This is a genomic window from Ruegeria sp. YTSC325 (assembly GCF_059609525.1).
Genome location: NZ_JBXWLY010000001.1, coordinates 333375 through 445474 on the forward strand (window position 1 = coordinate 333375; position 112100 = coordinate 445474).

Consider the following 112100-nt stretch of genomic DNA (forward strand, 5'->3'; position numbering starts at 1 on the left):
TGCGCGAACAGGGCGTGCAGCCGATGGCTCTGCTGAGCTTGATGGCGCGTCTAGGGTCCTCTGATCCGGTCGAATTGCGTTCGGACATGGCCGAGCTGATTGACGGGTTTGACATTGGCCGTTTTGGCGCGGCGCCGACCAAATTCGACGTGCAGGACCTGTTTCCGCTGACCGCAAAACACCTGCAATCGTTGCCACTGGCCGATGTGGCCGATGCGGTCGCCGATGCGGGTGTCCCGGCTGAGCTGGCCGAGTCGTTCTGGGCCATGGCGCGCGAGAACATCACGACTCTGGCTGATCTGAAGGGCTGGTGGGATCTGTGCCGCGACGGGGCCGAACCTTTGGTCGCTGACGAGGATCGTGCATTCATCGCCGAAGCTGTTGCGCTGCTGCCAGAAGGCCCGTTTGACGGTGAAACCTGGGGTGCCTGGACCAAGGCCGTCAAAGAGGCCACGGGCCGCAAAGGTAAGGGGCTTTTCATGCCGTTGCGCAAAGCGCTGACAGGGATGGAGCGCGGACCGGAAATGGCGACTTTGCTGCCCTTGCTGCAAGTGATCCGCGCGCGCGGGTGATAAACGCGCTCTGCGGCGCACGTATTTTCTACCAAAGAATGGCCGGGCAAGCGTCCCCGGCCTTTTTTACAAAGAGTGGACCAGTTTTGCAGAAAGATGCTGCAGGCGGGTATTCACAAATTCGGTCTCGTTCGGTTTCAACTGCTGGTGGCGCGGATAGCGAGGTTCGGCGCGGTCGTTTAGGATCGGAGCATCCCATCCATCAGTGGTGGCAAAAAAGCGGTCCGCCCCGGCTTCGCCAAAGGCCCGCAGATAGCCTTGTACAACCACGTCGATATAGCTGAGCAGCAAGGGATGGCGATTGGTCGGTTTGGCGTGACGGCCATGAGGCACTGCATAGACAGCGATTTCCACATCATGAGTCAAGGGATGTGTCACGGCTTGGGTTGCGGGTACTCGGTCATAGGCCCATTCTCGTTCATCCAGAGCGGCCCAATCGTTTCGAGGCACATGTGCGATCATGCCTTCGATTTCGCTATTCGGATCAGGGATGGCCGTTAGAAATGCCACCGGGCGAAGGTCCGTATGCCTCCAAGCGCGGCGCCAGCCCTTCAGGCGGGCAGGGCGGGCATCCGGAAAATCGTGGGTCGCAAGGTTGACCAGGCTTCCGTAGCCAAAGAAGTAAGGGTCTGCCATGTGCCGCTGTGTCCTTTGCGCCGATTGATGTATGTCAAACCGCTTTTTTGCCGGACATGCAATAAGGTCGCATCTTGAAATTTGGGAGGCGACCATGCGCATTACCAAACGGACGAATATTGCGGTGCGCCTGCTGATGTATTGTGCCGCGCATCAGGACAGGCTTGTAACCAAATCCGAGATTGCCGAAGTGTGCAACATCTCGGAAAACCATTTGGCGCAGGTGATTAATCAACTGAGCCAGCTTGACTATCTCAGCACGCAAAGGGGTCGAAACGGGGGCATGACGCTTGCCAGACCCGCTGACCAGATTCGTATCGGGTCGGTCTTTCGCCATGTCGAAGGGAACCTGCCGCTGGCCGAGTGTTTTGCCGATGCAGACAACACGTGCCCATTGACCGATGCGTGCCGTTTGCGGTTGGCGCTGCAAGATGCTGCCGAAGTGTTTTATGCGTCGTTAGATGACATCACGCTGGACGCGCTGGTATGCGACAACGACCAACTGTTGCAGATACTGCAACCCGTGGCCTGCGTGCGATAGGATCAGTCACTGGCGCGCAGAATGCGGGCCGGTCTCACTGCGAGAGGGCGCAAAGCGAAGATCAGACCTGCGCCCAGCGTGACCAGAACCCCGGCCAGAACAATGCCAATGGCCGAGGGCCAGATGACCGCAAAACGAGTGTCAAAAATATAGGTGGCGACGGCCCATCCGCCCAGAATACCCGTCAACAGTGCCACGCTTCCGGCAGCTGCCCCCAAGAGAGCTGCGCGCATGGTGAAGCTGAGCAGGATGCGACGCCGGTCAGCGCCCAGCGTTTTCAGGATCGCGGCTTCATATCGTCGGGCCGGTTCGCCCGCTGCAGCGGCGCCGATCAAAACCAGAAACCCGGTCAACAGCGATACGCCTGCACCGTAAGACGTCGCAGCGGCCAGACCGGCCAGTAGGTCTGACACCCGGTCAATTGCGTCGCGCACCCGAATGGCAGTGATATTGGGAAACTGCCCGGCAAGGTCACGCAGTATCGGACCTTCGGCCTGTTCTTCGGCGTAGACTGTCGCGATGAAACTGTGCGGTGCTCCGGCCAAGGCGGACGGGTTTATCGACATGATGAATCCCATGCCAGCATTGGAAAAGTCGACTTCGCGCAGGGATGTCAGCTCTGCCGTGATGTCGCGCCCGAGGATGTTGACTGTCAGCATGTCGCCAAGGTTAAGCCCCATCTCTTCGGCTTCTTCTGCGGCGAAACTGACCTGAGGGGGGCCTGCATAGTCCTCGTCCCACCAGTCCCCTTTGGTGACACGCGCGTTGCTTGGTGGCGTTGCTGAATACGTAACGCCTCGGTCGCCGTCCAGAACCCAGTGATCACCCGCCACATCACGCGCAGGGCTGCCGTTGATCTGAGTGATGATGCCGCGCAGCATCGGAGCACTCTCGATGCGGTTGACAGCCGGGTCGGTTTCCAGACGTTCGAGAAAGCCGGGCATTTGGTCTTTTTGGATGTCTACGAAAAAATACGACGGTGCCACATCCGGCAGATTTCCCGAGATCGCATTGCGAAGTGTGCCGTCGATCTGGCCAACTGCCGCCAAAACAGACAACCCCAAACCAAGCGAAAGAACAACCGACGCTGCCCCTTCCCTTGGATCGGAAATGGCAGACAGCGCCCATCGCATTGCGGGTTTACCGCGTGCCCAGGGGGCGCTGACACGAGCCAGCTTGCGGATGGCAAATGCCGATAGGGCCAACAGCGCCAGCGCGCCGACCAACCCTCCGGCAGTCCAGAGCGTCAGGCGGGTCGATCCGCTGAACCAAGCTGCAGAGGCAACAAGCAATCCCAGCCCGATGACCGTCGCCATGAGGAATACAGGGCGCGGAAAAACGTGTGCCGATGAAAGGGCATCGCGGAAGAGTGTTGCCGCGCGGACCTGTTCAGTGCGGGCCAATGGCCAAAGGGTAAACAAAAACGCAGTTAGCACTCCATAAAGTGCCGCCTCGGCCAGCGGTTTGGGGTAGAAAGAAAACACTGCGGGTACGGGCAGGCGCGCCTCGATCAATGGGGCAAGAAGCACGGGTGTCAGACCACCCAGCACAAGGCCCAGCAGGATCCCGATACCAGACAGGATCCCGATCTGGATCATATAGGTTTGGAAAATTGTTGCTCGATCCGCACCCAGTGTGCGCAGCGTCGCAATCGTTTCCGTTTTTTGTGACAAATAGGCCCGTACGGCGGCTGATACGCCGATGCCTCCGACCGCCAGTCCGGACAGGCCAACCAGCACCAGAAACGCGCTGAGCCGATCTACGAACTCGGCGATGCCGGGTGCCCCGTTTCGGGCGTCGGTCCATCGCATTCCGGTGCCGTCGAACGTCTTTTCTGCGGTCGTGGCCAGCTGGGCAAGGTCAGTGTCGCGTGGCAAGTCCAACCGGTACTTGGTTGAAAACAGTGTTCCGGGTGCCAACAACCCCGAACTGCCCAAATCCTCGGTGCGAACCAGTGTGCGTGGGCCCAGCCCGAACCCGTCTGCCGCTCCGTCGGGTTCGTGGATAAGCGCAGCTGTCAGCACAAAGTCTTGCGAGCCAAGAGCAAAAGTTTGGCCCACCGACAGGTTCAATCGGTCCATTAAAGACGGGTCCATGACCGCACCGGGCAAACCCTGATCGCCCTCAAGAGCTTGGGACAGAGTCATGGTGGGCTCTAATACGGTTTCGCCCACCAAAGGATAGGCATCGTCCACGGATTTTACTTGCGTCAGCGCGCGCTGCGCGGTCTCTGCCTGCCCGGTTACGGCCATCGACCGGAAATCGACGACTTCGGAGGTTGCCTCGGCCGCCTGTGCCATCCAAGCACGCTCATCGTCGGACGCGAAGCGATAGGTGAACTCTAACTGTGCGTCTCCGCCCAACAACGCGGCCCCTTCCTGTGACAGGCCGTTCTGAATTGCGTATCTGACCGAGCCAACAGCTGCGATGGCAGCCACCCCAAGCGCCAGACAGGCAAGGAAAACGCGGAAACCACGCAAGCCGCCGCGCAACTCGCGCCGCGCTAGCCGCCCCGCAAGGCGCAGGCTCATTCGGCGGCCTCTTGCCGTGTGTCTTCGGTAATCCTGCCATCACGCAAGCGGATCACACGGTCGCACCTACGGGCCAGGCTATGGCTGTGGGTTACAAGGACCAATGTCGCGCCGTGGCGGTCCCTCAGGTCAAACAGAAGATCGACGATTGCCGCGCCGTTGGTTTCATCAAGGTTTCCAGTTGGCTCATCCGCCAGCAATATTTTCGGTCGAGGAGCAGCCGCGCGCGCAAGTGCGACGCGCTGTTGTTCGCCACCCGACAGCTGTGCAGGGTAATGTTCGTGCCGGTGGGAAAGGCCGACCGCATCCAATTCCGCTTGCGCACGGGAGAATGCATCTTTCTGGCCGGCAAGCTCCAGCGGCGTTGCTACATTTTCCAATGCTGTCATAGTTGGGATCAGGTGAAAGTTCTGGAACACCACGCCCATCGTGTTACGACGGAACCGAGCCAGAGCATCTTCGTCCATACGACCCAAATCCTGGCCGAGTGCGTTGATCTTGCCGCTGGTTGCCCGTTCCAACCCACCCATCAGCATCAGCAGCGAAGACTTGCCAGACCCGGACGGCCCAACCAGCCCCAGAGTTTCATTCTGAGCAACCGAAAGAGTGATGTCATGCAGGATATCCACCCGACCGGCATTGCCATCCAGCGATAAAGCGGCATGTTCAAGGGACAGAACTGGTAGAGTCATAGGGCGATCCAAAGCGGGGGCGTTGATGATTGATATGGAGCGGTTATGATGTTGCGCAAGGCTTTGATCACGATGCTTTTTGCCTGCTGGGGCGTCATGGCAACAGCGGAAACCGTCGTGATTGCGGCATTAGGAGATTCCCTGACGCAAGGATACGGCCTGCCAGAACGTGATGGGTTTGTACCACAACTTGGCCGTTGGCTTGATGGTCAGAATGCTAACATCCGCTTGATCAACGCCGGTGTTTCAGGCGACACAACCGCTGGCGGTGCTGCAAGGGTGGGTTGGACCCTGACCCCCGAAGTTGACGGGTTGATCGTCGCACTCGGTGGAAATGACCTATTGAGGGGAATCGATCCGGCCGTTTCGCGTGCCAATCTTACAGCCATCCTGAAAACCGCGCAGGAGGCGGGTGTTGAGGTCTTGCTGGTCGGCATGCAGGCCCCGGGCAACTACGGGGCTGAATACAAGGCGGCCTTCGATCAGATGTACCCTGATCTTGCGCAGCAATTTGACACCGCCTATGCCCCTAGCTTCTTCACGGGTCTCACATCTGACGCAGACCCGAATGCAGCGCGCCGATTAATGCAACCTGACGGCATCCACCCCAATGCCGAAGGCGTTGCGTTAATCGTTCAGGACCTTGGGCCCTACGTTCTGGATCTTGCCGAGTAAGCCATAGAATGGATCAAATGACTGTAACCACGGTTCCGATCGGCACACGTTCGTAAAGATCGACAACATGAGAATTCAGCATCCGGATGCATCCGTTTGATGCGGCGGTGCCAATCGTCTGTGGCTGCGTGGTGCCGTGAATGCGAAAATACGTGTCGACCCCGTTCTGAAACAGGTACAACGCCCGCGCGCCAAGCGGGTTGTCCCCTCCGCCGGGTTGGACGTAGTCGTTATCCTTGAAACGGGCATAGGTTACCGGCTCGCGCTCGATCATCTCGTTGGTGGGGCGCCATGTGGGCCACTCTTTCTTGACGTCGATGGTCGCTGTTCCCGTAAACTCGAGCCCTGCTTTGCCGACTCCGCAGCCATAGCGAATCGCCTTGCGCGGTTCGGTCACGAAATACAGGTAGAAAGACCTCGGTACGACCAGAAGCTGGCCGGGCAGGAATTCTTTCTTGATCCGAACGTACTGGGGCGTCGGGTCGTATTCAGCAGTCTTCGTTTTTGCTGATGCAACGCCCGGAACAAGGCTTAGGGCGGTGGCGCTTGTCATGAAGCTTCGGCGTGTGAACATATCGTATCTCTTCACTCGAAAAACAAAATCTTGAACAGAGTGTCGGAATGATATCCGATCCGGTCAATCTGCGGTGAAGAGTAACTGAAATGTGATGTCGTCAACGGGCCACACTATTCGGGCCCGTTGAGAAAAAGGGCAGAGGAAAGCCGCTGCCCTTTCAATGGCTTATGCCAGTTGAATGTCGTCGGCGCTTTCGCGGCCGTCACGACCCGAGCGCAGCTCGTACGTGACTTTCTGGTTGTCGGCCAGACCGGTCAGGCCCGAACGCTCGACAGCCGAGATGTGAACGAAGATGTCTTTGCCGCCATCTTCGGGTGCGATAAAGCCGTAGCCTTTGGTGGTGTTGAACCATTTAACGGTGCCTGCGGGCATATCCGTATTCTCCTGTTTGGTGCTGCCCACGGGGATGCGGCAGCCTGGCGTCGTAGTCTGGATCGAATGACTGAGCGCCGGAAAAGGAGACAGTAGGTCGAAATAGAAAAACGTTAGCCCTTTGGATATGGCATTGGTGTAGGGATGTGGCAAGGGTGATCGTCTTTGTGTACCGTAATCGGTTCATAAGGCGTCATCGATCGCCCGAGTTAGCGGGTTTGCGCTGGCCTTCCGCTTTGCACCTAAACCGGAAGCTTGGCGACAATATCAGCGTATTTGGGTGATGCTATGAAACACCTTGGCAGTTCTTCGACAATTTCATCAATCGAATCGTAGACTTGGCTTGCCGCCGACCTGAGTTCAGTCGGAATCTCTTTGGGCGCGCGCTGTTCACGTTTCGGGAGCTTCATTTTCAGGCCGGTAAATTCCGATATGTCGTTTTGATGATCCCATATCGCATCATAGTGAACGCATAAAACGGGGACGCCCTCAAATACGGCCCATTCTTTTATCTGCTTGGCTTGTTGCAGAATATCCCGCTGAAACAGATCGCAATATTCGCCAGTCGCATGAAGGTGATAAAAATGCTGTCGGATCCAATCTTCACCATACCGCTCTTTTGCCGAATAGACGGAAAAGGCCGAATCTTTGGTGGAACCGAAGCAAAAGACTACTCTGGTATTGGCCGGCCACTCTAACAACGCCTGCGGAAAATCATGGGTCTTGTAGATGAACGGCGCTTTGAATTCGGCGTCCTTGAGACGAGCAACGAAGGCCGAGCGTTCTACAGCTGAAGGGTTTCTTTTTCTAAGTGCCTTGCTAAGGGCAAGATAAGTCACGGTACTTCCGGATCGACCGTTGCTTGCGACTATGACGCAATGGTCACGGTCCGATGTCTTTCCAAACCTTGCAATGCGTCCAATCGCCAAGAACAGCGATTGGAACATACGTTTGGAAATTCGGGTTCTCACCGGGCAAACTTCTTATGCTTCAACCGCTTGGGCTCTAGCGCGTCCGGTCCCAGACGGCGCTTTTTATCCTCTTCGTAGTCCTCGAAGTTGCCCTCGAACCACTCCACATGGGCATCACCCTCAAACGCCAGAATATGCGTGCAGATACGGTCGAGGAAAAAGCGGTCGTGCGAAATCACAACGGCGCAGCCGGCGAAATCGACCAGCGCGTCTTCTAGCGCGCGAAGGGTTTCGACGTCAAGGTCGTTGGTTGGTTCGTCGAGCAGCAAGACGTTGCCGCCCTCTTTCAGCAGGCGGGCCATGTGGACGCGGTTGCGCTCACCACCTGACAGCAATGAGACCTTCTTCTGCTGGTCACCGCCCTTGAAGTTAAACGACGAGCAATAGGCGCGGGAATTGACCTGCGCGTCGCCCAACTGGATGATCTCGGCACCGCCGGTGATCGCCTCCCACACGGTGTCGTTGTCGGCAAGGTCGTCGCGGGACTGGTCGACATAAGACAGCTCGACCGTGTCACCCAGCGTGATGGTGCCGCTGTCGGGCTGCTCCTGACCGGTGAGCATTTTGAATAGGGTCGATTTACCCGCGCCGTTGGGACCGATGACGCCGACGATGCCGCCGGGAGGCAGGGCAAAGTCCAGCCCTTCGATCAGTTGCTTGTCGCCCATGTGTTTCGATAGACCCTCAACCTCGATCACCTTGCCGCCAAGGCGCTGGCCATTGGGGATGACGATCTGGGCACGGGTCAGCTTTTCGCGTTCGGACTGCTCGGCCAGCTCGTTATAGGCGTTGATCCGGGCTTTGGACTTGGCCTGACGGGCCTTTTGACCCTGACGCATCCATTCCAATTCGCGCTGCAGGGTCTTCTGTTTGGACTTGTCCTCGCGGGCTTCCTGCTCCAGCCGTTTGGCTTTTTGTTCCAGCCATGCAGAATAGTTGCCCTCGTAAGGAATGCCGCGGCCACGGTCGAGTTCCAGAATCCAGCCGGTGATGTCATCCAGGAAATACCGGTCGTGCGTGACGATCAGGATGGTGCCCTTGTAGTCGATCAGGTGCTGTTGCAGCCAGGCGATGGTCTCGGCGTCCAGGTGGTTGGTCGGCTCATCAAGCAGCAACATGTCGGGCGCTTCCAGCAGAAGTTTGCAGAGCGCCACGCGGCGTTTCTCACCGCCCGAGAGGTTGGCGATGTTGGCATCGTCCGGCGGGCAGCGCAGCGCCTCCATCGAGACGTCGATCTGGCTGTCGAGATCCCAGAGGTTCTGGCTGTCGATCTCGTCCTGCAGCTTGGCCATCTCATCGGCTGTTTCGTCCGAGTAGTTCATGGCGAGATCGTTGTAACGGTCGAGGATCGCTTTCTTCTCGGCCACGCCCAGCATAACGTTTTCGCGGACGGTCAGCGATTCATCCAGCTGCGGTTCCTGAGGCAGGTAGCCGACCTTGGCACCTTCGGCGGCCCATGCCTCGCCGGTGAAATCCTTGTCGAGACCGGCCATGATCTTCATCAGGGTCGATTTACCCGCGCCGTTGACGCCGACAACACCGATTTTCACGCCGGGCAGAAAGCTGAGGTGGATGTTTTCAAAGCACTTCTTGCCACCGGGATAGGTCTTTGAGACACCCTGCATGTGGTAGACATATTGATAGGCGGCCATGTCGCGTCCTCTGGGTCGGGGAAATTGGGTTGATCCGCTTGATATCCAAGCGGGGCGGGCGGGGCAAGCTGGTGGTTTTGTGAATTTTGCATTCGGATGTGCGGCGGTAGTTGTCCGATTGTAGCAAAGGGGGAAGCATGGCGGATTTGGCGGCACTGATTGCAGGATGGGCCAAGCCGGGTCGGCTGGAATGGATTGTTCTGCGACCTGATCGCAGGGCCGAGGTTCAACCGGTCGATACTGTTTTGATCTCCGCCGATGGTTTTGAAGGCGACCGCGCTCGTGCGGGCAAGCGTGCCGTGACCCTGATCCAGCAGGAGCATCTGGTCGCGATTGGATCGTATCTGGGTCGGGGGGCCGGTTGCGCCTGAAATCTTGCGGCGCAATCTGGTTGTCTCAGGGATCAATCTGGCCGCTCTCAAGGGGCGTGAGGTGCAAGTCGGTGAAGCGATTTTGCGCTTTACCGTGATCTGCGCGCCCTGCAGCCGGATGGAGGAGGCTTTCGGTAAAGGCGGCTATTCTGCCGTGCGCGGCCATGGGGGCTGGTGTGCTGAAGTCGTCAAACCCGGCCGGGTCAAGCTGGGCGATGTCGTGCAGCCCGTTGATTGACAAGCCGTCCCAGTTCTGAACAACAGCAAAGGATGGAACGTTTTGCCATACCATACGCGAGGCCCGGTCAGGTAATCGGTCTGTTCGGGGGGTCTTTTGATCCACCGCATCAGGGACATGTTCATGTCACGCGAGAGGCTATGAAGGCATTTGGGTTGGATCGGGTATGGTGGCTGGTATCCCCAGGAAATCCCCTGAAAGCACGCGGGCCAGGGCCATTGGCGGAGCGTGTCCGGGCCGCGCAGAACGTGATGCAACATCCGCGTGTCGAGGTCACGGATATCGAAGCGGTGACGGGGACCCGGGCGACCGCAGATACTTTGGCGGCATTGCAGCGATTTTATCCGCAGGTACGGTTCGTATGGATCATGGGGGCTGACAATCTTGCCCAGTTCCACCTCTGGAAAGATTGGCGAACCATCATGGATAACGTGCCTGTCGGTGTTGTCGCCCGCCCAGGTGATCGTATTTCAGCGCGAATGTCTCCGGCGGCCAAGGTCTATGCGACGTATCGCATAGACGGGCAGGCGCGGCATCTTCTGGGGCGGGCGCAGGCCCCGGCGTGGTGTTTTGTCAATGTCCCAATGCTTGATGTGAGTTCAACTGAACTTCGCAATCGCGGCATCACGGCGAATGGGGTGTTGCCGGAATAGCCCCCACCGGAGCATAATCCTTTTGACCGGTTGTTCGCCCGCGATCTGTAGGATTTTAATTGGCTATGGCTGATCGTTTCACACGTCGTTTTGTTTTGGCTGGCCTTGGGGCAGCGATGGCTCCGGGTGTTGCCCTGGCGAATGCACCGCTGGTTTCCCTTAGGCCGCAACTCCGGGGCGCGCAACCGCTAGGGGCGGAACGTCTGATACAAGCTGCGGGTTTGCGCGGTGAGGTTGCTTTTGCCGTTGCCGATGCGCAGACCGGGGTCGAGTTGGAAGCGGTCGGAGGAGATCTCGGCTTGCCGCCAGCGAGCGTGGCAAAAGCACTGACCGCGCTTTACGCGTTGGATGTTCTGGGCCCGGAATTCCGCTTTGAGACAAAGCTGGTTGCGGATGGCACCATTGAAAATGGCGTTTTGAATGGCGACCTGATCCTTGTGGGTGGCGGCGACCCATTGTTGGATACAGATGCGTTGGCAACTATGGCAGCCAATCTGCGCGAGGTTGGGATCACCGAAGTTCGGGGTGCATTCAAAGTGTATGATGGGGCGTTGCCTTACGTGTTCAGCATTGATCCGGGGCAACCTGACCATTTGGGTTACAGCCCTGCCATCAGCGGGATATCTCTAAACTTCAACCGTGTTCATTTTGAATGGAAACGGGCCGGAACCAACTACGATGTGACCATGGATGCCCGCAGCGCGCGGTATAAGCCCGCGGTGGACATGGCGACGATGTGGGTCGAAGCCCGCAAGGCCCCGATCTACACCTATGAAGCCAGTGCCCGGCAGGATCGCTGGACTGTTGCGCGCGCTGCCCTTGGCAACGGCGGAGCGCGATGGCTACCGGTGCGCAAACCCGCCCTTTATGCGGGAGATGTGTTTCGGACGCTTGCCCGGTCCAACGGGATTGTCTTGGATCGGGTGCAAGTGACGCGCCAAGCGCCAGTCGGTCTTGCTTTGGTTGTGCATAACAGCGATCAGCTGGACAGCATTTTGCGCGGAATGCTCAAATACTCGACCAATATCACTGCCGAAATGGTGGGTATGACGGCATCAAGAGCGCGTGGCGCGGAATTGCAGAGTCTGACGGATTCGGCGGATGAGATGAACCTTTGGGCCGCCGAGACTTATGGGGTTGATGGCGTCGCAATGGTGGATCACTCGGGATTGGGGGATGCGTCGCGCATTGCCCCGAGCGCTCTGGTCAAGATGCTGGTCGCGGCGCAAAAATCTGGCGCGCTGCGTCCATTGCTGAAACGGTTTAATCTAACTGACAGTCAGGGCCGGCCAGTCAAGAACCACCCAATCAAGGTGGACGCCAAAACCGGGACGTTGAATTTCGTGTCCGGCCTGGGTGGATTTATTACGACGCCCGACGGGTCTGAGCTGGCTTTCGCCATCTTTACCGCCGATGTTGATCATCGCGCAAAAATACCACGCTCTCAACGCGAACGCCCGTCAGGCGCACGAAGTTGGAATAGCCGGTCGCGCAGATTGCAGCGCGCCCTCATTGCAAGATGGGGAACCCTAAGCGGCAGTTAAGTCGTGTGGCGCGCACGCGCGCCACGCTCTATCGCTGCAGCATGCAAGCGGTCGATATTCAACTCGTACCGGATTTCTTCCAACAAACGCAGCTCGGTTTCCGCAAGCGACCCATCAGCGGCTGCCACGTCGCAGGCCAGTGCATAGGCTGTTTCGTTCAACCGCGCGGGCAGGTTTTCGCGGATCAGGCCGAACAATGCGTCTAACCCGTCCTCTTGCTCGAACAGGTCGAACACGATTTGCGATACACGACGGGTGCGGTCGGCATCGTATTCTGCAAAAACCGGCAACATGTTCACCGCGCCTTCGATTTTGACCAGTTCAGCCGTGCGAATGGTTTCGTCCGACGCTGAAATCGCCACCATGATCGCAACAAGGCAATCCTGCGGTGACATCGGGTGAGGCACTTGATCGGTCATGGCGGGGTCCTGATAGAGCTGTTCTGAGGGCGCACGATAGGAGGGACCGGGATCGGGTTCAACGCATTTCGGCGGCCAAAGCGTCACAGGATGGGCAGAGGTCCGCGCGTTTTCGTCTGACGTAACACGAAATTGCTGCGGGTATCTCGGACGAGACCGGACTTCAGTAAGCGCTGCATAATGAAGTGTTCAAGGTCTTCGGGAGTACGCGCATAGACTTTCAGGATGAAGTCGTGATCTCCGGTAATCGATGCGCATTCGACGATCTGGGCTTCTGTCTCGACTAGGCGCAGGAAGGACGCGATGCTGTCTTCTTGGTGGTCTTTCAGGGCGATGTGAACGTAAGCGATCGCATTCAGCCCCACCGATTTTGCGGGCACGCGCGCGGCATATCCTGCGAGGACGCCTGTGGCCTCAAGGTCCCTCACGCGCCGCCAACATTGCGAGGCCGACAGCCCAGTCCGGTCGGCGAGATCCTGCATGGACAGACGTCCGTCTGACTGAAGCTCTTGTAGAATGGCGATGTCGGCAGGCTGAAGGATTTGAGTCATAATTTAAGAATTATCGAAATGTTTCGGTCAAAAATCTAGCAATTACTCACGCCATGAGGTCAATTTTACCACGAGTATGGGCTAAAATTCTATCAAGGAGGACGTTCCATGCCCAAATCCACCAAATACGTGGCCAAACAGGCCAACGCGCGCGGCCATATTGCTTATACCACCGAAGAGGATGCGGTTTGGGCGGACCTTTATGCAGCGCAGCAGGAAAACGTGCAGCGCTACATGGCGCGTGAATATCTGGACGGGTTGAAGCGGTTGGAGATGCCCAAGACCCGCGTTCCGTCCTGTGCGGATATATCCGAGCGCCTTCTGGACCTGACCCGGTGGCGGGTGCAGCCGGTACCTGCGCTGATCGGTTTCAAGACCTTCTTTGGTATGCTGGCGGATCGAGTTTTTCCTGCAGCCTCGTTCATCCGGTCGCGCGAGGATTTTGACTATATTGAAGAACCCGACATCTTTCACGAAATCTTCGGCCACACGCCCCTACTGAGCGACCCGCGTTTTGCGGCTTTCAGCCATGCGATCGGCAAGGCCGGGGTGCAGGCGGGGGACAAGGACTATGCGTGGCTGATACGCCTCTATTGGTTTTCGATTGAATTCGGATTGCGCCGACAGGACGGGCAGATCAAGGCGCTGGGCTCGGGGTTGGCGTCCTCGCCCACGGAACTGGTCTATGCTGTGGAAAGCGACATTCCTGACCGGGACCCGTTCGATATCCTGACAATCTTGCGCACGCCTTATCGGATCGACATGCACCAGATGGGGTATTTTGTACTGGGCCACCCCGAAGAGCTGTTTGCCGCCGCTGATCGGGATCTACTGGCTGATGTGCATAAGGCACAGCGTTTGGGTCTGTTGCCCAATAAGTTTCCACCGAAAGTAACGGCAGCCGAGTAAGCCGCAGTCAGGGTTTCCGTTCAGAAAAACAGCGCGCTTTATTGACTCATGCTGCACCGGCACAATAGGAGGGGCCGGTCGGGTTGCATGGGGCGTCCGGCGCTGTATTTCCCGATGGAGCACCTAAAAAATGTCTGAACTGCGTGAAACCGCGATGTCGTCCAAGGCTTGGCCTTTCGAAGAGGCGCGCCGGGTCCTCAAACGCTATCAGAAGGGTGCGCCTGAAAAGGGGTATGTGCTGTTCCAGACCGGCTATGGCCCGTCGGGCCTGCCGCATATCGGTACCTTTGGCGAGGTCGCGCGGACCTCGATGGTTCGGCATTCGTTTGAACAGATCAGCGATATCCCGACCAAGCTGATCTGTTTCTCAGATGATATGGACGGCTTTCGCAAGGTTCCGACCAATGTGCCGATGCAGGACGAACTGAAAGAAGACCTGCATCTGCCGCTCACCAAAGTGCGCGACCCGTTTGGCACGCATGAAGGGTTCGCGCAGCACAACAACGCGATGCTGTGCGATTTTCTGGATAGTTTTGGGTTCGAGTATGAATTTGCCTCGGCCGCTGATTATTACACCAGCGGCAAGTTTGATGAGGCTCTGCTGACCGCTTTGGAGCGGTTCGACAAGATACAAGAAATCATGCTTCCGACCCTCGGGCCCGAGCGGCGCGAGACCTATTCATGTTTCTTACCGATCAGCCCAAAAACCGGCCACGTGCTGCAAGTGCCGACGCTGGAGCGTAACGTGGCCAAGGGCACGATTGTTTATCAGGAGCCCGATGGCGAAAAGGTCGAAATCCCGGTCACGGGCGGCAACGTCAAGATGCAGTGGAAGCCCGACTGGGCCATGCGTTGGGCCGCGCTGGGCGTTGACTATGAGATGTCCGGCAAAGACCTTATCGACTCGGTCACGCAGTCGTCGAAAATCTGCCGGGCGCTGGGCAAACAGCCGCCTGAGTCGCTCAGCTATGAGCTGTTCAATGATGAGCAGGGGCAGAAGATCTCGAAATCCAAGGGCAACGGCTTGTCGATGGAAGAGTGGCTGACCTATGCTGCACCCGAAAGCCTGTCGTATTTCATGTACCAAAAGCCCAAGACGGCCAAGCGTCTGTATTTCGACGTCATTCCCAAGGCGGTGGATGAGTATCACCAGCAATTGCGTGCCTATCCGGGGCAAGAATTGAAGGCGCAGCTGAACAACCCGGTCTGGCATATCCATGGCGGTGACGTGCCTGAGTCGACGCTTATGGTGCCGTTTGCGATGTTGCTGAACCTAGCCTCGGTATCTGGTGCCGAGGACAAAGAAGCACTGTGGGGCTTTATCCGCCGCTACGCGCCCGAGGCGACCGCAGAAACGCATCCCGATCTGGATCAGGCGGCGGGTTTTGCGGTGCGCTACTTCAACGATTTTGTCAAACCCACCAGACAGCATCGCGCGCCGACGGATCAGGAACGCGAGGCGCTGGAGGCGTTGAAAGCTGCGCTTGAGGCTTATGACGGCCCGATTGAGGATGAGGCGCTGCAATCGGTGGTCTATTCCATCGGGCGCGAGCGGTTTGACCCGATGCGCGGCTGGTTCACGGCGCTCTACGAAGTGCTGCTGGGTGCGTCGCAAGGCCCGCGCTTTGGCGGGTTCATCGCGCTTTATGGTGTGCCTGAAACCATCGCTCTGATCGACAAGGCTCTGGCCGGAGAACTGGTCTGATTTGACCTGATGCCGTGTGGGGCTACCCTTGGTTTAGGAGGTAGCCCCATGCGTCGACTATTGCTTGCTTTGTCCCTGAGTGCCGGTCTGGCTACGGGTGCGTTTGCCCAGAATGCCGAGATCGAGGCCAATATCGCCGCCCAGATACAGGCGTTTCAGGCGGATGATTTCGCTACCGCTTTCACCTTTGCCAGCCCCAACATCCAACGTCTGTTTCAAACACCCGAGAATTTCGGCGTGATGGTCAAGCGCGGCTATCCGATGGTTTGGCGTCCGTCGGATGTGCGGTTCCTGGAACTGCGCGAAATCTCAGGGCTGCTGTGGCAGAAGGTGATGATCACCGACGTCGACGGCCGGGTGCATATTCTGGACTATCAGATGGTGCAGCGTGAAAACGGCTGGAAGATCAATGGCGTGCAGCTTCTGGGTAACGGCGATCCGTCGGCCTGATGCAACACCAACGTGCGCTGGCATGAGCGTCGGTTAATTCCTTTTCCTTACTCAGACTTATGCGTTCGGGGCATTCCCCGGGTCACTGGGTTAATGCGCGTAGCTTTTGGCTGTGGCGCGATTGGGAAAGGGATTTCTATGAACAAGGCAATCACCGACGGCATCGTGTTCATGCCGCCTGCTTTCGCAAACGGTTTGAACGTCTGGTCCAGCGGAGACGGCACACCGGGGTCGCCCACTTATGACGGATCGGGCACTGGCGCGTTCGTTCCTGCGGATGCGGATTTTGGCGGCTGTCTCGAAATCCTGAAGGTCAGCGCCACGCAAAAGCTGCGGTACATGGGTCAGACACCTTTGCAGCCGGGGTGTTATCTTCAGATCAAAGTGAGGGTGAAAGCGATCAGCGGTCCCTTGCCCGAAGTTCGGATCGCCGCATGGGCAGGGGGTGCAGGTGACTCGCATGTGACAGGAGTGATCGAACAAGGCCCCGCAACCCAGCTTTCGGGATATGGCAGGGTTCAGGAAATCACCGCGATTGTTGGCACGGGTCAGCGCAACGGTGTTGATATGCCGTGGGGCGTCGCAGCGCTGTACGGCCACTTCGGATTGGACTTGGTCGGGTCAAACGGTGCCGTTGTTCGCGTTGATGATATCGAGATCACCGATGTCACAAGTGTTTTCCTACGCGATATGATCAGCCTTGTGGATGTGCGTGACTTCGGTGCGATTGGTGATGGCGTCGCAGATGATACGGCTGCATTTGTGGCTGCTGATCAGGCGGCGGCCGGGCGTCGTGTTTTCGTGTCAGAAGGGACATATGCGCTGACGCAAAACACGACCATCGCTTCTGAAATCGAGTTTGAAGGCACTGTCACAATGCCTGACGACAAGATGTTGCTACTGACGAAAAACTTTGATCTGCCCGCCTACATCACGGCTTTTGGGGACGAAGAGCTGGCCTTTAAAAAAGCGTTTCAGGCGTTGCTGAACAATTCGGATCATGAATCGCTAGACATGGGTGGGCGCAAAATTTCGGTCAACGGTCCGATAGATATGGCTGCGGCGGTTCCAAACCGACAGAGTGGTTTTTCCACGCGCCGCGTCATCCGAAACGGCCAGTTTGATGTGAAAAGCAATTCGGCTTGGGATACCGAAACTTTCACTTCGGTCGCCACCTATAACCCTTCGGACCCGACTCGCCTGACCAATGTCGCCAATGTGGCCAATATACCAGTTGGTGCGTTGGTTCAGGGAAACGGCGTTGGTCGCGAAATATATGTCCGGTCCAAAAACGTGGGCGCGGGTGAAATTAGGTTGAACGCCCCCATTTTTTGACGCCGCTGGCACCCAAAATTTCACGTTTTATTCGTTCAAGTATCTTTTGGATTTCATCGGCTTTGGCACTCTGCGCAAGTTCGGCATGGAGGAGATTGAGTTTCAGTGCAACGGTCGCTGTAGCGCGATCCGGCTTGCTCCGTCCGGGAGTACCTTTGCGGTGGCCAACTGTTTCATAAGCCGTCCGAAGGACCGGGGCATCACCTCGATTGGAACGGGATGTCAGGGAATGCTGATTGATAATTGTCAGTTCCTGTCGAGCGAGGAGTCGTTCAATGTGCCGGACCGCAGGTCCATTGCCTTGAATGCGACGGCCAATGACGTCAAATTGCGGCACAACCGAGCTGTCAGGTTCCAAAGTTTCGCTGTTCTGGCGGGGACGAACAACCTGGTGCTTGGTAACCATTTCTTCCAAGGGGACAGTATTGCCCAAGGCGTGCGCAGCGCAGGGCTTGTCATGATTGGCACATATAACAGCTCGACCATTTCCGAGAACTACGTCGACAACTGTTTTGTGCAATGGACGAACGAGAGGGATGCGAACCCGACTTACACGGCCGGGTTTTCGTTCAGTGCCATGACCATCACTGACAATATCTTTTACTGCAACGAGGTTGCGCCGTGGTTCAGCAATATCGTGATCCGCCCGCATGGTCCTGGCCACTTTCTGAATGGGGTTGTCATTGCTGGGAACAAATTCCGGTCGGTCAACGGGACTATTGATCGTGCTGAACGCGTGGACACGACTTTTGCGGGACTGAACCACTTTAGGCATCTGAACGTAAGTGTCAGGGACAACACGTTTCACGGTGTTACGGCCAAGGTCGAAAATCCTTTGCGTTTGCGGTTTTCGCAGAACTCAAACTCGCAAGTGTGGGGAGTTTGGGCTCAAGGGCGTTTACCATTTGGGGGAAAAGCACGTGGGTGTGATGCGGTCACAGTCCTGGGGCCGCTGAGGAATAGTTTTGGGCAAATCGTGCATGACACGCCTTATGTCCAACTTGAGCAAGGTGCAGGCAATGACGTGATCAACCTTCGCTGGTCGCAGTCACTTCGCGGAACGGTGTCTACCATGATCCGAATGGAGGTCTGATCTGCGGGTTTCAGAAATCCGCCCATATTGCGACCTTGATGCCCGTATCATTGCGGGCATCTTTTCGTTCCAACCCCAGAACCCATGTTGTCGGTCTGTCCTGCTTGCGGATCATGACTGAAGGGCGCACACGCCAATACAACGGGTCCCCGGAGCGATAGGATGTTTCTATCTGCAACAGCGGGTTGAGCAATCTGGGTGCGGACAGACCGGTCGTAATATCCAGCTTTCTGAAAAGCGCATCGTGAGTTCGGTATTCCAGCGTTGTGTCAATTGCGACCCACCCGCTGCCCCAGCCGGTCTGGAAACCTTTGCCATAGGACAGTGTCGCCTTGTAAAGGGCCCATGCGTCACGGTGTCGATGATGCACTCCGACGCCGAGCTCTGCTGCGAAGCGCCCTATATTGTTCAGATCGGCAACCGGAACGCGGGCGAAAACGTTGGCGTGCCCATAAATGTCACGGTTTTCTTCAAAGTCGAAACCCAGTGTCAGGTTCTCGCGGTACCCCCATTCCGCATACAGAGCTGACTTATAGTCGTACCCGTAGTCATCTGTGAAAACTGTGACCGACGCGGCAGTAAATGCCGAGTCCTTGGCGCGCAGCCAGGCGCCTGGCCACGCGGGGGACGCCATAAACAACAGAGCAAAAAGACAGCCAAGCCGGAACATGCGCAAAGCATCGGGCAGCATAGTTAACGGAACGTTAGTTATTCTTACTTTTTCGCAAATACCGGTTTGTGGCGCACCGTTCAGGAAACCCCGGGACCTTTTTAGAACTTGTGTTAGGCTCGACCAGAACAAGGGAGATTCCAGATGCCGCACATCGCGAAAAATGCCAGCGTCCAGACCGTAATCACCACATTCGAGATGACGCCGGGCACATGTCATGACCTGCTTGAAGCGCTGACCGATGCCTATGCCGAGTTCATTTCTAAGCAGCCGGGGTTCATCGCCGCAGGTTTACATGTCAATGATGCACAAACTCGGATTGCCAACTATTCGCAATGGGAACGGCGCGAGGATTTCCTGGCCATGCTACGCACGCCGGAAATGCGCGACCGCAATCGTAGAATAAACGAAATGTGCAAAAGCTTCGAGCCGGTGATGTATGACGTTGCCGAAACATTTGGTACTTAGTGACCTAAATCAAAGCCGACCCCTTGGTATTGGTGCAAATTTCCGATGAATGAAACGGAGGTACGCGTCATGTATCACAATATTTTGGTCCCGATTTCCTTTGATGCAGAACGGGATATTTCCGGCCCTTTGAAACTGGCAGAGGTTTTGGCAACGCCAGATGCTCAGGTCACTCTACTTCACGTGGTTGAACATATCCCCAACTATGCCATCTCGTACATGCCACCCGAGTATCTGACCGAGGCGCGTAAAGCGCTTCAGGCCGAGTTGGACAGCCTTGCCGCCAAATTGCCCAATGCAAAGGGTATCGTGATCGAGGGGCATTCAGGCCGTACTATCCTGGATTGGGCCAGTGAGCATAAACCTGACTTGATCATTATGGCATCGCACCGCCCAGGTATGCAGGACTTGCTGTTGGGCTCTACGGCGAACCACGTTGTGCGGCACGCGGCGTGTGCGGTTCATGTTGTGCGTTGATCGGCTCGAATATCTTCAGGGGCAAGGCGCCATGCCTTGCCAAAACCGCCATTCAACAGCGCGTCAGTGACTGCAAAGCGGACAAATCTGAAATCCGAAAAATCGACATACAGCTTGGCTTTTGGGCGTTGGCTTAGGTAGCTGTTACGTAGGTCAAAGTGTTCAGGTGTACCGGGCACGACAAATCCGGCTTGAGCATGCAGGGTCAGCCGCGGATGGGTCAGCGGATCGCCGGTGTCGCCGGGTTCACCAACTAAAATGGCGCAGTTTGGATATGCGGTCAGGGCGCGCGTATGATCGGCTAACGCAGAGATCAGCGTCATGGGCAATCCATCTGGTGCCATGGCCAGCGCGATCCGAGAGACAGATGGCAACCCTGTATCCGGGCGGTTTACCGCCAACGCCCCGAAGGTCGCCGACGCAATAAGGTCGTAGGCCAGTTTTCGGGCGTGATCATCTACAGCTCGAAAAGGGTTCGTTTCTGTCATTCTGTGCCCCGCCTGCTCTGGTCCAAATTACTTTAACCTTTGATGTCTCGGTTCGCGACAGTTCCGATCACCAAAACTTAATCACTCGTGTTCGGACTCAGGGGGCTCGGAATTGCCACAAACCGTGTATACTCAGGCCGTATGACGACCCGAGAATCCTCCCTGCGTCCGGTCTTCACCGATCCGACCTGCCCAGAACGACAGCGGCGTGCGGAAGTGACCCGTAAAAGGGCGCTGTCGCCGGTTCGGATTATGTTGATGATTCTGATGCTTCCGGTCACAACTGCGGCGATTGCGCTGAGCGTGTTCATACGCACATCGGATTTTGAGCGGGAAGAGGCCGTGTTTCACCTTGCGGCGCTTGTTGGAGGGTGCCACGCGGCGCAAAAAATCCTGCCCGGTCCGTATTACGAAGGGCAGCCTGGTTATCATTTGCGCAATGACCCGGATGCAGATGGAATCGCATGCGACTCTGGCCGACAAAGCGCGGTAGAGACGCCTTTGCAAGCGGAGAAACAGGTCGGTAACGCCAAATTCCTGCGCCCCTGATCCCTGCATGACCCGCGACGAGTTCAACAGTTTCTGCGACACTCTCAAAGCGACCACCCATGTGGTGCAATGGGGTGATGCGGATGTTTGGAAAGTGGGCGGCAAGGTGTTTGCGATCTGCGGCTGGAACAATGGCCAGGATGCTTTCACCTTCAAAGCCACCGATCTCGCCTTTGAGGTTCTAAGCGACGAGCCCGGTATCCGCCCAGCGCCCTATCTGGCTTCGCGCGGGATGAAATGGCTGCAGGTACACGAGGAACGCGGGATGAGTGACGCGTCGCTGCGCGAACATATCGTGACCTCTTATGATCTGGTCGTTGCGAAGCTGACCAAAAAGTTGCGGGCAGAGCTGGGGGTTTAACCCTTCATCGCCTGCAGCAATTCCAGCAACTGTTTGCGGTCATCATCATCGGCATAGTTACCGGTAGCCAGACGCTCGGCAATGCGCAGGCGCAGGCGTTCCTGTTGGGTGCGGACCTCTTCACCTGCGGTCTCAGCCAGGGTTTTCATGATCGCCGCCACGGCCTGCTGGCGCTTGGTGGTTGGGTTGGCGATGTAATCCACAAGGCTCTGCTGCCCGGAATCGAGGATGTTTTCGGCCAGATCGCGCAACTGCTCACCATTGGGCAGCAGCGGGGCGGGTGCATCCTCGGGCGGCAGGATTTCCGGCGCGCTGCGCGGGGTTTCGGCCAAAGCATTCGCTCCGTCGACAAAGGCCTCGGTAATCATCCGCGTGATCCTGATCGCACGCGGGTCCTTGAACAGGGCCGAGGCGATGGCCACGCCGTAGTCGGTATAGACCCAAGGATTGACCCGCCGCCCGCCGCGGCCCTTGGGTTTTGAGATCACATTTTGTGATTGCAAATCGGCGACTTCGGCATCGGTCAGTTGAAAGCGGTAGCCCTCGAACAGGTCCTTGTTGCGCGACACGGCCTGATTGAAGGCGCTGACGGATTTTCCATAGAACTGTGCCAGATCCTCGGCCAGCACCACGCGGGTGCCACGCACGCGGTGAATGGCGCTTTGGACCTCATGCGTGCTGGGCAAGGTGTTCGTCATGGCAACCTTTTGGAATCACAATTTGTGATTTCAAACGTGAAGCAGAGAGCGCTGGGCTGCAACTGTGAAGTGTCAGCCGTCGCAAACTGCTGAGGCTTAAAGTTGAAATTACCTCGAAAAACAAACTCTCAATATGAGATTATTTGGCGGCGTGTTAATATGTTCTTGGCGAGGTTGCATAAACCCAGCACAGCGCAATCTCGTCCCATGAGGGAGGAAAATGATGTTTGCGCGAATTACTCAATTTAAAATGAAGCCCGGCACCCGTGACGCCGCAACTGAGAAGATGAATGCACTGAAATCCGAAATTATGGGCATGCCCGGCATGCACAGCTTTACCAATGTCATGAATGAAGACGGTTCAGGCTATGTGATCTCGGTGGTCGAGAGTGAGGAAACATCGAACGCGAACGCCTCGAAAGTGGCCGAGCTCTGGGGGCATTTTGCTGAATTTATGGAAGGCCCTCCCTCACCAGTTGGGTATGATGTGATTGCCCATTGGGATAAGGGGTGAGCACGGGCCCGCGCGAGAAGCACTCGCGCGGGGTATAGGCGTTCGAGACTTATGCAATCAAACTAAATACCGTGGAAACGCGCTGAGGCAAAAATCAGGAATGGTCATATTCCGGATGGGTTAGGACAGTTGAGCCCCAGCACATTCGCGGAAAATCCGCACCGGGTCAGCAGCGCCGTCCAGCGAGAATGTGGCCACGTGATCCTGTGTGAATGCGTATGCTATTTGGTTGTACTCCAACCCATCAAGCACGTTTCCGAAACCCGTATTTGTAACCGTCAATGACTTTGCGTCGTCGGAAAGAACATGGCGGGATGTGGCAATTTCGATCGGGGACGATCCTTCGAAGCGCATTGCGAACCACGGAGTCTGTGTCCAATCAGAATTCGCTTGGGTCACGGTGATTGTATAAAGCGGCTTGGACGGCTCGTAAGTAAGGAATATTTTCGCCGCGTCGGTCTCGTGCGACAGGGTGCAAATTTCATCAACGGTTACATCCCACGCGTAGGCAGGGGTGCTGAGGATCATTAATAACAAAACGGCTCGCATAACCTGAACCTAGCTACAGAACGCAGCTGGGCAAGGTGGCAGAATCAAATTTCGCCATGCGCGGCATCTTTGAATTACGTCTTTAACGGTCTACCGTTTCCTCCGCTTCACATTCCCACCCCGCTGACCCGGCCTGCCAGCCGTTGACCGTCCGCGCGCTTTCACTGCGTCTTCCGAGGCCTTCTCGACCGCCCATTGCCGCGCCATGGGGTCGTCGGCGACGGCCAGATCGACCGCTTCCAGACGTTTGATCTCATCCCGGATGTTGGCGGCCTCTTCAAATTCCAGATTCTCGGCAGCTTTGCGCATTTGTTCGCGCAGGCCGTCCAGATGCGCCTCAAGGTTCGCGCCGTGCATCGGTTTGTCGATGGTGGCGGTGACGCGGTTCATGTCGACGTCGCCCTCATAAAGCCCGGCCAGAACGTCCTCGACATTCTTCTTCACCGTCTCGGGCGTGATGCCGTGTTCCTCGTTATAGGCGATCTGTTTGGCGCGGCGGCGGTTGGTCTCATTCAGCGCGCGTTCCATAGAACCGGTGATCTTGTCGGCATACATGATCACCCGGCCATCGGCGTTCCGCGCGGCGCGGCCGATGGTCTGTACCAGAGAGGTCTCGGACCGCAGGAAGCCTTCTTTGTCGGCGTCCAGAATGGCGACCAGTCCGCATTCGGGGATGTCCAAACCTTCGCGCAGCAGGTTGATGCCGATCAGGACGTCGAAGGCCCCTAAGCGCAGGTCGCGCAGGATTTCGATCCGCTCGATCGTGTCGATATCCGAGTGCATGTAGCGCACCTTGATGCCCTGTTCGTGCATGTATTCGGTCAGGTCCTCGGCCATGCGTTTGGTCAGCGTCGTGACCAGCGTACGGAACCCGTTGGCGGTGACTTTGCGTACCTCGTCCAGCAAATCATCGACCTGCATGCTGACGGGGCGGATTTCGACCTCGGGGTCCAGCAGGCCGGTGGGGCGGATCACCTGTTCGGTGAAGACACCGCCGGTCTGTTCGATCTCCCACTTGGCAGGGGTGGCCGAGACGAAGACGGATTGCGGGCGCATGGCGTCCCATTCCTCGAACTTCAGCGGGCGGTTGTCCATGCAGGACGGGAGGCGGAACCCATGTTCGGCCAGCGTGAATTTGCGCCGATAGTCGCCCCGGTACATGCCGCCGATCTGCGGGACGCTGACGTGGGATTCGTCCGCGAAGACAATGGCGTTGTCCGGGATGAACTCGAACAGGGTCGGGGGCGGCTCGCCCGGCGCGCGGCCCGTCAGATAGCGCGAGTAGTTCTCGATCCCGTTGCAGACGCCAGTGGCCTCGAGCATTTCCAGATCGAAATTGGTGCGCTGTTCCAGACGTTGCGCTTCCAGCAATTTGCCTTCGCCAACAAGTTGATCCAGCCGAATGCGCAGTTCCTTTTTGATCCCGATGATTGCCTGCTGCATCGTCGGTTTCGGTGTCACGTAGTGGGAGTTCGCATAGACTCGCACCTGCTCCATCGTCGCGGTGCGCTCGCCGGTCAGCGGGTCGAATTCGGTGATCTGTTCCAGTTCTTCGCCGAAGAAGGACAGCTTCCATGCACGGTCCTCAAGGTGGGCGGGCCAGATTTCGAGGCTGTCACCCCGCACACGGAACGACCCGCGCTGAAACGCCTGATCGTTGCGGCGGTATTGCTGGGCGACCAGATCAGCCATCACCTGCCGCTGATCATATTCGCTGCCCACCTTCAGATCCTGCGTCATCGCCCCGTAGGTCTCGACCGAGCCAATACCGTAGATGCACGACACCGAGGCCACGATGATCACGTCATCGCGTTCCAGCAGAGCCCGCGTGGCCGAGTGGCGCATCCGGTCGATCTGTTCGTTGATCTGAGATTCTTTTTCTATGTAGGTGTCGCTGCGCGGCACATAGGCCTCGGGCTGGTAATAGTCGTAGTAGGACACGAAATACTCGACCGAGTTTTCGGGGAAGAAGCCTTTGAACTCGCCATATAGCTGCGCGGCCAACGTCTTGTTGGGCGCAAGGATGATGGCGGGGCGCTGGGTTTCCTCGATTACCTTGGCCATAGTGAAGGTCTTGCCCGTGCCGGTCGCGCCCAGCAAAACCTGATCACGTTCACCGTCCTGAACGCCGCCCGCCAGTTCCTTGATGGCCGTTGGCTGATCCCCTGCGGGCGCAAAATCAGTGTGCATGACAAATGCCTTGCCGCCTTCCAGCTTCAGGCGGGCGCGGACATCTTCAGAGATCAGTTGCGTCTTGTCGGAATGTGCATAGGCCATAAGGGGGGATTCCTTTCGGGCCTGATTTTGGTCTGTTTTTGTTCTTGTTCAAGGGGGCATTTCCAATCGCTTCAATTGCGACAATTGCGGGCTTGTCCGGGCGGCGCGTCTGACGCATAAACACCCCTAGCCAAGCGAGTACGGAGAGGCGACATGCGCGCACGGATTTACCAACCTGCAAGGAATGCCATGACTTCGGGAATGGCCAAGACCCGCAAGTGGGTTCTGGAATATGCCCCTGCGTCTTCGCGCGAGGTTGATCCGCTCATGGGTTGGACGTCGTCGTCCGATACTCAGACACAGGTGCGCCTGAAATTCGATACCAAGGAAGAGGCGCTGGACTACGCCAAAGACAACGGTATCGAAGCCATTGTCAGCGAGCCGCATAAGCGCAAACCAAATCTGCGTGCACGTGGGTATGGCGAGAACTTCGCTACCGACCGGCGCGCGCCCTGGACGCACTGAATGGTCCACATTCGCCTGGCTGATCCCACCTCGGATGGTGTGCGGCAACTGGTGCAGGCTCACTTTGCACATAGTGAAACGGCAGGACCAGCTGAAAGCAATCATACTATGGATGCGCAGGGACTGGCCGGGCCGGACATGCGGTTTTGGGCTGTGTACAACGAAAGCAGGCCTGTCGGTTGTGGCGCGCTGAAAACATTGCCGGACGGCACCGCCGAGGTGAAGTCCGTACATGTTCTTTCATCTGAACGGGGGAAAGGACTGGCGCGCGAGATAATGAACCACCTGGCAAATTTGGCGCGGGCCGAGGGCGTTTCGGCATTGGTTCTTGAAACCGGAGCGGCGCATCTTGGGGAATATGACGCCGCGCGTAAGCTCTATGAAGCTCTGGGCTACGCATATTGCGGACCGATTTACGGATATGAGGCAGACCCAAATAGCGCGTTCATGCGATTGGACCTTAACCCAAAGGCTTGAAACTCGGCCGCGCGTCAGGGTCGCAATTACCGCGTTGACTTATGGGTTGGCGTTGTCCAATAAAAGCGAACTTGCGCCCACGTAATTCAACTGGATAGAATATCCGACTTCTAATCGGGCTGTTGGGGGTTCGAGTCCTCCCGTGGGCGCCATTTTATCTGACGGCTGAGTTTTGATTAAAAAAAGACCGAACCCTTGGGACTAGCCAAGGGGAGTTAGCAACATTGTCGCTATGGTTTTGCCTATTTGGCGAAAACCAGCCGAGCCAGAAAATACAATCCAACCACTGTGATGATCAGGAAAACCGGGTTCCCGACGATTTGACCGATCCAGGTTGATACGCCGAATTCTCCGAAATTGAACCCGCCCAAACTGAATTTCGATGTAATTCCATAATCAAACATTTTGACAGCACCCCACAAAACAATGGGTCATTATGACATAAATTTTGCAAAAATTCTTCGTCTCAGGTGAGTGACACGTAAGTATCTGAAAATTACGGACTTACACCGCCCATGTTTTTTGGGAGCGTGAAGGCGCGCCACCAGAATCACCCAGGTTTCAGAAAGGTTTCTGACTTCGAAACGTTTGAAATCGTGAAGGTATCATTCGATCTTCGATCTGCAATCGAGTCTGAGTAGCGCTTGTGACTTGCAATACGGATGCCTCGACCGCGAGAAAAAGCATTGCAACCGGTTGCAAAAATGAACATTGTTGCGCTGAGAAGAGGATTCGGGAGGCCCCCATGCTAAAGATTGGATTACTGGGAGCAGGACGTATCGGACGCGTGCATGCAGATGCAATCGCCGGGCATCCCCAGTCCGAGTTGGTGGCAATTTCTGACGCAGTGACCGAGGCGGCGGATACACTGGCGGCCCAATACGGCGCCAAGGCGGCCAGTTCTGAAGAAATTATCGCTGATTCTTCGATAGATGCGGTCCTCATTGCTACGCCAACCGACACGCATTCCGATTTGATCCAAGCCGCAACCAGCGCGGGAAAGGCTGTTCTGTGCGAAAAGCCAGTGGATTTGGATCTGGAGCGTGCTCAAGCCTGTCAAATGGCGGTTGCTGAGACAGCTCAACCTGTGATGATCGGGTTTAATCGTCGGTTCGATCCTAGCTTTTCGGCCCTTAAAGCTGCGGCTGATCAGGGGGAGATCGGAAAGCCCGAGATGCTATCTATCACTAGCTTCGATCCGGCGCCTCCTCCGATCAGCTATGTCAAAGTGTCTGGCGGCCTGTTCCGCGACATGATGATACACGATTTTGATATGGCGAACTATTTGATGGGTCAGTTGCCGGAACAGATTTCTGCCATTGGCAGCGCGATCGTCGATCCCGAAATCGGACAAGCAGGTGACGTGGATACGGCTGTTGTAACAATGACTTACAGCAGCGGTCAGATCGCCGTCATCAAGAATTCACGGCGTGCGGTCTACGGTTATGATCAGCGGATCGAGTTGTTGGGGTCCGGCGGATTGCTGCAAGCCAACAACATATTGGAAAACGCTGTGGTGAAATCCACGGCTCAAGGCGTCACAGGTGCCAAGCCAACGTATTTTTTCCTTGAGCGTTATATGCCAGCGTACCGCGCCGAATGGGATGCGTTTGTGAGGGCAGCGCAACACTCATCACCTATACCGGTCACTCTTGCAGACGGAGTGGCCGCCCTAGCCATGGCCGAGGCCGCGACCCTTTCGCTGCGATCTGGCCGGGCAGTTAACCTATCTGATGTTTTGAAACCGGTTGCAAAATGAGTCGATATACGGAAACTGGGAACAGCTCCGTCAGCTTCCGGAGTGGAGGAGATTCGGTCCGTCCGAATGATTGGGGCTGAGACCCCGGCAAAAAAGACAAACTGTTCTTATGGGAGGAAACCAAATGAATAAGTTCGTAAAAAGCGCTCTGGCGGCCAGTGCGATGGCGCTGGCGACCGTGACCGGCGCGGCTGCGGAGGGCGAGAAGTACATTCTGGTCAGCCACGCCCCTGACAGCGACAGCTGGTGGAATACGATCAAAAACGGCATCGCCTTGGCGGGCGAGCAGATGGGGGTCGAGGTGGAATACCGTAACCCTCCGACCGGCGATCTGGCGGACATGGCGCGGATCATTGATCAGGCGGCTGCCTCTGGCCCGAACGGGATCATCACCACGCTGGCCGATCCAGACATCCTGGAAGGTCCAATCCGAGCTGCGGTGGATTCCGGTATCGACGTTATCATCATGAACACCGGCACGCCTGAGAAAGCGCGCGAAGTGGGCGCTCTGATGTATGTTGGCCAGCCAGAATATGACGCGGGCCTCGCTGCCGGTCAGCGCGCCAAGGCTGACGGCATCGGGTCGTTCCTCTGCGTGAACCACTACATCGTACAGCCATCCAGCCAGGAGCGTTGTCAGGGCTTCGCCGATGGTCTGGGCGTCGAACTGGGCGAGCAGATGATCGACGCGGGGCAGGACCCAGCCGAAATCAAGAACCGGGTGCTGGCCTATCTGTCGGCTAACCCGGACACCGACGCTGTTCTGACACTTGGCCCGACCTCGGCTGATCCGACCATTCTGGCGCTACAGGAAAACGGCATGGCCGGTGACATCTACTTCGGCACATTCGATCTGGGCGGTGAAATCGTCAAAGGTATCAAGGACGGCACCATCCAGTGGGGCATCGACCAACAGCCCTTCCTGCAAGCCTATCTGCCGGTTGTAGTTATGACCAACTACCACCGTTATGGCGTTCTGCCGGGCAACAACATCAACTCGGGCCCCGGTTTCGTAACCGCAGACGGTCTGACCAAGATCGAAGAGTTCGCGGGCGAATACCGCTGATCTTCTCAATCACAGCGGGCACCAATTGGGCGTGCCCGCTGTACCCCCAAAACTCAGAACCCCGCGCGAGGGAGGACCACGATGTCTGAGTCAGTTCAATCCACGGCAGGCGGCGACGAACGGATCAAAGAGATCTCACCACTGCGCCGCGCTCTGATCCGCCCCGAATTGGGTGGGATGGTCGGCACTGTCGCCGTATTCACCTTTTTCCTGCTGTTCGCCTTTGACAGCGGCATGTTCACCGCTCAGGGGGTCATGAACTGGTCGGTCGTTTCGGCTCAGTTCATGATCATCGCTGTTGGGGCCTGCCTGCTGATGATCGCCGGTGAATTTGACCTGTCCGTTGGGTCGATGATCGGGTTTGCGGGCATGATGATTGCTATTTTCTCGGTCACGATGAGCTGGCCGGTCTGGATGGCTATCATAATCACGTTTGTCCTATGCGTCGCCATCGGAGCGCTAAACGGCTACATCGTTGTCCGAACAGGCCTGCCCAGTTTTATTGTTACGCTGGCGTTTTTGTTCATTCTGCGCGGATTCACGATTTACCTGCCACAGACGATTGAACGTAAAACCATCATCGGCGGGATCAAGGACGCAGCCGAAGGCGATTGGCTGGCATCTATCTTTGGCGGTAAGGTCGGGCAGGGCCTGTTCGTTTGGCTGGGTGACAACGGTATTATCGAGGTTTTCGAACGGGGTACGCGTCAGGGTCAGCCGGTGGTGGACGGCATTCCAATGCTGATCATCTGGGCTATCGTAATCATCATCTTTGGCCATGTGCTTTTGACCAAGACAAAATTCGGCAACTGGATTTTCGCAGCTGGTGGCGATGCCGAGGCAGCCCGGAACTCGGGTGTTCCAGTCAACAAAGTCAAAATCCTGATGTTTATGTTCACGGCCTTCTGCGCCACGGTTTTCGCCACCTGTCAGGTGATGGAGTTCGGATCAGCCGGTGCGGATCGTGGTCTGCTGAAGGAGTTCGAAGCGATCATTGCTGTGGTTATCGGTGGCGCATTGCTGACCGGCGGCTATGGCTCGGTCCTTGGCGCGGCGCTCGGCGCGCTGATCTTTGGTGTGGTTCAACAGGGACTGTTCTTTGCCGGCGTGGAAAGCTCTCTGTTCCGGGTGTTCCTGGGCGTGATCCTGCTGGGTGCGGTGATCCTGAACACCTATATCCGTCGCATCATCACAGGAGAACGCTGAGATGACCGAAGATACCAAGTTCCATCATGGCGACGCGCAGGATCAAAAGCCGATCATTCGGATGGTCGACATCCAGAAACACTTCGGCTCGGTCATTGCGCTGGCTGGAGTCAGCTTTGACCTAAAACCAGGGGAGTGTCACTGCCTTCTGGGCGACAACGGTGCGGGCAAGTCGACCTTCATCAAGACCATGTCCGGTGTGCACAAGCCAACCGCAGGCGAGATATTCTTCGAAGACAAGCCTATGCACTTCGAAGACCCGCGCGATGCGATCTCCGCTGGGATCGCAACGGTGCACCAGCATCTGGCCATGATTCCGCTGATGAGCGTCAGCCGCAATTTCTTCATGGGCAACGAGCCGACGCGCAAAGTGGCCGGGATCAACTTCTTCGATAAGAAGCTGGCCGATGAGATCACCATGGAAGAGATGCGCAAAATGGGCATCAACCTGCGTGGTCCGGATCAGGCCGTTGGCACATTGTCTGGGGGTGAGCGTCAGACGGTGGCAATTGCGCGGGCTGTGCATTTCGGCGCGAAGATTCTGATCCTGGACGAACCGACCTCGGCCCTTGGCGTGCGTCAGACCTCGAATGTTCTGGCGACCATCGACAAGGTGCGCAGTCAAGGTGTGGGCGTTGTCTTCATCAGCCACAACGTGCGTCATGCTCTGGCCGTGGGGGACCGCTTTACCGTTCTCAATCGGGGTCAGACTCTGGGCACTGCAAAACGTGGTGAGATCACGCCAGAAGAATTACAGGACCTGATGGCAGGTGGTCAGGAACTGGCTCAGCTGGAAGGCTCACTTGGCGGAACGGTTTAACGCCGTTCCCCCAACCCTGGGCTCAAGCGTCCAACATTTAACGAAAATTCTGGAATGGCCAAATTGGCCTTGTGTTGAAAGGGATCACAATGGGCAAAACAGTCCGACTGACCACAGCGCAAGCTTTGGTGCGCTATCTGGGCGCGCAATTGAACGAGGCTGGAGAGCCGTTTATCGCTGGCGTCTGGGCCATCTTTGGCCATGGGAATGTGGCTGGGCTGGGCGAGGCGCTGCATGCAGTGAAGGACAGCTTGCCCACCTATCGCGGCCATAACGAGCAGACCATGGCCCATTGCGCGATTGCCTATGCCAAGCAAAAGCGGCGGACGCAGACGATGGCGGTGACGTCCTCGATTGGGCCGGGAGCCACAAATATGGTGACGGCGGCCGCGCTGGCCTATGTGAACCGCCTACCGGTCTTGCTGTTGCCCGGCGACGTGTTTGCGACACGCGGGCCTGATCCGGTTCTGCAACAGCCCGAGAATTTCAGCGACGGTACGGTCAGCGCCAATGACTGCTTCCGCCCGGTCAGCCGTTATTTCGACCGGATCACTCGGCCTGAACACCTGCTGACCGCTCTGCCGCGGGCGTTCCGCACCATGACGGACCCCGCCGATTGCGGGCCGGTCACGTTGTCCTTCTGTCAGGACGTGCAGGCCGAAGCTTATGACTATCCCGAAAGCTTCTTTGAGCCCCGCGTCTGGTATCAGCGCCGCATCCGCCCGGATGAAGGTGAGCTGGCCCGCGCAGTGGCAGCGCTCAAGGCGGCCAAACGTCCGGTGATCATCGCGGGGGGCGGCGTGCACTATTCGGATGCGACGGAAGCGTTGCAAAGCTTTGCTGAAATGCACAACATTCCCGTCACCGAAACGCAGGCGGGCAAGTCCGCGTTGGCCTGGGACCATCCGTTGAACCTGGGCCCCGTTGGCGTGACCGGGGGTGAACCGGCCAATGATGTCTGCGCCGAAGCTGATCTGGTTTTGTCAGTAGGGACGCGGTTGCAGGATTTCACAACTGGGTCATGGGGCCTGTTCTCGAACCCGGATCGCGAGATGGTGTGCCTGAACACCAACGCTTATGACGCTGAAAAACACGGCGCGATGCCGCTGCAATCGGACGCGCGCGTGGGTTTGGAGGAGTTGGGCGCGGCTCTGCAAGGCTATCGCGCCGATCCGGTCTCGGACACGCTCAAGGCGGATTGGTATGGAAAGGTCGATAAGCTGACGGATGCGCCCGGCGACGGAAACGCGCTGCCGACGGATATGCAGGTGGTGGGCGCAGTCCAGCGCGCTTCGCATAACGATACGGTGGTGATGTGTGCGGCTGGGACCATGCCGGGTGAACTGCACAAACTGTGGAAAGCCCCGCGCCCTGGTGCATATCACATGGAATACGGCTTCAGCTGCATGGGGTACGAGATCGCGGGCGCCATGGGCATCAAGATGGCCGAGCCCGAGCGCGACGTGATCTGCTTTACCGGCGACGGCACCTATATGATGGCCAATTCCGAGATGGCCTCGGCCGCGATGATGGGCGTCTCGTTCACCGTGGTGATCACCGACAACCGGGGCTTTGGTTGCATCAACCGCCTGCAGATGGGCACCGGCGGGGCCGAGTTTAACAACCTGTTGGACCATGCGGTGCATGAAAACCCGTCCAATATCGACTTTGCCGCTCATGCGGCGGCGATGGGGGCGACCTCGGTCAAGGTCGGCTCGATTGCCGAGCTCGAGGACGCGCTTGCCAAGCGCGCCGATATCAAAGGGCCGTATGTGGTTGTCATCGACACCGATCCCTACCCCTCGACCGAATATGGTGGCACGTGGTGGGAAGTCGCCGTGCCCGAGGTCAGCATCCGCCCCGAGGTGAACGAAAAACGCGCGGCTTACGAGCTGGCGATCAAGGAAAGAAATACCAAATGAGCGTGAAAATCGGAATCTCTCCGATCGCGTGGCAGAATGATGATCTGCCGGATCTGACCGCTGTCTACACCATGGAGCAGGCGCTGAAGGAGTCGCGTGAGATCGGCTATACAGGCGTTGAGCGCGGCCAGCGGATGCCCGGCGATACTGAAGGTTTGCGCGCCTATCTTGAGGCGAATGACATTGCGCTTTGCGGTGGTTGGTGTTCGGGCGCGTCGCTGGTGAATGATTTTGCCACCGAGCGCGAGGCTGTGCGCGAACAGGTCGAACAATTCGTGGCGCTGAACAGTCCCTGTATCGTCTACGCCGAATGCTCGAACACCGTTCAGGGCCAGATCGGAACGCCGGTGAACGGCCGCCCGAAACTGTCGAAGGATGAAGTTCTGGCCTACGCCGCCAAGATCACCGAATTGGCCAAGTGGATGGCCGATCAGGGCATGCCCATGGCCTACCATCATCACATGGGCACGATCATCGAAAGCGAAGACGACGTGAACTGGCTAATGGAGGGGTCGGGCCCCGAGGTTAAGCTGTGCTTTGACACGGGCCACCTGTTGTTTGGGGGCGGCGATGTGATGGCCACTCTGAACCGCTGGGGTGACCGGGTGCATCACGTGCATTTCAAGGATGTCCGCCCGCAGGTCGTTCAGGATACGCGCGAGAACAATCGCAGCTTTCTGGATGCCGTCATTGCTGGCGCCTTCACCGTGCCGGGAGATGGCTGCATCGACTTCCAAGCCGTCGCAAACGCGCTGAAGACGATGGATTACAGCGGCTGGATCGTGGTTGAGGCCGAACAGGATCCAGCCAAAGCGCCACCTTACGAATATTCGAAGAAGGGTTACGAGCACATTGTCGAAGTCTGTGGGGAGGCTGGGCTGACGATCACTGCATAACTCACCGCCCGATGGGCAACACCGAAGCCATGAGAAAGGAGAAAATCATGGTAAGCCAAGAACTTGGATATGTCGGATATTTTGACCGGGAATCCTGTGATCTGGATGAATTCAAGGTGTTGACCTCTCAGGCCCTACAGGCGTCAGCGGTGCCCCATGCGGCGGACATTGAAAAGAACGTACCCGTTTATGACATGAATGCCCTGCGGCCTGCGCTAGAGGAAGGCGCACAGCGTCAAGCTCTGCTTGCGGAATGGGGGCAGGTGTTGAACAGCTCGGCCGGAGTGATCGCGCTGAAAGGCGCTTATGCGGATACCACCGTGATCGACCGGGCGACGGAGGTGTTTCAACAGATCATCGACGAAGAGCGCGAAGATGGGGCAGGCGAAGGCGATCACTTTGCGGCCTCGGGTGCCAATGACCGGGTGTGGAATGCGCTGCAAAAGCAATGCATGAAGGATCCCGAAGGTTTTGCGCTTTACTTCGGCAACACCTCGATTGCGGCCGCGTGTGAGGCCTGGCTGGGTCCGAACTATCAGATGACTGCACAGGTCAATCAGGTCCGCCCCGGCGGCAAGGCACAGCAAGCGCATCGGGACTATCATCTGGGGTTTCAAAGCGCCGAAAGCGCCGCGCGGTATCCGGCCCATGCGCATTTGGTGACGGCGACTCTGACCTTGCAGGGCGCGGTCGCTCATTGCGATATGCCGGTCGAAAGCGGACCGACCAAGCTGTCGCCGTTTTCGCAGCTCTATGCGCCGGGCTATCTGGCGTTTCACGACACGGCCCACCGCGACCATTTCGAAGCAAACTACATCCAGCTGTCGCTGGACAAGGGCGATGCCGTTTTCTTCAACCCGGCGCTGTTTCATGCGGCGGGCGAGAACCGCAGCGCGGATATCAACAGGATGGCAAACCTGCTTCAGGTCTCATCAGCCTTCGGGCGCGCGATGGAGGCCATCGACCGGCGCGCCATGTCGCTGAGGGCGTTCCCGGCGCTGGTGGCGCTGAAGCAGCGTGGCGATCTGTCGGGGCCAGAGCTGGACGCGGCCATCGCGGCCACTGCCGAGGGGTATCCGTTTCCAACCAATCTGGATACAGACCCACCGGTTGGCGGGAACGCCCCCGCCAGTCAAGCCGATATCCTGCGCAGCGCGGTATCCGAAGGGTGGACAGAAGAACAGCTGGCACAGACGCTTGCAGCGCTGGAAACCCGACAGGCAGCATAAGGCAATATCGGGCGGGCGAACATGCCCGCCCAACACGGAGAACACGAGATGGCAGACCTTCTGAAAAAACCCTTCGGTACGCGTGGCAAGGTGCACGATATCACCCCGGCCGATGCCAGTTGGCGCTATGTCGGGTTTGGCCTGTACCATCTGCGCGCGGGCGACACAGCTGCCGAGGTGACTGGCGACCGCGAGGTTATTTTGGTCATGGTAGAAGGCAAGGCGCAGATCACCGGAGCCGGACAGGACTGGGGCGTGCTGGGCGACCGGATGGATGTGTTTGAAAAGACCGCTCCGCATTGCCTCTATTTGCCCAACGGGACCGACTGGCAGGCGGTTGCGGAAACTGACTGCATCATCGCGGTATGCACGGCCCCTGGCAAAGGCGGACATCAAGCGCGTCGTATCGGGCCGGACGGCATTACTTTGACCGAACGGGGCAAGGGGACCAACACACGCTACATCAACAACATCGCGATGGAGGGCGAAGACTACGCCGACAGCCTTCTGGTGACCGAGGTCTTTACGCCCGACGGCAACTGGTCATCCTATCCAAGCCATCGCCATGACGAGGATGATTATCCCCGGATCACCTATTTGGAAGAGACCTATTATCACCGCCTGAACCCCGCCAACGGGTTTGGCATTCAGCGCGTCTATACCGATGACGGTCAGTTGGACGAGACGATGGCCGTATCCGATGGCGATGTTGTGACCGTGCCGCGGGGCCATCACCCTTGCGGCGCGCCCTATGGGTTTGAGATGTACTATCTGAACGTCATGGCAGGCCCCTTGCGCAAATGGCGGTTTGTCCCGGCCCCCGAGGTCGAATGGATCATGGAGCGAGATAGTTGACCCAAGATTTTGCGAATTACCCCAGTTTGAAAGGCAAAACCGCCGTAATTACCGGCGGCGCCGGTGGTATCGGAGCGCGGACCGTCCGAGCGTTTGCCCAGCAAGGCGCGAAAGTCGGGTTTCTGGATATCAACGCTGATGCCGGGCACGCACTGCTGGCCGAGCTGGAAGGCGAGCACGCATTCGCGCAGTGCGATCTGCGCGACATCGACGCGCTGCGCGACGCACTGGAGCAACTGTCCGAGGAACTGGGCCCGGCGCATGTTCTGGTCAACAATGCGGCCCATGATGATCGCCACGACTGGCGCGAAGTCACACCGGACTATTGGGATGAACGTATGGCGACGAATATCCGCCACATGTTCTTTGCCATTCAGGCTGTTGCGCCCGGTATGATTGCGGCGGGCGGCGGCTCGATCATCAATCTGGGTTCGAATTCCTGGTGGGAATGTGGCGCAGGGTTCCCGGCCTATGCCACGGCGAAATCCGCCGTGCATGGCCTGACCCGCACAATGGCGCGCGAATTGGGCGATCACCGCATACGCGTCAATACCGTCGTTCCCGGCTGGATCATGACCGAGCGCCAAAAGGACCTGTGGGTCACGCCCGAGGCGCTGGCCAAACAGGTCGACCGCCAGTGTTTGCCGGACCCGATTGACCCGGTCTATGTGGCGCGGATGGCGGTTTTTCTGGCCTCAGACGACGCCGCCATGTGCAGCGCGGGGAATTTCATGGTCGAGGGTGGCTCGATCTGACCCTGCTCTTTCGCGGCATCAGGCTTGTCGGGGCCGCGACCGGTTGACCGAGTGTGTCTTACTTCTGCGGTGGTGCCCCAAAAGCGCGGATCACGGCGCGGGCGGCGGCCTCGACCGGGTCTTGCGTTTCTTTCAGGATAGTCACGCGATCAAATCGGTTTGGGTCGCTGTTGACTGCTGCGCGTAGGGCATTCCCAAAGGCCATCCGCAGTTCGGTGCCGATGTTGAACTTGCAGATCGACGTGTCGCGCGACAGCCGCGCGCGCTGTTCCACCGGCACGCCCGAGCCGCCATGGATCACCAAGGGGACCTCGGTCAATGCGTCGATCTCGGCAATGCGGGCCTCGTCCAATCCGCCTTCTTTGTCTTGTTGCAAATGTACATTGCCGACCGAGATCGCCATCGCATCGACACCGCTTTGCCGGGCGAATTGCGCCGCCTCGGCGGGTTCTGTGCCGTTCGATCCTTCCCCGCCGGAATAGCCGACAAACCCGATCTCACCCTCGCAGGAAATTCCTGCCTTATGGGCCATTTCGGCGATGGCGGCGGTCTCGTCAATATTCTGCTGCAGAGGCTTGCGCGACCCGTCGAACATCAACGAGGTAAAGCCGCTGTCCAGCGCGATCTTGCACTCCTCATACGTATAGCCGTGATCCAGATGCGCCACGACAGGGACCGAGGCGTTTTCAGCCAGGTGCCGGAACATTTTTCCCAGAATGGGTAAGGGCGTATGCTCGCGACAGCTTGGTCCGGCTTGCAGGATGACGGGCGCATTTTCGGCTTCGGCTGCGGCCACATAGGCGCGCATGTCCTCCCAGCCCAGCGCTACCAGCCCGCCAACAGCATAGCCCTGCGCGTAGGCTGGTTGCAGCACATCTTTCAGCGTAACAAGGGTCATTTGAACTTGGCGATCATGTCTTTGATGCCCGGAATCGTTTCGATCTGATAGGCATGGGTGGGTTGGAAGTACTGCACCAGAGACCGTTGGGTCAGGCCACCGAGGATGGTGAAGTAATACATCTCGTACCCTGGCAAGACGCAGCAGGGGTGATACCCGGTGTCTATACAAACAGTCGAGCCATCGACGATGTGATAAGCATCGCCAGGGGCGTTATCTTCGCGCTGTAACATCTGCAGACCCGAGCCCCAGTTGGGTTTGAAGCGGAAATTATAGGTCTCATCATGCCGCGTCTCATCGGGTAGGCGGTTGGTGTCGTGCTTGTGGCTGGGGAACCCTGACCAGCCACCTTGACCAACGGTGAACAACTCACTCACCAGCAGCCGGCCCACTTTGTCGTGCTGCTTTTGACCTAGAATATGTTTGATCTTGCGATGGGTCTTGGTGTCATCGCTGCCATATTGCACAAGGTCATGTTCACGCACGTCGAATGGATCCAGCACCTTGTCGTATTTCGCACCAGCTACAAAGACCTCGGCGGATTCAGATACGCAGACCATTTGCGCTTTGGCACCCACGGGAACATAGGCCCCTTCGGGTTCGCCATCCCAGACGTCTTCGCCCCGGTTTCCCAAAGCGGGGAAGGGGACGCCTTCCACGTCGACATCGACGCTGCCGGTTGCCGGAACAATGCAGGTTTCATATCCGGGTACCTGATATTCGAACGCCTCGCCCTTTTTCAATTTGACGATGTTGAAATAGTTCAACGGCACTGTCGGGTCACCAGTATCCACAATGGGTTTGTTCTGGTTGTCGAATGGGGCAATATGCATGAGACCTCCTAGGTCGTTGGACCGGGATGGGACGCCAAAAACGCATCCAGCTCAGACGTCGTTGGCATGGCTGGAGAGCATCCGGGTTTAGACACGACAATGGACGCACAGGCCGACCCGCGCATCACCGCGTCTTTCAGCGGATACCCTGCCGCGATCGAGGCCAGCAGACCTGCCATAAAGCTGTCGCCAGCGCCCACAGGCTTGATCGCGTCGACAGGGTAGATGCCGGTTTCGATTTCTTGTCCGTTGGCCAGTGTTACTGCGCCTTTTTCACCCATTTTATAGATTACGACGCGCCCCGGTTTCCCAGCCAGTTCTTGCGCTTTGGCAAAGCCCTTTTCTATACCGCCAGCCATGAAGCCGAATTCTTCATCGTTTCCGACAATCAGATCGCTGGCCGCGCCCGCGCGCGACAAAACATCTGCCGCCACTTCCGCAGACGGCCAGCTGTAAGGACGGTAGTCGATGTCGAAAATCACCGGCAATCCGGCCGAGCGGGCGTTTTGAAGGGCGCGGAATGTGGCGCTGCGCGAGGGTTCAGCCGCAAAGACAGTTCCGGCGGACAGTACGGCTGTGAATGAAGTGTAGTCTACTCGGTCGACGTCTTCTTCGGTGACCTGAAAGTCGACCGCTCCGTTCCGGTAAATGACGTTCTGGAAATCCTCGGTCCGGCTTTCATACAGCGCCAGAGAGGTGCGATATTCACCCCCCAGAACGCGGACGTAAGATGTGTCCACTCCGTAATGGGCCAGCCTGTTCATGCAGAACCGCCCTACCGCGTCATCCGAAATCGACGTGACCAAAGATGCCTGACTGCCAAGTTTTACCAGCCCGGCGCAGATATTGGCTGAAGATCCCCCCAAGTCGGCTCCAAAGGCGCCGGCATCTTCGCTTTTGACACCGACAGGATCTGCAAACAGGTCAATGCCCGCGCGCCCGAAAACAGCAAATCGGTTTCCTTTGATCCCATCCATCAGGGTGCTCACGTCGTGTCCTCCGGCGAAATAGGGCGGGCAGGGATGGTTGGTCCTTGCGTTGAATCGATTCACACGATACTCATTTTGCAACCGGTTGCAAATACAATGTTCGGAGCGGTTGCAAGTGCCAGAAATCGGAATTGGAATCGTCGGCGGCGGCTATATGGGCAAGGCTCATTCGGTTGCAATGGCCGCGGTGGGGGCGGTGTTCAACACAGCATTGCGACCCCGACTTGAGGTGATCTGCGCGTCGACGTCGCAGAGCGCAGAGCGGTATCGCGCAGCGTATGGGTTCGCGCGGGCGACCAGCGACTGGCGCGCCTTGGTCGCCGACCCAAAGGTCGAGGCAATCGTGATCGCCTCTCCGCAGTCTACGCATCGCCAAATAGCCGAGGCTGCCATTGCGCTGGGCAAGCCGGTGTTATGCGAAAAGCCTCTGGGCGCTTCACTGGAGGACAGCCGCGCCATGGTGGCAGCCGCTGAAGCGGCCGGCGCAATTAATATGGTTGGGTTCAACTATATTCGAACCCCCGCCAGTCAATACGCACGACAGTTGATTGCCAGCGGCGAGATTGGCGACGTCACCTGGTTTCGAGGGGAACATACCGAGGATTTCTATGCCGACCCTCAGGCCCCAGCGACCTGGCGCACGACGGGCATGGCAAACGGCACTATCGGTGATCTGGCCCCACACATGGTCAATGGTGCGATGGCACTGATCGGGCCTATCACCCAGGTGATGGCAGATGTGGAGACCGTCCACCGCCATCGACCGGGCGGAGAGGTCACGAATGACGACCACGCCCAGATGATGTGCCGGTTCGAAAATGGCGTCATGGGGAACCTCTATTTCAGCCGCGTCGCGACGGGACGGAAGATGGGGTACGCCTATGAGATCTCTGGCACCAAAGGCGCGATCCGCTTTGATCAGGAGGATCAGAATGCCCTGTGGCTGTACCGCCGAGAAGGGCCTGAGGCGTCGCGGGGCTTCACCAAGATCCTGACCGGTCCGGCGCACCCGGACTATGAGCCCTTCTGTCAGGGACCGGGCCATGGCACCGGGTATCAGGACCAAATCATCATCGAAGTGAAGGATTTCCTGCAGGCCATCCATACAGGCCAAAACATCTGGCCGACCTTCCGCGACGGGCATGAGGTGAACCGCGTTCTGGCGGCGGTGCTTGCGTCCTCGGACCAGCGGCAATGGCAGGACGTCAGTGATTTCTGATCGAACAAACGACAAGACAACAGAGAGACTAAGATCATGGCAAAGCTGAAATGGGGCATGATTGGTGGGGGTGAGGGCAGTCAGATCGGGCCCGCGCACCGGTTGGGCGCGCTGGCCGATGGGATGTTTGAATTCACCGCGGGCGCGTTGGACCATCGCCCAGAAGTCGGGCGAGAATATGCGCAGCGTCTGGGCGTGGCGCATGACCGTGCCTATGGCGACTGGCAAGAAATGTTGGCTGGTGAAAAAGACCGCCCCGACCGCATTGATCTAGTGACGATTGCCACCCCGAACGCGACCCATTTCGAGATCGCCAAAGCCTTTCTCGAGGCCGGTTTCCACGTGCTATGCGAGAAGCCGATGACCATGACCGTGGAAGAGGGCGAAGAGATCGTGCGTGTGGCCGAAGCATCGGGCAAGATCTGCGCGGTGAACTATTGCTATTCCGCCTATCCGATGGTGCGGCAGGCCCGTGCGATGGTGCGGGCGGGCGATATCGGCAAGGTGCGTCTGGTGGTGACGAATTTCAGCCACGGCCACCACGGCGATGCAACTGACGCCGACAATCCCCGCGTGCGTTGGCGCTATGACCCAGCAATGGCGGGCATCTCTGGTCAATTCGCCGATTGCGGTATCCATGCGCTGCATATGGCGAGCTTCATCAGCGATGACGAGGTCAAGACCCTGTCGGCGGATATGGCCTCGACCATCCCCAGTCGCGAGCTTGAGGATGACGCCATGATCAACTTCCGTACCGAAGGTGGCGCAGTGGGGCGGTTATGGACATCCTCGGTGGCGATTGGTCGGCAGCACGGATTCGACATTCAGGTCTTTGGCGAAACCGGTGGTTTGCGCTGGGCATCCGAGCAGCCCAACCAGCTTGTCTATACCCCGGTGGGAGGGCGCACTCAGATCATCGAAAAAGGGGAAGGGGGTTTGCACGACGACGCGCAGCGCCTGTCACGCGTGGCGATTGCCCACCCCGAAGGCTTCCCTCTGGCCGTGGCGAATATCTATTGCGATCTGGCCGATGCCATTCAGGGAGAGGTTCGAGATGGTCTGCCGACCCCTGCCGACGGCGTCCGATCCATCGCAGCCGTTCACGCAGCGGTGGCGTCATCCAAAAAAGATGGTGCCTGGACCGACGCGCGCCCACCGATGTTTCGCTGATTAGGGGTAGGGGCGCAATGTGCCCCGCTCAATCACCCGACAGGGAAAGATGCGGGCCTCGGGGTAGCGGTCGGGGTCTTTCAACATCTCTTCCACAAGATCGACCGACGCCGTGATGATCTGCTTGATCGGCTGGTGAATTGTCGTGAGGTCAACGCTTTCCCAACGCGACATCTCCATGTCGTTCAGGCCGATGATTCCGATATCATGACCCGGCTTTATCCCGTGATCGCTCAAGGCTGACAATGCGCCGATTGACAAAATATCGTCGCCACAAAAATACCCTTCGGCAGGGGTATCCGCCAACAGACGCAGCATTTCGGCGCGACCTGCCTCGAACGAATAGGCCCCCGCGAAGGAATGCGAAACGTTCAGGCCGGGGTGTTTTTCGACCTCTTCCATGAAGCCGCGATAGCGGTCCATGGCAGAGGTCGCATCTTTGGGACCGCCCAGATAACCGATGCGTCTGTACCCTCTTGCAAGCAACTCTCGTGCAGCCATGCGCCCGCATTCCACGTTGTCGATCCCCACCACGTGAACCTCGGGCGACGTGGCAGAACGCCCGAATGTATGCACCACGGGAACGCCTGCATCGTGGAACGCCTTGGCAAAACTTGGCGGCAACGTCGAAGAAGCCACGATGGCCGCATCGACCGAGTATTGCCGCAACATCCTGACAGAGTTTGCGGGCTGAACTTCGTCCGTCAGGTTGACGATCAGGGGCCGCAGGCCGCGTTCCTGAAGGGTGCGGGTGAACAGATCAAACACCTCAAGGAATATGGGGTTGTGAAAGTTGTTCGAGATCAGGCCGATCAGTTTGGTTCGCCCCGTTGTCAGTGACGACGCCAAAGCATTTGGGCTGTAGCCTAGTTCGGCAGCGGCCTTTTCGACTTTGCTGCGGGTTTTGGCTGAAACCGAGGCGCCTTCGGTAAAGGTGCGCGACACAGCAGACCGCGAAACTCCGGCCAGCGCCGCGACATCTTTCAGTGTGACACTCATGATGTGGGCCTAATCGGTTTTAGGGAAGAAATTGGTGCGGTCATAAGGAAATACTACGCAAAATTGCACCGTGGTTGCAATCGGTTGCAACGGCATCGTTGCGGCAAGAGCAAAGAAAACTGGGTCTGTATGCGAAAACTTGGTCGACCCCAAGGTTAGCAGAAACAGGTATCATCGACACAAAAGGCACTTTCGGCTGCATCAGACAGAAAAGTTGCGGCCTGATCTTTCCTGACGCATCAGGCAAAACAACGGGCAGCTGCTCACGCTAGTCAATGTCCTCAAAGCTTGATTACAGCCATCTTGTCCTGAGTCATGTCATGCATCGTATAGCCGATGCCGCCTGTGTTGTATCCCGATTGCCTCCGTCCCGCGAAGGGCATCCAATCGACCCGGAATGCCGAGTGATCGTTCACCATAACGGCGGTTGCATCCAGATGTCTGATGGCTTGCATGGCCGAGTCCAGAGCTTTGGTGAAGACAGCCGCCTGAAACGCGAAAGGCAGGCTGTTGGCGGCGGAGAACGCATCCTCGACCCTGTCGTAGCTATAGACGCAGACCACGGGTCCAAAGACTTCGGATGTTGAAACCCGAGCGTCGGCGGGTGGGTTCAGCAGGACGGTGGGCGCATATGTAGTCGGGCCCAGCTTTCGTCCGCCAGTCAGCAAGGTTGCGCCACCCTCAACGGCCTCGTCCACCCATTCGGCAACGCGATCAACTTCACCTGGGCGGATCAGGGGACCGCATTCGGTATCTTCCTGACGCGCATCGCCAACCTTAAGTGCGGACGCCGCCTTGGCCAGCTTTTGTGCAATGTCCTTTGCGATGCCCGTGGGCGCGAAAACGCGCTGGACCGAGACGCAGACCTGCCCGGAATGATAGAACCCGCCTTTGGTCACGAGTGGGATCATTCCCTCAATATCGGCGCTTTCATCCACGATCACGGGTGCGGCCCCGCCATGTTCCAGCGCACATCGCACTCCGGGGGCCAGCTTGGACCTCAGCATCCAACCCACCTTGGCCGAGCCGATGAAAGAAAAGAACCCAACGCGCGTATCGGTGATCATCTGCTCGGCCACGTCGTTGTGGCAAATCGCGAGGTGGCACCAATTCTCAGGTAAACCGGCCTCATGCAGAATTTCGACAAATGCCTTGCAGGACAGTGGCGTATCCAAAGCGGGTTTGACGATCACCGGGCAACCTGTAGCCACTGCGGGGGCGACTTGGTGAACGATCAGGTTGAGCGGATGGTTGAACGCGCTGGCCGCGACAACCACGCCTGTCGGTTCGCGCTGTGTAAAGGCGACCCGACCCGAGCCCGCCGCTGTCAGGTCCATCGGGATTTCTTTGCCAGCCATATGGCCAATCTCGTGGACGCACAGCTCGACCCCGTCGATTGCGCGGGTCACTTCAATGCGCGCGTCGACCAAAGGCTTGCCACCTTCACTGGCGATCAGCATCGCCAGTTCGTCGGCCCTTTCGGACATGATACGGGCTGTGTTTTTCAGGATCTCGATCCGCTGAAAGGCTGGCAACCACGCGTCGCGCGACCGGTGCAAACCATGGGCCACGTCCAACATGGAATCCACATCATCCCACGTGTTAATCGCAACACTACCGATCTTCTCAAGATCAAAAGGGTTGAGAACGTCCAGAGTGTCGCTCATATCAGGCACACCTTTGCAGCCAGTTCATCAATCAGCACACGCTGGTTTTCGCTGTAGTCCACCGGCAGGTCAATCAGGTGAACGCCGCCCGCCTGGAACGCCTTTTCGAAGGTTGGGACCAGATCCTCGGTACGTGCGACTCGATGGCCGGTCGCGCCGTAACTGTTCGCGTATTGCACGAAATCGGGGTTGTTGAATTCCAGCCCCCAGTCGTCGAACCCCGCATGTGACTGCTTCCACCGGATCATCCCGTATGAGCTGTCATTTAAAACGGTCACAACCAGATTGAGGCCAAGTCGAACCGCGGTCTCAATTTCTTGACTGTTCATCATGAACCCGCCATCGCCACAGATCGCCATGACCCTGCGGTCGGGGTGAAGCTTGGCCGCCATCATGGCCGAAGGCAACCCGGCCCCCATGGTGGCCAGAGCATTATCCAGCAGGACGGTATTGGGCTGATAGGCAAGATAGTTTCGCGCGTACCAGATTTTATAGATGCCGTTGTCCAGCGCAATGATATCGCAATCGTCCATCACTTTGCGGGTATCGGCTACAAAACGCTGTGGGATTACGGGGAAACGTGGGTCATCGGCACCTTCAGATGTATGCTGGTCGGTCTCTTGCTTGACGCGCTGGAAATAGCTTCGGTCGAAATCTAGCGGGCCGCCCAGTTTATCACCCAGCCGTGCGATGGATTGTGCCAAATCACCGACGACTTCGACCTGCGGGAAATAGACCTGATCGACCTGCGCGGCCTTGTAATTCACATGGATCACCTTGGTGCCGCCTTCCTCCATGAAGAAGGGCGGTTTTTCGACCACGTCATGGCCTACATTGATGATTAGATCGGCCCGTTCGATGGCGCAATGCAGGTAATCGCCATCTGACAGCGCAGCCGTCCCAAGAAACAGGTCGGATCGTTCATCCACCACGCCCTTGCCCATCTGCGTGTTGAAGAAGGGGATCTGCGTGTCTTCGACAAATTTGCTTAGCGCGCTGCGAGCGTGCTTGCGGTTGGCTCCGGCGCCCAGCAACAACAGAGGCATTTTCGCCGACCGGATCATTTCAGCGGCTTCGTTCAGGACCGTGTCGCCCGCGACAGCGTAGTGGCGCGGATGCGGCTCGAGCACATGTTCCGTTGTGTCTTCAGCAGCGATATCTTCCGGCAATTCAAGCAGGACCGCGCCAGGGCGTTCCTCTTGTGCGACGCGGAACGCCTCGCGGATCAGGGACGGGATGGTGTTGCCGTGAACGATCTGCTTGGACATCTTGCAGATCGGGTCGAACAGACCGACCACATCAATGATCTGAAATTGGCCCTGTTTCGACTTCTTGATGGGCTTTTGGCCTGTGATCATGATCAGAGGCATGCCGCCCAGATGCGCATAAGCGGCAGGAGTCGCAAAGTTGGTGGCCCCTGGCCCCAGTGTTGCCATGCAAACTCCCGCCTTGCCGGTCAAGCGCCCGTAGGTCGCCGCCATAAATGCCGCGCCCTGTTCATGGCGGGTCAGGACCAGCTCGATCCTTGAGGTCCGCAAGGATTCCAGCACATCCAGGTTTTCCTCACCCGGTACGGCAAAGATATACTCGACCCCTTCGGCCTCAAGCGCTGCGACGAGCAGATCAGAGGCTTTTGTGACAGACGGTGCGTTTTGCGAATGATCGGACATGATGTCTCCTGATAGCGCACCGGATCCGCGCACGAATCCGGCGGTGGCAAAGGTCACAATTGAACTGAGATGAATGGTGCGATGTTATTCCGCTGCTTGCAATTGCGCAGGTTCGGGATACAGCTCGTGCATCGAAACGGATCGGCCATTGTCCAACACGATACGCGCGTGGTGACGCTTCAGCTGGCGCGGTTCGGCCACACCGCAGCTGTGGGCGATTATGCCAACCTCTTTCTTCATGTTCCGGGCATAGCTTGCCACACGTTCCGATTTACTGATTGGATCAAGGCCGAACTGCAGCTTGGTATTATGCGTGGTGATTCCGGTCGGGCAGGTATTCTTGTTGCACTGCAACGCTTGAATGCAGCCCAGTGCAAACATGAACCCACGCGCTGAATTCACAAAATCCGCACCCGCGCAAAAGGCCCACGCCACCTCGGACGGGTTGATCATCTTGCCGCTTGCGCAAACCTTGACCCTGTCGCGAAGCCCGTATTTCTTTAGCATATCTACAGTCAGAGGCAGGCTTTCGCGCAGTGGCATCCCCATGTTGTCAATCAGGCTCATCGGGGCCGCACCGGTACCGCCATCCGAGCTGTCGATGGTCACAAAATCCGGCGCGCTTTCTGGCCCACGTTTCAAAATCTCTGCGCACAGATCGTCAAAGAACCCATATGAACCGATCACCGCTTTGAAGCCGACCGGCTTGCCGGTGATATCACGCACATAGGCGATCATATCGAGCAAATCGCCGACGCTGTCGATCTCGGGGTGACGGTTGGGGCTGATGGCGTCTTCACCAACTTTCAGTCCTCGGATTTCGGCGATGTCCTCGGTCACTTTGGCGCCGGGAAGGATGCCACCTTTGCCGGGTTTGGCGCCTTGGCTCAGCTTGATTTCAAACATCTTCACCGCATCATGGGCCGCGACAGTGCGCAACTTGTCCTCGTCAAACCCGCCTTCGGGTTTGCGCACCCCGAACTTGCCCGTGCCGATCTGGAACACGACATCCGCACCGCTTTCCAGATGATAAGGCGATAGACCGCCCTCGCCGGTATTGATCCACATGCCCGCTTTCTTCGCCCCTTGGGACAGCGCCCGCACGGCTGGGATCGAGATCGCGCCATAGCTCATGCCGGAAATGTTGAACATTGAATCCGTCGTATAGGGGTGGCGTGCAAAGGGGCCAACTGTAACATCCGATGGTCCTTGCGCATCCTGTTCCAGTGTCGGGAAGGGGCAGTTGGCGAAATATACGGTACCCGTGGGGCGTAGATCCCGTGTCGAGCCAAATGCGACGGTAGAATCCACGTTCTTCGCAGCCCGGTAAACCCAGGATCGTTCCGCCCGGTTGAATGGCATTTCCTCGCGGTCCTGGGCAAAGAAATACTGACGGAAGAATTCCCCCATATGTTCAAAGAAATACCTGAACCGGGCCACAACCGGATAGTTCCTTCGCAGTGTACTTTCCGTTTGTGTCTTGTCCCGAAAGTAGGCGACGACAACCCATAAAATCGCAAGTCCGACAGCAAAGACAAAAACCAAGGACAGGATTTCCAAAACGCTGAAGAGGGACGTTGATAATTGCGACATGGCTTGGCTCGTCTGTTGTGATCGACCAAAATTCGCAAGGATCAAGCGGACTTCTAAGTCGAAGAATAATGATGCAACCTAGATTGGGAGTTCCGAGTCTTTGTTCCAGCAGCAATCACGATTTTGCTAATAAGCGTCAACAAAGCCGTGATGGCGAAAGCCTGTTCACTTTTATATTGGCCTCTGTTTCCCAGAACACTTTTGTTTTTTCTTAGCTGATGAGCCGTGCACACACATCTTTGGGGATTAGTACTCAAAGCTTAAGCTCCGCAGGCTCTGCCGGATCGTGTGTGCTCACAGAGCGGTCACACAGGTTTGACCCGCTGTCGTACCGCGCTGTGTTAGGCAAAAGCACTCACACTTTTTATGTCCACGTCCTCAACGCAAAGGCCACCAAAATGATCCGAGCCGTCCTCATCACTGCCAGCATACTCTTTGTGGCCGCCTGCGAAGGTCCAAGCGGCGGCAGCGCAGAAAATCAAACGCAAGAGTTCGAAGAGAGCTTTCGCAATCAGGGCAGCTGATGCTCCAACGTCGGGCTGAATTCGTTTCGGCCCGACGTTTTTGGGGCAGACGCCGCAAGACTGGTAGAACAATAGGTTCTGAAACCGCGCACCTGTCGTGCGTTTTGCAGTATCAGAGGTTACGCATTCTGAACCACGGGTTGTTGGGCATCTGAGCTTGATGACAGGTTCAATCCACCTATCTGCGCCAGCAGGTCCACAATCCTGTCGACGCTCTGTCTATGTTTCAGAGATGCAAAGACAAACGGCCGCCCGTTGCGCATCCTCGTCGCGTCGCGGTCCATGACGTCCAGCGATGCACCGACATGGGGCGCAAGGTCGGTTTTGTTGATGATCAGGATGTCGGATTTGGTGATCGCGGGGCCACCCTTTCTGGGGATTTCTTCGCCAGCAGCCACGTCAATCACATAGAGCGTCACATCCGCCAATTCCGGACTGAAGGTGGCAGATAGGTTGTCGCCGCCGCTTTCGATCAGAACAACGTCGACATCGGGGTGCCGGGCCTGCATTTCAGCCACGGCCGCAAGGTTGATCGAGGCGTCCTCGCGGATCGCCGTATGCGGGCAGCCACCGGTTTCGACACCGATGATCCTGTCTTGGGGCAGAATCTGCATCCGCATCAGGGCCTCGGCGTCTTCACGGGTGTAGATATCGTTGGTAATTACACCGATCGAAAGACGGTCGCGCAGTGCCTCAGACAGTGCTGCGGTCAGCGTGGATTTGCCAGCGCCGACAGGGCCGCCAATGCCCACGCGCAGAGGGCCGTTCATGTTGGTCATGTTCGGAACATCCTTGAATATTGGGTTTCATGTTTCATCGACGCAATGTCCGACAGGAAAGCTGTGGACGTCAGATCGTCCAGTGTCGCATCCAGAGCGTCCGTTGCCACGTGCTGACATAACGGGGTCAGATCTCGGATCAGGCGTTGGCCTTCGGTTTGGCCCAAGGGCACCAGACGCATTGCGCATGCGACCAGATTGGACATGAAGGCTTGCAGATACATCTGTGCCGTCAGCGGCAGAGGCAGGCCGTTCAGTTTTGCGGCATAGCCCAGAGCCACGGGATAGGTCAGGGATCGCAGGTCAACTGACCATACTTCTGCCGTGACAGTGCTGAACGCTTCCCCCAAAAGGCGCGTTTCCATCAAACGCTCGGACGAGGGGCAAAAAGCGCGCGCCATCCTGTTGATTTCAGCAGTCGCATCCGCCGACCCAGCGTGGGCAGCGGCCAGAAAGATGCAATCGGCGCGCCCTGAGCCGTGCTGGATCACATCGGCTATCCACTCCCCTGTTTCGGCGGCCGAGGAAACGCTGCCACTTTCAATGGCCCATTCCAGACCGTGGGAATAGGCGAAGCCGCCCACAGGGTATGCGGGCGACAGCCATTGCGTCAGCGTCAGGATATCGGCGTCAGTGGGCGTGGCCATGGGTCCTGCCGTGGCCATAGGCGCCACCTTCGGGGGTGAAAGGCTCGCGGATTTCGCGCACAGTTGCCCCCAGTTTCAACAGCATGTCGCGGATGACGTGATCGACCTGTATCAGAAGGCGATCCGGCTCGACCTGACACGGTGTGTGGCGGTTGCCGATATGCCACGCGATGCGGGTGAGATCGTCGGATGTGACCTCAAGCAGCGCTTCAGGCGCTGCCTGAATGAGAACCTCGCGCCCGTCTTCCAGAACCAATGCGCCGCCATGGTCCAGTGATGTGGTCTGGGACAAATCAATAAGGATTTGTTCGCCGCTGTCGCAGGTCAGAACTTTACGACGCAGAAAACGGTCCTCGTAGGTAAGCGACAGGTGATCCGCGGGATCACCGTGCGTATGGTCACTGTATCGACGAGCAGTGCAGAGCAGGGCGGTCATAGTTTGGCCCCCTCTGCAGCGCGTGCGGTCAGAGCCAGATCGAGTCCGCAAACACCCTGTGAACGATCCGGTCGCGGGTCAGGCCGCGTTTGTGCAGTTCCTCGTCGCTGAGCGATTGTAGGAACTCGACTTGCCGAACCCGTGTCTGAGCTTCGGCCATGCGGAACAGCATGGAATTGACGCGTGTTGCGAAGTTTGCGATCAGCCCGAATAGCGAGAACCGCGTCGGGGTATGAGTTGCTGAATGTGCCATTTGGACCCTCGTTTCCGTTGGTCCTCCCATGAGCTTGAAAATGTGTCATGTCAGCCTCATTGAGTAGTGGGTTTTTGGTCATGGCCGCGTTGCAAATGCAGCAACGCAGCACAATTTTTGGTCAAAACATAAAGTAACGCTGGGCCATCGGCAGAACTTCGGCCGGTTGGCAGGTCAGCAATTCGCCATCGGCGCGGACCTCATAGGTTTCGGGGTTAACCTCCACCTGCGGCGTTGCGTTGTTCAGCAGTAGGTCGCGCTTGCCGATGTTGCGGGTGTTTTCGACGGCAACGGTTTGCTTGGCCAGTCCCAGTGTATCACCAATCCCCGCAGCCTGCGCCGCGCCCGAGACGAATGTGATCGCCGAATGCTCGACCGAGCGCCCATAGGCCCCGAACATAGGCCGACTATAGACCGGCTGCGGTGTCGGGATCGAGGCATTCGGGTCACCCATCTGCGCGCAGGCAATGGTGCCGCCCAGCAGAACCATCTCGGGTTTGACCCCAAAAAAGGCGGGGTTCCACAGCACCAGATCGGCGCGTTTGCCTTCTTCGATACTGCCAATTTGATGGCTCAGCCCGTGGGCAATTGCCGGGTTGATCGTGTATTTGGCGATATAGCGGCGCACGCGCATATTGTCGTTCTCGCCGTTCTCCTCGGGCAGGCGACCGCGCTGTTTCTTCATCTTATCGGCGGTTTGCCATGTGCGGATCAGAACCTCTCCGACCCGACCCATGGCCTGACTGTCGGACGCGATGATGCTGAAGGCACCCATATCGTGCAGGATATCCTCGGCGGCAATCGTCTCACGCCGGATGCGGCTTTCGGCAAAGGCCACGTCCTCAGGGATGGATTTGTCGAGGTGGTGGCACACCATCAGCATATCCAGATGCTCCTCAACCGTGTTCACGGTGAAGGGGCGCGTCGGGTTGGTCGAGGACGGCAGAACGTGGTTCTCGCCACAGATCTTGATGATGTCCGGGGCATGGCCGCCGCCTGCGCCCTCGGTGTGGAAGGCATGGATCGTACGGCCCTTCATGGCGCCCACGGTGTTCTCGACAAAGCCGGATTCGTTCAGCGTGTCAGTGTGGATCATCACCTGCACGTCCATCGCATCGGCCAGCGTCAGGCAGCAGTCGATGGCGGCAGGGGTTGTGCCCCAATCCTCGTGCAGTTTCAGAGCACAGGCCCCCGCGTTGACTTGTTCTTCCAGCGCGGCGGGCAGCGAGGCGTTGCCCTTACCCGCAAAAGCCAGATTCATCGGAAACGCGTCGGCGGCCTGCAGCATCCGCCCGATATGCCAGGGGCCAGGTGTGCAGGTGGTGGCCAACGTCCCATGGGCCGGGCCAGTGCCGCCGCCCAGCATGGTGGTCAGGCCGGAATGCAGCGCATCTTCGATCTGTTGCGGGCATATGAAATGGATATGGCTGTCGAACCCGCCGGCGGTCAGGATACGCCCTTCTCCCGCGATGGCCTCGGTGCCGGGACCGATGATGATGTCAACACCGGGCTGCGTGTCGGGATTGCCGGCCTTGCCGATCTTGGCGATGCGTCCGTCTTTCAGACCCACATCCGCCTTGTAGATGCCCGAGTGATCCACGATCAGCGCGTTGGTGATGACCGTGTCCACGGCCCCCTCGGCCCGCGTGGCCTGAGACTGCCCCATCCCGTCGCGGATCACCTTGCCGCCGCCGAATTTGACCTCTTCGCCGTAAAGCAACGCGTTGTCTCCGGTCCCCCCGGTTGCAGCCGCGCCCGCACGTTCTGCGGTCAGGTCGCGTTCCACCTCGATCACCAGATCGGTATCGGCCAGCCGCAGCTTGTCGCCGGTGGTCGGGCCGAACATTGCGGCGTAGTCAGAGCGTTTGATTGTTGCTGGCATCAGAGTGACCCCATGACCTTCTGGTTGAACCCGTAAACCTTGCGTGCCCCTCCGATGGGGATCAGCGAGACCTCGCGCGCCTGACCGGGTTCGAACCGAACGGCGGTGCCCGGCGCGATGTCCAGACGCAGGCCATGTGCGGCGGCGCGGTCGAAATCCAGTGACGGGTTGGTTTCGGCGAAATGATAGTGCGAGCCGACCTGAACCGGGCGGTCGCCGGTATTGGCGACCATGAGGGTGATCGCCTCGGCATTCGCGTTCAGGGTGATCTCACCCTCGGCTGGGAACAGCTCTCCGGGGATCATTTGTTTAGCTTTACCATCAATGCGACGGCGGCCAGCGCGACAACCGCCAGACCGACGCCCAAAGTGGCATAGTCTGTTCCATGCGCGTGGACATGTGTGCCGTTGTGGGCCGCAGCGGGGCCAGCAAGGATCAGGGCGGGGAAGAGCATACGGGTCATATCAGTTTTCCTTTGTTAGCGAATAGGGTTGTGGACGGTCACCAGTTTGGTGCCATCAGGGAAGGTGGCTTCGACCTGAACTTCGTGGATCATCTCGGGTACGCCTTCCATGCATTGCGCGCGGGTGATCACTTCGGCCCCGGCTTGCATCATGTCAGCCACCGATCGGCCGTCACGCGCACCTTCGACCACCGCGTCGGTGATCAGGGCGATCGCCTCGGGGTGGTTCAGCTTGACGCCGCGGGCCAGCCGTTTGCGGGCGACCTCGGCGGCCATGGCGACCAGCAGTTTGTCTTTTTCTCGGGGGGTCAGGTTCATGTCAGATCATCCAGCATCGGGGAAGCGTGTCATTGTTCAGCCGCCGTAGCATCGGCATCAGCGTGCGGCGGAGGGCAAAGCTGTTCTCGGCCAGCACCCGGATCACCAGCAGATCGTCCTGGATCAGCGAGGCTCCGGCGGTGTCGGGCAGCATGTCGCGGATGGGGCCCAGCTGGCCCTCGGCGGTGCGTGATACAAAAGCGACCAGTGCCATCGCACCGGCACCGCCTGCGATATGCGGTTTGGCGAGATGGGCGTGCAGATCACCTGTGAATTGCATCGCGTCGAGAAACAGGGGGGTGCCATCGCGCAGGATCTCGATCCGGTCGCGCAGGCGGATATCAGTCAGGGTCTCACCCATGGCCACGCGGCCAAAGACCAGCGGTTCTACCATCAGTGCAGTGGCATCCGGGGCGAGGTCTATCTGCAGCCGACGATCCAGCGCGCTGCCGTCGAACAGGATGGTTTCCTGAGGCAGCCAATTCAGCCGCGCGCCCGAAGCGACGTTCAGGTGGTTCACGATCTGACCCGAGGGGCCGGGTTTGGCTTTGTACGCGCGTTCGCAGGCTTGAGTGGTTAGCGTCAGGGTCGTGTCTTTGCCCGCGTGGCCGGTAAAGCGGAACGTGTCGCCTCCGGTGATCCCGCCAGCGGTGTTCAGCAGCACCGCGTCCAGCGCGTCACCATCGGTGCGCGGGAACAGGCATTTGAAAGAGCCTGACTGCCGGAACCCATCCAGAACCGAGGTTTTGCCCAATCGTTTGGCACTCAGCCGAATCGCACCCTGTGCGCGCGGCGGTTGCGCGGCCTGCGTGGGCAATATCGAGGCATGATGTGTAATGGGGCACCTGCGGATCACGTTGTTCTGCCGCCTGTTTCACCGTTTGGGCGTCGGAACTCTATTCTTCCGTGTCGGATTTGGGTGGTGTTTCGGTGTGGCGGATTAATTTTTAGGCGATCACGTTAACGACTGCCTTAAAATTAAACAAACACGACGGATCGAGGGAAATGATCTGTCAACCATTTGCTAAATTCTCTGCGATGCAGAAACCGTATGGGTGCCCGCCACGGGGACGATCCCTGGGGGTGTGTGACGGCTGCGCGAATTGGACCTCGGACACAACCGCCACACGGAACGCAACAACAGTTGCGGGGATCAGGTAGAAGAAAGGCGCGCTGCTGCGCAAGTCCTCACCTGCGCCCTGCCAGGAGGATCTTTATGACATCTCTCAAATCCACACTTGCCGGTTCGCTTGTCTTTGCTGCCATGGCAACCGCCGCGCTGGCCGAAGAAGACACCATCAAGGTGGGCGTGCTGCACTCGCTGTCGGGCACAATGGCGATCTCGGAAACCACGCTGAAAGACACTATGCTGATGCTGATCGACCAGCAAAACGCCAAGGGTGGCCTGCTGGGCAAACAGCTTGAGGCGGTTGTCGTCGACCCCGCATCGGACTGGCCGCTGTTCGCTGAAAAAGCACGCGAGCTGCTGACTGTGCATGAGGTGGATGTGATCTTTGGCAACTGGACTTCGGTCAGCCGGAAATCGGTTCTGCCCGTGATCGAAGAGCTGAACGGCCTGCTGTTCTATCCGGTTCAGTACGAGGGCGAAGAATCGTCGAAAAACGTCTTCTACACCGGCGCCGCGCCGAACCAGCAGGCGATCCCTGCGACTGACTACTTCCTGGACGAGCTGGGTGTCGAGAAATTCGCGCTGCTGGGCACTGACTATGTGTACCCGCGGACCACGAACAACATTCTGGAAAGCTACCTGAAGGGTAAAGGCATCGCGGACGAGGATATCTTCGTCAACTACACACCGTTCGGTCACTCCGACTGGTCCAAGATCGTGGCGGACGTTGTCGCGCTGGGCGCGGATGGCAAAAAAGTTGGAGTGATCTCGACCATCAACGGTGACGCAAACATCGGCTTCTATAAAGAACTGGCCGCTGCAGGCGTCTCAGCCGATGACATTCCGGTCGTGGCCTTCTCGGTCGGTGAGGAAGAACTGTCCGGCCTGGACACCACCAACCTTGTGGGCCATCTGGCCGCGTGGAACTATTTCCAGTCGGCGGACACCGACGCGAACGCCGAATTTGTCGAAACATGGAAAGCCACCATGGGCGACGAGCGCGTGACCAATGACCCGATGGAAGCACACTATATCGGCTTCAACATGTGGGTGAACGCCGCGACTGAAGCCGGCTCGACCGAAGTCGACGATGTACGCGCTGCGATGTATGGCCAGGAATTCCCGAACCTGACCGGCGGTACGGCGGTCATGCTGCCGAACCACCACCTGGCAAAACCGGTTCTGATCGGTGAGATTCAGGAAGACGGTCAGTTCGACATCATCAGCGAGACCGATGTTGTGCCCGGCGATGCCTGGACCGACTTCCTGCCGGAATCGGCGGTTCTGATCTCGGATTGGAAAGAGCTGGGCTGCGGTATGTACAACACCGAGACCAAGACCTGCGTTCAGACGCTGTCGAACTACTAAACGACACGCAAGGCGGGTGTGATCGCCCGCCTTGCCCCTAAGACACCTCGGGTTTCACCACATGTTACGACTATTCCTTGCGGGCCTCGCAATCCTGTGCGCCTGCCTGACTGCCAACGCGCAAGAGGGCGGTTTGCAACCGATCCTGCAAGAGCATCAGGAGATCATCGCCAAAAGCTCGCGCAAAACGATCGGACCGGCGATTGAAGCGATTGCCAGCAGCGGGTTGCCGCAAGCGCAGGTCATGCTTGAGACGTGGGCCGCCAAAAACGTGTGGATGCGCAAGTCCGATGGCCTGTTCTTTGCCGGCAAAAAGGGTGAGGGGCGGTCGTATGAGCTGACCGATTTCGACACTGGCGAGGTCGTCGGGACGTTTGAGAAATCCGACCTGAAACAGTTGAAACCCAATAGTGGCATCCGCGCGATGATCGGCACGGCGCTGGTGCAATTCCAGCTGACCGACCCGGATCGTGCAAAACGACTGGCCGCTTTGACGTCTATCCAACGCGATCCCGAGGGCGCTCTGCTTGAGCCGCTGCGCGCGTCGATTGATGAAGAACCCGACGCCGATCTGAAAGCGCAGAAGCAACGCCTCGAGCGGTTGCTGACCATCGGCTACGACGAAGATACTGCAGCCCGTGTGGCCGCGATCGAGGAGATGTCCGACGATCTGGGTGTGGACGTGCGCGCGGCTTTGAACCCTCTGGTCGTGACCAAGCTGCAGACGGCGACAGATTTACCTTCTGATGTGAATATCGCTGGTGTTCTGCAACCCGGCTCGGATGACCTGTCGCGTGATGCGGCCTATGACCTGTTGGTTGCCAGCGATTTGGCTGCGCCGCGTGTTTCGGCGGATGACATCCGTGCGGCGTTGGCTGCCAATATCGACGGAGGCCGCGTGGGCGGTGTTCCGGCCGCGCAACTGAGTTCCGACGCCGCCCGCGCGCAGGCTTATGCGGCGCTGGCCGAAGCCGGAACTGTTCCCGCGTTGATAACGCAGACTGACATCGATGCAGCGCTGGGCGCGCATGTGTTCTTTGAAACCTATGCAGAGCCGTCGGGCGAAGTCACAGCCGCCGCCGAAAAGGCGCTGGACCAAATCGAACTGAAGGTCGGCCTGAACCAGACCCTCGACCTGACGCTGGACGCGATTTCTCTGGCCTCGATCTATTTCCTTGCGGCCATCGGTTTGGCCATCACCTTTGGTGTGATGGGCGTCATCAACATGGCCCATGGCGAGTTCATCATGATGGGCGCTTACACCGGATACGTGGTGCAGCAGTTCATCCCCGATCATACGCTGTCGATCATTGTCGCAATCCCGATGGCCTTTGCCGTTACCTTCGCCATGGGCGTCGCGATGGAGCGGCTGGTTATCCGTTGGCTGTATTCGCGTCCGCTGGAAACGCTGCTGGCGACCTTTGGTATCTCTATTGCGCTGCAACAGCTGGCCAAGAACATCTTTGGCACGCAGGCCCGGCCGCTGACTGCGCCCGGCTGGCTGGACGGGGCCTGGGTGCTGAACGATGTTGTCTCGATCAGCTATATCCGCATTGCGATCTTCGTGCTGGCAATGATCTTTCTGGGGCTGTTCCTCTACATTATGAAGCGTACCCGACTGGGGCTAGAGATGCGCGCCGTGACGCAAAACCCGCGCATGGCCGGGTCGATGGGTATCAATCCGGGGCGGGTGAACATGCTGACCTTCGGGCTGGGCTCGGGCATCGCCGGGATCGCGGGCGTCGCGATTGGGTTGTTCGCTAAGGTGACTTCTGATCTGGGCAGCGACTATATCGTACAAAGCTTCATGACCGTGGTTGTCGGCGGTGTCGGCAACATCTGGGGCGCGCTGGCAGGCGCGGGCATGATCGGCTTCCTCCAAAAGGGGATCGAGTGGATGAACCCCTCGAACACCCTCGCGGCGCAGACCTACATGATCATCTTCATCATCATCTTCATTCAGTTCCGGCCAAGGGGCATCATCGCTCTCAAAGGCCGCGCGGCGGGGGATTGAGCCATGGAACGCAGCTTTGTCGCCAAAAACCCATCGGTGCTGGTCTTTCTGGCCATCCTGTCCTTGTTCACCTTGGGCGTCACCGTCCTGTCCGAAGGGTTCGGGATCGGCGTGATCTCGACCAGTTTCGTCAAAACGCTGGGCAAAACCCTGTGCCTGTGCCTGATTGCCGTGGCGATGGATCTGGTCTGGGGTTTCACCGGCATCCTGTCCCTTGGCCATTTCGCCTTTTTCGGGCTGGGCGGTTACATGATCGGCATGTGGCTGATGTATGAACGCACGCGGCTGATCGTGGTAGAGTCGCTGTCGCAAGCCGAAATCCCTCCGACGTCATCCGAGGTCGTGGACGCCATTGGTACGCAAATCTTCGGCGTGGTTGGTTCGTCGGAATTCCCGTTGATCTGGGCCTTTTCGGACAGCCTGTTCCTGCAACTGGCGCTGGTGGTGCTGGTGCCGGGCCTTCTGGCGCTGATCTTCGGTTGGCTCGCTTTCCGCAGCCGTGTCACGGGTGTCTACCTGTCGATCCTGACCCAAGCCATGACCTTGGCTTTGGCGCTGTATCTGTTCCAGAACGACAGCGGCTTGCGCGGCAACAATGGCCTGTCGGGCTTGCAAAACCTGCCGGGTGTCACAGCCTCGCAGGACGTAGTGTCGATCTGGTTCCTCTGGGCCTCGGCGCTGGCCCTTGGGCTGGGATACATGCTGGCGGCATGGGTGGTGTCGGGCAAGTTCGGCTCGGTCATTCGCGGCATCCGCGATAACGAGGCGCGGGTGCGGTTCCTTGGCTATTCAGTCGAGGTCTACAAGCTGGCCGTCTTCACTCTGACCGCCTGCATCGCGGCCATCGCGGGCGCGCTTTATTACCCGCAGGCGGGCATCATCAACCCCGAAGAGATGGCCCCCATCGCTTCGATCTATCTGGCTGTCTGGGTCGCCATCGGCGGGCGCGGTCGCCTGTACGGTGCCGTCATTGGTGCGGCGTTCGTCAGCCTACTCAGCACGTGGTTTACGGGCGGGCAGGCCCCGGACATTCCGCTGGGGTTCTACACGATCAAATGGGTTGACTGGTGGCAGGTGCTGCTGGGCGTATCCTTCGTGTTGGTCACACTGTTCGCCCCGCAGGGGATCGGGGGGCTGTTCGACCTCTGGACCAACCGCCGCACGCCGCAGCGCCACGGCGCGGCCCTCGGGCCTGATGAAAGCGCACTGCGTGAGAAGGAGGCCACGGAATGAGTACTCTGCTAGAAGTCAGCGGCGTTTCGGTCACCTTCGATGGGTTCCGAGCCATCAACAACCTGTCGTTTCAGATCGGCAACGCGGAACTGCGCGCAGTGATCGGGCCGAACGGCGCGGGCAAGACCACTTTCATGGATATTGTCACCGGCAAAACCCGACCCGACGAAGGCCGCGTTATATGGGGCGAGAAATCCGTATCCCTGCTGCGCATGAGTGAGGCCAAGATCGCGCAGGCCGGGATCGGGCGGAAGTTCCAGAAACCTACCGTGTTCGAAGACCAGAGCGTGCAGGAGAACCTGCTGATGGCGCTGAAGAACAAACGCGGATGGCTGGGCGTGCTGTTCTATCGCCCTTCAAAGGGTGATCTGGAGAAAGTCGAGGAACTGGCCGCCGAGATCGGCTTGAAGGACGAGTTGACCCGCAAATCGGGCGAACTCAGCCACGGGCAGAAGCAATGGCTTGAGATTGGGATGCTTCTGGCACAGGAGCCGCGCTTGCTTTTGGTAGACGAACCCGCTGCCGGGATGACCCCGCAGGAACGCGAACACACCACCGACCTGCTGGTGCAGGCCGCCAAGACCCGCGCCGTGGTAGTCGTGGAACACGATATGGAATTCGTCCGCCGCCTGAACTGCAAGGTTACGGTGTTGCACGAGGGCTCGGTTCTGGCCGAGGGGTCTCTGGACCATGTGACTTCAAATCAGGACGTCATTGACGTCTATCTGGGGCGTTAGACGATGCTGACACTGACTGACTTGACTCTGCACTACGGGCATTCGCAAATCCTGAACGGCATCTCTATGCAGGCCGCGCTGGGCGAGGTGACCTGCGTAATGGGCACCAATGGTGTCGGCAAGACCAGCCTGATCAAGGCGATTTCCGGCACCCACCCGCGTTCGGGCGGTGGGTTGGAGCTGAATGGCGAAGTGTTGCCGCCCTTGCCCGCACATAAGATGGCATGGAAAGGAGTGGCGTATGTTCCGCAGGGTCGCGAAATCTTCCCATTGATGACTGTTCGCGAAAACCTTGAATCCGGGTTTGCGTGCTTGCCGAAGGACGAGCATTTCGTCCCGGACGAGATTTTCGATCTGTTTCCCGTCCTGAAGCAAATGCAAAATCGCCGGGGAGGCGACCTGTCAGGCGGCCAACAGCAACAACTGGCAATTGCGCGTGCCTTGATCACCAAACCCAAACTGCTTTTGCTGGACGAGCCGACCGAGGGTATCCAGCCCAATATCATCCAACAGATTGGCGATGTCATTCGGCATCTCAGAAGCAAGGGTGAGATGGCCATCGTTCTTGTCGAACAGTATTTCGACTTTGCCTACGATCTTGCCGACCGTTTTGTCGTGCTCAGACGTGGTTCCATCCTGATGGAAGGGGCAAGGCAGGACTTGTCGCGAGAGCAGGTTTTACAGGGCGTGACGGTCTAACATCTAGTAACTTAAGACGAAATACGCTGTACGACCCCCGAGCGAGCGAGGGGTCGTTTTGCATTTTGTGGCTTAGGTTTTCCGGTCAACTTCGGAAAAGTGCACTAGTTTTCGGTGTTTTGTCGGGCTTTTGGGCTTACGCGAGCTGTCAAAGCACGATTCGTGTGGGTGGCGAATCTGTGAATTTTTGTGTTTGGCGGTCATGTTCAGTCTAACTCTGGCCACAAATCCGCCCAAGTTGAAAAAAAATTCCCGTTATGCGGGAAAACCTTTTCGTTTGGGGGGAGGTTCCATCGCGACTCGCTTGGTATCAATTTTGTTAACGGGGGTGTGAACCTCGTGTGTGTGCGGTCATTTCGCACTTGGTAAAACAGTCTGGAGTACAAATTATGAAGAATTCAATTCGCAAGATTTTCCTGAAACTGCGTGAAGACGAGCGCGGCGCGACCCTGGTTGAATATGGTATTGCCCTGTTTGTTGCGATCGTTGTTGGCGGTACAGTGCTCACTCAGCTGTCCAACGCCACCAGCTCGAACTTCTCGGACGCGGTTGGTGCGGCGACCCGCTAACCAATCCTGTGCTACGACACGAGATTGAACAGTTGATACCTCATACGTTGGTGAAGAAAAACCTCATTGAGGTATCAGTTTAAGTAGAAGCACCTACCACGGGTTTGCGCTTAAATCTCGTACTCGGTTAAACACTATGGAGTATGACCTTATGAAAAATTCTATCCGCAAGGTATTCTTGAGACTGCGTGAAGATGAGCGCGGAGCAACATTGGTTGAATATGGCATTGCCCTGTTTGTTGCGATTGTTGTTGGCGGCGTGGTTCTGACCGGTTTGGCTAACGCGACTAGCTCGAACTTCTCAGACGCGGTTGGTGCGGCGACCCGCTAATCAATCTTCGATGATAGGTTAAAACGTTGATTCCCCGGCTAAAAGTCGGGGTGTCACATCAGAATTCAACGGTTTTTCGTCAGTTCATCAGTCGGCTTGTAAACGAAGACAGCAAATCGCCCCAATCTGACGGCCTGAACCGACTTCGGAAATTGGAGGGCACTATGCGCGTTAAGTCTTTTTTGATGACATTCTTGGGTGTCGGTTTGGCAGGCGGTGCCGTTCTTATTGCCCAGGACCAAATTCAACGAAATCAGGAAGCCGCTGCAGACGCATCGATCGTCCGCGTTGTTGCAGTTGCTGAAGACATTCCATTTGGAACGCCCATCGAAAGGTACAAGTTGACCACGATCGAATGGCCGGCAGAGTCGGTCCCGGCTGGCGTGTTTACCAACTTTGATGATGTTCTACCTGAACCCGGAGCAGACCCGCGCCGCGCAAAGCGCGCATTGGCACAGGGTGAGATTTTGTTGGCCTCAAAGGTCTCGGACTTTGGTGAGAAAGTCACGATTGTACAGACGATCGGGGAAAACAACCGTGCGGTTGCCATCAGTGTTGATGCGCAAACCGGCGTTGGCGGTTTCGTAACACCTGGCGATTTTGTAGATATCGTGTTGACCCGCGGGTCCAACGATGAGCTGCGCGCCATTACCATTCTTCAAAACATTCGCATTATCGGCGTCGACCAAACTGCGGACGAGGAACTGGATCAACCCGGTATCGCACGGACCGTGACGGTTGAAGTCACCCCGCAGCAAGGTCAGCGTTTGGCCTTGGCGCAAAAGGCAGGCCAGTTGAGCCTCTCACTGCGTTCGCTGAACACAGAAGACGATGAGCCGCTCGAAGCAGTGCGCCTGAGCGATATTCTTCTGGAAAAGTCACCAGCAGAAGATGGTGAGCCGCAGCCGATTGTCAAAGTACGTCGCGGTATCTCCGAGGTCGAGGAGTTCAGGGTGGAAAATCCCACTGCGGCCTCTGCCGAACAGGACGTCCCCGTCACGGACACGTCCGGGACAGTGAACTAAATCACGGAGTGTTTGGGAGGGTTTGACAATGTTTTCGGTTAAAGAGTTAAAAAAAGAAGAAGACGGCGCAATTCTGGTATTTGTTGGAATGAGCCTGGTTTTCATCTTCGGCTTTGTCGCGCTGACTTTTGACCTTGGCCGTGTCGTTTCCACCCAAACCGACCTCCAATCCTACGCTGATCACGTTGCGCTGGCTGCCGCCGGTGAACTGGACGGCTCCGGAGATGCGATTGACCGGGCTGAGGCCGCTGCCGCTGCGATGATTGCGGACGAACAGTTTTTTGCCGAAGGCGATCGTGCATTGGCCTCGGCCGCAGACTTCGATATTCGGTTTTTGACCGGTTTGCCAAATGACGCGCGCGACGAAGCCTCTGTCGCCAGTTTTGTGACAACCGACCCGACTTTGGCCGTCATGGCTGAGGTTACTGCAACGCCTCGGACAGTTTTCCTTCCATTCTCGCGCGCTTTGGCAACTTTGCTTGGTGCGACCCCGCAAGATGCCGAGGTCAGCGCACAGGCGATTGCAGGTTTCACAGCCTACGCGTGTGACGTGACTCCGCTTATGTTCTGCATCCCTCCGGGTTGGACTGCGAACGCGAATATCGGATCCACGATCAAACTGCGTACTGGTCAGGCCAATGCTGAATGGGGTCCGGGTAACTTTGGGTTTCTTGATCCGATTGATTTTGGCATCAATCCGGAGGGGCCATGTGCGGGGCTGAACGGCTCGAACCTATACATTTGCCTGATCGCTGCCCAAGGTAACAAAGGCCGTTGCGTCGTGCAGCGGGGTGTTGATACCGAACCCGGTCAGCGCCAGGGCATCGGCGGAGCAATCTATAACTCGCGCTTTGACTATTTTACGTCGACCTTGACCAACGAAAGAAATGATCCCGATTACGCGCCGGGGCCGCAGGTTATTTCAGGATGGGTTCAACCCACTAGCAATGGAAATGGCAATGGAAATGGCAACAGCTGCATCAGCGGTCAGCCCACGCTGTCCACAGATACCATGCCTTTCCCGCCGGATGACTGTTTTGCAACTGATACTTGCGGTTCGCTAGTCCCCAACAGCGGTGGTCGGTTTGGAAATGGCGATTGGTCCAATGGTCGTCAGGATTATCTTGATGTGAACTATGGCGCGGGCCTTGATCCTTTGAACAATCCGCTGCCGGTAAACAATTCCGACGGAGCCAATGTGATCCGCAACATGCCGACTGGACTGCCATCTGCAGGCGGAACAACGCGCTACCAAATGTATCTTGAAGAGATCAATCAATTCTCAGGCGGTCCGATCCTGTCTAATCGCTCGGAAACTGGGCGCGCGCAGTGCTCCACGCCTGCGTCAACTGATCCCGACCGCCGCACCTTTATTCTGGCTGCGATCGACTGCGCCGCGAACAACGTTCAAGGCCGTGCCGTGGATGTCCCGGTTGAGGAATATGTCAAAGGCTTCATGATCCAGCCTCTGGCGAATTCGTCGGGTACCGATTTCGACATTTACCTTGAAGTGGTTGAGCAAGTCGGTGGCGCCGGTCTGGGCGGCAGTGAAGATGACGGTATTTTCCGCGATGTCGTGAGGTTGTACCGGTGAAACGTTTGATCTCGCATATCCAACGCCTCAAGCGCTGTGAATCTGGCGCACCGATGGTCGAATTCGCGATGGTTCTTCCGCTGCTGCTGCTGTTCATTGCAGTGATTATCGAAGGTAGCCGGATCACCTGGGCGCATCAGGCGGCTGCTGCCGGTGTCCGCGACGCCTCCCGGATGATCGCAAGGACGGCTCCGATTGACTTGTGCGCGACGGCCACGGGGCCGGTCACATTGGGCGGTGACTACGAAACGACAGCGACGACAATCGTCACAAACCAGCTTGGCGGCACATCGATCATGCCGATTGGCACATCCGTCGTGGACGTGATCCCCACCTGCCTGCGTCGCGATGGCGCCTATAGGGTCAACCCGGCCTCGGTGGTGGAAGTGACCGCTCAGGTTCGCGTCGAGTTCTTGTTTGGCAACGTTTTCAGCTTGTTCGGTGGCGCTCTGGGCCCGTTGAACATGGAAATCTCGGATCAAAGCAGGGTGTTTGGCATATGACACGTCTGGTTAACATCTTTCGCAATTTCCGTACGCAAGAACGCGGTGCAGCCCTTGTTGAAATGGCGCTGGTCGTTCCGCTTTTCCTTCTACTGATGTTTGGCATCGTGGATTATGGTCGCCTGTACTGGTCGACAACAACGGCTCAGAAGGCGATGCAAAAAGCAGCACGGCTGGCAACTGTCGGTCCTGCGCAGTGCGGAGCGTTGCCTGCGTCACATGAGTTGGTAAACAATCCAACAGGCACTCCTCGGTTCGGAACCTTGTGCCGCGTAGGTGGCATCTGTGAAGTGCCGAACTTGCCTGCCCCGTGCCGCCTGGACACAAGCACTGCCTACGGTGAGCGTATCTGGGATGAAATCCAGCCGCTTCTGCCACCGGGTACAACCCCGACGAATGTGCAGTTCGCCTATACTCACGATCCACGCTTGGGTTTTCTGGGTGGCCCTTATACGCCAGTTGTTACGGCCGAATTGATTGATGTGGACTTCGATTTCGTAATGCCGCTGGCCGGACTGGCAGCGCTGGCTTCCAATAGCCCGGCGGTAACTTCAAACACCCCAAATAGTATTTCCCTTCCCGCGATGAGCACTTCGGTTCCTGCCGAAGACTTGGGCATCGGGGCAGCAGAGTAAGGAGAAAGATAATGAGTGGAAAACAGATTTCAGTATTGTTGATTTCGCCCGACGAAGAGATCTACTCGGCGATTGAAGGGTCTCTTGCTGAACAGGAGAACTGTCAGTTCACTGGCCGAAAAGACACGGTCTCGGGTGTGAACGGTTCGGCCATCTCGCTTACGGCGCTGAATGATGTGGTTCTGTTCGACGTCGAGGAAGACAGTGACAAAATGCTGGAAACAGCACAGAGCATCTGCGATGCGCGGATGCCCAACGCAATTATCATTGCGCTGGCCCCGGAAGATCTGCCGCTTGAAAAAGCTCGACAGCTTAAGAAATTGGGCGTCGATGACGTTTTACCCCGGACCGCGATCAACGAGGAGATCGTGCCGCAGGTTGATGCGATCCGGACTCGCCGCCAAGCTCAGTTGCCTGCGGTTTGGGGCGGTCATGCAACGCTGGGCAAAGTGATTGCCGTGGCAAAATCTCGTGGTGGTGTAGGTTCTTCACTTGTGGCCGCAAATATGGCCAACGAGTTGCAGCAGAAAGAAGGTTTCTTCAAGAAGAAAGCGGCCAACGAGGTTGCAGTGGTTGATCTGGACTTCCAGTTTGGTTCCATCGCGGCCCTGATGGACGTGGAAGAAAGCGATGCCATGTGGCGCATGGCAATGGAAGAAAGCATTCCTGACACTGCGTTTCTGGATCAGGCGATGACCAAAGCACCATGCGGTGTAGATGTTCTGGCAGCTCCATCACGTTATGGCCCGCTATCTGCCATCAAAGACGAACAGATTGACGCTATTCTGGACAGTTTGCGCCGGTCTCACGACTACGTCGTGGTTGATCTGCCGCGTGCTTTGGTCGAGTGGATCACTCCGGTTCTCGCCCAGGCGGACAGGCTGTATCTGGTTACGGATGTGGCCGTGCCGTCGGTGCGCTCTGCCCGCAAGCTGATTGATTTTTATCACAGCGAAAACCCAGCTTTGGACATTCAACTGATTGCAAGTCTTGAGAAAAAGCCCTTGTTCCCCGCGGCCCATCACCGCGCGGCGACCAAGCTACTTGAAAAAGACTTCTCGTATTGGGTGCCAAAGGACGAGCGTACAGTGCGCGAGTCCGTTGATCGAGGCGTTCCCTTGCAGGACGTGTCCAACCGGGCACCAGCGACACGGGCGATCAAGAAGCTGGCGGATGACACGCGGGCTTCTCTGCCGCCGCGCGTGAACAGCTGACGCCCGTTCCCCAAGCCGTGATGTAAGATAAAGTAAAAGGTTGAAAGAATGTTTCGTGAATTTGACAGAACGAGCCGTACAGCACCCAGCGCACCCAAGGTCGTTCCCTTGGATACCAAGAAGCTGGACTCTAACGTATCAGACATCGCAGCCTTTGAAGCCGAGAAAAAGGTCGTTGATCGCGAAAGGCAGCAGGATCGTATTGACCTGAAGGCGCGGATGCACAACTCGCTGCTGGACAAGCTGAACCTCGCTGTCATCGACAAGGTTGAAGAGGACACTCTGCGGGGCGAGATTGGCAAGCACGCTACGGATCTGTTGCGCCATGAAGGCCGTGCGATGCGCAGCGAAGAGATCAAAGACCTTGTCGAAGAGCTGATGCATGAAGTCCTGGGCCTTGGCCCGCTCGAGCCGTTGCTGGCCGACCCGACGATCAACGATATCCTGGTCAACGGACATGAGCAGATCTTTGTCGAACGCGCTGGTATCCTTGAAAAAACTGAAGCCCGGTTCCGTGATGAACGCCACCTGCTGCGTATCATCGACAAAATCGTTAGCCGGGTTGGTCGCCGTATTGATGAACGTCAGCCTTGGGTGGACGCGCGTCTAGAGGATGGTAGCCGTGTGAACGCTATTATTCGGCCTTGCGCTTTGGATGGTCCTGCCCTGTCGATCCGTAAATTTGCACGCGTTCCTTTGACGATGCAGCGTTTGGTGAACAACGGCGCCCTGAACGACAGTGCCGCAAACCTGCTGAGAGGGCTGGTTGACGCCAAGATGAATGTTCTGATCTCGGGCGGTACAGGCTCTGGTAAGACAACGATGCTGAACGCGCTTTCTTCTTACATTGGCGAGAACGAACGGATCGTGACCATCGAAGATGCCGCGGAACTCCAGCTGCAGCAGGAACATGTGCTGCGCATGGAGACGCGTCCGGCTGGTCTAGACGGAACAGGAGCTGTGGCGCAGCGTGACCTTGTTCGAAACGCGCTGCGGATGCGCCCGGACCGTATCGTCGTAGGCGAGGTACGCGGCTCGGAAGCCTTTGACATGTTGCAGGCCATGAACACAGGCCATGACGGATCGATGACTACGGTCCACGCGAACAGCCCAAGAGATGCCCTGTCGCGTGTCGAACAGATGGTCCAGATGGGTGGAATGGAACTGCCGCATTCGGCCATTCGCGCCACCATTGCCTCGGCAGTGCACTTTGTTCTGCAGTTGAACCGTATGTCAGACGGTACCCGCCGCGTGACTTCCATCGCTGAAGTGACCGGCATGGAAGGGGACATTGTGACCATGCAAGACATCTTTGTCTTCAAGCGCGAAGGTAAAGATGAGAACGGCAAAGTTTTGGGACGGTTCAAGGCAACCGGTATCCGGCCGAAGTCGAGCGAGGCATTGGCTGCTGCTGGGGTAGACCTGTCCACCGTCCAGTTCACCTAAGGAGGCGGGTCATGTTCGAGCAAATTCGATCATTCTTTTCCAATCTCGATATCAACGGCATTGTTGGGCCCGAGATGGAAATCTTCGGTTTTGATGCGCGCTTTGTTCTCGCGTTGGCTGTTTTCCTGGGGGCTCTGATCGCATGGGAAGGGCTGCGGCAATTCCTGAAGCGGGGTGAAAACCGCGAAGAAGCGATCAATCGTCGCGTTCAGTTGCTAAACGAAGGTAAGAGCGGCGAAGATGTTCTGAACCTGCTTAAACCGCAGGAAGCCAAACCGCTGATCCGGAATTTCCCGTTCGTGGGGGATCTTCCGGCAGCGTTGAAAGCGTCCGGGTTGAACATGGCCCCCGAGGTGTTCCTGATAGCTTGTGCTGCGGCTTTTCTTGTCTGCGCAATTGGCGGTTCGCTCGTGTCCAACCCGGTGCAGGTTGTGCCAATCTCGGCCGTGGTTTTCTTGTTTGGCCCGCTTGTTGTCCTCGGAAGCACGTTGAGAAAGCGTAAGGCCATGCTGATCAAGCAACTGCCTGATGCGCTGGACCTTATGGCCCGGGGATTGAAAGTTGGGCATCCGCTGAACACGACGTTGCAGAGCGTTGCCGAAGAGATGCCTGATCCTATCGGCACCGAGTTCGGGCTGATTGTCGACCAGGTTGCCTACGGCGAAGAACTGCCGGATGCCTTGAAGACCCTTGCTGAGCGTATTGACGAAGAAGACATTCAGTACCTGGCTGTTGCGTTGATGATGCAGCATGGTACGGGGGGTGATCTTGCCGGAATCCTCAGAACCCTCGCGCGGGTTATTCGCGCGCGAATGTCGCTGCGCCGTAAAGTCAAGGCGATCTCGGCTGAAGGTCGAATGACCGCATTTATCCTATCCAGTATTCCCGTCCTAATTGCTGTCTTTATGACGATCATGACACCGACCTATTACGGCGATGTTGCGGATGCTCCGTCGTTCTGGCCGGTAATGGGGGTGATCGCAGTAGCGGTGGTTTTGAATGCCATCATATTGTTCAAGCTGGTGAATTTCCGGATATAAGGAGTTTCTCCGATGGAATATATCAATTCTATTCTTGCTGACGAAATTGGGTCACAAATCCTTTTACTTGCAATTGTGATCCTTGGCGCAGTGCTCGCCTTTTTCGGAATTTCGTCCACTTTCAAAGAACGCTCAACCGCTGCTGATCGCATGGCGCCAAGTCGGCCGCGCCAAAATCTGGCTCGGGGAACGCCGGATAAACTGGAAGGCGAAACGCCGACTGGCCTGAGCGCAGCGCTTATCCCTGCCGATGCAAGCGAGCGTCTCGAAGTCGGGCAGGTGCTGGCCAAGTCTGGCTTTCGCGGGAAGAACGCGATTGCGGGTTACTACTTTATCCGGTTGGGCCTGGCGACCTTTTTGCCGATGACCTTTATCTTTTTGCTCAACTGGCAGCCGCCGAACAACTTTGGCGCGCGGATTGCAGAATATATGGGCGGCCTGGACTTGCTGGCGACCCTAAGAAACGTGGTCATTTTGGGTGCGATCGGGTTCTACGTTCCTCATCTGTGGATGAAAGCCCGCATCAAAGAGCGCAAATGGCAGATGGAGAGCGCCTTCCCGAACATGCTGGATCTTCTGCAGATTGGGATCGAAGCTGGTATGGGATTCGATCAGGCTCTGCTGAAAGTGGCCGTCGAAATGCAATTGGTTGCTCCAGAACTGTCCGAAGAAATACTGATCGCGCTAAGCGAGATTCAGGCAGGCCGGGATCGTGACACGGCTCTTATGCGTATGGCGCGTCGAACCGGGATCGAGGAAATGAGTGCTTTTGTAAGTGTTGTTCTTCAGTCGACCCGGTTTGGTGTTCCACTTGCTTCTGCCTTGAACACTTATGCGGAAGAGATGCGGGAACTGCGTGAAGTACGCGCTCAGGAAAAGGCCAACAAACTGCCCGTCCAAATGTCGGCAGTCATGGCCAGCCTGATGTTGCCAGCTATTGCTGGTTTGATCCTGGCTCCTATCGTGATTCGGTACATGGAGACCTTTGGAAGCTAAGGCTGACTACGCATACTGAAAGACAGAATGCAGGGTCAAAACCAGTCCCGAAGACCCGATCGCGATCCCCATTGGAAACTCTCGCGATTGGGCAGTTGATTTGAAGCGCGGAGACAGGGTTTTGGCATAACGTCGTACCAAGGCCATCCCAACAAGCCCTAGACCCATACCTGCGGCCAAGAGCAGTAAATAGTCGGGAACTGCTGGGCTTGGAACAATGAGAAACACGACAGGAAGCATCTTGGCGTCCCCGCCGCCCAGCCATCTGACTGCGAACAGGCCAAAGCAGAGCAGAAAGCACGCTCCGCCAATCATGAGGCGCATGAACAACTCGTGCCATTCCAGAAACGGGGCGGTGGCCACGAAAATGACCAGGCCGATGATGCAATAGGTGTTAGGAATTCGCAACTGAGTGAAATCAGTCCACGCTGTAGCCGCAAACAGCGGCGCGAACAGCCATAGGGCAATCCAATTTTGCCAGTCTAATTCAGGCATTAAGCCCTTGCTTGATGCAGTTTCCCGTACAGCGCCTCGCGCTCTTCGACCGACACTAGTCTGCGTGCCAGCATATGGAAATTATCCAGACCGGTTTTCGAATAGATATGTTTGAGGTGTGTCCTGACAGTTGCAGGTCCAATTCCCAACTCAGCGCCGATACCTTGGGATGATATGCCACGAGACACCAATACGCACACACGCCATTCGGCACGGGTAAGCCCCGCAGGGTTTTCGGTGCTCAGGATAGGCACTTCAATACTTGTCTTGCGGATGGTTGCGACGGTCTGCCGGGACAATGCCTCGGTCACAAGGCCAGCGCGCCGGCTCTGAAACGTCTCGGATAACTGTGGAGCAATCTGTTCGATTGCCTCCTTATAGCCGGGTTCGGGATTTTGACCAAAGTGCAGCTCAAGAAAGTCTATTTCGCCAGCCTGATGGTCCAGACACAGGAACAGGATGTCCGAGATTTTGCGATGCGCAATCCAATCCGTCAGGACCGGTGACAGTTTCGCAGGGTCCTCGCCATCTTCACGCAAACTGAAAACAGATGCCCTTTTCGGCACGTTGCGAAAAGGTCCAAGCGCGTCATTGGCATAGGACAAGAACAGAGGGCGGCTGATTGATGGATCGCGCGTGTCCGAACGCGCGGCCACCCTGTGGGCACCTTTGTTCAGCCACAAACGGCTTATGACGGCGCAGTCTGCGCCGAAGGCTTCCACGATACCATTGAGAGCTGCGTCCAGAACAAGGCCGCCCTGACTCCAATGAATGAAATTTATGATTGCTCGTGCATGAAGCGCATTTGGCAGCCACGCTCCAGTTTGAGCCTTCCCCCCATTCATACGTCACCATTCCATACTAATTACAACAAAAATGCGGCTTACGCCAAAAGCGGACAAATGCCCACTCGATTCTTTAACGATTCTTTTGAAAGTCTAACGTACCACCTAAAAAATTAACTGAAAATTAATGGAACATAAATTTAGAGCAACGAACGAAAGTTGTGACTTTATGGCCTCCTTTCTGGGGACAAACGAGCGAGCTCCATTAGACTGTTTCTTTCATGGCGTGTTAAGCGCTCTGGCTTGGGTCATTATGAGTGTTCATAATGTGATTTATGACGATAAAAAAGTTCATCAAAGATCAGCAAGTTTAAGCTCTTCAGAATGTGCTCTCAGGTGTTTGAATGCGGCGCGGATAAGTGTCATTGTGAGAACTCTTCGCATTTGGCCCTAAGGGTGCATCTTGAATCAGCGAGCTTGGCGACGGTTTTAGGTTTTTGACAAGAATAATGGATTCACAATTAAACATCTGTAATTAAAAAGTAAAAAATTCCAAAATGACTAAACATTAACTGATTTTCTCATCTCTTGTGTATTTGTTTACCTAACATCGGTGCAAGTTTAATAGGTTGTTGAGAAATTTTCGGATGGGCCTCCATACTCATAGAACGCAGAAATGCGCCTTCACTCGCTGGAAGAGGAGCCAGAGAGTGAAAATTGGGAAATGGGAGGAATGAATGACTAACAAATCTGTCACACGCCGCGGCGTGCTGAAGTCCGGTGCCGTTGCGGGAACCGGTCTGGCCCTGCCTACGATCTTCACCGCTTCGTCAGCAGCAGCCTACACTAACGAGCCCACAGGGTCTTCGGTTACCCTTGGTTTCAACGTCCCGCAGACCGGGCCATATGCCGAAGAAGGAAATGATGAACTTCTGGCGCAACAGCTGGCGGTCGAGCATCTGAATGGCGAAGGCGATGGCGGTTGCCTGAACACCTTTACGTCCAAGGCGCTCAAGGGGAACGGTATCCTTGGCAAAAAGGTCGAGTTCGTAACCGGTGATACACAAACCAAATCGGATGCAGCCCGCGCTTCGGCCAAGTCGATGATCGAAAAAGACGGGGCCGTGATGATCAACGGCGGATCGTCCTCGGGCGTGGCCGTTGCGGTTCAGGGTCTGTGCCAAGAGGCGGGCGTGATCTTTATGGCGGGTCTTACCCATGCCAATGACACCACCGGTAAAGACAAGAAAGCCAACGGTTTCCGCCACTTCTTCAACGCCTATATGTCGGGTGCCGCGCTGGCGCCGGTTCTGGCGGCTGAGATGGGCAAGGAACGCCGCGCTTATCACCTGACAGCTGACTACAACTGGGGCTGGACCCAGGAAGAGTCGATTGTTGCTTCGACCGAAGCCTTGGGATGGGAAACGGTCAACACAGTCAAAACACCACTCGCGTCAACGGACTTTTCGTCCTACATCGCTCCGGTTCTGAACTCGGGCGCGGATGTTCTGGTTCTAAACCACTATGGCGGCAACATGGTGAACTCGCTGACCAACGCGATTCAGTTCGGCTTGCTGGACAAGGTGGCCAACGGCAAGGACTTCAAGATTGTCGTGCCGCTGTATTCCGAACTGATGGCCGCTGGTGCGGGCGAGAACATCAAGGGCGTGCTGGGTTCGATGAACTGGAACTGGCAGCTGCAGGATGAGGGCACCAAGGCCTTCGTGAAATCCTTCGGTGAAAAGTACGGCAAGCCGCCATCCAACTCGGCCCAGACCTGCTATGCGCAGGTTCTGCTATATGCCGATGCGGTCGAGCGTGCGGGTACGTTCAACCCCTGTGGCGTTGTTGAAGCGCTGGAAGGGTTCGAGTTCGACGGTCTGGGCAACGGTAAGACACTGTACCGCGCCGAAGATCACCAGTGCTTCAAAGATGTGCTGGTCGTGCGTGGCAACGAAAACCCGACAAACGCCTATGATACGCTGGAAATCGTCGAAGTGACCCCGGTCGAACAGGTGACCTATGCACCTGATCATCCGATGTTCGCCGGCGGTGACCTGGGTTCTTGTAACTCGGGCGCATAATCCGCGCCTCAGAATTTTCGACGAAAATTCTTGTACCTGAAACTGGGCTCTCCTGCTGACGCAGGGGAGCCTGCCTTGAAGGCAATAAAAGGGGGGGGACAATGGACGCCATACTTCTTCAAATCCTAAACGGGCTCGATAAGGGATCGGCATATGCGCTTATCGCGCTAGGGCTGACATTGATCTTTGGCACGCTGGGTGTTGTGAACTTTGCCCACGGGGCGCTGTTCATGATCGGCGCTTTTTGTGCTGTTACCCTTCAAAAGCTGTTTAGCCTCAGCTTTCAGACCATCGACGAAACCCAGACGGACTTTCTGGGTAATCCGCTGAAGGTCGAGACACCTTATGTCGAGGCATGGTTCGGCCCTGAGGTCGGTGCGTCAATCATCGACTGGTCGGTGCCTCTGGCGATCTTGTTCGCGATCCCGATCATGCTGTTGGTCGGCTACGTGATGGAGCGCGGGCTGATCAAGCATTTCTACAAACGCCCCCATGCGGATCAGATCCTTGTGACATTTGGTCTGGCTATCGTACTGCAAGAGGTCGTCAAGTATTTCTTCGGGGCCAACCCGATCCAGACCCCGCCGCCCGAAGCGCTCAATGGCTCTATCGATTTGGGCACCATGATCGGGTTCGATCCGAACGCAATCATTTATCCGATCTGGCGTCTGGTCTATTTCGGCTTTGCGGTTGCCATTATCGGTGCAGTCTTCTCGTTCCTGCAATTCACCACCTTCGGCATGGTTGTTCGCGCAGGTATGGCCGACCGGGAAACCGTAGGTTTGTTGGGCATTAACATCGACCGCCGATTTACCATCATGTTCGGGATCGCTGCTGCGGTGGCAGGACTGGCCGGGGTGATGTACGGGCCGCTCAATCCGCCGAACTACCACATGGGGATGGACTTCTTGGTACTTAGCTTTGTTGTGGTTGTTGTAGGTGGCATGGGATCGCTGCCTGGTGCCGTGTTGGCGGGGTTCTTGCTGGGGGTCCTCGAGAGCTTTGCCTCGACCACTTGGGCCACGACCACGATTCCGGGCATCAACCAGATCATCATCTACCTTGTCGCCATCATCGTGCTGCTGCTGCGGCCACGCGGGCTGATGGGGCGCAAAGGCGTGATGGAGGACTAATCCATGTTTGGACTGAACAAGAAAGACACCGGGCTGCTGATCATCGTTGGGATTCTGACGCTGCTGGCCCCCTTCATCCTGAACCCGTTCCCGGCGGACAGCGCCATGGCGCAGTTCAACGCGGGCTACCCCGACCTGATGCAGCGGTTCGTGATCTTTGGCATCTTCGCCATCGGGTTCAACATCCTGTTTGGCCTGACCGGATACCTGTCCTTCGGCCATGCGGCCTTTCTGGGCGTGGGATCGTATTCGGCCGTTTGGATGTTCAAGCTGCTCAGCTATAACGTCATCCCCGCCATCGCGCTGAGCGTGGTGATCGCTGGGTTGTTCTCTTTGCTGATCGGTTATGTCAGCCTGCGGCGGTCAGGGATTTATTTCTCGATCCTGACGCTGGCCTTCGCACAGATGAGCTTTGCGCTGGCCTATTCGGTGCTGTCGAACCCCAAATTCAACCTGACCAACGGGGAGACTGGCCTTCAGGTCTATGCAGATGACCCGCAGATCCTGCAGGGGGCCAATGCGCCCGACCTGCCGCACCTGTTCGGATTACCCATGCGCGCGACTTATACGCTGGACATAGGCGCGTGGAGCTTTGACTTCAACGCAGGCTACTACCTGTGTGCGGTGGTTATGATGGTCGTGTTTTATCTGGCGATCCGTATTTTCCGGTCGCCTTTCGGGATGATGCTGCGGGCGGTGAAGTCGAACCAGCAGCGGATGAACTACACCGGGCTGAACTCGAAACCCTATACGCTGGCGGCCTTTGTGATCTCTGGCATGTATGCCGGTCTGGCTGGTGGCCTGATGGCCGCGATGGATCCGCTGGCCGGGGCCGAGCGGATGCAGTGGACGGCCTCGGGCGAGGTGGTTCTGATGACCATCCTTGGCGGTACCGGAACGCTGATCGGTCCGGTTCTGGGCGCGGGCTTCATCAAGTATTTCGAGAACATATTCTCGAAAATCAACGATAACGTCCTGCACAGCTGGTTTGCCTTCCTGCCCGACGGGTTGGAGGACGCGGTGGTGTTCATCATCCACCCGTTCATCGGCAAAGGCTGGCACCTGACATTGGGTATCCTGTTCATGTTGGTGGTGATTTATCTGCCTGGCGGCCTTGTCGAAGGCGGACAGCGGGTATCGAACTGGTTCAAACGTCGGAAATCCGGTGCGGATGATGCGCCTTCGGGCAAAACCGAGCCAGCGGAATAAAGGAGGCGACTATGGCAATTCTACGTGTAAAAGACGTCAGTAAACGCTTCGGTGGCCTAAAGGCGCTGACGGACGTGAACCTGAACGTCGAGGAAAATTCGGTTCATGCCATCATCGGCCCCAATGGCGCCGGCAAGTCGACCCTGCTGAACTGTCTTGTGGGTAAACTGATGCCGGATACCGGGTCGGTCCTGTTTGACAACAATTCGGTGCTAGGGCTCGAGCCGTTTCAGATCAACCAGATGGGCATCAGCCGTGTGTTCCAGACCCCCGAGATATTCGGTGAGCTGACTGTGATGGAGAACATGCTGATCCCGATTTTCGCCATGCGAGACGGGGCGTTTCGGATGCACGCCTATGAGACGATTGCCAATGAAAAGGACATCGTCGAACAGGCCGAAGCGATGCTGGTCGAGATGAACATGGCCGACAAGCGCGAAATGCACGCCGCTTCCTTGTCGCGTGGTGACAAGCGTCGGCTTGAGATCGGCATGTGCCTTAGCCAGAACCCGCGTCTGTTGCTGCTGGATGAACCGACAGCCGGAATGGCGCGGGCCGATACCAACAACACGATCGACCTGCTGAAACAAATCAAGGATGAACGCGACATCACCATCGCGATCATTGAGCACGATATGCATGTGGTCTTCAGCCTTGCCGAACGGATTACCGTGCTGGCACAGGGCACACCCTTAGTGGAAGACGTGCCAGAGAACATTCGCGGTAACCCCAAGGTTCGCGAAGCCTATCTGGGCGAGGCAGCGTAAGGAAAAGCTATGAATCAGAAACCGGACTTTTCGAAAAACGCCAATATGGCCACAACTGCGCCCGCCTTTCTTTCGGTGTGGGATATGCATTCGTACTACGGCGAAAGCTACATCGTTCAAGGTGTCAGCTTCAACGTGCACGAGGGCGAGATTCTGGCTCTGCTCGGCCGGAACGGGGCTGGTAAGACCTCGACCCTACGCTCGATCGCGCGTCTTGGTGACCCCGAAGTGCGCCATGGCGAGATCTGGCTGGACCACCAGCCTCTGCACAACAAAACAAGCTACGAGGCCGCAGCGGCAGGTCTTGGTCTTGTCCCCGAGGATCGCCGGATCATCCCTGGCTTGACGGTCGAGGAAAACCTGCAACTTGCTCAGATTGCGCCACCAATTGGCTGGTCGCTTGAACGTATCTACGAGTTGTTCCCCCGTCTTGGCGAGCGACGCAAGCAAGAGGGTGTGACCCTGTCAGGTGGTGAGCAGCAAATGCTGGCCATAGCGCGTGCATTGGCACGCGACATCAAGGTTTTGCTGTTGGACGAGCCCTACGAAGGATTGGCCCCGGTGATCGTGGATGAGATCGAAAAGACTCTGATCCACGTAAAGCAACAGGGCATGACCACGATCATCGTTGAACAAAACGCCGTGCGTGCATTGGAACTAGCCGACCGCGCAATCATCCTGGATACAGGTAGTATCGTGTTTGACGGCACTGCCAGCGAAGTGCTGGAGAATACGCAACTGCGTGAGGAATATTTGGCGATCTGATCCAGACAATCCGTTGCAAAGCGTTAAGGCGGGGTGGGGAACCACTTCGCCTTAGTTGTTTCAGGACTGCAAAAAGAGCGATTGAATTCGAACGACGGTTGGAGGTTTTCCGGCCTCTACGGGAAACCCCCAATATCTTGCAAATACGAAATACCTTAACTGTAAAGCATCCAAGGTTTTACCAAGGACATTTCCCCCTTTGAGGGGCTGGCTTCTTACCCCCTCGGCCGGCCCCTCAGTTCCTTGGATCAGGCCGTTTCTTCCAGCTTCGATATCGCTTGCTGGACCAACGAGGGCAGCTTTTCGTTGTGGTCGTAGTTAAGTGCATGCGGGATTTCGGATACGGGTGACTTCCGATACCCTTCGGTGAACAGCAGAAACGGAACCTGCGCACGTTGCGCGGTTTCGGCGTCGACTTCGCTGTCGCCAATAAACAGACGCGGACCGGTCGGGGTGACTGCGTCGAAACTGGCGTGAAGATGCGCGGGGTCGGGCTTGCGTGTGTTCAGAGTATCACCGCCAAAGACGGTTTCGAAATGATGGGCGAGGCCCAAATCCCGCAGAATATCGCGGGCGGGGGCCTCGGGCTTGTTGGTGCAAATGCCTAATACGCATCCCATATCGCGCAGCTGCTGTAGCGCCTCGGAAACACCGGGATAGGGCACGGTCAGCGCACTGGATGCGGCGGAATAATGTGCAAGTGTACGCTCAGTCAGTTCTGCATGGCGATCAAGTGGCATGTCGCAATGCCTGATGACACGTTCGACCAATTTGGGAAGGCCATTCCCAACGAATTGCTGGATTGTATCTTGTGGAAGATAGGGGCGCCCCTCGTCCTGCAGCATGCGGTTCGCGGCGGCCGCGATATCAGGCAAACTGTCGATCAGCGTTCCGTCCAGATCGAACATGAGCGTTGCAGTCATGGAAAACCTCGGGCGTTTGAATTGTCGCATCAGACTTAGCCCGATCGCCAAAGCAGCGCAATTCCACGCGGATGAATGAGGTATGATTTTGACGCTTGACATACCTGAGTAAAATTATCAGATTAAGGATCAAGACACCAAGCCAACCCGGACTCGGGTCAGCCAGCCACTGAAAACGCGAACAGAAATCGGCCTTTCGCCCGTGACCCTCTGGAGTTGACCTGATGAATGTGCAGAACCCGAACCCCACGCAATCCTACCCCGTATCCATGCTGCCGGCACATAAAGCCGAAGAACTGACGAAAGGCGGAAATCTGGCTCATATTGAGCTGGGTGATCAGCTTTACACCCTGCGCATCACCCGCGCTGGCAAACTGATCCTGACGAAATGAGCGCGCGTTTTGCCCGCGGCGGGGCTACCGTTGGTCGACTGACAGACCTTAGCCCTATTGAAGCCAGCGCGGTTCTGTACTTGCGGCAGTGGAGCGATGCAGCGTTGGCGCGCGCAGATGGTTTGGCGCAAGAATCCGATCAGGACAGCGTTGCGATGAGTGTTATGGATCGCTTGTGTTCACTCTGTGCTCATCATGGCAGACGACCGTTGATCCGCCACGGACTGGGGTGTTCCTGTCTGGGCGCGGATGAGAACTGTTTCGCGCAGATGATCTCCGCAGCCTCGGAAGGTGCGCGGGAAGACACAATGATGTTGGCGGCGCTTATCGTCCGTCCGGATTTCGCGCCCGCCCTTGCTGCCTTGTCCGAGGAATTGGCGCTGGCATTGCGTCGCATGTCAGTCGCGGCCCCGCTTCCTTCGACCGGCCACGTAACCCCCTCTGCCGTGTTGCATTAACAGCTCGGTCAGGCTCAGACCCCCGTTCCAGTTAGGCCGGGGGTTTGTTCATTCAGCAACACCCGCAACCGGCATGGTGGTGATCGCAGGCGGGGGCAGGGGCATAGTCACCGACCTCGGTCAGCACATCGCGCAGCGCCCACAGGATCATGTCGACATCATCCGCCTCGATCGTCAGGGGCGGGCGGATTTTCAGGATGTTGTCCTTTGGCCCTTCGCTGCCGATCAGAATGCGATGATCGCGCATCCGGTTCTTGACGTATTTGCAAATCTCGGTGCCCTCAGAGCCGCCCGGGTCGATCAACTCGACCCCCAGAAACAGACCCATGCCCCGAACGTCGCCAACACAGCCGAAGTCGGCCTCGATCCCGCGCAACCCGTCCATCAGCTGCGCGCCCATTACGCGGGCATTGTCCTGCAGCTCCTCGTCATCGACGATGTCCAGCACCTCTTTCCCGATCCGGCAGGACAAGGTTGATCCACCAAAGGTCGAGAAGAACTCGATCCCGTTGTCAAAGTTTTGGGCGATTTCCCTGGTCGTGACCAACACGCCCAAGGGGTGTCCGTTGCCGATCGGTTTGCCCATCACCACGATATCGGGCAGCGCGTGCTGGTGTTCAAAGCCAAAGTAATACTCACCCAGACGCCCCAGCCCGGTCTGCACCTCATCGGCGATACACACCCCTCCGGCGGCGCGGATTTTTTCGTATACTGCGGGCAGATAGCCTTTGGGCGGGATGATCTGGCCCCCGACCGAGGGGAAGGTCTCGGCGATGAAACCGGCGATACCGTGGCCCTTGTCCTGCAAAGCGGCAATCGCAGGGTCCACAAGATCCGCGAATTTTGTGGCGCGGTCGGGATCGTCGCGCTTGAATGATCCGCGATAGTCGTCAGCCACTTCAACCAGTTCGACCCAATCCGCCTGACCCACGCCGCCGGGTTTATTGAACTTATAGGCCGAGATCGCGACCGCCGCATTCGTATTGCCGTGATAGCCGTGATCGGGCGTCACGATCCCCTTGGCCCCGGTATGGGCGCGGGCCAGCCGCAGGGCCAGCTCGTTCGCCTCGGTGCCGGAATTGACGAAAAAACAGACCTCAAGGTGGTCAGGCAGTTTCGACAGCACCTTATCGGCAAAAGCGGTCTGCGCCGGGTGCAGATAGCGCGTGTTCGAGTTCATGCGTTTCAGCTGATCCGCCGCCACGGCCTGAATACGCGGATGGGCGTGGCCCACATGGGGGACGTTGTTATAGGCGTCCAGATACGGGCGGCCCCATTCGTCGAATAGGTGGTGTTTCCACCCGCGTACCAGCATGACCGGATCGTCATAGGTCAGGCTGAGATTGCCGCCAAAATGGTCGTGCCGCCCCTGCAGGATCGCCTGCTTGTCGGTCGGTTGATAGAACACCTTGTCATCAGGCAGGTTCAGCAAGGCCGCCGGGTTGGGGCAAACCGCGTGCCACAGCTCCATCTCATCGGGGTCACCAACACCGGGCCAGTCGTTCTGCATCCCGTCCGTGGTCATCGCCAGCTGGAAATGCACATGCGGGGCCCAGCCGCCGTTCTGTGTGGCGTCCCCCAATCGCGCGAACGCAGCGCCCTGCGCCACCGGATCACCGGGTTTCAGCCGATCGCACACCTCAGGGTCCAGATGACCATAGAGCGTATAGAACGCGTCCCCCTCAGGCGTTTCGTGATGCAGGATCACCACGCCGCCATAGTCCAGATGGGCGTCGCGGTTTTCCACCGCCTCAACCCGTCCACTCATCGGCGCGTGCAACACGGTGCCCGCCTGGGCGAACACATCCACCGCCAAGTGCACCGTGCGACGGTCCGAGGCTTTCCACGGCCCCTTACGGAACCCCGGCTCGGCATAGATCAGGCGCGGCTCATTGTAATATCCCAGCCACAAGCCCTCGCCATATTCCTCGCCCACGCGGGCGGCCTCGGCCAGTGGCATATGAAACGGGTTCTGCGGCCAGACGCAGTTTTCCACCGACAGCGACCCCATCGGAAGATCAACCAGATCTTGTCCAAACATCGGTGCGAACTGACCGCGATGAGCGGTCAGATAGGCGTGGACGCGCTCGGCCCCATCCGTCACAGGCAGCCCGCAGGCCACGCGCAGCCGCGCCGCCATCAACCCGCCATTGACCGAAGCGTTCTCCAGAAACCGCCAGGCGGGGGCCTGGCTGATGGTCACATACGGATCATCGGGATTGTCGATGGCCATTAGGGTCGAGTTCACCACCGACACCGCCAGCCGCATCCGCAACAGCGGCCAGATCAGATCAACCTCATCCGTGCGCAAGCGGTTCGCGGCGTGATAGCCCTGCACCAAGGCGGTCAGCACGCGTTCGGGCTTAGGATGATCCAACACGATATATGCCCCGGCAATCGCCAGGTCGCAGATGCGGGGTGCCGCGCACATATCCCCCAGATCAATCAGGCCCGAGACGCTCTGCCGCTGGCCCATCTCACCCTCGACCAGAATGTTATAGTCATTGGCGTCATTGTGGATGGCTTGTTTGGGAAGCCGGGACAGAACCGGCGATATCGCGTCAAACCCGGCACAAATCCCGGCCAGCAAAGCGCGCCGCGCGGGATCAGAGATCGCCTCAAGCTGATCCGCGATCCAACCCGCCTGCATCATGTCCCACTTGAAATCCGCGCGCTGCAAGCCGTCATGGGTAAACCCTTCCAGCGCACGGTCAGTCGCCCCCAACGCACGGCCCAGCTTCAGGATCAATGCCTCGGACTTCGGCGCGGCCTTGGCGTAGCACTCGCCAGGTAGACGCTCCAGCAACCAGACCAACCGGGGCTGTCCGTCCTGATCCGCAATCTCGGGCAGCAGACGGCCTTTCAGATCAGGGAAAACCTTGGGAAACGGCAGACCCGGCGCCTCAGCCGCGATATGCTCCAGCGCCTTGACCTGCAAGTCGACGAAGTCGGCCTCGCAGCCCGCGCGCATGACCTTTAGAACGTAATCCTGACCATTGGTGGCATGGACCATGAAATTCAGGTCATACTCGCCATCCAGCCGCGTCAGCTTGGCCTCCAGACCCCAATGCTGGCGCAAGGCACCGGCCCAGAACTCCGTCATGTTTTCCATTCCCAAACCTGCCCCGTTTGCAAACGGGATCCTCTTCATCTGGCTAAAAATACCTTCGGGGGGAATCGCGCCCCGGCGCGATGGGGGGCAGACAGCCCCCCTGACCCGTTACCCCAAAGCGCGCAGCCGCTTGATCAGCGAGGACGTATCCCAGCGCCCCCCGCCCAGCTTCTGCACATCCTTGTAGAACTGATCGACCAAAGCCGTCACAGGCAGAGATGCCCCGGTCTCATCCGCCGTATCCAGACAAATCCCCAGATCCTTGCGCATCCAGTCGACAGCAAAACCATGGTCGAAATGGTCGTCCAGCATGGTCTCGTAACGATTGGCCATCTGCCAGCTGCCGGCCGCCCCCTGGCTTATCACTTCAACGACCGAGCGACCGTCCAGTCCTGCCTTTTCAGCGAAATGCAGCGCTTCGCTCAAACCCTGCACCAAACCGGCGATGGCGATTTGGTTGCACATCTTGGTCATCTGCCCTGCGCCACTTTCGCCGATGCGGCGACAGATTTTGGAATAGACCTGCATCACCGGTTCTGCTGCATCATAGGCCGCTTGATCCGCACCACACATGATCGACAAGACCCCATTCTCGGCCCCAGCCTGACCGCCCGAGATCGGAGCGTCCACAAACGCGATACCTGCGGCTTTGCCTGCGTCGTAGAGCTCACGCGTCACCTTGGCGGATACGGTTGTGTGATCGACAAAAATCGCCCCCTCGGACATGCCGTGAAACGCGCCGTTCGCTCCGGTGCAGACCATGCGCAGGTCATCGTCATTGCCCACGCAAGCCATGACAAATTCCGCGCCCTCAGCGGCTTCGCGCGGCGTCGTCCCCATTGATCCACCATGTTGGGCCACCCAAGCCTCGGCCTTGGCTGTGGTGCGGTTGTAGACGGTGACATCGTGGCCTGCAGCCTGTAGGTGACCGGCCATCGGATAGCCCATTACACCCAAACCCAGAAACGCGACTTTTGCCATGTGGAGATCCTCTCTGCTGTCCGACAACCACGTAGCGCAGCAGTCCGGATTGTTCAGCAGAGACAAATCAAAGCTGCGAGGAAAGGGCAACCCTGTGCTAAGGGTTCCCACCCAAATCTTGAAGGATTGGACAGTCTGGACGGTCATCGCCTGCGCAGGCGTCCACCAGATGACCAAGCGTATCCCGCATCGCATTCAAGTCGGCGATTTTGGCCTCGATCTGCGCCAGATGCGCGCGCGCGACTTTTTTCACATCAGCGCTGGCGCGGGTCTCGTCTTCGTACAAAGCCATCAGGGTCCGGCAATCTTCGATGGTGAATCCCAAGGCGCGGGCGCGGCCCAGAAAGTTCAGCTTGTGCACGTCCTGGCTGCGAAACACACGGTATCCGTTGTTATCCCTCAGTGGTTTGACCAGCCCGATGTCTTCGTAGTAGCGGATCGTCTTGGCGGGCAGGCCCGTCCGGGCCGAAACATCTCCGATATTCATGAGGTCACCGTCTGAGGTTGGTGTTCTGTCTGCCGCTCGGGCAGCGTGGCCCGCACCCGTCGCAGGCGCAGGGCGTTGGTCACGACAAAGACGCTGGACAAGGCCATCGCCCCTGCCGCCAAGGCCGGGGACAGCAACGGTCCGCCGAAGGGGAACAAAACACCCGCCGCGACCGGAATCAACACTGCGTTATACCCGAATGCCCAACCCAGATTCTGGCGGATGTTGCGCATTGTCCGGCGGCTGATCTCGACCGCATTGGCGACGCCGCGCAGATCTCCGGACATCAGCACAACATCGGCCGTTTCGATCGCCACATCCGTGCCCGTGCCGATGGCAATTCCAGTATCAGCAGAGGCAAGCGCAGGCGCATCATTGATACCGTCACCCACAAAGGCCAGCGCACCGAACCGGTCGCGCAGTGCGTTGATCGCCTTTAGTTTGCCGTCGGGCAGAACCTCGGCGGTGACATGATCTATACCCAGCTTGTCGGCCAAGGCTTGCGCTGTACGTGCGTTGTCTCCTGTGACCATGGCCAGAGTCAGGCCCATCGCGTGCAACCGGTCTAAAGCCTCGGCCGTCCCCGGCTTGATCGGATCGGAAACCGTCAGCAAAGCAGCAGCCCGACCGTCCACGGCAACGAACAAAGGCGTGGCCCCTGCGGCGGCGCGTTGATCTGCCTCGGGCGTCAGCTCAGACAGGTTCACGCTACCCTGATCCATAAACCGAGGCGACCCGATCAACACCTCGCGCCCTTCGACCACGGCCCGCACGCCCAATCCGGTCAGAGACTCAAACTCGACTGGCTGCAGCAGATCCGCAGGTCCGGCGCGCGTGATCGCGGTGGCAATCGGGTGCTCGGACCGCGCCTCAATCGAAGCGGCCAGACGCAGAACATCATCGCGGTCGAATCCGTTGACGGTGGTGATGCTTTCCAATTCGGGCCGACCCAGTGTCAGAGTGCCAGTCTTGTCCAACGCGACCACCTTTGCCTGCTGCAACTGTTGCAGCGCGTCGCCCTTGCGGAACAAAACACCCAACTCAGCCGCGCGCCCGGTGCCAACCATGATCGAGGTCGGCGTCGCCAGACCCATCGCGCAAGGGCATGCAATGATAAGGACCGAAACACCGGTGACCAGCGCCATTGGCAGCGCCGGCGCGGGCGCAAAGATCAGCCAGACCGCAATGGTCAGCAGCGCAATGACCAGCACGGTTGGAACGAACCAAGCAGTGATCTTATCGACCAACCCTTGAATTGGCAGCTTAGCCCCCTGCGCCTGTTCGACCAAGCGAATGACTTGCGCCAGGACCGTGTCGGCCCCAACCCGCGTTGCACGGACGCGCAACGCGCCGGTGCCATTCACCGTGCCACCCACAACCGGGTCGTCTGGTGCTTTGCCGACCGGAATGGGTTCGCCACTGATCATGCTTTCGTCAATGTATGACGTACCCTCCAGCACCACGGCATCCACTGCGACGCGTTCACCGGGGCGGATTTGCAGAATGTCACCCACCACGATCTGGGCAATGGGACGATCTACAGTGGCACCACCTTGTTCAACCCGAGCCGTCTTTGGTTGCAGGCCCACCAATTTGCGGATCGCAGCGCCGGTGCGGCCCTTGGCCCGCGCCTCCATCGCGCGCCCCAGAAGAATAAGGACAACGATGACCGAGGCGGCCTCGAAATACACATTCGCGCTGCCTTGCGGCAGGAGACCCGGTGCGAATGTGGCGACAATCGAATACAAGTAAGCCGCACCCGTGCCCATCGCGACCAGCGCATTCATATCCGGTGCGCGGCGTAACAGGGATGGAACACCCTTTGCGTAAAACACTCTTCCCGGTCCAGCCAGCAAAGCCGTGGTCAGCGCGAACTGAATCAAATAGCTGGTCTGCATCCCTATGGTCTGATGCACCCAGTGATGAAAGGCCGGGACCATGTGCCCACCCATTTCAAGGACAAAGACGGGCAGAGCGAGTACCGCAGCTATGAGGGTCGTGCGCGTCAGTGCTGTGGCTTCTTGCGCCTTATCCGTCGCTCCCTCATCCACCGGCGCGACATGCGCTGGATAACCCGCGTCAGTGCATAGCCTGGCCAAGGCTAAGGGATCGCTGGCCCCCTCAACGTACTGAATTGTTGCGCCTTCGGTAGCGAGGTTGACTTGGGCGCTGATCACGGCCGGGTCGGCCTGCAAGACACGCTCGATCCGGTCCACGCACGAGGCGCAGCTCATCCCCTCGATCTTCAGCGATGCTGTGGCTGTTGCGGCGGGATATCCGGCGGCGTCCAGCGCATCGGTTAGCCGGGTGATCGGGCCGTCGTGGGTAACCTGCGCCACTTTGGTTGCGAAATTCACCGAAGCATCGGTCACGCTATCCACGGCGCGCAGGGCCGTTTCGACACGTCCCACGCATGATGCGCATCCCATTCCGGTTATGTTCAGCCTGGTTTCGTGTACGGCTGTCATCCGACTCATCCCGTGTAGATCTTCGTTCCTTTAAATGGGGGTTCCAGTCACGGGAAGGTCAAGGGGTTGCGTGGGTTTTCAACGCATAGCTGCCATGCGTTTGGGGTCAGCGATCTGAAAAAACCTCGAGCAAAAGCGAGTTGTATTGGGCGGGCGGCGCGCTGCGGACAGCTTCTGGAGACGCGAAAAACCCCAGCATCAGAATGGCCACACACATAAACATGCCAAAAAGGCAGAAACTGGCGAGGTTCAGTGTCGAACGCAGCATGATGGTAATCCCTGTTTCCAATGTGAGGGCGGATCGCAATTCGGTTCAGCCCCGTTTTGCCAGTTCCTGTTTTAATTTTTCGTTCTCGGCCTGAAGTTGCGCCAATTGCTGACCAAGCGTGTTCAGATGGGGGCGCAGTTCGGCCTCGGTAAAGCGAGGTGTGATATGGCGGGGGCAGTTCCAGTCCAGCCCCTCGACCCGGATGATCGCGGCGCGTTCCGCGGGCGTTTCCGCTCCGTTGGGATAGAGGCTGGCGGCGGCGGCTTCGCCTTCGGTAAAATCGACCCGACCCAGTATTTTCAACCGCCGTTGGTTGGCGTAATCCATCAGGATCATGGCAATCCGGTCGTTTCCGTCCAAATTCCCGCGAGAGATATACTGTTTGTTGCCCGAGAAATCGGCGTATCCGATGGTTGTCGGCCCAAGCACCCTTAGAAACCCGATTGGCCCGCCGCGATATTGCACATAGGGCCAACCGGTCTCGGACACAGTAGATTGGTAAAACCCGTCCCGCGCCTCGATAAACGCTTTTTCCGCAGGGCCGATCTGATGCCCCTGTTGTGGCCCGCTTTCTATGAATTTGGCATAGGTCTTGGCCGATCCCATTCTTTCCTGATGGGCGCGGACGGCGGGAGTAAAGGTCAGTTCAGAAAAGGCGCGGGGCATGGGTGATCCTTTCTAGAGACCCAGATTAGACAGGCCGGGGTGGTCTTCGGGTCTGGGGCCTTGGGGCCAGTGAAACAGACGATCTTCTTCGTCAATCGGCAGGTCATTCAGCGAGGCGTGGCGTTTGGCCATCCGGCCATCTTCGGCAAATTCCCAGTTCTCGTTGCCATAGGACCGGAACCACTGACCGCTATCGTCATGCCATTCATAGGCATAGCGTACGGCAATTCGGTTTTCCGTAAATGCCCACAGTTCCTTTATCAGCCGGTAGTCGAGCTCTTTGTTCCATTTGCGGGTCAGGAAGGCGTGGATGTCTTCGTGGCCCGACAAGAATTCGGCGCGGTTCCGCCATTGGCTGTCCTCGGTATAGGCGGGTGTCACAAGATCGGGGTCGCGGCTGTTCCAGCCGTTTTCCGCCATACGGACTTTTTGTGTGGCGGTCTCAAGGGTGAAGGGTGGCAGAGGGGGTCGGCTCATATCTTGGTCTTTCAGGTCAGTGCGGCGGCAAGCAGCGCAAGGGTCAACAGGAAGGGGACATACTGAGGGGAAAATGGGCTGTTGCGGCGTTTCATCGTCTAGCTCCAAGGTTTACTGATCGGTACATCTTGAAGTCAATGTGTACTGATCGGTAAACTTTTGCAAGTCTCAATTTGAGAAAATTTTTGAATGACCTTTAAAGAGCTATAATTTAAAGGCTTCAGGGGTTGAGTTCCCGGCAATCTTGTCGCGAAATGAAACCATGGTTATGTACTGATCAGTACACTCAGGAGCCGAATCATGCGCCCGAACAAACGCGACGAGCTGGTCCGCAATGCTCTGCAGGTTTTTTACCGGGATGGCTTTCACGCCACCGGTATGGACAAACTGGTGGCAGAGACGGGTGTGTCGAAGACCTCGATGTACAAGCATTTCCGAACCAAAGAGGAATTGATCGTTGCCGCCTTGCGCTTGCGGGATGAGAATTTCCGCAACTGGTTCTATGGCAGGATCGATGCGCTTGCCGAAACGCCCGCGCAAAAACTGCTGGCCAGTTTCGATGCCTTGGGAGAGTGGTTTGAAGAGGACGGCTATCGCGGTTGCATGTTCATCAAAGCCGGAGCCGAATATCAGGACAAAGACCACCCCATCCATCTGGAAGCAGCCGAGCACAAACGTCTGCTGCTCGAATATTTCACTGATTTGGCCCGCGACGCAGGCGCCCGCGAGCCTGAAAAGCTGGGATGTCAGATTCTGCTGTTGAAAGAAGGCGCGATTGTCACTGCTGTTCTGCTGAAAAGCTGTGATCCTGCGCGCGACGCCAAGGAAGCAGCGCGGGTGTTATTGGCGAATGCGCTGCCGGTCTGAGGCGTTACGTTTAAAAGACGTTGCGTAGCAAAGCTCCTGGCGCATTGGATTGCCGGATCGCGGGGGTTACCTTCAAGGAAACTGACTTGAGGGGACACGAAATGTCTTTGTTTACGAATGCCGCCAATTGGGTAACCGAAGAGCATCGGATGTTCGCAGAGATGGCGGACCGTTTCATGCAGGATGAATTGGTCCCCAACGCCGAACGCTGGAGCGATCAGGGGCAAGTTGATCGAGCGTTCTGGCACAAGGCTGGGGAAATGGGTCTTATGGCCGGGTCGATTTCCGAGGAACATGGCGGTGTCGGGGGCGGTCTTGGTTTCGACGCGGTTACGATGTACGCGCAGGCGTCGCACGGAGATTGTGGATGGGGTTACCCGATCCAATCGATTGTGACCCATTACATCACCGCTTATGGCAGCGAAGAGCAAAAGCAAAAATGGCTTCCCAAGCTGGCTTCGGGTGAAATGGTCGGCGCGTTGGCGATGACTGAGCCCGGCACTGGTTCCGATGTTCAAGGCATTCGGACAACTGCCGATAAAGATGGCAATTCATACCGCATAAACGGCTCGAAAATCTTTATTACTAACGGTCAGTCGGCTGATCTTATCCTTGTCGCAGCAAAAACGGACAAATCGCTGGGCTCGAAAGGTGTTTCGTTGGTGGCGGTCGAGACCGGAGGCGCGGACGGGTTCCGGAAGGGGCGCAACCTCAAGAAGTTGGGGATGAAGGGCAACGACACGGCCGAACTGTTCTTCGAGGACGTAAAGGTGCCGATGACCAACCTGATCGGCCCGGAAGAAGGGCAGGGCTTTTATCAAATGATGAAGCAGTTGCCGTGGGAGCGTATGACGATTGCGATCATCGCACTTGGCGCGATCGACTTCGCGATTGCCGAGACGGTGCGTTACACGCAAGAGCGCAAAGCCTTCGGTCAGCGGGTTATGGATTTCCAGAACACACGATTCAAACTGGCCGAGTGCAAAACCAAAGCCGAGGTTCTGCGTAGCTTTGTGAATGACTGTATCGCTCGGCTTGAAGCTGGAACGCTGGACGCAGCGACGGCATCGATGGCCAAGTATTGGGGTTCCGAGGTGCAGAACGAAGTCATGCATGAATGCCTGCAGTTGTTCGGAGGCTATGGGTTTATGATGGAGTACCCTATCGCGCGCCTCTACGCCGATGCGCGCGTTCAAATGATCTATGGTGGCACCAATGAGATCATGAAGGAACTCATCGCACGTTCCTTGGACACATAAAGCCCGACGGGATACTCCCGCCCGTCGTCGACGTTTCTGAAGAAACATCTCCTTTCGTTGGGCCGGGCAGGCGCGGGCGCAGCCCGCGCCTGCCCGGCCCCTGCTGTCCGCAGGACGCAAGGCCTAAGGCCGCGCGGTTTTGCTCGGTAAGTCTTGTGTATTGGTTCAGGCTAAAGAGATTTGATCCTGTAGCCATGTTCGAAACGATCGGAGCGGTTCAGATTCCGCTCGGGATTGGGGCCAGACAAGAAAAAAGTCGCCAAGGCTGACACTCGGGCCGTTCCATGCAAGCACCAGTTTGCCCGTTTTCAAGTCGTGTTCAATCAAATAAGTCGGCAGCAACGCGACCCCCAGCCCGTGGATTGTCGCCTGACCCATCGTCGAAAACTGGTCAAATAGCATGCCAGAAATACCGCTAACGGATCGACCTTGTACAGCGAACCACCTTTCCCAAGCATCTGGCCGTGTTTCCAAGTGCAACAAGGGTGCACTCAAAAGCCAGTCGGGGTCATCGTTCTGTGTCGGAAGCAGATCTGGCGCGCAGACCGGCAGAACATCTTCCCGCATGATCGGCAAGTAGTTCACACCGGCCCATGTCCGTCCGCCAAAGTGAATCGCGGCGTCGAAGTGTTCGTTTTCAAACTCAAACGGTTTAAGACGCGTGTTCAGGTTTACGGTGACTTCGGGGTGTTTGCGGGCGAAATCCTGAAGGCGGGGGGCCAGCCAGTGCATCCCGAACGCTGGCAGAATCGACAGATTGAGTGAGCCGCCGGTCGGGTTGGCCTTCAGCTTCAGAGACGCCTGAGCAAGCTGACTCAGGCTGGACCGGGCGACCTGAACATATTCTTTTGCCGCGGGCGTCAGGTTCAGTCGCATCTGGTTGCGTTGAATCAGATCGACGCCCAGTTGCTCTTCCATTGCCTTGAGTTGTCGACTGATCGCGCTTTGGGTCAACGACAGCTCTTCGGCTGCAGCCGAGGCGCTGCCTAGCCGGTCTACCGCTTCCAAAGCCAGAAGCGACGGGATTGAGGGTAGGAAACGACGGGGCGCGATCATATGACAAATCCTCATACCTTTGGGACGGAATATCACTGGCATTTGCGCTGCGCCAGTCCGATACACATCACAGGCATTTCCTTTGCTTAAGCTGCTGAATGCCTGCAAGAAGGGGGCGCTGTATTTCTGATGTTGCCGCCAGGTTGAACCAAAAGGACCCGCAAATGGATCGCGCTCAGATCGTTCATGAGAATTTCCTGACCCGTGTTGCGCAACGCGATTTCCCCCATGGTACGTCTCCTCAGTCGGGACTGACTGCGCCCGAAGCGGTATCTCTGTTTCGCTCGCAGGTGCTAAGCCGGGCGCTGGATCGCACCAGCCGCGCAATGCAGAAGGCGGGGCAGGGGTTCTATACCATCGGCTCATCCGGGCATGAGGGGATGGCGGCTGTGGCCCACGCGCTGCGCCCAACGGATATTGCGTTTCTGCACTATCGCGACGCCGCCTTTCAGATCGCCCGCGCGGAGCAGGTGCCGGGCCAGCAGATCGCTTGGGATATGTTGCTGAGCTTCGCGTGTTCCAGCGAAGATCCAACCTCGGGTGGGCGGCACAAGGTGCTGGGGTCCAAGGCGTTGATGATCCCGCCGCAGACCTCGACCATTGCCAGCCATCTGCCCAAGGCGGTCGGCGCGGCCTATTCCCTAGGCGCGGCGCGGCGGCATGACCCCGAGCATCGTGAACTGCCCGAGGATGGCATTGCGATGTGTTCTTTCGGAGATGCCTCGGTCAACCACTCGACCGCGCAGGGGGCGATCAATACGGCGGGCTGGACCAGCGTGCAATCAACGCCCCTGCCTTTGTTGTTTGTGTGTGAGGATAACGGGATTGGCATCTCGGTCAAAACACCCAAAGGCTGGATACAGGCTTCGATGGAGCATCGCCCGGGCATCACGTATTTTCAGGCTAACGGGCTGGATATCTACGAGACCTATGCCGTCGCGCAAGAGGCCGCCGATTATGTGCGTGCCCGCCGGAAACCTGCCTTCCTGCATCTGAAAACCGTGCGCCTTTACGGTCATGCGGGGGCTGACGTGCCCACCACCTATATGCCCAAATCCGAGGTCGAGGCAGATGAGGCCAACGATCCCTTGCTGCATTCCGTGCGCCTGCTGGATCAGGCCGGGGCACTGTCACCTGATCAGGCGCTGAAGATATACCAGGACACTTGCGCCCGTACCGATCGCATCGCTGCCGAGGCTGCCACGCGCCCTCATCTGGGCGGCGCTGCCGAGGTGATGGCCAGCCTGATCCCGCCCAAACGCGATTGCAAACCCACCAACGGACCCGGCGCCGAGGCGCGCGCAGATGCGTTTGGCGGGGATATGCGAGCAATGAATGACCCTCAGCCCATGAGTCGCCTGATCAATTGGGCGCTGACTGATCTGATGCTGGAACATGGCGAAATCGTCTGCGTGGGCGAGGATGTGGGCCGCAAGGGGGGCGTCTACGGCGTCACGCAAAAGCTGCAACAGAGGTTCGGGCCGGACCGGGTAATCGACACGCTGCTGGACGAGCAGTCGATTTTAGGGTTGGCGATTGGCATGGGTCATAACGGGTTTGTGCCGATCCCCGAAATCCAGTTCCTCGCTTATCTGCACAATGCCGAGGACCAAATCAGGGGTGAGGCCGCGACGCTGCCGTTTTTTTCCAACGGCCAATTCACCAACCCTATGGTCGTTCGGATTGCTGGCTTGGGCTATCAGAAAGGGTTTGGCGGGCATTTCCACAATGACAACTCGCTGGCCGTGCTGCGCGATATTCCGGGGGTGATCATAGCCTGCCCCTCGACAGGAGAGGATGCGGCGCAGATGCTGCGCGAATGCGTGCGATTGGCGCGCGAGGAACAACGGGTGGTTGTGTTTTTGGAACCCATTGCGCTTTATCCCATGCGTGATCTGCATGAGGCGCAGGATGGGGGCTGGATGACGACTTATCCCGCGCCGGATCGACGGATCGCGCTGGGTGAGGTGGGGGTGCATGGCGACGGCACTGATCTGGCCATCGTGACCTATGGCAACGGGCATTACCTGTCGAAACAGGCGCTGCCTGAGTTGGAAGCGGCGGGGTTGAACGTGCGGATCATCGACCTGCGCTGGCTGGCCCCGTTGCCGATGGATGCCCTGCGCGCGGCCACCAAAACATGCGCGCATGTTTTGGTCGTCGATGAATGTCGTCGCACCGGCAGCCAGTCTGAGGCGTTGATGACTTTCTTCGTCGAAGAAAGTCCCGCCACCCCAATCGCCCGTGTTGTCGCCGAGGATAGTTTCATAGCAACTGGCCCCGCCTATGCAGCCCCTTTGCCGTCAAAAGACGGGATTGTGGCCGCCGCATTAAACCTAACCGGAGGCCGCGCATGACCCGTACCGCTGTTCTGATCTGCCCCGGTCGAGGCACTTATAACAAGCCCGAGCTGGGCTATCTGCACCGTCACCACGCGCAGCGGATGGACCTGTTTCACAGCTTCGACGCCCTGCGTGCCGAGGCGGGGCAGCAGGCTGTGACTGCGTTAGATGGGGCCGACCGGTTCACGGTCAGTACCTATTCGCGCGGGGATGTGGCTTCGGCTCTGATCTATGCGGCGTCTTTGGCGGATGCGCAGGCCGTGGCTGATGATATCGAGGTTGTTGCGGTCACGGGGAACTCGATGGGCTGGTACAGCGCGCTTGCTGCGGGCGGGGCGTTGTCGCCGCAGGACGGGTTTCGGGTGGTGAACACCATGGGTACGCTTATGCAGGATCACCTGATCGGCGGGCAGTTGGTCTATCCGTTCATCGGTGACGACTGGGTAAACGACCCTGCTCGGAAGGAGGAGTTGCTGGCCAAGGTCGCGCGGATCAATGCGCAGGACGGCCACACGGTTGGCCTGTCGATTGATCTGGGCGGGATGCTGGTTCTGGCCGGGGATGAGGCGGGGCTGACTGCGTTCGAGGCGTCTCAGCCCGCCCTGCAGGACCGGTTCCCGATGCGTCTGGCCAATCACGCAGCGTTTCACACGGCGCTGCAAGCCCCGGTCGCCGCCGAGGGCCGCGCGCGGTTGGGGGCCGACCTGTTTGGCCAGCCCGAGCGCCCTCTGATCGACGGACGCGGCAAAATCTGGTGGCCTGCAGCGACGGATACGCAAGCGTTGTGGAACTACACTTTAGGTCACCAAGTCACCGAACCTTATGACTTCACCCGCGCCATCCAAACCGCAGCGCGCGAATTTGCACCGGACCTGTTTATCGTTGCTGGACCTGGGGCAACCCTTGGGGGCGCAGTGGCACAGTCTCTGGTATTGGCGGATTGGCGCGGCTTGGCGGACAAACCCGCGTTTCAGGCGCGGCAGGACGCGCAACCCTTCCTGATTGCCATGGGCCGCGATGATCAGCGCGCACTTGCAACCGGCTGACACAGTCTTGATGATCTGCTTATTCGCAAGGAGCCCGACGTGAGCGACCATGACCAGTCCCTCTGGCTGAATACCAGTAAGGAGCACGTTGCCAGTAGCCTTTTGACCAGTGATCTGACGGTTGATCTGGCTGTGATCGGTGGTGGGTACACTGGCTGCTCAGCGGCTTTGACCGCGGCGCAGTCCGGCGCATCGGTTGCTCTGCTTGAGGCGCAGGAAATCGGGCATGGTGGATCGGGCCGAAATGTCGGCTTTGCCAATGCAGGTCTGTGGCTGCCACCGGACGAAATTCGTGCGTTTTTGGGAGAGGCGGCAGGCGACCGCCTTATCGACCTTTTGGGGGCTGCGCCGGGCGATGTGTTTGACCTGATCCAGCAACATGGGATCGACTGCGCGCCCGTGCGCAACGGTACCCTGCATTGTGCGCATTCGCCTGCCGGGCTTAAGGACCTGAAAAACCGTCATGCACAACTCAGCGCGACCGGTGCCCCGATTGAGCTTTTGTCAGCCGACGAAACCCGCCAGCGCACCGGTAGCGCGGCTTTTCACGGTGCGGTTTTTGATCCGCGTGCGGGGACGATCCAGCCGTTGGACTATGTCCGCGGGCTTGCGCGTGCGGCAGTTGAGGCGGGGGCGCAGGTCTTTACGCAAAGCCCGGTTCAATCGCTGTCGCGTGACGGCGATGTGTGGGTGTTGACCACAGCAGAAGGTACTGTTCGGGCCAAAGCATTGATCCAGGCGACAAACGCTTATCACCGGGGTTTGCCCGGAACGGCGCCTGCATATGTACCGGTTTACTATTTTCAGTTCGCGACAGCCCCGCTTTCGGACAACCTGCGCGCCAGTATTCTGCACCAAGGCGAGGGTGCCTGGGATACTGGCCTGATCATGACCTCGTTCCGGTTGGATCACGAGGGACGCTTTATCATCGGGGCGATGGGCGATCTGGGGCATGCAGGTAGCGGGGCCCACAGGGCGTGGATCAGACGCAAGATGGCCGAGCTTTATCCGCAGCTGTCCGACCAGCCCCTGACCCAAGGTTGGCATGGTCGCATTGCGATGACGTCGGACCATATTCCCAAAATCACGCAGATTGGCCCGAATGCCTTGGCAGCGCATGGGTTCTCGGGCCGTGGTATCGGCCCGGGTACCGTTTTTGGCCGTCAAATGGCCAAAAGCCTGTTGCGCAACGATCCGGGTCTGCTGCCTGTCCCGGCAGTTGCTGAGTACTCGGAAAGTTGGACCGGCCTGCGGCGCGCCTATTTCGAGACAGGCGCGGCGCTTACGCATCTGATTAAGGCGCGGTTCTAATCCTAGACGGATCGCGTGATGCCACCGTCTACGCGTATGTTTTGCCCTGTGATGTAGCCTCCGCCTTCGGATGCCAGCATTGCCACGACCGAGGCGATCTCATCATAGCTGCGCCCATAGCGGCCCAGCGGGATACGGGCGCGGAACTCTTCTTTCTCGGGCAGGCTGTCGATAAAGCCGGGCAGGACATTGTTCATGCGGATATTGTCGGCGGCGTATTGGTCCGAGTACAGCTTGGTAAAGGCTGCCAGTCCGGCTCGGAATACACCAGACGTTGGGAAGACCGGGTCCGGTTCGAAGGCGGCGAAAGTCGAGATGTTGATGATCGACCCGCCCCCTTGCGCTTGCATGATCGGTGTAACCAGACGGGTGGGGCGAACGGCGTTCATGAAATAGACGTCCATGCCTGTGTGCCAATCCTCGTCCGTCAGCTCCAGTACCGACGCGCGGGGTCCATGCCCGGCCGAGTTGACCAGAACGTCGACACGCCCCCAATGGGACATCGCGGCGTCGACCAGCTTTTGCAGATCCTCTGTAGATTGGTTTGAACCGGTCACGCCAACACCGCCCAATTCATGCGCCAGTGCCTCGCCTTTCCCCGAAGAGGACAGGATACCGACCTTGAAACCGTCTGCAGCCAGCCGCCGGGCGGAATCCGCACCCATTCCGCTGCCACCGGCTGTGATAAGCGCCACTTTGGTCATTTGATCTCTCCGTTTGTTGATGACCCGAAAATGCGCCTCGTCGGCGCATTTGACTAATCAGTTCTTCTGTTTCTATGCTGTAGAAAATCTACAGGATAGTTATATGACCGCATTACCCCCGCTCAATGCCCTGCGCGCGTTTGAAGCCTCGGCGCGACATCTCAACTTTCGACTGGCAGCAGAAGAGCTGGGCGTGACGCAAGGGGCGGTTGCCCAACAGGTGCGCGGACTAGAAGCGCGATTGGCCGAGAAGCTGTTTGATCGCCTGCCGCGTGGCCTTGCGCTGACCGAAGCCGGACGCAGGTTTCATGCCCCTCTGCGCCGCGCTTTTCGTTTGATCGAAGAGGCGGTCACTGATCTGTCCGGCGACAGACATGTTACGATTTCGGTCACACCCAGTTTCGCGTCGAAATGGTTGGTGCCACGGCTAAAGGACTTTTCCTCGCGTTATCCGGATATCGCCGTTCAGATCGACGCGCGCGAGCGGTTGGCAGATTTCAAAAGCGACGGGGTCGATATCGCCGTGCGACAGGGTCGAGCCCCATTTGGCAGCGACTTATCATCGGTGCCTCTGTTTTCCACTGAATTCATTGTGGTCTGTAGCCCTTCGATGGCCAACAAAGTCAAAGCGCCGCAGGACCTGTCAGGCGCAATCCTTTTGAACGACACCCACGGTCTTTGGCCTCTGTTCCTTGATCGGGCCGGAGTCGTCGGCAAGCCACGAATGATGAACTTTAGCCAGACGAGCCTTGCCATTGACGCGGCTGTGTCCGGGCAAGGGATAGCGCTTGCTAATGCGACATTGGTCGCGGCCGAACTGGCGTCAGGACGCCTTGTTCAACCTCTGCCTGACGTATTGGTCGAGGATCTCGGTTTTCACATCGTCGTGCCAAAACGCCCCCGACAACCGGAACTGGTCAAGGTGGTGCAAAAATGGCTTTTATCTCAGGTCTGAAGGGCGCGCGCGGTGGACTCGATCCTGTTACGTACCCAGCGATGAGCGGGATCATTTGCCGACCTTTGATGCCAGACCATGTAGATTGAGACCGGCTCGCATTTAAACGGCAAGGGCGCGCAGTCCAGCGCAGCCAGTGGCCCGCGTTTCATCAACGCGGTGTCGGTCGAGATCAGGTCGCTGCCTTTCACAAAGGACGGGATGGCGTTGAAATGAGGCAAGGTGACGGTGGGTGGTCTGATCTGGCTTTGGTCTACGCCCCGCATCACGGCTCGCGAACTGCGGCCATCGGGAAACCGAACGTCAACATGTTCAGTCGCACAGTAGGCGTGCCAACTGTCCGGCGGACAGCGTCGTTCTGCATCGTAAAAGATCATCAATGGGCTGCTGAGAATACGTTTCTGAAAGATGTCCGGCCCATCAGGCGGCAGGGGCGTCAGCATCAGCTGGCACCGGTCGCTTCGCAACAAGTCCGGATCGGGAACGCCCGAGGGTATGAACCCGAGCCGCAACCGGACGCCTTCGGCCCGTGTGGCACGCAGCAGTTCGGGAAAGATCAGTTCGCGCGGCATGTCGTTGGTGGCGATCTGAAATTGCATTTCCTCGAGCATCGGATCAAACGGGCGGTCTTCGGTCAGCGCCCGCATTGCATCCAGCACGTTTTGCGCTGGGTCTTTCAGCGACAAAGCTCGTTCGGTCGGGGTCAGCCCCTGACCCGAGCGGACAAACAGCGGATCGCCTAGAACCTGTCGCAATTTGGCCAGCGTATGGCTGATCGCTGATTGCGTCACGCCCAACCGGTCGGCCGCTTTCGATACCGAACTTTCTTCGAGAATGGTCAGAAACACGCGCAAGACCTTACCGTCCAGATCAGTAAAATCAGTTTTCCTCATGACGTGTATGATTATTCATGAATGGATTTGCAGTCCAGTGCGCAATAGGTGACTGTCATCATCAGGAGGTGCGCGATGGGAATCCGCTTTTTCTCGGACAAGAACCGCCCGGTTCATATGGGGCAATACCCGCTAGAACGGTTGGCACGGCAGTCGGATTTGCCTGATCTTTCCGAGGTGATGCCCATGCCAACGCTTAGCTTTCATCGCCCTGAGCGCCCTGAGAGCATTGTCAATGCGATGCGTGAGTTTCAAGCTATGCTGGATACGATCCGGGATGGGTTCGTGAATCCGGTGGAGTCCGAGGTGTCTGCCGATCTGACCGGTCGTGCCAACCATCTAAAAGCGTTCGGCTATTTCAATGATGCCTCAATGATGGGGTGTGGTCCTCTGCCGCCCGAGGCATTGCTGACCGAACCCCGCCGCAACCCCGATATCGACCGTCTGGCCCATGCGCTGAAGACACGGCAGACCAAGACATTGGCTTCGGGGATCGACTTGATCATGGCCGATCTGAAAGAAAGCATGGAGGCCAAACCGCGCCCCATGGACACCCATCGCCATGCGATTGTCTTTCTGTACGAACACAACCGCGACCCGGATCCCAACGAGCCCGGCGCAGATTGGATCATGGATGCGCAAGACCACCGCGCTTGTCTTCTGGCGACCGAAAACGCCGTGGTCATCGCCAACTACATCCGCATTCTGGGCTTTGACGCCCGGGCGCATACGGTCATGTCTTCCGAGGTTGATCTGGGTAAGCTGGCCGTCGCGGCGGGGCTGTGTTCGGTCGAAGACGGAGAGCTGGCCGCGCCGTGGCTGGGTAAACGGTTCGGACTGGCTGCGGTCACGACCGAGATGGAGATCGCCCACGATCAGCCCCTGCTCCCCATGGCGCAACAGCCGTGGTTTCGAACCCAAGGCCCGGCGTGGTGGCTGGGCGCGGGCTTTGCCAAGAACGCGCTGAACCGCGACCCTTATGCCAAACGGCGCTATGTGGACGGGGCGCATCCGTTTGAGACCCTCAAGCGGGTGAAAAAACCTACAACTTATGTCGACGAGGAAAACGTCGCCCGCGTCCCCAAGCGCGCCGACATGTTCGCTCGCGCGCAGTTCGGGGATATGGGCAAGCATCTGCAAGACGGGGCCAAGGGCGGGTATTACGTGCGCAAGGCCGCGCCCAGTACCGCGCAACGCCGCGCGCTGGGCGCGTTCGTGTTGCTGCAGGATGGGGAAAGCGCCGATACCGCGCCACCAACCGACGCCGCGCGCAATGCCGCGAATATCAAGGCGGCTACCTATTTTCTGGGGGTCGATGCGGTGGGCCTCAGCCGGTGCCCGGACTGGGCGTGGTACTCGCATGATGCAACGGGCGAGGAGATCACGCCGCCCCATGACCAGGCCATCAGCATGATCATCGACCAGGGTTATGAGACTATGGAGGGCGCCAGCGGCGATGACTGGATCAGTGTCGCGCAGTCGATGCGCGCTTATCTGCGGTTTTCGTTACTGGGTGGAGTGATCGCGCAACAGATCCGCAATCTGGGCTATAAGGCCCGCGCGCATACCGTAATGGATGGCGAGGTGTTACAGCCGCCACTGCTGTTGTTGTCTGGGCTGGGCGAGGTTAGCCGGATCGGAGAGGTGATCCTGAACCCCTATTTGGGGCCCCGCCTGAAATCAGGCGCGGTGACGACGGATATGCCGATGGCGCATGACAAGCCGATCGATTTCGGTCTGCAGACCTTCTGCGAAAGCTGCAACAAATGCGCCCGCGAATGCCCCTCGGGTGCGATCACTGCTGGTCCGAAGCTGATGTTCAACGGCTATGAAATCTGGAAATCCGACAGCCAGAAATGCGCCACCTATCGCGTGACCACGCCGGGCGGCGCGATGTGCGGGCGGTGTATGAAGACCTGCCCTTGGAACCTTGAGGGCATCTTCAAGGAACGTCCCTTCCGCTGGGCCGCGATGAATATTCCCAAAGCCGCGCCCGCGCTGGCGCGGTTGGATGATGTGGTGGGCAATGGCGGGCTGAACGATGTCAAGAAATGGTGGTGGGATCTGGAGCTGCAACCGGACGGTGCCTATCGCCCGACCGAGCACCCGCTGAACCGGCGCGATCTGCAAACCGACCTGGACCTGAAATACGAGGATCAGACTCTGGCCGTTTACCCTGCCTATCTGGCACCGCACCCCTGGCCCTATCCGTTCGCCATGGACCGCGAGGCTGGGATCGCAGCCTATGAGGCCATGGTCACGGCCGAGGAATACAAAGCGCGCAAGGCGGCGGGCGATCTGTCGGTGATCCACCGCTATACCATCGCGGGCGACGCGCCGGTGATGCGGGTGGCGCTGACCAAGGTCGACAAGATGACTGCTGATGTGACCAAGTATGAATTCTCGACGCTGGACGGCTCACCACTGCCCGAATGGACGGCGGGCGCGCATCTGGACGTGCTGGTCGCGCCGGAATTCCTGCGGCAGTACTCTATGTCCGGCGATCCAGCAGACCGCGCCACCTATCAGATCGGCGTGCTGCGTGAGGATGAGGGACGCGGTGGCTCAGCTCTGCTGCACCGCATTTTCAACGAGGGGCGCAAGGTCTTCATCTCGAAACCCATCAACCATTTCGAGCTGGACGAGGGCGCAACCAAGACCTTCCTGATGGGCGGCGGGATCGGCATCACTCCGATGATCGCCTTTGCTCACCGTCTGTATGCCATGGGCAAACCGTTCCAGCTGCACTATTCGGCCAGTACCCGTGCCGGGGCGGGGTATCTGAAGGATCTGGCAGCGATGCCTTGGGCGGATCGCGTGCACTATCATTTCTCGGACGAAGGCACGCGGGCCGATCTGGAAGCCGTCCTGTCGGGTTATCAAGACGGTTGGCACGTCTATACCTGCGGCCCCGATCGCTTCATGGACGGAGTTATGCAAGCGGCTGAGCGTCAGGGCTTTCCCGAAGAAGCGCGGCATCTGGAGTATTTCTCGGTCCCCGAGCAGCCGGACTATGAGAATCACGCCTTCACTTTGCGGCTGGCAAAATCGGGTCGAGATCTGACTGTACCCGCCGACAAAGATGCAGCGCAGGTGCTGAACGAGGCAGGCATTCACGTGGATGTGAAATGCGCCGATGGCATCTGTGGGGTCTGCAAATGTGGCGTGATTTCGGGTGAGGTCGAACACCGCGATTTCGTTTTGTCCAAGAAACAACGTGAGAGCGCTATCATCCTGTGCCAAAGCCGGGCGACACAGCCGGATGGTGTGATCGAGATTGACCTCTGAGCCAAGGTCAGGAAACGACTTTTTTATCTCAAAAATTGGTCGCTCCAACCATGGACGTTGGGGCGCCGCTGCACTAACGTCCCTGCCGAACCCTAGTGAACCCTGATTAACAGGTGCGAGGTATTTTCATGGATTATCACAGCCCCGCCAGTTTTGCCGAGGCGTCGGCTCTGGCTGCAAACGCAACGGGCGTCACCCGCTTTCTGGCGGGTGGAACGGATGTTCTGGTGCAGTTGCGCTCGGAACTGGTCACGCCCGATACGCTGATCGACATCAAGAAGATCGACGGTGTCAGCGACATCACCCGTAATGCAGACGGCAGTTGGACCCTTGGCGTTGCCGCAACCGGTGCCGAGATGAGCGAACATGCTGAACTGAGCCGCGACTGGCCCGGCGTGGTTGAGGCGATGGACCTGATCGGTTCGACGCAGGTGCAGGGGCGGGCAACGCTGACCGGAAACCTGTGTAATGGCTCTCCGGCGGCGGATTCGGTGCCTGCGATGGTTGCCGCTGGTGTGACCGTGTCTGTCACCGGCCCAGATGGAACCCGTGAGGTTGCTGTCGAGGATATCCCAACCGGACCCGGTAAGACCTCGCTGTCCAAGGGTGAGGTGATCTCGGCCGTAAACATCCCTGCGCGCGGGGACAATGCGGGTGACGCGTATCTGCGGTTCATCCCGCGCACCGAGATGGACATCGCCGTTGTTGGCGTGGGTGTCAGCCTGCGTCTGGACGGTGATACCGTGACCGAGGCCCGCGTCTCGCTGGGCGCGGTCGCGCCGACCGTCCTGCTGGTTGAAGACTGTGCCAAGGCCATCATCGGCAGCACGCTGGACGACGCAGCGCTGGAGGCACTGGCCACTGCCGCTTCGGCTGCCTGTAACCCAATCGACGACAAACGCGGCACGATCGCATTCCGCACCGAGGTCGCTGGCGTTCTGGCCAAGCGCGCCGCGAAAATCGCCTATGCCCGCGCGAAGGGAGAGAAAGCATGAGCAAGCTCCACGTAACGACCACCGTGAATGGCGATGAGGTCGATTTTCTGTGCGACCCGCGCGAAACCCTGCTGGATTGTCTGCGCGACAAGCTGAACCTGACCGGCGCGAAAGAGGGTTGCGGTACTGGCGATTGCGGCGCGTGCTCGGTCACGGTTGATGGCCGTCTGGTCTGTTCCTGCCTGATGCTGGGCGCTGAGGCCGAGGGTAAGACCATCGAAACCGTCGAAGGTATCGCGGATGGTGACGTGCTGCACCCGCTGCAACAGAAGTTCATCGAACATGCCGCCCTGCAATGTGGCATCTGCACGCCGGGCATTCTGGTGGCGGCCAAATCGCTGCTGGAGAAAAACCCCAACCCGACCGAGGAAGAAACCCGGTACTGGCTGGCGGGTAACCTGTGCCGCTGCACCGGCTATGACAAGATCATTCGCGCCGTCATGGAAACGGCAGAAGAATTGCGGGAGGCTTCGTAATGGCTCTGGACGATCGTAAAACGGATTTCACTTTTGTCGGCACCCGTCCGAACCGCCCTGACGGGTTGGACAAGGTGACGGGCCGCGCCAAGTTCGGCGCGGATATGTCTGCGCCCGGCATGCTGCATGGCGCGATCCTGCGCTCACCCCACGCCCATGCGCGGATCGTGAAAATCGACACATCGAAGGCCGAGGCGCTGAAAGACGTCAAAGCCGTGGTCACACGCGCTGATTTCGCCGACGTGCCGTTCAAACCCGGTTTGGCGGGCGAATTCTGGAACGTGCTGGAAAACGTCATGGCGGGCGAGAAAGCTCTCTATGATGGTCATGCGGTGGCTGCGGTGGCGGCGACTTCGGCGCTGGCCGCGCGGGATGCGCTGAAGCTGATCGAGGTCGAGTATGAGGTGCTGCCTCATGTGACCGACGTAGACAAAGCGATGGCCCCGGATGCACCGGTCATCCGCGAAGGTGCGGCGGATTATTCCGTGCCCGAAGGGATGCACCCCAACGTTGTGCGGTATCACGAAAGCGGTCATGGCGATGTCGACGCTGGCTTTGCCGAGGCAGATCTGGTCCTTGAAGATAGCTTTGTCACCGAGGCGACCCATCAGGGCTATATCGAGCCGCACGCCTGTCTTGGCCTGCTGGGCAATGACGGCAAAGGTGAGCTGTGGTGCACCACGCAAGGCCACTGGATCGCGCAAAAGACCTGCGCGGCGTTGCTGGGAATTGAGACCTCGCAGCTGCGCGTAACTGCGTCCGAGATTGGCGGCGGCTTTGGCGGCAAAACGACTGTGTTCATCGAACCGGTCGCGCTTGCGCTGAGCCGCAAGGCGAACCGCCCGGTCAAGCTGGTCATGACCCGATCCGAAGTGTTCCGGGCGACAGGGCCAACCGCCTCGGCCTCGATGGATATCAAGATCGGCATGAAGAAGGACGGCACTATTACTGCGGCTCGTGGAGAATTCCGTCTGCAGGGCGGTGCGTTCCCTGGTGCGCCGGGTGACATGACCGCCATGTGTGCATTCGCGGCGTATAACCTGACCAACGTCAAACAGATCGGTTATGACGTGATGGCCAACCGTCCCAAGCAAGCCGCTTATCGCGCGCCCGGCGCGCCGATGGGGGCTTTTGCGGTCGAGTCGGTCATTGATGAGATGTGCAACAAGCTGGGTCTCGACCCGATCGAGGTGCGTCTGAAGAACGCCGCGCATGAGGGTACCAAGGCCAGCTATGGCCCGCGCTATGAACGCATCGGTCTGGTGGAAACGCTCGAGGCCGCCAAGGCGCATCCGCATTATTCGGCGCCGTTGAAACCGGGGCAGGGACGCGGCGTCTCCTGCGGCTTCTGGTTCAACCACGGGGGCGAAACCTCGGTAACCCTGGCATTGTCCGAAGACGGTTCAGCCCAGTTGATGGTGGGCACGCCCGACATCGGCGGCTCGCGCGCGTCGATGGCGCTGATGGCGGCCGAGGTGTTGGGCATTCCATATGAGAACATCCGTGTCACCGTCGCAGACACCGCAACGCTGGGGTATAACGACGTCAGCCACGGTAGCCGGGTGACCTATGCTTCGGGTCTGGCGACGATCAAGGCGGCGCGCCATGCTGTCGAAAAACTGTGCGAACGTGCAGCGGCCAAATGGGATATCCCGGTTGAAGCCGTGAAGTGGGAAAACGGTTGCGCCGTGCCTTCGGGCCCGAACGCGGGCGACTTTGACCCGATGCCGCTGGCAGATATCACTGCCAAAATGGGACGCACCGGAGGTCCGATCTCGGGCCATTTCGAGGCGACGCCCGAAGGCGCAGGCGTGTCCTTTGGCACCCACATTGTTGACGCCGAGGTCGATCCGGAAACCGGCAAGACCACGATCACCCGCTATACGGTCATTCAGGACGCCGGTAAGGCGATCCACCCGACCTATGTCGAGGGCCAGTTCCAGGGCGGTGCCGCGCAAGGTATCGGCTGGGCGTTGAACGAGGAATATATCTATGGCGAGGATGGTCGGTTGCAGAACTCGATCTTCCTTGACTATCGCATCCCCGTTGCCAGCGACCTGCCCATGATCGACACGGTGATCGTCGAAGTGCCCAACCCCGGCCATCCGTTCGGTGTGCGCGGTGTGGGTGAGACGGGCATCGTGCCGCCCTTGGCCGCCATCGCCAATGCTGTGTCCAACGCAGCTGGCGTGCGGATGAAGCAACTGCCAATGTCCCCGCCGCGCATTCTGGCGGCGCTCAAGGACAATGGTTGAGGTCCACCTCTGGTCCGGCCTCCGGTCTTTGACCGGGGGTCAGCAGGTGGTGGAGGTCGAGGCCAAAACCACCGGCGATCTGCTACGGGAACTGGTCAGGACGCATCCGCAACTGGAAGGCCCAATTGAGGCGGGCGTGTCCATCGCCATCGACGGACGCGTCATCGCAACCGGTCTGACCGAACCGATCCCGGAAGGCAGTGAAGTTTACCTAATGCAGCGTTTGCGCGGCGGTTAGGACGGCGACCAAGGCTCGCGCCCGACCATGCGGTCGGCCTCGGCCGTGATGTCATTCATATGTTGTTCAAGGCTGAGGCGCAGGCCCTCGATCTGCTCGTCCGAGGCTTTGCGCGGCACGGTTTCCGTCCATTCCCGGCAAATAAACACGCCCTTGTTGCGCCAGGGGCGCGGCATCAGCAACCGGTCCCATGTGCCTGCCTCGCGACCATGTTCCGCGGAAAAAGTAATCCCGAACACCCGCTTGCCCGAGGTCCTTGCCCAGACTAAAGGCACCGTGGACAACACCCTTTCCGGCCCACGTGGACCGTCGGCGGCGATGCCGATGGAAATGCCTTGCTTCATTTTGCCGATCACTTCGCGCGACACAGCAATGTTGTTCGATTTCTTGCTGGTCATGGCGATCGTGTCCATGCCGAACAATTTCTGCACTCGACCAACCATGCTGCCCGCGCGCGCAGACGAGGTGATGGAGCAGATGGGCCCCTTGTCCAGCGGATAGAAATAGGGCGATTGCGCCAGCCTTTGGTGCCACAGCACAACGATGACCGGTTCGCCCTGTTCGGCCAACTGGTCCAGTTCCTCATAGCCAATACGCTGCCATTCGGTGTTGCGATGGACCAGCCGGATATACCACGCAATGCGCCGCGCGGCCCAGTTCAACAGGGCTTCACTATCAGCGATCTTCTTGCGGATACTCACGGGCGGGGTCCTTCTGCCAAGCAAATTGTGTCTTATAGAACTCAACGCCATGCGCAACTTGTTTGTCGCATAGGTTTAGAGCAACAGAATCTGAAAAAGCCTCTTGAGTCCGCCGCGCGGCTGGCATATCTGATGCGCACCTTAGGGGTATAGCTCAGTTGGTAGAGCGACGGTCTCCAAAACCGTAGGTCGCGGGTTCGAACCCTGCTGCCCCTGCCAAATTACACTTTGTATCAGTATGTCGAGAGATCGGATCACGGGATCCGGGGCTTTTTGTGTCAATACACAACTAACGGCCGGTGTTGACACTGCGCGTAGAACGGGCAGGTTCGTAATAAAATTACGAGGCTCAGATATGGACGCACCTATTATCCAACTTGTTCTTTTGCTCTTGTTATTGATTTTCGTGATCTGGCTCTACATTCTGCCAATCACGATGGCGGGGCGCCGCAACCGATCCGGTCTCATCTGGTTTCTGATAGGTCTTGTCGCATCACCCTTATTGGCGATCCTGTTGTTGCTTGCATTGGGTGACGCACCAGGGCGACCGACGGCCTGACCGTACGCGAAGATAATGTAATTTGCTCCAAAATCCCTGACGACGGACGGTCAATTTGGGCTATTCCTTCGCATTCTGGTTTCCTCGGCCCAGCGATTGGCATATTGTCCGGTGAAACACCCAAGGGCCGGATGAGGATACATGTCGCGTTTCGATGGATATTTCCTGCGACAATTGCTGATTCTGTTCGGCTTTTTCACTCTAATTCTGGTGGGGGTCTTCTGGATCACTCGCTCGGTCAGCCTGTTTGACCGGGTAATCAGTGGCGGGCAGTCGGCGCTTGTGTTTCTGGAATTTACCGCTCTGACTCTGCCTACGCTAATCCGAACCGTGATGCCAATGGCTGTATTTGCTGCGGCCGTCTACGCAACCAACCGGCTGAGTCGTGAAAGTGAATTGACCGTAATGCTGGCGACCGGGTCCAGCCCGTGGCGCCTTGCGCGCGCGGTTTTCCTGTTTGGTCTTGTGTCTGGCGCCATGATGGCGTCGATCAGTATTTTCCTGCGCCCTGCCTCGGTCGAACAGCTGGAACTGCGTCAGGCCGAAGTCGCAGGCGACGTGACCGCTCAACTGTTGAACGAAGGTGAGTTTCTGCACCCGACCACTGGCGTCACGGTATATATCGGTCGGATTGACCTGGATGGGACTTTGCACGAGGTCTTTGTGTCCGACCGCAGGGATGAGGCAACTCCCGTGAGCTACTCCAGTAAAACGGCCTATCTGGTCAATGGCGGTTCGGGTATCCATCTGGTTATGGTGGACGGTGTTGCTTTGCGCCTGGATCAAGAGGGCAAAACGCTTTCTTCGACACTGTTCGAGGACGCCTCGTACGACATCTCAGGGTTAACGAACACCAATCGGATGACAGAACGAAGCCTCGAGGCGATCCCGACCAATGAGCTTTTTCAAAACCGGGCGGAAATAGCAGCGGCGGAAGGGTTCACTGAGGGTGAATTGATCGAGGAGCTGCATCAGAGGTTCTCGTGGATTGCCATTTGCGTCGCCGTTTCAATGGCCGGATACGCAACCCTGATGCTGGGTAGTTTTTCGCGATTTGGCCTATGGCCGCAGATTTTCGGTGCCTTTACGATTTTGGTGCTTTTAGAGGGTGTGCGCGGTTTTGTTTCGCCCATTGTCGTTGCCGATCCGGGGTTGTGGATCGTGCTGTATTTGCCAGCAATTATCGGTATCCTGATATCATGTCTGTTCCTGCTAATCGCAGGGAGGCCGTTGGTAAGAGGACGGTCCAGACTGCGGCAGGCGTCTGCGGCTTAGACAGGTTTTCTCAGATCAGTCAGGCAATCCCGAATGTTGTCAAACGCGGGGCTGGAACGGCGCGTGACCAGATAGAGTGGCAACATCAGATCGCGCGCGTCGGGCACAGCCGTCAATTCGCCAGATGCCAGATGGTCGGCGATAACGTAGTCTGGAAAATAGCCGATCCCGCCCCGCCGCAGGATATAGCGAAGCGCCATCATGCAATTGCCCAGAAACACTGTTTGTCCCGATGCACTGCGCGCGGTTGAGCGAACATGGTCCTGATAGACCTCACCTAGTTCCAGGTTGACGAACACCGGGTCGCCGCCCGAGCCTGCGGATTTGACGAGCCGCAAGCGCTCTGGGGCTAGTTCGTCAGAAATGATCCGTGTGTCTGACGGTTTTTCGTAGGTAAGGGCCGCGTCCAATACATGTGTGGCGACCGCGTCGATCATGTCCAGATCGTGGTCGTAGTTAAGGGTCAGTAGCAACTGGCCCAGTTTCTGCTCAAATCGAACAGCAAGATCGACAAGCAATGGATCCCAGATGCTGAGTTGCGCTCCAAGACGCAGAGCTATCCGGTTTGTCGATTGAGCAGGCAAGTCCCGCGAAGCAAAAGACCACAGAGACAGCATCTGCTCGGCATAGGGGCGGAATTGTCGACCAAAATCAGTCAGGGTGGTGCCACCTGCACCGCGGTTAAACAGTGATTTTCCGGTCGCTTCCTCGATCGACCGGATACGGGCACTGACTGCGGTCTGTGTCACGTTCAGCTTGCGGGCGGCGGCGTGGAACCCTCCGGTTTCGGCCACGCATAGGAAAGTCTCGAGCGCTGTGATTTGCATGTTGAAAGTATTTTTTCATCAAATTGATAAAATCAAATCATTTTTTTGGAGTCATGGTTCCGCGCTACTCTGTGGTGAACGATGTGCATAAGGACCGTGTCATGCTGGACAAAAGCCACAAACCCACCTGGACTAGTTTCGAAGAGGCGACGAAAGCCGATTGGGATGCGGTCATGGAGTATGAAGAGGCGTACAATGCCGCTTTGCCCGACCGTATTCTGGACGCGATCCGGTCGCTGGACGAGGAGTGGACGCCATACCCTGTCAACCGCTATCAGCATAGTTTGCAGGCCGCGACCCGCGCCTATGAGGATGGGGCTGATGAGGAGCTGGTGGTCGCTGCCCTGATCCATGACACCGGCGATATCCTGTCACCATACAATCACGGTGAGCTGTCAGCGGCGATGATGAAGCCCTATGTCAGCGAGAAGGCCTATTGGATATTGAAACATCACTGCGTGTTTCAGGGTTACTACTACAACCACCACCTTGGCGGCGATCGAAACGCCCGCGACAAGTACCGCGACAGCCCGTACTGGGAAGACTGCCGCTATTTCTGCCATGAATACGATCAGAAGGCGTTCGACCCGAACTACCCGACCAAGCCGCTGGAGTTTTTCGAGCCCATGCTGCGTCGCGTATTGAACAAGGGCGAGGGGCATATGGAATTGAACGAGACTTCCGAAGGTTAACAGGACGCCATCAGCCGATAGACGATCTGCGCGACGGTGAAATCCCACGCCGCGTTGCCATCGGGGGCCAATTCGACCACGTCGAACCCCACGCATTTGCGGCCTTTAAGGGCATGTTCGACCAACCGCAGGGCTTGGTAGTAACCGAGCCCGCCCGGAACCGGGGTGCCGGTGGCAGGCATCAACGAAGGGTCCAGACCGTCCACGTCAAAGCTGACATAGACCAGCTCGGGGAAATCCTCGGGCAGGTCGACGGCGTGGATATTGCCTGTGACCAGCTCCTCGGCATCCACATGGAAGACGTGGTTTTTCAGACGGCTTTGCGCCTCTTCGGTGGAAAACGCGCGGACGCCGAATTGGGCCAGTTTGATGCCTTCTTCAGCCAGCAGATGCATAACTGACGCGTGCGAATGCTTCTCGCCCTGATAGGCATTGCGCAGATCCGCATGGGCGTCGATCTGGACGATGCCGACGGGTTGGTTCAGCGCACGTGCCACGCCCATCACTGCGCCGTAGCTGAGGGAATGCTCTCCGCCCAGCGTTACTGGCACTTTGCCTGCACGAATGGCAGCCTCGGTGCGTTGGGCAAGGCGTTCCATGACTTCAGGGAGGGCGCCTTCGCAATCCAGCGGGTTTTCGGTGAAAATGCCCTCGACGCAGGGCTCGGTATGGCCGGTGATACGCTCCAGTTCGTTGCTGGCTTCGATGATGGCTTCGGGGCCTTTGGCGGTGCCCGAACCGTAGGATACGGTGCGCTCCAGCGGCACCGGGATCACGCGGAACCGCGCGTCTTCGGTGCGCTCGGACGTGGTCAGTTCACTGTCGAGGAAAATGCTCATGAGAGGCGGTCCTTAAAGTCGTCATAGCCGAACTCTTTGATGATCTTAAGCGTGTCCGTTTCGCTGTTCCACAGGGCGATGGTCGGCAGGGGCACCCCATTGAACGTGTTGGTCTTGACCATCGAATAATGCGCCTGATCTAGGAAGGCAAAGCGCTGACCTATCTCCAGCGGTTTGTCCCATGTGTAGTCGCCGATAACGTCGCCTGCCAGACAGGAGGGGCCGCCGAGGCGGTAGGTATGGCCTGCATCTGCCTCGTCCATCAGGGCAGGGCGATAGGGGGCCTCGATCACGTCGGGCATGTGGCAGGTGGCCGAGATATCGGTGATGGCGAGATTCATGCCATTGATGGGCAGGTCGAGGATTTCACCGATCAGAATGCCCGCGTCCAAAGCGACGGCTTCGCCGGGTTCGAGGTAGATATCGACGTTGTACGTTTCGCGGATGGTCTTGATGAATGCGATCAGCCCTTGGCGGTCGTAGTCATCGCGGGTGATGTGATGTCCGCCGCCGAAATTTAGCCATTTGAATTGGCCGAGGAAGGGTTTGAGTTTCGGTTCTACGGCTTTCCATGTGCGTTGAAGCGGCTCGAATCCCTGTTCGCAGAGCGTGTGCATGTGCAGCCCGTCTACACCGGTCAACGTATCTTCGGTCAGCTGGCTGACGGGCGTTCCTAGGCGCGAGCAGGGCGCGCAGGGGTCGTATTTGGGGATCTCGCCTTCGGAATGCTCCGGGTTGATGCGCAGTCCGACCTGAACGTTTGCGGCTTGGGCTTTCGTGAGAAACCGGTCCTTTTGCGCGGGCGAATTGAAGATGATGTGGTCCGACAGCGACAGGATTTCTTCTATATCTGCGTCTTTGTAACCAGCGCAGAAGGTAGCGACTTCACCGCCATATTCCTCGCGGCCGAGGCGGGCCTCGTAGATGCCACTGGCGCAGGTGCCGCCGAGGTGCTGGCGCACCAGCGGGGCGAGCGAGAACATGGAGAAGGCCTTGAGCGCGCTCAGGACATGCGCGCCAGATTGTGTGCCGATATCGGAGAGGATGCGCAGGTTTCGCTCGATCGCCTTTTCGTCGACCACGAAGCAGGGAGTGGGGACGCGGCTGAGGTCGAAATTGCGAAAGGCACCGGCGTCGCCGGCTTGGGTGGTCATCATGTCGGACATGTCAGGCGTCTCCGATTGTGGAGAGGCCGGGGGGCCAGCCCCCCGGTCCCCCCCGAGGTATTTTTAGCCAGATGAAGCAGGGCGGCCGTGGGGGCCGCCCGCGCGGATCAGAAGGTGACCGGGCCGTCGAGTTCGTGGACCTGCCACGGCAAGCCGTGGGTGTTCAGCATGTCCATGAAGTCATCAGGATCGAGCTGTTCCATGTTCCAGACGCCGGGCTCGGTCCAGTTGCCTTTCAGCACCTGGGCCGCGCCGATCATTGCTGGAACGCCGGTGGTGTAGCTAACGGCCTGGCTGCCGACCTCGGCGTAGCACTCCTCGTGGTCGCAGATGTTGTAGATGTAGAAGGTCTTTTCGCCTGAGCCATCCTTGGCCTGACCTGTGGCGATGTCGCCGATGCAGGCTTTGCCCTTGGTTTCCGCGCCCAGATCGCCGGGATCGGGCAGCAAGGTTTTCAGGAACTGGATCGGGATGATTTCCTTGCCGTCATGCATCACCGGATCGATGCGAGTCATGCCGACGTTTTCCAGCACTTTGGCGTGCATGATGTAGGCGTCGCCGAACGTCATCCAGAATCGGGCGCGCTCGATCTCGGGGAAGTGGGTGCTGAGGCTCTCCAGTTCCTCGTGATACATCAGGTACATGTTCTTTGGGCCGATGGCGGGGAAGTCGAACTCGACCTTATGGGTCATGGCGGGGGAGTGTTTCCACTCACCACCTTCCCAGTGGCGGACTTCGGCCAGCACTTCGCGCAGGTTGATTTCCGGGTTGAAGTTGGTGGCGAATTCCTGATCGTTGCTGCCGCCATTGGCGTCCAGAACGTCGATCTGGCGGATCGTGTCGAGCTTGTGTTTCTTCAGCCATTTGGCGAATACGCTGGTCACACCCGGATCGAAGCCAGACCCGAGAATGGCGGTCAGGCCGGCCGCTTTGAAGCGCTCCTGATAGGCCCATTGCCAGTGGTATTCGAACTTGGCCTCGTCCTCGGGCTCATAGTTCGCGGTGTCGATGTAGTGGATACCGGC

General features: G+C 57.9%; 112 protein-coding genes, 2 tRNA genes and 2 pseudogenes (2 of these 116 cut by a window edge). 67 read left to right on the top strand and 49 right to left on the bottom strand.

The window, feature by feature from the left end; genetic code table 11:
• Nucleotides 1–572 carry the final stretch of a glutamate--tRNA ligase gene (gene gltX / locus AC2FF7_RS01710; RefSeq protein ID WP_496905104.1) on the top strand. The gene continues 754 nt to the left of window position 1, outside the view, so only the last 572 of its 1326 coding nucleotides appear in the window; its start codon lies off the left edge, out of view; it ends in the stop codon at nt 570–572.
• A gap of 66 nt (nt 573–638) precedes the next feature.
• On the opposite strand, the gene AC2FF7_RS01715 is transcribed toward gltX, so the two are convergent.
• Complete coding sequence (locus AC2FF7_RS01715; protein WP_480866930.1) at nt 639–1208, bottom strand: gamma-glutamylcyclotransferase family protein; 570 nt, start codon at nt 1206–1208, stop codon at nt 639–641.
• A gap of 94 nt (nt 1209–1302) precedes the next feature.
• Between AC2FF7_RS01715 and AC2FF7_RS01720 the strand changes: the two genes are divergently transcribed.
• Nucleotides 1303–1749: an RrF2 family transcriptional regulator gene (locus AC2FF7_RS01720; protein WP_209195274.1), complete on the top strand. Its 447-nt coding sequence runs from the start codon at nt 1303–1305 to the stop codon at nt 1747–1749.
• Nucleotides 1750–1751: 2 nt separating this feature from the next.
• On the opposite strand, the gene AC2FF7_RS01725 is transcribed toward AC2FF7_RS01720, so the two are convergent.
• Complete coding sequence (locus AC2FF7_RS01725; protein WP_496850015.1) at nt 1752–4280, bottom strand: ABC transporter permease; 2529 nt, start codon at nt 4278–4280, stop codon at nt 1752–1754.
• The gene (locus AC2FF7_RS01730; RefSeq protein ID WP_496905105.1) at nt 4277–4972 is read right to left on the bottom strand and encodes an ABC transporter ATP-binding protein; all 696 of its coding nucleotides are present in this window, start codon (nt 4970–4972) and stop codon (nt 4277–4279) included. Before AC2FF7_RS01730 ends, AC2FF7_RS01725 begins: the two co-directional genes overlap by 4 nt.
• Nucleotides 4973–5020: 48 nt before the next feature.
• Here AC2FF7_RS01730 and AC2FF7_RS01735 point away from each other — a divergent pair, with 48 nt between their 5' ends.
• A complete protein-coding gene (locus AC2FF7_RS01735; RefSeq protein WP_480867149.1) occupies nt 5021–5647 on the top strand; it encodes an arylesterase in 627 nt (208 codons plus the stop codon).
• 13 nt (nt 5648–5660) lie between these two features.
• On the opposite strand, the gene AC2FF7_RS01740 is transcribed toward AC2FF7_RS01735, so the two are convergent.
• The 4 genes from AC2FF7_RS01740 to ettA form a co-directional block, all read right to left on the bottom strand.
• Nucleotides 5661–6221, bottom strand: a complete 561-nt coding sequence (locus AC2FF7_RS01740) for a L,D-transpeptidase (protein ID WP_170353450.1) — start codon at nt 6219–6221, stop codon at nt 5661–5663.
• 168 nt (nt 6222–6389) lie between these two features.
• The gene (locus tag AC2FF7_RS01745) at nt 6390–6596 is read right to left on the bottom strand and encodes a cold-shock protein (protein WP_170350547.1); all 207 of its coding nucleotides are present in this window, start codon (nt 6594–6596) and stop codon (nt 6390–6392) included.
• A gap of 242 nt (nt 6597–6838) precedes the next feature.
• Nucleotides 6839–7435 carry a hypothetical protein gene (locus AC2FF7_RS01750; RefSeq protein ID WP_480866936.1) on the bottom strand — a complete coding sequence of 199 codons (597 nt, stop codon included), beginning with the start codon at nt 7433–7435 and terminating at the stop codon, nt 6839–6841.
• Between the two features lie 128 nt (nt 7436–7563).
• Nucleotides 7564–9219 (bottom strand): energy-dependent translational throttle protein EttA, encoded by a 1656-nt coding sequence (gene ettA / locus AC2FF7_RS01755; RefSeq protein WP_209195269.1) that lies wholly within the window; start codon nt 9217–9219, stop codon nt 7564–7566.
• 137 nt (nt 9220–9356) lie between these two features.
• Between ettA and AC2FF7_RS01760 the strand changes: the two genes are divergently transcribed.
• The 4 genes from AC2FF7_RS01760 to dacB all read left to right on the top strand — a co-directional run bounded on the left by AC2FF7_RS01760 (nt 9357) and on the right by dacB (nt 12025).
• Nucleotides 9357–9590: a hypothetical protein gene (locus tag AC2FF7_RS01760; protein ID WP_496905106.1), complete on the top strand. Its 234-nt coding sequence runs from the start codon at nt 9357–9359 to the stop codon at nt 9588–9590.
• Nucleotides 9553–9828, top strand: a complete 276-nt coding sequence (locus AC2FF7_RS01765; protein WP_496905107.1) for an MOSC domain-containing protein — start codon at nt 9553–9555, stop codon at nt 9826–9828. The genes AC2FF7_RS01760 and AC2FF7_RS01765 overlap by 38 nt, the downstream gene beginning before the upstream one ends.
• 32 nt (nt 9829–9860) lie before the next feature.
• Complete coding sequence (locus tag AC2FF7_RS01770) at nt 9861–10481, top strand: nicotinate-nucleotide adenylyltransferase (RefSeq protein WP_480866940.1); 621 nt, start codon at nt 9861–9863, stop codon at nt 10479–10481.
• A gap of 65 nt (nt 10482–10546) precedes the next feature.
• Nucleotides 10547–12025 (top strand): D-alanyl-D-alanine carboxypeptidase/D-alanyl-D-alanine endopeptidase, encoded by a 1479-nt coding sequence (gene dacB / locus AC2FF7_RS01775; RefSeq protein ID WP_170751688.1) that lies wholly within the window; start codon nt 10547–10549, stop codon nt 12023–12025.
• Here dacB and AC2FF7_RS01780 read toward each other — a convergent pair.
• Both AC2FF7_RS01780 and AC2FF7_RS01785 read right to left on the bottom strand, forming a co-directional pair.
• Nucleotides 12022–12444: a tellurite resistance TerB family protein gene (locus tag AC2FF7_RS01780; RefSeq protein WP_170353444.1), complete on the bottom strand. Its 423-nt coding sequence runs from the start codon at nt 12442–12444 to the stop codon at nt 12022–12024. The two genes, dacB and AC2FF7_RS01780, sit on opposite strands and share 4 nt — an antisense overlap.
• 83 nt (nt 12445–12527) lie before the next feature.
• Entirely contained in the window at nt 12528–12995 is a 468-nt protein-coding gene (locus AC2FF7_RS01785) for an Lrp/AsnC family transcriptional regulator (RefSeq protein WP_480866943.1), read from the bottom strand.
• Nucleotides 12996–13097: 102 nt separating this feature from the next.
• On the opposite strand from AC2FF7_RS01785, the pseudogene phhA reads away from it, so the two are divergent.
• The 4 genes and pseudogenes from phhA to AC2FF7_RS01805 form a co-directional block, all read left to right on the top strand.
• Nucleotides 13098–13904: pseudogene (gene phhA, locus AC2FF7_RS01790) on the top strand (phenylalanine 4-monooxygenase); the annotation flags it as partial.
• Between the two features lie 130 nt (nt 13905–14034).
• Nucleotides 14035–15609, top strand: a complete 1575-nt coding sequence (locus AC2FF7_RS01795; protein WP_496905108.1) for a lysine--tRNA ligase — start codon at nt 14035–14037, stop codon at nt 15607–15609.
• Nucleotides 15610–15657: 48 nt separating this feature from the next.
• Nucleotides 15658–16059 (top strand): DUF4864 domain-containing protein, encoded by a 402-nt coding sequence (locus AC2FF7_RS01800; protein ID WP_170751680.1) that lies wholly within the window; start codon nt 15658–15660, stop codon nt 16057–16059.
• 138 nt (nt 16060–16197) lie between these two features.
• Nucleotides 16198–18487 (top strand): annotated as a pseudogene (locus tag AC2FF7_RS01805) (glycosyl hydrolase family 28-related protein).
• A gap of 10 nt (nt 18488–18497) precedes the next feature.
• On the opposite strand, the gene AC2FF7_RS01810 reads toward AC2FF7_RS01805, so the two are convergent.
• Nucleotides 18498–19178, bottom strand: a complete 681-nt coding sequence (locus AC2FF7_RS01810; RefSeq protein WP_480866949.1) for a hypothetical protein — start codon at nt 19176–19178, stop codon at nt 18498–18500.
• A 123-nt stretch (nt 19179–19301) separates the two neighbouring features.
• On the opposite strand from AC2FF7_RS01810, the gene AC2FF7_RS01815 reads away from it, so the two are divergent.
• Together AC2FF7_RS01815 and AC2FF7_RS01820 are read left to right on the top strand one after the other, a co-directional pair.
• Nucleotides 19302–19625 (top strand): antibiotic biosynthesis monooxygenase family protein, encoded by a 324-nt coding sequence (locus AC2FF7_RS01815; RefSeq protein WP_170353438.1) that lies wholly within the window; start codon nt 19302–19304, stop codon nt 19623–19625.
• A gap of 69 nt (nt 19626–19694) precedes the next feature.
• Nucleotides 19695–20102, top strand: coding sequence for a universal stress protein (locus tag AC2FF7_RS01820; protein WP_170751677.1), 408 nt, complete (start codon nt 19695–19697; stop codon nt 20100–20102).
• On the opposite strand, the gene AC2FF7_RS01825 is transcribed toward AC2FF7_RS01820, so the two are convergent.
• Nucleotides 20087–20590, bottom strand: coding sequence for a HugZ family pyridoxamine 5'-phosphate oxidase (locus AC2FF7_RS01825; protein WP_170751675.1), 504 nt, complete (start codon nt 20588–20590; stop codon nt 20087–20089). The two genes, AC2FF7_RS01820 and AC2FF7_RS01825, sit on opposite strands and share 16 nt — an antisense overlap.
• 258 nt (nt 20591–20848) lie before the next feature.
• On the opposite strand from AC2FF7_RS01825, the gene AC2FF7_RS01830 reads away from it, so the two are divergent.
• Nucleotides 20849–21139 (top strand): excalibur calcium-binding domain-containing protein, encoded by a 291-nt coding sequence (locus AC2FF7_RS01830; RefSeq protein WP_353391296.1) that lies wholly within the window; start codon nt 20849–20851, stop codon nt 21137–21139.
• 7 nt (nt 21140–21146) lie between these two features.
• A complete protein-coding gene (locus AC2FF7_RS01835; RefSeq protein ID WP_209195257.1) occupies nt 21147–21500 on the top strand; it encodes an MmcQ/YjbR family DNA-binding protein in 354 nt (117 codons plus the stop codon).
• On the opposite strand, the gene AC2FF7_RS01840 is transcribed toward AC2FF7_RS01835, so the two are convergent.
• On the bottom strand, nt 21497–22198 hold the full coding sequence (locus AC2FF7_RS01840) for an ORF6N domain-containing protein (RefSeq protein WP_480866953.1): 702 nt from the start codon (nt 22196–22198) through the stop codon (nt 21497–21499). The two genes, AC2FF7_RS01835 and AC2FF7_RS01840, sit on opposite strands and share 4 nt — an antisense overlap.
• A 220-nt stretch (nt 22199–22418) precedes the next feature.
• Between AC2FF7_RS01840 and AC2FF7_RS01845 the strand changes: the two genes are divergently transcribed.
• Nucleotides 22419–22712 (top strand): antibiotic biosynthesis monooxygenase family protein, encoded by a 294-nt coding sequence (locus AC2FF7_RS01845; protein WP_234899364.1) that lies wholly within the window; start codon nt 22419–22421, stop codon nt 22710–22712.
• A gap of 120 nt (nt 22713–22832) precedes the next feature.
• Here AC2FF7_RS01845 and AC2FF7_RS01850 read toward each other — a convergent pair whose 3' ends face one another.
• Nucleotides 22833–23261: a hypothetical protein gene (locus tag AC2FF7_RS01850; RefSeq protein ID WP_209195255.1), complete on the bottom strand. Its 429-nt coding sequence runs from the start codon at nt 23259–23261 to the stop codon at nt 22833–22835.
• A 90-nt stretch (nt 23262–23351) separates the two neighbouring features.
• Nucleotides 23352–25538, bottom strand: coding sequence for an excinuclease ABC subunit UvrB (gene uvrB / locus AC2FF7_RS01855; RefSeq protein WP_480866955.1), 2187 nt, complete (start codon nt 25536–25538; stop codon nt 23352–23354).
• Nucleotides 25539–25691: 153 nt separating this feature from the next.
• Here uvrB and AC2FF7_RS01860 point away from each other — a divergent pair, with 153 nt between their 5' ends.
• From AC2FF7_RS01860 to AC2FF7_RS01870, 3 genes are all read left to right on the top strand, one after another.
• The gene (locus AC2FF7_RS01860) at nt 25692–26003 is read left to right on the top strand and encodes an ETC complex I subunit (RefSeq protein WP_170353429.1); all 312 of its coding nucleotides are present in this window, start codon (nt 25692–25694) and stop codon (nt 26001–26003) included.
• Nucleotides 26004–26480: a GNAT family N-acetyltransferase gene (locus AC2FF7_RS01865; RefSeq protein ID WP_480866957.1), complete on the top strand. Its 477-nt coding sequence runs from the start codon at nt 26004–26006 to the stop codon at nt 26478–26480.
• Nucleotides 26481–26555: 75 nt separating this feature from the next.
• Nucleotides 26556–26632: transfer RNA gene (locus AC2FF7_RS01870), tRNA-Arg, on the top strand.
• A 90-nt stretch (nt 26633–26722) separates the two neighbouring features.
• Here AC2FF7_RS01870 and AC2FF7_RS01875 read toward each other — a convergent pair.
• Entirely contained in the window at nt 26723–26884 is a 162-nt protein-coding gene (locus tag AC2FF7_RS01875; RefSeq protein WP_170353427.1) for a hypothetical protein, read from the bottom strand.
• 341 nt (nt 26885–27225) lie between these two features.
• Here AC2FF7_RS01875 and iolG point away from each other — a divergent pair, with 341 nt between their 5' ends.
• The 9 genes from iolG (at nt 27226) to AC2FF7_RS01920 (ending at nt 36988) form a co-directional block, all read left to right on the top strand.
• Nucleotides 27226–28239, top strand: coding sequence for an inositol 2-dehydrogenase (gene iolG / locus AC2FF7_RS01880; RefSeq protein ID WP_480866959.1), 1014 nt, complete (start codon nt 27226–27228; stop codon nt 28237–28239).
• 163 nt (nt 28240–28402) lie between these two features.
• On the top strand, nt 28403–29305 hold the full coding sequence (locus tag AC2FF7_RS01885; protein ID WP_234899385.1) for a sugar ABC transporter substrate-binding protein: 903 nt from the start codon (nt 28403–28405) through the stop codon (nt 29303–29305).
• An 81-nt stretch (nt 29306–29386) separates the two neighbouring features.
• Nucleotides 29387–30511, top strand: coding sequence for an ABC transporter permease (locus AC2FF7_RS01890; protein WP_170353424.1), 1125 nt, complete (start codon nt 29387–29389; stop codon nt 30509–30511).
• A gap of 1 nt (nt 30512) precedes the next feature.
• Nucleotides 30513–31331 (top strand): ATP-binding cassette domain-containing protein, encoded by an 819-nt coding sequence (locus AC2FF7_RS01895; protein ID WP_170353423.1) that lies wholly within the window; start codon nt 30513–30515, stop codon nt 31329–31331.
• A gap of 89 nt (nt 31332–31420) precedes the next feature.
• Entirely contained in the window at nt 31421–33253 is a 1833-nt protein-coding gene (gene iolD, locus AC2FF7_RS01900; RefSeq protein WP_480866960.1) for a 3D-(3,5/4)-trihydroxycyclohexane-1,2-dione acylhydrolase (decyclizing), read from the top strand.
• Nucleotides 33250–34149: a myo-inosose-2 dehydratase gene (gene iolE / locus AC2FF7_RS01905; protein WP_496905109.1), complete on the top strand. Its 900-nt coding sequence runs from the start codon at nt 33250–33252 to the stop codon at nt 34147–34149. Before iolD ends, iolE begins: the two co-directional genes overlap by 4 nt.
• A 47-nt stretch (nt 34150–34196) precedes the next feature.
• The gene (locus AC2FF7_RS01910) at nt 34197–35378 is read left to right on the top strand and encodes a phytanoyl-CoA dioxygenase family protein (RefSeq protein ID WP_496905110.1); all 1182 of its coding nucleotides are present in this window, start codon (nt 34197–34199) and stop codon (nt 35376–35378) included.
• A gap of 48 nt (nt 35379–35426) precedes the next feature.
• Nucleotides 35427–36233 (top strand): 5-deoxy-glucuronate isomerase, encoded by an 807-nt coding sequence (gene iolB / locus AC2FF7_RS01915; RefSeq protein ID WP_496905111.1) that lies wholly within the window; start codon nt 35427–35429, stop codon nt 36231–36233.
• Nucleotides 36230–36988, top strand: a complete 759-nt coding sequence (locus AC2FF7_RS01920; RefSeq protein WP_480866967.1) for an SDR family NAD(P)-dependent oxidoreductase — start codon at nt 36230–36232, stop codon at nt 36986–36988. The genes iolB and AC2FF7_RS01920 overlap by 4 nt, the downstream gene beginning before the upstream one ends.
• A 58-nt stretch (nt 36989–37046) precedes the next feature.
• Here the strand turns inward: AC2FF7_RS01920 and AC2FF7_RS01925 are convergent, their stop codons facing one another.
• The 3 genes from AC2FF7_RS01925 to iolC are packed head-to-tail and all read right to left on the bottom strand — an operon-like array spanning nt 37047 to nt 39696.
• Nucleotides 37047–37886 carry a class II fructose-bisphosphate aldolase gene (locus AC2FF7_RS01925; RefSeq protein ID WP_480866969.1) on the bottom strand — a complete coding sequence of 280 codons (840 nt, stop codon included), beginning with the start codon at nt 37884–37886 and terminating at the stop codon, nt 37047–37049.
• Nucleotides 37883–38719 carry a 5-deoxy-glucuronate isomerase gene (locus AC2FF7_RS01930; protein ID WP_496905112.1) on the bottom strand — a complete coding sequence of 279 codons (837 nt, stop codon included), beginning with the start codon at nt 38717–38719 and terminating at the stop codon, nt 37883–37885. The genes AC2FF7_RS01925 and AC2FF7_RS01930 overlap by 4 nt, the downstream gene beginning before the upstream one ends.
• 8 nt (nt 38720–38727) lie before the next feature.
• Nucleotides 38728–39696: a 5-dehydro-2-deoxygluconokinase gene (gene iolC / locus AC2FF7_RS01935; RefSeq protein ID WP_496905159.1), complete on the bottom strand. Its 969-nt coding sequence runs from the start codon at nt 39694–39696 to the stop codon at nt 38728–38730.
• A 127-nt stretch (nt 39697–39823) separates the two neighbouring features.
• Between iolC and AC2FF7_RS01940 the strand changes: the two genes are divergently transcribed.
• Together AC2FF7_RS01940 and AC2FF7_RS01945 are read left to right on the top strand one after the other, a co-directional pair.
• On the top strand, nt 39824–40927 hold the full coding sequence (locus AC2FF7_RS01940) for a Gfo/Idh/MocA family protein (RefSeq protein WP_480866973.1): 1104 nt from the start codon (nt 39824–39826) through the stop codon (nt 40925–40927).
• Nucleotides 40928–40963: 36 nt separating this feature from the next.
• Entirely contained in the window at nt 40964–42097 is a 1134-nt protein-coding gene (locus tag AC2FF7_RS01945; protein ID WP_496905113.1) for a Gfo/Idh/MocA family protein, read from the top strand.
• On the opposite strand, the gene AC2FF7_RS01950 is transcribed toward AC2FF7_RS01945, so the two are convergent.
• The 13 genes from AC2FF7_RS01950 to AC2FF7_RS02010 form a co-directional block, all read right to left on the bottom strand.
• Nucleotides 42098–43096 (bottom strand): LacI family DNA-binding transcriptional regulator, encoded by a 999-nt coding sequence (locus AC2FF7_RS01950; RefSeq protein WP_496849967.1) that lies wholly within the window; start codon nt 43094–43096, stop codon nt 42098–42100.
• A 281-nt stretch (nt 43097–43377) separates the two neighbouring features.
• A complete protein-coding gene (locus AC2FF7_RS01955) occupies nt 43378–44763 on the bottom strand; it encodes an aldehyde dehydrogenase family protein (protein WP_480866979.1) in 1386 nt (461 codons plus the stop codon).
• Complete coding sequence (locus AC2FF7_RS01960; protein ID WP_480866981.1) at nt 44760–46433, bottom strand: acetolactate synthase large subunit; 1674 nt, start codon at nt 46431–46433, stop codon at nt 44760–44762. Before AC2FF7_RS01960 ends, AC2FF7_RS01955 begins: the two co-directional genes overlap by 4 nt.
• A gap of 84 nt (nt 46434–46517) precedes the next feature.
• Nucleotides 46518–48026, bottom strand: a complete 1509-nt coding sequence (locus AC2FF7_RS01965; protein ID WP_480866983.1) for an FMN-binding glutamate synthase family protein — start codon at nt 48024–48026, stop codon at nt 46518–46520.
• Between the two features lie 643 nt (nt 48027–48669).
• Nucleotides 48670–49329, bottom strand: coding sequence for an urease accessory protein UreG (gene ureG, locus AC2FF7_RS01970; protein WP_496905114.1), 660 nt, complete (start codon nt 49327–49329; stop codon nt 48670–48672).
• Nucleotides 49326–49994, bottom strand: coding sequence for an urease accessory protein UreF (locus AC2FF7_RS01975; RefSeq protein WP_496849959.1), 669 nt, complete (start codon nt 49992–49994; stop codon nt 49326–49328). Before AC2FF7_RS01975 ends, ureG begins: the two co-directional genes overlap by 4 nt.
• On the bottom strand, nt 49960–50412 hold the full coding sequence (locus tag AC2FF7_RS01980) for an urease accessory protein UreE (protein ID WP_170353408.1): 453 nt from the start codon (nt 50410–50412) through the stop codon (nt 49960–49962). The genes AC2FF7_RS01975 and AC2FF7_RS01980 overlap by 35 nt, the downstream gene beginning before the upstream one ends.
• Nucleotides 50413–50440: 28 nt before the next feature.
• Nucleotides 50441–50665, bottom strand: a complete 225-nt coding sequence (locus AC2FF7_RS01985) for a DUF1127 domain-containing protein (protein ID WP_170751626.1) — start codon at nt 50663–50665, stop codon at nt 50441–50443.
• 121 nt (nt 50666–50786) lie between these two features.
• The gene (ureC, locus tag AC2FF7_RS01990; protein ID WP_496905115.1) at nt 50787–52547 is read right to left on the bottom strand and encodes an urease subunit alpha; all 1761 of its coding nucleotides are present in this window, start codon (nt 52545–52547) and stop codon (nt 50787–50789) included.
• Complete coding sequence (locus tag AC2FF7_RS01995; protein ID WP_170751621.1) at nt 52547–52852, bottom strand: urease subunit beta; 306 nt, start codon at nt 52850–52852, stop codon at nt 52547–52549. The genes ureC and AC2FF7_RS01995 overlap by 1 nt, the downstream gene beginning before the upstream one ends.
• Nucleotides 52849–53010, bottom strand: a complete 162-nt coding sequence (locus AC2FF7_RS02000; RefSeq protein ID WP_170353404.1) for a peptidase M23 — start codon at nt 53008–53010, stop codon at nt 52849–52851. The genes AC2FF7_RS01995 and AC2FF7_RS02000 overlap by 4 nt, the downstream gene beginning before the upstream one ends.
• 15 nt (nt 53011–53025) lie before the next feature.
• Nucleotides 53026–53328, bottom strand: a complete 303-nt coding sequence (locus AC2FF7_RS02005; RefSeq protein ID WP_152460019.1) for an urease subunit gamma — start codon at nt 53326–53328, stop codon at nt 53026–53028.
• Between the two features lies 1 nt (nt 53329).
• Nucleotides 53330–54184, bottom strand: coding sequence for an urease accessory protein UreD (locus AC2FF7_RS02010; RefSeq protein ID WP_496905116.1), 855 nt, complete (start codon nt 54182–54184; stop codon nt 53330–53332).
• A gap of 360 nt (nt 54185–54544) precedes the next feature.
• Between AC2FF7_RS02010 and urtA the strand changes: the two genes are divergently transcribed.
• The 15 genes from urtA (at nt 54545) to AC2FF7_RS02085 (ending at nt 69861) form a co-directional block, all read left to right on the top strand.
• Nucleotides 54545–55825, top strand: coding sequence for an urea ABC transporter substrate-binding protein (gene urtA, locus AC2FF7_RS02015; protein WP_170353403.1), 1281 nt, complete (start codon nt 54545–54547; stop codon nt 55823–55825).
• A 61-nt stretch (nt 55826–55886) separates the two neighbouring features.
• Nucleotides 55887–57839 (top strand): urea ABC transporter permease subunit UrtB, encoded by a 1953-nt coding sequence (gene urtB / locus AC2FF7_RS02020; RefSeq protein WP_480866995.1) that lies wholly within the window; start codon nt 55887–55889, stop codon nt 57837–57839.
• Nucleotides 57840–57842: 3 nt separating this feature from the next.
• A complete protein-coding gene (gene urtC, locus AC2FF7_RS02025) occupies nt 57843–59072 on the top strand; it encodes an urea ABC transporter permease subunit UrtC (RefSeq protein ID WP_480866997.1) in 1230 nt (409 codons plus the stop codon).
• Nucleotides 59069–59809 carry an urea ABC transporter ATP-binding protein UrtD gene (gene urtD / locus AC2FF7_RS02030; RefSeq protein ID WP_170773791.1) on the top strand — a complete coding sequence of 247 codons (741 nt, stop codon included), beginning with the start codon at nt 59069–59071 and terminating at the stop codon, nt 59807–59809. Before urtC ends, urtD begins: the two co-directional genes overlap by 4 nt.
• A 3-nt stretch (nt 59810–59812) precedes the next feature.
• A complete protein-coding gene (gene urtE, locus AC2FF7_RS02035) occupies nt 59813–60508 on the top strand; it encodes an urea ABC transporter ATP-binding subunit UrtE (protein WP_496905117.1) in 696 nt (231 codons plus the stop codon).
• Between the two features lie 389 nt (nt 60509–60897).
• Entirely contained in the window at nt 60898–61077 is a 180-nt protein-coding gene (locus tag AC2FF7_RS02040; RefSeq protein WP_480483330.1) for a Flp family type IVb pilin, read from the top strand.
• A gap of 151 nt (nt 61078–61228) precedes the next feature.
• On the top strand, nt 61229–61408 hold the full coding sequence (locus tag AC2FF7_RS02045; protein ID WP_209195222.1) for a Flp family type IVb pilin: 180 nt from the start codon (nt 61229–61231) through the stop codon (nt 61406–61408).
• A gap of 164 nt (nt 61409–61572) precedes the next feature.
• On the top strand, nt 61573–62433 hold the full coding sequence (cpaB, locus tag AC2FF7_RS02050) for a Flp pilus assembly protein CpaB (protein ID WP_170353397.1): 861 nt from the start codon (nt 61573–61575) through the stop codon (nt 62431–62433).
• 28 nt (nt 62434–62461) lie between these two features.
• Nucleotides 62462–64027 (top strand): Tad domain-containing protein, encoded by a 1566-nt coding sequence (locus AC2FF7_RS02055; protein WP_496905118.1) that lies wholly within the window; start codon nt 62462–62464, stop codon nt 64025–64027.
• Nucleotides 64024–64530 carry a TadE/TadG family type IV pilus assembly protein gene (locus AC2FF7_RS02060; RefSeq protein ID WP_480867003.1) on the top strand — a complete coding sequence of 169 codons (507 nt, stop codon included), beginning with the start codon at nt 64024–64026 and terminating at the stop codon, nt 64528–64530. Before AC2FF7_RS02055 ends, AC2FF7_RS02060 begins: the two co-directional genes overlap by 4 nt.
• Nucleotides 64527–65165 carry a TadE/TadG family type IV pilus assembly protein gene (locus tag AC2FF7_RS02065; protein WP_480867005.1) on the top strand — a complete coding sequence of 213 codons (639 nt, stop codon included), beginning with the start codon at nt 64527–64529 and terminating at the stop codon, nt 65163–65165. Before AC2FF7_RS02060 ends, AC2FF7_RS02065 begins: the two co-directional genes overlap by 4 nt.
• Before the next feature lie 11 nt (nt 65166–65176).
• Entirely contained in the window at nt 65177–66379 is a 1203-nt protein-coding gene (locus AC2FF7_RS02070) for a CpaE/TadZ family protein (protein WP_480867007.1), read from the top strand.
• A gap of 48 nt (nt 66380–66427) precedes the next feature.
• Nucleotides 66428–67825, top strand: coding sequence for a TadA family conjugal transfer-associated ATPase (locus tag AC2FF7_RS02075; protein WP_480867009.1), 1398 nt, complete (start codon nt 66428–66430; stop codon nt 67823–67825).
• Between the two features lie 11 nt (nt 67826–67836).
• Entirely contained in the window at nt 67837–68865 is a 1029-nt protein-coding gene (locus AC2FF7_RS02080) for a type II secretion system F family protein (RefSeq protein WP_480867011.1), read from the top strand.
• A 12-nt stretch (nt 68866–68877) separates the two neighbouring features.
• The gene (locus AC2FF7_RS02085; RefSeq protein WP_480483346.1) at nt 68878–69861 is read left to right on the top strand and encodes a type II secretion system F family protein; all 984 of its coding nucleotides are present in this window, start codon (nt 68878–68880) and stop codon (nt 69859–69861) included.
• 6 nt (nt 69862–69867) lie between these two features.
• Here AC2FF7_RS02085 and AC2FF7_RS02090 read toward each other — a convergent pair whose 3' ends face one another.
• A complete protein-coding gene (locus tag AC2FF7_RS02090; RefSeq protein ID WP_480867013.1) occupies nt 69868–70356 on the bottom strand; it encodes an A24 family peptidase in 489 nt (162 codons plus the stop codon).
• A complete protein-coding gene (locus tag AC2FF7_RS02095; RefSeq protein WP_480867015.1) occupies nt 70356–71201 on the bottom strand; it encodes a helix-turn-helix transcriptional regulator in 846 nt (281 codons plus the stop codon). Before AC2FF7_RS02095 ends, AC2FF7_RS02090 begins: the two co-directional genes overlap by 1 nt.
• Nucleotides 71202–71878: 677 nt before the next feature.
• Here AC2FF7_RS02095 and AC2FF7_RS02100 point away from each other — a divergent pair.
• The 5 genes from AC2FF7_RS02100 (at nt 71879) to AC2FF7_RS02120 (ending at nt 77099) form a co-directional block, all read left to right on the top strand.
• Nucleotides 71879–73225: a substrate-binding protein gene (locus tag AC2FF7_RS02100; protein ID WP_170353387.1), complete on the top strand. Its 1347-nt coding sequence runs from the start codon at nt 71879–71881 to the stop codon at nt 73223–73225.
• Between the two features lie 101 nt (nt 73226–73326).
• Complete coding sequence (locus AC2FF7_RS02105) at nt 73327–74358, top strand: branched-chain amino acid ABC transporter permease (RefSeq protein ID WP_170353386.1); 1032 nt, start codon at nt 73327–73329, stop codon at nt 74356–74358.
• Between the two features lie 3 nt (nt 74359–74361).
• Nucleotides 74362–75567, top strand: a complete 1206-nt coding sequence (locus AC2FF7_RS02110; protein ID WP_170353385.1) for a branched-chain amino acid ABC transporter permease — start codon at nt 74362–74364, stop codon at nt 75565–75567.
• Between the two features lie 11 nt (nt 75568–75578).
• Entirely contained in the window at nt 75579–76334 is a 756-nt protein-coding gene (locus AC2FF7_RS02115; protein WP_170353384.1) for an ABC transporter ATP-binding protein, read from the top strand.
• A gap of 9 nt (nt 76335–76343) precedes the next feature.
• The gene (locus AC2FF7_RS02120) at nt 76344–77099 is read left to right on the top strand and encodes an ABC transporter ATP-binding protein (protein ID WP_170353383.1); all 756 of its coding nucleotides are present in this window, start codon (nt 76344–76346) and stop codon (nt 77097–77099) included.
• 248 nt (nt 77100–77347) lie between these two features.
• Here AC2FF7_RS02120 and gph read toward each other — a convergent pair whose 3' ends face one another.
• Nucleotides 77348–78022, bottom strand: coding sequence for a phosphoglycolate phosphatase (gene gph, locus AC2FF7_RS02125; RefSeq protein ID WP_496905119.1), 675 nt, complete (start codon nt 78020–78022; stop codon nt 77348–77350).
• Nucleotides 78023–78246: 224 nt separating this feature from the next.
• On the opposite strand from gph, the gene hemP reads away from it, so the two are divergent.
• The gene (gene hemP / locus AC2FF7_RS02130) at nt 78247–78414 is read left to right on the top strand and encodes a hemin uptake protein HemP (RefSeq protein ID WP_170751582.1); all 168 of its coding nucleotides are present in this window, start codon (nt 78247–78249) and stop codon (nt 78412–78414) included.
• Entirely contained in the window at nt 78411–78872 is a 462-nt protein-coding gene (locus AC2FF7_RS02135; RefSeq protein ID WP_496905120.1) for a hypothetical protein, read from the top strand. The genes hemP and AC2FF7_RS02135 overlap by 4 nt, the downstream gene beginning before the upstream one ends.
• A gap of 52 nt (nt 78873–78924) precedes the next feature.
• Here AC2FF7_RS02135 and AC2FF7_RS02140 read toward each other — a convergent pair whose 3' ends face one another.
• The 7 genes from AC2FF7_RS02140 to AC2FF7_RS02170 all read right to left on the bottom strand — a co-directional run bounded on the left by AC2FF7_RS02140 (nt 78925) and on the right by AC2FF7_RS02170 (nt 87331).
• Nucleotides 78925–81984: an aminotransferase class III-fold pyridoxal phosphate-dependent enzyme gene (locus tag AC2FF7_RS02140; RefSeq protein ID WP_496905121.1), complete on the bottom strand. Its 3060-nt coding sequence runs from the start codon at nt 81982–81984 to the stop codon at nt 78925–78927.
• A 108-nt stretch (nt 81985–82092) separates the two neighbouring features.
• A complete protein-coding gene (locus AC2FF7_RS02145) occupies nt 82093–82965 on the bottom strand; it encodes an NAD(P)-dependent oxidoreductase (RefSeq protein ID WP_480867022.1) in 873 nt (290 codons plus the stop codon).
• Between the two features lie 97 nt (nt 82966–83062).
• Nucleotides 83063–83452: a Cu(I)-responsive transcriptional regulator gene (gene cueR, locus AC2FF7_RS02150; protein WP_170353378.1), complete on the bottom strand. Its 390-nt coding sequence runs from the start codon at nt 83450–83452 to the stop codon at nt 83063–83065.
• Nucleotides 83449–85920 (bottom strand): heavy metal translocating P-type ATPase, encoded by a 2472-nt coding sequence (locus AC2FF7_RS02155; RefSeq protein WP_496905122.1) that lies wholly within the window; start codon nt 85918–85920, stop codon nt 83449–83451. The genes cueR and AC2FF7_RS02155 overlap by 4 nt, the downstream gene beginning before the upstream one ends.
• Before the next feature lie 106 nt (nt 85921–86026).
• Nucleotides 86027–86188, bottom strand: coding sequence for a hypothetical protein (locus tag AC2FF7_RS02160; protein WP_480483368.1), 162 nt, complete (start codon nt 86186–86188; stop codon nt 86027–86029).
• 45 nt (nt 86189–86233) lie between these two features.
• On the bottom strand, nt 86234–86854 hold the full coding sequence (locus AC2FF7_RS02165) for a pyridoxamine 5'-phosphate oxidase family protein (RefSeq protein WP_496905123.1): 621 nt from the start codon (nt 86852–86854) through the stop codon (nt 86234–86236).
• A gap of 12 nt (nt 86855–86866) precedes the next feature.
• Complete coding sequence (locus tag AC2FF7_RS02170) at nt 86867–87331, bottom strand: nuclear transport factor 2 family protein (RefSeq protein ID WP_496905124.1); 465 nt, start codon at nt 87329–87331, stop codon at nt 86867–86869.
• A gap of 300 nt (nt 87332–87631) precedes the next feature.
• Here AC2FF7_RS02170 and AC2FF7_RS02175 point away from each other — a divergent pair, with 300 nt between their 5' ends.
• Both AC2FF7_RS02175 and AC2FF7_RS02180 read left to right on the top strand, forming a co-directional pair.
• A complete protein-coding gene (locus AC2FF7_RS02175; RefSeq protein ID WP_170751566.1) occupies nt 87632–88198 on the top strand; it encodes a TetR/AcrR family transcriptional regulator in 567 nt (188 codons plus the stop codon).
• A 101-nt stretch (nt 88199–88299) separates the two neighbouring features.
• Nucleotides 88300–89457: an acyl-CoA dehydrogenase family protein gene (locus AC2FF7_RS02180; protein WP_170751564.1), complete on the top strand. Its 1158-nt coding sequence runs from the start codon at nt 88300–88302 to the stop codon at nt 89455–89457.
• Between the two features lie 165 nt (nt 89458–89622).
• Here the strand turns inward: AC2FF7_RS02180 and AC2FF7_RS02185 are convergent, their stop codons facing one another.
• Complete coding sequence (locus AC2FF7_RS02185) at nt 89623–90513, bottom strand: LysR substrate-binding domain-containing protein (RefSeq protein ID WP_496905125.1); 891 nt, start codon at nt 90511–90513, stop codon at nt 89623–89625.
• A gap of 164 nt (nt 90514–90677) precedes the next feature.
• Between AC2FF7_RS02185 and AC2FF7_RS02190 the strand changes: the two genes are divergently transcribed.
• The 3 genes from AC2FF7_RS02190 to AC2FF7_RS02200 are packed head-to-tail and all read left to right on the top strand — an operon-like array spanning nt 90678 to nt 95212.
• Entirely contained in the window at nt 90678–92870 is a 2193-nt protein-coding gene (locus AC2FF7_RS02190) for a dehydrogenase E1 component subunit alpha/beta (RefSeq protein ID WP_480867032.1), read from the top strand.
• Nucleotides 92867–93901 (top strand): ACP S-malonyltransferase, encoded by a 1035-nt coding sequence (locus tag AC2FF7_RS02195; protein WP_480867034.1) that lies wholly within the window; start codon nt 92867–92869, stop codon nt 93899–93901. Before AC2FF7_RS02190 ends, AC2FF7_RS02195 begins: the two co-directional genes overlap by 4 nt.
• Nucleotides 93902–93940: 39 nt before the next feature.
• Nucleotides 93941–95212, top strand: a complete 1272-nt coding sequence (locus AC2FF7_RS02200; RefSeq protein WP_480867035.1) for an NAD(P)/FAD-dependent oxidoreductase — start codon at nt 93941–93943, stop codon at nt 95210–95212.
• Nucleotides 95213–95214: 2 nt separating this feature from the next.
• On the opposite strand, the gene AC2FF7_RS02205 is transcribed toward AC2FF7_RS02200, so the two are convergent.
• Nucleotides 95215–95916 carry an SDR family oxidoreductase gene (locus AC2FF7_RS02205; RefSeq protein ID WP_496905126.1) on the bottom strand — a complete coding sequence of 234 codons (702 nt, stop codon included), beginning with the start codon at nt 95914–95916 and terminating at the stop codon, nt 95215–95217.
• Between the two features lie 103 nt (nt 95917–96019).
• Between AC2FF7_RS02205 and AC2FF7_RS02210 the strand changes: the two genes are divergently transcribed.
• Nucleotides 96020–96871, top strand: coding sequence for a LysR substrate-binding domain-containing protein (locus AC2FF7_RS02210; protein ID WP_480867038.1), 852 nt, complete (start codon nt 96020–96022; stop codon nt 96869–96871).
• Here AC2FF7_RS02210 and AC2FF7_RS02215 read toward each other — a convergent pair.
• Nucleotides 96862–97764 carry a LysR family transcriptional regulator gene (locus AC2FF7_RS02215; RefSeq protein WP_480867040.1) on the bottom strand — a complete coding sequence of 301 codons (903 nt, stop codon included), beginning with the start codon at nt 97762–97764 and terminating at the stop codon, nt 96862–96864. The genes AC2FF7_RS02210 and AC2FF7_RS02215 overlap by 10 nt on opposite strands.
• 75 nt (nt 97765–97839) lie before the next feature.
• Here AC2FF7_RS02215 and AC2FF7_RS02220 point away from each other — a divergent pair, with 75 nt between their 5' ends.
• From AC2FF7_RS02220 to AC2FF7_RS02240, 5 genes are all read left to right on the top strand, one after another.
• A complete protein-coding gene (locus AC2FF7_RS02220) occupies nt 97840–101052 on the top strand; it encodes a reductive dehalogenase (protein WP_496905127.1) in 3213 nt (1070 codons plus the stop codon).
• A 128-nt stretch (nt 101053–101180) separates the two neighbouring features.
• Nucleotides 101181–102047 carry an FAD binding domain-containing protein gene (locus AC2FF7_RS02225; protein WP_480867043.1) on the top strand — a complete coding sequence of 289 codons (867 nt, stop codon included), beginning with the start codon at nt 101181–101183 and terminating at the stop codon, nt 102045–102047.
• Nucleotides 102044–102523, top strand: coding sequence for a (2Fe-2S)-binding protein (locus tag AC2FF7_RS02230; protein WP_170353362.1), 480 nt, complete (start codon nt 102044–102046; stop codon nt 102521–102523). The genes AC2FF7_RS02225 and AC2FF7_RS02230 overlap by 4 nt, the downstream gene beginning before the upstream one ends.
• On the top strand, nt 102523–104778 hold the full coding sequence (locus tag AC2FF7_RS02235; RefSeq protein ID WP_170751548.1) for a xanthine dehydrogenase family protein molybdopterin-binding subunit: 2256 nt from the start codon (nt 102523–102525) through the stop codon (nt 104776–104778). The genes AC2FF7_RS02230 and AC2FF7_RS02235 overlap by 1 nt, the downstream gene beginning before the upstream one ends.
• Complete coding sequence (locus AC2FF7_RS02240) at nt 104771–105016, top strand: MoaD/ThiS family protein (RefSeq protein WP_170353360.1); 246 nt, start codon at nt 104771–104773, stop codon at nt 105014–105016. Before AC2FF7_RS02235 ends, AC2FF7_RS02240 begins: the two co-directional genes overlap by 8 nt.
• On the opposite strand, the gene AC2FF7_RS02245 is transcribed toward AC2FF7_RS02240, so the two are convergent.
• Nucleotides 105013–105717, bottom strand: coding sequence for a lysophospholipid acyltransferase family protein (locus tag AC2FF7_RS02245; RefSeq protein WP_496905128.1), 705 nt, complete (start codon nt 105715–105717; stop codon nt 105013–105015). The two genes, AC2FF7_RS02240 and AC2FF7_RS02245, sit on opposite strands and share 4 nt — an antisense overlap.
• Nucleotides 105718–105860: 143 nt before the next feature.
• Between AC2FF7_RS02245 and AC2FF7_RS02250 the strand changes: the two genes are divergently transcribed.
• The 3 genes from AC2FF7_RS02250 to lptF all read left to right on the top strand — a co-directional run bounded on the left by AC2FF7_RS02250 (nt 105861) and on the right by lptF (nt 107551).
• Nucleotides 105861–105936, top strand: a tRNA-Trp gene (locus AC2FF7_RS02250).
• 136 nt (nt 105937–106072) lie between these two features.
• On the top strand, nt 106073–106276 hold the full coding sequence (locus AC2FF7_RS02255) for a hypothetical protein (protein WP_170353358.1): 204 nt from the start codon (nt 106073–106075) through the stop codon (nt 106274–106276).
• A 141-nt stretch (nt 106277–106417) separates the two neighbouring features.
• Nucleotides 106418–107551, top strand: coding sequence for an LPS export ABC transporter permease LptF (gene lptF, locus AC2FF7_RS02260; protein ID WP_170527246.1), 1134 nt, complete (start codon nt 106418–106420; stop codon nt 107549–107551).
• Here lptF and AC2FF7_RS02265 read toward each other — a convergent pair.
• Complete coding sequence (locus tag AC2FF7_RS02265; RefSeq protein WP_480867048.1) at nt 107548–108378, bottom strand: LysR family transcriptional regulator; 831 nt, start codon at nt 108376–108378, stop codon at nt 107548–107550. The genes lptF and AC2FF7_RS02265 overlap by 4 nt on opposite strands.
• Before the next feature lie 101 nt (nt 108379–108479).
• On the opposite strand from AC2FF7_RS02265, the gene AC2FF7_RS02270 reads away from it, so the two are divergent.
• Nucleotides 108480–109070 (top strand): HD domain-containing protein, encoded by a 591-nt coding sequence (locus AC2FF7_RS02270; protein WP_480867049.1) that lies wholly within the window; start codon nt 108480–108482, stop codon nt 109068–109070.
• Here the strand turns inward: AC2FF7_RS02270 and speB are convergent.
• The 3 genes from speB to AC2FF7_RS02285 all read right to left on the bottom strand — a co-directional run.
• Entirely contained in the window at nt 109067–109909 is an 843-nt protein-coding gene (gene speB, locus AC2FF7_RS02275) for an agmatinase (protein ID WP_496905129.1), read from the bottom strand. The two genes, AC2FF7_RS02270 and speB, sit on opposite strands and share 4 nt — an antisense overlap.
• A complete protein-coding gene (nspC, locus tag AC2FF7_RS02280) occupies nt 109906–111075 on the bottom strand; it encodes a carboxynorspermidine decarboxylase (RefSeq protein ID WP_496905130.1) in 1170 nt (389 codons plus the stop codon). The genes speB and nspC overlap by 4 nt, the downstream gene beginning before the upstream one ends.
• 107 nt (nt 111076–111182) lie before the next feature.
• On the bottom strand, nt 111183–112100 hold the 3' portion of the coding sequence (locus AC2FF7_RS02285; protein ID WP_496849888.1) for a saccharopine dehydrogenase family protein. 306 nt of this gene lie beyond the right edge of the window; only the last 918 of its 1224 coding nucleotides appear in the window; its start codon lies off the right edge, out of view; it ends in the stop codon at nt 111183–111185.

What these genes read in the sequence shown, in the direction of transcription:
- uvrB (WP_480866955.1), bottom strand. Translation starts at nt 25,538, where the DNA reads ATGGCCTATGCACATTCCGACAAGACGCAACTGATCTCTGAAGATGTC.
- AC2FF7_RS02145 (WP_480867022.1), bottom strand. Translation starts at nt 82,965, where the DNA reads ATGGCAAAAGTCGCGTTTCTGGGTTTGGGTGTAATGGGCTATCCGATG.
- AC2FF7_RS02160 (WP_480483368.1), bottom strand. Translation starts at nt 86,188, where the DNA reads ATGCTGCGTTCGACACTGAACCTCGCCAGTTTCTGCCTTTTTGGCATG.
- AC2FF7_RS02005 (WP_152460019.1), bottom strand. Translation starts at nt 53,328, where the DNA reads ATGAACCTGACCCCCCGAGAAAAAGACAAACTGCTGGTCGCCATGGCC.
- AC2FF7_RS02100 (WP_170353387.1), top strand. Translation starts at nt 71,879, where the DNA reads ATGACTAACAAATCTGTCACACGCCGCGGCGTGCTGAAGTCCGGTGCC.
- AC2FF7_RS02120 (WP_170353383.1), top strand. Translation starts at nt 76,344, where the DNA reads ATGAATCAGAAACCGGACTTTTCGAAAAACGCCAATATGGCCACAACT.
- AC2FF7_RS01860 (WP_170353429.1), top strand. Translation starts at nt 25,692, where the DNA reads ATGCGCGCACGGATTTACCAACCTGCAAGGAATGCCATGACTTCGGGA.
- AC2FF7_RS01995 (WP_170751621.1), bottom strand. Translation starts at nt 52,852, where the DNA reads ATGATCCCCGGAGAGCTGTTCCCAGCCGAGGGTGAGATCACCCTGAAC.
- ureG (WP_496905114.1), bottom strand. Translation starts at nt 49,329, where the DNA reads ATGACCAACATGAACGGCCCTCTGCGCGTGGGCATTGGCGGCCCTGTC.
- AC2FF7_RS01780 (WP_170353444.1), bottom strand. Translation starts at nt 12,444, where the DNA reads ATGACCGATCAAGTGCCTCACCCGATGTCACCGCAGGATTGCCTTGTT.
- AC2FF7_RS01965 (WP_480866983.1), bottom strand. Translation starts at nt 48,026, where the DNA reads ATGTCGCAATTATCAACGTCCCTCTTCAGCGTTTTGGAAATCCTGTCC.
- AC2FF7_RS02235 (WP_170751548.1), top strand. Translation starts at nt 102,523, where the DNA reads ATGGCTCTGGACGATCGTAAAACGGATTTCACTTTTGTCGGCACCCGT.
- AC2FF7_RS02115 (WP_170353384.1), top strand. Translation starts at nt 75,579, where the DNA reads ATGGCAATTCTACGTGTAAAAGACGTCAGTAAACGCTTCGGTGGCCTA.
- iolD (WP_480866960.1), top strand. Translation starts at nt 31,421, where the DNA reads ATGGGCAAAACAGTCCGACTGACCACAGCGCAAGCTTTGGTGCGCTAT.
- AC2FF7_RS02090 (WP_480867013.1), bottom strand. Translation starts at nt 70,356, where the DNA reads ATGCCTGAATTAGACTGGCAAAATTGGATTGCCCTATGGCTGTTCGCG.
- hemP (WP_170751582.1), top strand. Translation starts at nt 78,247, where the DNA reads ATGAATGTGCAGAACCCGAACCCCACGCAATCCTACCCCGTATCCATG.
- AC2FF7_RS02000 (WP_170353404.1), bottom strand. Translation starts at nt 53,010, where the DNA reads ATGACCCGTATGCTCTTCCCCGCCCTGATCCTTGCTGGCCCCGCTGCG.
- AC2FF7_RS02110 (WP_170353385.1), top strand. Translation starts at nt 74,362, where the DNA reads ATGTTTGGACTGAACAAGAAAGACACCGGGCTGCTGATCATCGTTGGG.
- gph (WP_496905119.1), bottom strand. Translation starts at nt 78,022, where the DNA reads ATGACTGCAACGCTCATGTTCGATCTGGACGGAACGCTGATCGACAGT.
- ureC (WP_496905115.1), bottom strand. Translation starts at nt 52,547, where the DNA reads ATGCCAGCAACAATCAAACGCTCTGACTACGCCGCAATGTTCGGCCCG.
- AC2FF7_RS01810 (WP_480866949.1), bottom strand. Translation starts at nt 19,178, where the DNA reads ATGCTGCCCGATGCTTTGCGCATGTTCCGGCTTGGCTGTCTTTTTGCT.
- AC2FF7_RS01815 (WP_170353438.1), top strand. Translation starts at nt 19,302, where the DNA reads ATGCCGCACATCGCGAAAAATGCCAGCGTCCAGACCGTAATCACCACA.
- urtE (WP_496905117.1), top strand. Translation starts at nt 59,813, where the DNA reads ATGCTGACACTGACTGACTTGACTCTGCACTACGGGCATTCGCAAATC.
- AC2FF7_RS02180 (WP_170751564.1), top strand. Translation starts at nt 88,300, where the DNA reads ATGTCTTTGTTTACGAATGCCGCCAATTGGGTAACCGAAGAGCATCGG.
- AC2FF7_RS01730 (WP_496905105.1), bottom strand. Translation starts at nt 4,972, where the DNA reads ATGACTCTACCAGTTCTGTCCCTTGAACATGCCGCTTTATCGCTGGAT.
- AC2FF7_RS02080 (WP_480867011.1), top strand. Translation starts at nt 67,837, where the DNA reads ATGTTCGAGCAAATTCGATCATTCTTTTCCAATCTCGATATCAACGGC.
- urtD (WP_170773791.1), top strand. Translation starts at nt 59,069, where the DNA reads ATGAGTACTCTGCTAGAAGTCAGCGGCGTTTCGGTCACCTTCGATGGG.
- AC2FF7_RS02075 (WP_480867009.1), top strand. Translation starts at nt 66,428, where the DNA reads ATGTTTCGTGAATTTGACAGAACGAGCCGTACAGCACCCAGCGCACCC.
- urtA (WP_170353403.1), top strand. Translation starts at nt 54,545, where the DNA reads ATGACATCTCTCAAATCCACACTTGCCGGTTCGCTTGTCTTTGCTGCC.
- AC2FF7_RS02045 (WP_209195222.1), top strand. Translation starts at nt 61,229, where the DNA reads ATGAAAAATTCTATCCGCAAGGTATTCTTGAGACTGCGTGAAGATGAG.
- AC2FF7_RS02175 (WP_170751566.1), top strand. Translation starts at nt 87,632, where the DNA reads ATGCGCCCGAACAAACGCGACGAGCTGGTCCGCAATGCTCTGCAGGTT.
- AC2FF7_RS01945 (WP_496905113.1), top strand. Translation starts at nt 40,964, where the DNA reads ATGGCAAAGCTGAAATGGGGCATGATTGGTGGGGGTGAGGGCAGTCAG.
- AC2FF7_RS01955 (WP_480866979.1), bottom strand. Translation starts at nt 44,763, where the DNA reads ATGAGCGACACTCTGGACGTTCTCAACCCTTTTGATCTTGAGAAGATC.
- AC2FF7_RS02190 (WP_480867032.1), top strand. Translation starts at nt 90,678, where the DNA reads ATGGATCGCGCTCAGATCGTTCATGAGAATTTCCTGACCCGTGTTGCG.
- AC2FF7_RS01980 (WP_170353408.1), bottom strand. Translation starts at nt 50,412, where the DNA reads ATGACCGCCCTGCTCTGCACTGCTCGTCGATACAGTGACCATACGCAC.
- AC2FF7_RS02165 (WP_496905123.1), bottom strand. Translation starts at nt 86,854, where the DNA reads ATGCCCCGCGCCTTTTCTGAACTGACCTTTACTCCCGCCGTCCGCGCC.
- AC2FF7_RS01735 (WP_480867149.1), top strand. Translation starts at nt 5,021, where the DNA reads ATGTTGCGCAAGGCTTTGATCACGATGCTTTTTGCCTGCTGGGGCGTC.
- AC2FF7_RS02240 (WP_170353360.1), top strand. Translation starts at nt 104,771, where the DNA reads ATGGTTGAGGTCCACCTCTGGTCCGGCCTCCGGTCTTTGACCGGGGGT.
- iolG (WP_480866959.1), top strand. Translation starts at nt 27,226, where the DNA reads ATGCTAAAGATTGGATTACTGGGAGCAGGACGTATCGGACGCGTGCAT.
- AC2FF7_RS01760 (WP_496905106.1), top strand. Translation starts at nt 9,357, where the DNA reads ATGGCGGATTTGGCGGCACTGATTGCAGGATGGGCCAAGCCGGGTCGG.
- AC2FF7_RS01910 (WP_496905110.1), top strand. Translation starts at nt 34,197, where the DNA reads ATGGTAAGCCAAGAACTTGGATATGTCGGATATTTTGACCGGGAATCC.
- AC2FF7_RS02265 (WP_480867048.1), bottom strand. Translation starts at nt 108,378, where the DNA reads ATGCAAATCACAGCGCTCGAGACTTTCCTATGCGTGGCCGAAACCGGA.
- AC2FF7_RS01785 (WP_480866943.1), bottom strand. Translation starts at nt 12,995, where the DNA reads ATGACTCAAATCCTTCAGCCTGCCGACATCGCCATTCTACAAGAGCTT.
- AC2FF7_RS02040 (WP_480483330.1), top strand. Translation starts at nt 60,898, where the DNA reads ATGAAGAATTCAATTCGCAAGATTTTCCTGAAACTGCGTGAAGACGAG.
- AC2FF7_RS01890 (WP_170353424.1), top strand. Translation starts at nt 29,387, where the DNA reads ATGTCTGAGTCAGTTCAATCCACGGCAGGCGGCGACGAACGGATCAAA.
- dacB (WP_170751688.1), top strand. Translation starts at nt 10,547, where the DNA reads ATGGCTGATCGTTTCACACGTCGTTTTGTTTTGGCTGGCCTTGGGGCA.
- AC2FF7_RS02270 (WP_480867049.1), top strand. Translation starts at nt 108,480, where the DNA reads ATGCTGGACAAAAGCCACAAACCCACCTGGACTAGTTTCGAAGAGGCG.
- cpaB (WP_170353397.1), top strand. Translation starts at nt 61,573, where the DNA reads ATGCGCGTTAAGTCTTTTTTGATGACATTCTTGGGTGTCGGTTTGGCA.
- AC2FF7_RS01845 (WP_234899364.1), top strand. Translation starts at nt 22,419, where the DNA reads ATGATGTTTGCGCGAATTACTCAATTTAAAATGAAGCCCGGCACCCGT.
- AC2FF7_RS01715 (WP_480866930.1), bottom strand. Translation starts at nt 1,208, where the DNA reads ATGGCAGACCCTTACTTCTTTGGCTACGGAAGCCTGGTCAACCTTGCG.
- AC2FF7_RS01800 (WP_170751680.1), top strand. Translation starts at nt 15,658, where the DNA reads ATGCGTCGACTATTGCTTGCTTTGTCCCTGAGTGCCGGTCTGGCTACG.
- AC2FF7_RS02220 (WP_496905127.1), top strand. Translation starts at nt 97,840, where the DNA reads ATGGGAATCCGCTTTTTCTCGGACAAGAACCGCCCGGTTCATATGGGG.
- AC2FF7_RS02140 (WP_496905121.1), bottom strand. Translation starts at nt 81,984, where the DNA reads ATGGAAAACATGACGGAGTTCTGGGCCGGTGCCTTGCGCCAGCATTGG.
- AC2FF7_RS01885 (WP_234899385.1), top strand. Translation starts at nt 28,403, where the DNA reads ATGGCGCTGGCGACCGTGACCGGCGCGGCTGCGGAGGGCGAGAAGTAC.
- AC2FF7_RS01795 (WP_496905108.1), top strand. Translation starts at nt 14,035, where the DNA reads ATGTCTGAACTGCGTGAAACCGCGATGTCGTCCAAGGCTTGGCCTTTC.
- AC2FF7_RS02070 (WP_480867007.1), top strand. Translation starts at nt 65,177, where the DNA reads ATGAGTGGAAAACAGATTTCAGTATTGTTGATTTCGCCCGACGAAGAG.
- AC2FF7_RS01850 (WP_209195255.1), bottom strand. Translation starts at nt 23,261, where the DNA reads ATGCGAGCCGTTTTGTTATTAATGATCCTCAGCACCCCTGCCTACGCG.
- AC2FF7_RS02170 (WP_496905124.1), bottom strand. Translation starts at nt 87,331, where the DNA reads ATGAGCCGACCCCCTCTGCCACCCTTCACCCTTGAGACCGCCACACAA.
- AC2FF7_RS01770 (WP_480866940.1), top strand. Translation starts at nt 9,861, where the DNA reads ATGGAACGTTTTGCCATACCATACGCGAGGCCCGGTCAGGTAATCGGT.
- AC2FF7_RS01865 (WP_480866957.1), top strand. Translation starts at nt 26,004, where the DNA reads ATGGTCCACATTCGCCTGGCTGATCCCACCTCGGATGGTGTGCGGCAA.
- AC2FF7_RS02230 (WP_170353362.1), top strand. Translation starts at nt 102,044, where the DNA reads ATGAGCAAGCTCCACGTAACGACCACCGTGAATGGCGATGAGGTCGAT.
- AC2FF7_RS01875 (WP_170353427.1), bottom strand. Translation starts at nt 26,884, where the DNA reads ATGTTTGATTATGGAATTACATCGAAATTCAGTTTGGGCGGGTTCAAT.
- AC2FF7_RS01830 (WP_353391296.1), top strand. Translation starts at nt 20,849, where the DNA reads ATGATTCTGATGCTTCCGGTCACAACTGCGGCGATTGCGCTGAGCGTG.
- AC2FF7_RS01820 (WP_170751677.1), top strand. Translation starts at nt 19,695, where the DNA reads ATGTATCACAATATTTTGGTCCCGATTTCCTTTGATGCAGAACGGGAT.
- AC2FF7_RS01835 (WP_209195257.1), top strand. Translation starts at nt 21,147, where the DNA reads ATGACCCGCGACGAGTTCAACAGTTTCTGCGACACTCTCAAAGCGACC.
- AC2FF7_RS01895 (WP_170353423.1), top strand. Translation starts at nt 30,513, where the DNA reads ATGACCGAAGATACCAAGTTCCATCATGGCGACGCGCAGGATCAAAAG.
- AC2FF7_RS02085 (WP_480483346.1), top strand. Translation starts at nt 68,878, where the DNA reads ATGGAATATATCAATTCTATTCTTGCTGACGAAATTGGGTCACAAATC.
- AC2FF7_RS02215 (WP_480867040.1), bottom strand. Translation starts at nt 97,764, where the DNA reads ATGAGGAAAACTGATTTTACTGATCTGGACGGTAAGGTCTTGCGCGTG.
- AC2FF7_RS02255 (WP_170353358.1), top strand. Translation starts at nt 106,073, where the DNA reads ATGGACGCACCTATTATCCAACTTGTTCTTTTGCTCTTGTTATTGATT.
- iolB (WP_496905111.1), top strand. Translation starts at nt 35,427, where the DNA reads ATGGCAGACCTTCTGAAAAAACCCTTCGGTACGCGTGGCAAGGTGCAC.
- AC2FF7_RS01960 (WP_480866981.1), bottom strand. Translation starts at nt 46,433, where the DNA reads ATGTCCGATCATTCGCAAAACGCACCGTCTGTCACAAAAGCCTCTGAT.
- AC2FF7_RS02185 (WP_496905125.1), bottom strand. Translation starts at nt 90,513, where the DNA reads ATGATCGCGCCCCGTCGTTTCCTACCCTCAATCCCGTCGCTTCTGGCT.
- nspC (WP_496905130.1), bottom strand. Translation starts at nt 111,075, where the DNA reads ATGTCCGACATGATGACCACCCAAGCCGGCGACGCCGGTGCCTTTCGC.
- AC2FF7_RS02135 (WP_496905120.1), top strand. Translation starts at nt 78,411, where the DNA reads ATGAGCGCGCGTTTTGCCCGCGGCGGGGCTACCGTTGGTCGACTGACA.
- AC2FF7_RS01985 (WP_170751626.1), bottom strand. Translation starts at nt 50,665, where the DNA reads ATGGCACATTCAGCAACTCATACCCCGACGCGGTTCTCGCTATTCGGG.
- urtB (WP_480866995.1), top strand. Translation starts at nt 55,887, where the DNA reads ATGTTACGACTATTCCTTGCGGGCCTCGCAATCCTGTGCGCCTGCCTG.
- speB (WP_496905129.1), bottom strand. Translation starts at nt 109,909, where the DNA reads ATGAGCATTTTCCTCGACAGTGAACTGACCACGTCCGAGCGCACCGAA.
- AC2FF7_RS02155 (WP_496905122.1), bottom strand. Translation starts at nt 85,920, where the DNA reads ATGACAGCCGTACACGAAACCAGGCTGAACATAACCGGAATGGGATGC.
- AC2FF7_RS02065 (WP_480867005.1), top strand. Translation starts at nt 64,527, where the DNA reads ATGACACGTCTGGTTAACATCTTTCGCAATTTCCGTACGCAAGAACGC.
- AC2FF7_RS02055 (WP_496905118.1), top strand. Translation starts at nt 62,462, where the DNA reads ATGTTTTCGGTTAAAGAGTTAAAAAAAGAAGAAGACGGCGCAATTCTG.
- AC2FF7_RS02195 (WP_480867034.1), top strand. Translation starts at nt 92,867, where the DNA reads ATGACCCGTACCGCTGTTCTGATCTGCCCCGGTCGAGGCACTTATAAC.
- AC2FF7_RS01720 (WP_209195274.1), top strand. Translation starts at nt 1,303, where the DNA reads ATGCGCATTACCAAACGGACGAATATTGCGGTGCGCCTGCTGATGTAT.
- AC2FF7_RS02205 (WP_496905126.1), bottom strand. Translation starts at nt 95,916, where the DNA reads ATGACCAAAGTGGCGCTTATCACAGCCGGTGGCAGCGGAATGGGTGCG.
- AC2FF7_RS02210 (WP_480867038.1), top strand. Translation starts at nt 96,020, where the DNA reads ATGACCGCATTACCCCCGCTCAATGCCCTGCGCGCGTTTGAAGCCTCG.
- iolE (WP_496905109.1), top strand. Translation starts at nt 33,250, where the DNA reads ATGAGCGTGAAAATCGGAATCTCTCCGATCGCGTGGCAGAATGATGAT.
- lptF (WP_170527246.1), top strand. Translation starts at nt 106,418, where the DNA reads ATGTCGCGTTTCGATGGATATTTCCTGCGACAATTGCTGATTCTGTTC.
- urtC (WP_480866997.1), top strand. Translation starts at nt 57,843, where the DNA reads ATGGAACGCAGCTTTGTCGCCAAAAACCCATCGGTGCTGGTCTTTCTG.
- AC2FF7_RS02095 (WP_480867015.1), bottom strand. Translation starts at nt 71,201, where the DNA reads ATGAATGGGGGGAAGGCTCAAACTGGAGCGTGGCTGCCAAATGCGCTT.
- AC2FF7_RS01925 (WP_480866969.1), bottom strand. Translation starts at nt 37,886, where the DNA reads ATGACCCTTGTTACGCTGAAAGATGTGCTGCAACCAGCCTACGCGCAG.
- AC2FF7_RS01930 (WP_496905112.1), bottom strand. Translation starts at nt 38,719, where the DNA reads ATGCATATTGCCCCATTCGACAACCAGAACAAACCCATTGTGGATACT.
- iolC (WP_496905159.1), bottom strand. Translation starts at nt 39,696, where the DNA reads ATGGATGGGATCAAAGGAAACCGATTTGCTGTTTTCGGGCGCGCGGGC.
- AC2FF7_RS02105 (WP_170353386.1), top strand. Translation starts at nt 73,327, where the DNA reads ATGGACGCCATACTTCTTCAAATCCTAAACGGGCTCGATAAGGGATCG.
- cueR (WP_170353378.1), bottom strand. Translation starts at nt 83,452, where the DNA reads ATGAATATCGGAGATGTTTCGGCCCGGACGGGCCTGCCCGCCAAGACG.
- AC2FF7_RS01950 (WP_496849967.1), bottom strand. Translation starts at nt 43,096, where the DNA reads ATGAGTGTCACACTGAAAGATGTCGCGGCGCTGGCCGGAGTTTCGCGG.
- AC2FF7_RS01840 (WP_480866953.1), bottom strand. Translation starts at nt 22,198, where the DNA reads ATGACGAACACCTTGCCCAGCACGCATGAGGTCCAAAGCGCCATTCAC.
- ettA (WP_209195269.1), bottom strand. Translation starts at nt 9,219, where the DNA reads ATGGCCGCCTATCAATATGTCTACCACATGCAGGGTGTCTCAAAGACC.
- AC2FF7_RS01975 (WP_496849959.1), bottom strand. Translation starts at nt 49,994, where the DNA reads ATGGCCACGGCAGGACCCATGGCCACGCCCACTGACGCCGATATCCTG.
- AC2FF7_RS01725 (WP_496850015.1), bottom strand. Translation starts at nt 4,280, where the DNA reads ATGAGCCTGCGCCTTGCGGGGCGGCTAGCGCGGCGCGAGTTGCGCGGC.
- AC2FF7_RS02225 (WP_480867043.1), top strand. Translation starts at nt 101,181, where the DNA reads ATGGATTATCACAGCCCCGCCAGTTTTGCCGAGGCGTCGGCTCTGGCT.
- AC2FF7_RS01745 (WP_170350547.1), bottom strand. Translation starts at nt 6,596, where the DNA reads ATGCCCGCAGGCACCGTTAAATGGTTCAACACCACCAAAGGCTACGGC.
- AC2FF7_RS01825 (WP_170751675.1), bottom strand. Translation starts at nt 20,590, where the DNA reads ATGACAGAAACGAACCCTTTTCGAGCTGTAGATGATCACGCCCGAAAA.
- AC2FF7_RS01740 (WP_170353450.1), bottom strand. Translation starts at nt 6,221, where the DNA reads ATGTTCACACGCCGAAGCTTCATGACAAGCGCCACCGCCCTAAGCCTT.